Source organism: Allokutzneria sp. A3M-2-11 16 (assembly GCF_024213555.1).
In the GTDB taxonomy this organism is placed as follows: Bacteria; Actinomycetota; Actinomycetes; order Mycobacteriales; family Pseudonocardiaceae; genus Allokutzneria.
Genome location: NZ_JANAVO010000007.1, coordinates 1 through 113,440, shown reverse-complemented (window position 1 = coordinate 113,440; position 113,440 = coordinate 1). Strand labels below are relative to the sequence as shown.

The window sequence follows — 113,440 nt, the reverse complement described above, 5'->3', positions numbered from 1 at the left end:
GGGTGAACCCGAACTTGCAGTGCAGTCCCACCGAAGCCTGGTTGGGCAGGGCGATCGCGGCGACCGCGAGGTGCACCTTCGCGGAGCTGAGCCGACCGAGCAGCGAGCTGTACAGGGCGGAGCCCACGCCCTGGCCCCGGTGTCCGGGGGCGAGGTAGATGCCGAGCTCCACGGTCTCGGCGAACGCCGGATGCGATCGGTAGGGGCTGCTGTACGCGCAGCCGAGAACCCGCTGGCCGGAGTACGCGACGAGCAGGCGGTGCGGGCCCGTGTCGGAGAACGACTCGAACCACGGGGTCCGGCTCTCCGGCGACGCCGGTTCGGTGTCGAAAGGGACGAGCGCGTGCTCGACATAGTGGTTGTAGATCTCCACGAGCGGGGCGAGATCACTCGGGCGTGCCGGGCGAATCACTACCATGTCGACTCTCCTTGCTTTTCCCGGACGATTTCCCGGCGAGTATACATACCAGTAGGTACAGCGTGAGTGTAACCCGCTGACCAGCCGATACTGGTTCTCAGCTTTTCTCAGAAAGCGTTTGGGAACATGCTGCGCTCCCGGGGGATGAACTCGGGGTTGTGTATGCCTTTTGGCAGATGTGCCCGTGGTGTCGGCTTTTTAGGTTGGCCCCGGAAGCAGTTGTCGCAAGGGAGAGTCGTCATGGTGTTCACACGTGCTGCGGTCCTGGCCACGGCGGCCGCCGTCCTGTGCGGGGGGTCGCCTCCGCACAGGGCGGCGCGCCGGACCTGAGCTGGAAGGCGTGCGCGGGCGAGTGGCAGGCGCCCCGGGTCGAGTGCGCCGACGTCGAGGTGCCCGTCGACTGGGAGCGGCCCGGCAAGAAGATCGCGCTCACGGTGGGGCGGCTCGGGCACACGGGCACCGGGCCGAGCAAGGGAGTGGTGCTCAGCATCCCGGGTGGGCCCGGCGGCTCGGGGATCATGGACCTGCGGAACTACGAGGCGAGCTTCACCGAGCTGCGCAAGGACTTCGACGTCGTGTCCTTCGATCGGCGCGGGCTTGAGACCTACGACCACCTGCCGCAGGAGTGCCACGAGTTCGTGGTGCCCTTCACGGTGGCGAGGACCCGGGCCGAGTTCGACGCGATGGCGCGCAGCAACAAGGAGATCATGGCGCCCTGCCGGGCGGCTGGGCCCGAACTGATCGACCGGCTGGACGCGGCGACCGTCGCGCGGGACATCGACGCGATGCGGATCGCGTTGGGACAGCAGAAACTCCGGCTGCTGGCCAACTCCTACGGCGGGGTGAACGGCACCACGTACGCGCGGTTGTACCCGCACCGCGTCGCCGGTCTGGTCATGGACGGCGGCAACGATCACATCAGCACGCGGCAGCAGTTCGACCGCGACCGGGTGGAGCTCACCAAGGCCCAGTTCGGGGACTTCACCTCCTGGTGCGCGGCCAACAGCTCGTGCGCGCTGCACGGGCGGGACGTGCGCGCGGAGTGGCGCGGCCTGGTCGAGAAGGCTGATCGGGAACCGGTTCCCGTTTCGGGGACATCGGAGCGGATGACCAGCGTCGACCTCCAGCGCGTCGTCCGCGCGATGCTCACCGTGGACGTCGCGGCGCAGCAGCTGTCCGAGGCGATGGACAGGGCGATCAAGGGCGACGCGCGGGGCTTCTACGACGCCACGGGCATGCCGCGGATCAACGTCTGGCTGGTCAGCGCAATGTGCGGTGACGGGGAGAAGACCTGGCAGACCTACGAGGACTACCGGCGGGCGTTGGAGCACGCGAAGGAGGTCCTGCCGGAGTTCTTGACGGTGCCGATGTACGGCGGGATCTGCACGGGCATGGATGTGCCGGTGCGCAACCCCCGCGCCGCGCTGACCGGGCTGCCGTTGCCGCCGATCCTGGGGGTCGGCGCCACCAAGGTCGACATCGGTGGGCCGCGGCACGCCGTCGCGCAGGTCCCCGGCTCTGGGCTGATCAGCTTCGAAGGCTACGGCCACACCCTCTACCACCGCGGGAACCGGTGCGTCATCGAGCACGTCGACCGCTACTTCCGCACCGGCGAGGTCACCACCCGCACCTGTCCGGCGTGACGCGCTCAGTCTCCCTTGGAGTGGAAGTGGCCGCGCCACCAACTCCACAGCGCGGCAGGCAGTCTGGAACGACCCGGCGGAACGGCCCTCTGCCGGTGGCTCCCGTTCACGTCGGCCGGGGTGCTCGATGCGGCGGGCTGGGACACGTCCCGTCGTGGCGGGAATGCCACGGGGAGTTCGCTCAGACCCCGGCTGAAAGGGCTGGCGCGCCACGGCAACCGTTCCACCGGGCAGGACAGGGTCAAGCCCGGTAGTTGTTCCAGGACCCGCTGAATTGCGGTGGTGGCGAACAGCAATCCCATCTGCGGCACGGGACATTGGTGAGGTCCGGCGCTGAACGCCAGGTGCGCTCGATTGCCGACGTGGGTGAAGTCGCGGTTGGTCGCGGCCGGATCGGCGTTCGCCGCGGCGAAGCTGATGACCACCGGTTCCCCCGCGGGGAGCATCCTGCCGAACAGGAGGTACGGCCGGACCGGGTAGCTGATGCCGTAGTTCGACACGGGCGGTCGACGCCACAGGATCTCGTGGATCGCGGATCTGATGGCGACGGTGCCGCCGGTGAGTCCTTCCGACAGGGCGGGATTGGTCAGCAGTTCCACCAGCGCGGCTGTGAGGAGGTTGGCGACGGGCTCTGATCCGGTGCCCATCAGCAGCAGCACGGTCTGCCTGAGCTCTTCCTCGGAGAGCTGTCCGTGACTTGCCAGCAGCCGGGTGACGACATCGTCCCCAGGGGTGCGGCGCTTGTAGTCGAGCAGTTCCGCGAGCACCGAGTCCAGCGCGCGGGCGGCGCCTTCGGGATCGTCACCGTCGAACAGGCGCTGGACGCCGAGCATGACGCGTTGGGCCAGCGCGTCCGAGCTGCCGAACATGCGCGTGAACACGATCATCAGCAGCGGCAGGGCGTACTCGTTCACGAGATCGGCGCTGCCGCGGTGCGCGATGTGGCCGATGAGCCCGTCGGCCACGGTGGTGATCTCGCGGGACAGGACCTCCTGGTCGACCGCCTTCAGCGCCTCGGTGATCGCCGAGCGCAGACGGCGGTGCTCGGCGCCGTCGCTGAACATGGCGTTGGGTCGATAGCTCATCGTGCCCAGGACCGAACTGGTCTGAGGCACGGTGTACTGCCAGGGACGCGGGTCGCGGCGGAAGGCGTGCGGATGGCGCAGCACCTCCAACGCCGCCCGGTAGCTGAGGGTGAGCGTGGCGCGAACTCCGGGTGCCAGTTCCACCGGCGCGCTGTCGCCGAAGCTGGCCCGCAGGTGATCGTAGGTCTGCTCCGGCGCGGCGGTGAAGCTCGGACCGTACAACGGGGTCAACGGGAGGCGCGCGGAGTGCCTGGCGCTGTGCCGTGGTCTGGGATCGGAGGTCATGGAGTTTCCTGGTGAGTGCGGGCATCGCGGCGGCGGCGGTCAGGACACGGCGGCGTTGATGCCCGGGCCGGGGGTGAGGATGCGCGCCGGGTCGTAGAGCATCTTGGCTCGGACGACGTCCGACCACGTGTCGCCGTAGTGGTGCCGCCAGTCGTCAGGGGTGTGCCGCTGGCTTCCGATGGGGTAGGACACACCGCCTACCGCTCGCGCGGCGTTCAACCAATTTGTGTTGCGCACCAACATGTTCTCGGCGTACCCGGGTTCCGGGTCGGCGGGCGAGGAGTTGAGCACGTCGAACAGCCACACCAGTCCGTCCGGGTGCTCGCGCGGCAAGCGCAGGCGGGGGCGGTGGAAGGCGCCTGCCCGGTGCGGGTGCAGCAGCACGAAGCCTTTCCCGTGCGGCAGAGACCAATCCTCCGCGGTCATCCTGCCCAGGGTCTCGGTGACGAAGCCGTCGATCTGGGCGTCGTTGTGCCAGACGTCGAACCACGGCTTGTGCCGCTCGTCCCAGCCCTCGGCGCGCCACTGGTCCATGAGCGCGGAGTACCTGGTGACGTGGGCGACGTAGTCGAGCCGCGCCTCCTGGACCGGACCCTGCGGGTCCAGATCGTCGAGCAGGTCCTCCGACGCGGAGCCCGCACCGTACTCGTGCAGCCCGACGTGCACGAGAAAGGTCGGCGTGGGAGCGAGCGCGCCGGGCGGCGCGATGATGCAGAAGAGTTCGTCGAGGGCGCCACGGCGGTTCACCTCGCGCATGGCGCGGAACGCCGCGGCGCTGTCGGTGTAGGGCAACACCCAGGACCGCACGGCTGTCGGCACCGGGGCGAGCTTGAGCACGGCCCGCGTGATGACACCGACTTGGCCGATCCCGCCCAGCGCCGCGTCGAAGAGGTCGGGGTGCTCGGTTTCGGAGGCCCACTTGACCTCACCGCGTCCCGTGACGATCTGGATGCGGGCCACCGAGTCGATCTGCGCGCCGTACTTGTAGTCGGGGCCGATCCCGCCCGCGCTGAGCGTCCCGCCGACGCTGATCGTCACGTAGCCGGTCAACGCGCCGGCGAACCGCCTCCCGGCATTGGCCAGCACCGTCAGCAGATCCGACCACAGCACCCCCGCGTCCACGTCGACCTCGTCAGGTCCTTGCCCGTGGACGGTGTCGAGCGCGGTCACGTCGATGGCCAGTCCGGCCTCCACCAGCCGTTGCCCGTGAGTCATGTGGCCGGTGCCCTGGGGCGCCAGGGGAATCCGGTGGTCGTGGCAGAACTCGACCGCCTTCGCGACGTCGTCGACGGTCCGTGGCCGCAGCACCGCGCGGGGGCGGCGAGAGACGATCCGGCCGAAATCGCGCGATGCCTCCGCCACGGCACCCGGGTCGATGATCAGCTCCCCGGCGAACGCCGGTACCGCGACAACCGCGCCGGTCGCTTCTGCCGTCCAATCGCGGCTGGACGGGTTCCAATACAGGGATGGCTGCGTCATGAGCTCTCCGGATATCGATCGGATTCACCCGGAGTGTTGCCGTGAACACGGAGCGCACACATCCGTGAAAACCACACACTCCGCACGGAGAACGCTTCCCGCGGCGAAGCGCGCGCGTCGCGTTCAGGCATCTGCCTAGGTGTGCACGTACGTGTGGTCCGCGAGCGGGCTCGGCCGCGCTCCCGTGAATTGTCCGAGGCGTCCCGGACAACGGATTCCGTGAAGATCGTGTGAAGGGAACCGCGGCGAAGTCGGAGCGTTCGACTGTCGACTCGGTGTCCGGCCGACCGGCAAGGCGCTGAGCAGGCACTTCTGTTTTCCATTCAAAGTTCAACGAATGGGCGGCCGGGTTGTGCGACCATTGCGGAAAACGGCATCGTTACGTTACGGACCGGTGTTGATCATGGGCGGGAAAGCTACTAACCTGCTGCACGCATCGAGGTGCCGGGGGAAGGGATATCGCCCCAGGTGGCGCGGCTTCGTGCCCGCCCCCTTCTCCGGTACGTACGGAAGATTGCGCGTTCACGCGATAAGAGAAGGTCACGATATGGATTCCAAGATCGCTACGATGCTGCAAGACTTCGCCACGTTGGATGCCGCGCAGCGGTTAGAAGTTATCGCGAAGTTGAACGAGTACGTTCAGGATTGCCCGGAATCGGCCGTCCACGCGATACGCGGGTCACAGCGGTCCACGCGCTTCGGCATCACATCCATAGCCGGCGGAATTTGAGTTGTGAGCCCGGCCTGCGCTCAGCGGCGAACCGCTGAGCGCAGGCCGTTCGCGTGCCGGGGGCGGGCGGGAAATCGGGAGGTGCGGACGGGACTCGATGCGTACCGTCCCCGCTCATGCAGCCGATCTCGACCGTGACACCCGGCCAGTTGCCGGAGGTGTTGCTCAACGTCGCCGTGGTGCGCCCGGTGTTCCTGTGGGGCGCGCCCGGGATCGGCAAGTCCTCGCTCGTGCGGGACTTCGCGGCGTCGTTGGGCCTGGAGTGCGTGTCGCTGCTGGGAACCCAGCTCGCGCCCGAGGACCTGATCGGGGTGCCGCAGATCGTCGACGGGCGCAGCCGGTTCTGCCCGCCGGAGCAGATCGCCCGCGCCGAGCCGTACTGCCTGTTCCTCGACGAGCTCAACGCGGCGCCGCCGGATGTGCAGAAGGCCTTCTACTCGCTGATCCTGGACCGCCGGATCGGCTCCTACGAGCTGCCGCCGGGCTCGGTGGTGATCGGCGCGGGCAACCGGGCCACGGACCAGGCGCTGGCCCGGCCCATGGCCTCCGCGCTGGTGAACCGGTTGGTGCACGTGCACCTGCGGGCTTCGGCGGCCGACTGGCTGGTGTGGGCCGCGGACAACGACATCCACCCGTGGATCGTGGACTACCTGACGCAGCGCCCCGACCACCTGTGGAGCGCGCCGCCGAAGACCGAGGAACCGTTCTCCACGCCGCGGTCCTGGCACATGCTCTCCGACACGATGCGCTCCTACGGGGAGGACATCGGGGATGACGCGATCGCCCTGCTGGCCAACGCGACGCTGACCCCCGCGCACTCCGCGGCGTTCCGCGCCTACCTCAAGACGGTGCGGCACGCCTACGGCCTGGACGCCATCCTCAAGGGTGACGCGCGCTGGCCCGCCCAGCCTGGCGACCGCGACCTGCTGTACTTCCTGGCGGAGACCTTCCGCGCCCGCATGGTCAAGCAGCTGCCCGCCGACCGGCGGCACGCCTCGTCCTCGGTGCGGCAGTTCGCGTTCCGGGCGAAGACGCTGCTGGTGGAACTGGCGGAGATCTCCCTGGAGATCGCCCAGCTGGTGATCGCCACCGACGACGACGGCGATCCGGTGCTGCCGTCGTGGTTCATGGTCGAGGCCGCGCGGGACCTGCCCCGCCTCGTCGCGGTGCGCGCGTGAAGCAGGACCGCAAGCGCGTCGCCAGGGACGCGGGCTGGGCTGCGGTCCGGGGCTCCGTGGTGCTCGGCGGGCTCGTCGGGCGCGGTCGCGGCGGCTCGATCGTCGAACCCGTGCGCGGTGACGGGTGGGCGGTCCTGGGCAGCAACGGGCAGATCGACGTGAACACCGACCGCGGCGGCGATCCGGCGGAGTGGGCGTGGGTCTTCGCGCACCTGCTGCTGCACCTCGGTCTCGGGCACGTCGACGAGGACCGCCTCGCCGAAGCCCGCGCGGTGCTGCCGGACGGCCGGATCGACCCGGTGTACTCCGCGGTGTGCTGCGTCGCGGTCAACCGCCTCGCCGAGGTCGTCCGCGTCGGGCGCTCCCCGACGTGGCTGCCCGACCCGCCCGGCGGCGACGAATCGGACCTGCTCGCGCGGTGGCGGGAAATCGGTGTGCCACAAGAGTTCCGCGGGTGCGGTACCGGCGGGTCCGGCCCGTGCCTGGTGGCGGCGGTGTGGTCGCCCTACAGCCAGCCGGTCGACTGGCAGGCCGCCTTCGCCCGAGGCTTGGCGAAGGCGGCCGACGACGCGATCGAGCAGGCCGCCCAAGCGCGGGGCCAGCGGGTCGGTGACCGCAAGAACGGCCCGTGGGACCGCGCGCTGTCCTGGTTCGTCTCGTCGTACCCGCTGCTCGGCGCGCTCGCGGCGGGCATGACCGTGATCGCGGACGCGGACCTCGCGCGGTCGTGGGAGATCTCGATCGCCGCGGTGGACGCCGCGAGCGGCGAGATCTACGTCAACCCGCACGCCGCGCTGTCCGCCGAGGAATGGCGTTTCGTGATGGCGCACGAGATGCTGCACGCCGCGCTGCGGCACGGTGACCGCTCGGACGGCCGCGACCACTACCTGTGGAACGTGGCGTGCGACTACGTGATCAACGGGTGGCTGATGGCGATGGGCGTCGGCGAACTCCCCGACGGCTCCCTGTTCGACCAGGCGCTCACCGGGCTGTCGGCGGAGTCCGTCTACGACACGCTCGTCACCGACCTCCGCCGCGCACGGAAGCTGGTGACACTGGGCGGGAAGAAGGCCGGTGACGTCCTCGGGGACTGGCTCACCGAACCCGGCGCCGCGCAGCGCCGAGGCTCCCGCCGCGCCGCCGTCCCGGGCCGGCTCGGCGGCGTCGAGCTGGACGACTTCTACCGCCGCGCGCTGACGACCGGCCTCGAATACCACCGCGCGCAGGGGCGTGGGCTCGTTCCGGCCGGGTTGGAACAGGAGAGCCGCGCACTGGAACACCCGCCGCTGCCGTGGGATGCCCGCCTCGCCCGCTGGTTCGACGAGTACGTCCGCTCGCCGGAGATGCGCCGGAGCTACGCGCGTCCGTCGCGGCGGCAATCGTCCACTCCGGACATTCCTCGTCCCGGCGTCGTGCATCCGTCGGACCCCACTCAGCTGCCCACCTTTGGCGTCGTGCTCGACACATCGGGCTCGATGAACGCGGAGTTGCTCGGCAAGGCGTTGGGCGCGATCGCCTCCTACGCCCTCGCGCGGGACGTTCCCGCCGCGCGCGTGGTCTACTGCGACGCGGTCGCCTACGACGCCGGATACGTTCCTGTGCAAGACATCTCCGGCCGGGTGCGGGTGCGCGGCCGCGGCGGGACCGTGCTCCAGCGCGGGGTGGACGTGTTGCAGCGGGCCGAGGACTTCCCCGTCGACGGGCCGATCCTGGTGATCACTGATGGAGCCTGCGACGTCGTCCGCGTTCGCCGTGAGCACGCGTTCCTGGTGAGCGGACGATTGCCGTTCGTACCCCGAGGACCCGTTTTCCGCGTCAGCTAACCCACGCCCCGCAAGCGCCCCCCACAACCGCAACGCCCCTCCGCACCCACCCCCAGAACCATCCCCAGCGCAGCCCAAATTCCCGTTTCGTACTCTAAACGGGTTTTGGAGCGCTCTTTTTCCCGTTATGAGTACGAAACGGGGTTCTCTAGACGACGCCCGCGGGGGTTGGGGTGTGCGGGCGGGTGGAGTGCATGGGCTGAGTTTACTTGGTGTGCGGAGTGCTGGGTGACTTGCAGGAGATGGTTTGGGGCGATTGTGGACGGTCCGTGGGCGGAGATCTCGGTTGACTTGGAGCGCGCTCCAGGATGGAGACTCCGCTCGGCCCCGGATCAGCCGGGGGAGTGAGGGGAATCCGCATGAAGTACCGCACGATCGGCAAGGACCCGCGGACTCGGCGCGAGGTCAGCGTGCTGAGCCTGGGCGCGATGTTGTTCGGGACGGCGACCGACGAGCCGACGTCCTTCGCGATCCTCGACCGGTTCGTCGAAGCGGGCGGCACCTTCATCGACACGTCCAACAACTACGCGTTCTGGAAGACCGGGGGCCAAGGCGGTGAGAGCGAGGCCGTGCTCGGTCGTTGGCGCCGCAGCCGGGGGATCACCGACGAGGTCGTCATCGCCACCAAGGTCGGCGCGCGACCACTGGCCCCGGGGACGTCCTTCGTCGACAACGCGGAGGGCTTGTCAGGCAAGGTGATCCGGGAGTCCGCCGAGCGCAGCCGGGAACGGCTCGGCGTGGAGAAGCTGGATCTGCTGTACGCGCACATCGAGGACCCCGTGGTGCCGCTGGCGGAGACCGTCGAGAGCTTCGCCGGCCTGGTCGCCGAGGGAACCGTCGGCCTGCTGGGGGTGAGCAACCACTGGGCTTGGCGCGTGGAGCGAGCGCGTGCACTCGCCGCTGCTGCCGGGTTGCCGGGCTACGAAGTCCTGCAGTACCACCACAGCTACCTGCGGCGGCGCACCGATCTGCCGGGCGTGCTCTCGCCGGACGGCGATCATGCCGCTGTCGGTGGGGATCTGCTGAGCTACCTGCGTGCCGAGCCCGAGCTGGCGCTGGTCGCCTACACCCCGCTGCTGTCGGGCGCGTATGTCCGCGCGGACCGGCCGCTCGGCCCTCGCTACGACCACGCGGGCACGCCGGTTCGCTTGGCGGCGCTGGGAGAAGTGGCCGAGGAGACCGGAGCGAGCGTCAACCAGGTGGTGCTGTCCTGGCTGATCGGCGGCGAGATCCCGGTGATCCCGTTGGTCGGTGCCTCCTCGGTGGAGCAGTTGGAGGACAGCCTCGCCGCGGTCGACTTGGAGCTGACCGCCGACCAGCGCGCGAAGCTGGATGCCGCCGCTGGTCCATGATGAGCACGTGTCTGATGCCGCGGCCGCTCGACTGGTCCTGAGGGCGCCCACCGGGGCGGACTCGGCATGTGGATTGCGAGCAACACCAACGGTTTTGTCGGCATCGGCGGCTGATTCGTCCGCTACGGCGTCGCGTGGAACCTCGGCGGAACCTGACGCGGGAAACCCCGATCCCACGGCCGTTCGCCTGCTCTACGGCGACCGGCCGTTGCCACCAGGCGTCGTGAACGCCTTGACCGAGCGCTGATCCTGATAGGCTTGCCGCGATGCTTACCTACATGTGCAGATCGGGGGTTCCATTCGCCAAAGGTGAGTGCTGATGCACCCTTTGACCGCGAATGAGAACGTCCGTCTTCTTTTCTGGTCGCGCGTGCGCGAGTTCGCCGTGCCACCGTCGATGATCGAGTCAGCGACCGCCCGCCGGAAGACGGGTGACTGGGGCGGGGCCTGCGCCGCCGCGCGGGTCGACGTGGATCTGAACCTCCGTGCCGTGGGGCGCGCCCATGGCCCGGAGTTCGCGGCACAGGTCCGTGCCGATCTGCGTCATCTGGCTCCTGACCTGCTTCGCTGGCACTTTCCGCGGATCGGTCCTGGCGGCCTGCTGCGGCCGGGGCTCACCGTCTCCCTGGCCCGGTACCGCCCGCCCACCGGGAGCGGCGACGCGATACACCTGGTGGCGCGAACACCACCGGCCTGGGCGGATGCCGGTCAGCGGATCAGCCTCGCGTTGTGGGAGCCGTCCCGGCCCCGGGCCGGAGCGGGCGCCCATCCCCATCCGCATCCTGACCGGCGGTTCCGCCTGGATCTGCATCGCCACCTGTGGGACGCGCGCAGGGCCGGTGAGCTGGGGGAGCGGTCCGGGGCCGGGCAGGTTCCCGCAGGGGCGTCGGCACATGCCGTGCACCGGTGGGTGGCCGAGGCGGCGCTGCTGCTGCGCGCGGATGACTGTGCGGACAGCGTCGTCACCGTGCGACTCAGTTCCCGGCGTCGGCTGGTGGTGAACCTGGAGTCCGCGCCGAAGATCACGGAGCCTCCGCCAAGAGGTCGTGCCCGTGCGCGGCCGGTCCTGCCCGACGCGGCGACCTGGGTGCTACCTGACCTTGAGCTGCTGCACGCGGGGTTGATCGACGCCGATCGACTGCACCCGCTCGTCGCGTCGGCGCTGCTGCCGGACCATCGGCCCGGCGGCGCGTCACGAAGTCCAGGCAGCTCAAGGACTTCGCGCTCGGTGGAGTGCCGCGGAGCCACGCACCGGCTCGGTGTGGTGGACGGGGCGCTCGCCCCGTTGGACCACGACCCCGACGAGATACGCCGCGAGGAGCTGCTGGTCGCGTTGGGCGGTCCCGGACTGCCGTGCCTCCGAGCGATCGATGAGGCACACCGGCGTCCGGAAGATCTCGTGGACATTCGCGCCCGGCTGGACCACGGCGACGCGGCCGGTGCTTTGGCCGCTGTCGAAGAACTGCTCGGGCCGGACGTGCTCCTGCGCAACGGCGCACTGCGCGACGAACTGGAGACGGCGGTGCGCCGCCAGGTGGTTCACGGGTTGTACAGGGCAGGACTCGCCGGGCTCGGACCGGCGCCGTCCTCCAGGGACACCTGCCGTCGCCACGTCCGCGCCCACCCGCGCCACGCGATCTCTCGCTGACTCGCACACCTCGCTCGGCCGACGCACGGCCGCCGACTCGACCACAAGGTGATCAACTATGCCTACTTCTCCTGTCCGACCGCTGGACATCGCCGCCGATCTGCTTGCCCTGCTTCGCGACGCGACAACCGAGCCCCGTGCCGACACCCAGCTGGAAGCCTTGACGCTGGCCGTGTCCGCTGATCTGCCGGTGCTGCTGTGGGGCGAGCCGGGGATCGGCAAGACCGCGGCCCTGAACCAGCTCGCCGACGCGCTCGAACTGCCGCTCACCACGGTGATCGCCAGCGTGCACGAGCCGTCCGACTTCTCCGGCCTGCCGGTGGTCGGCGACGATCCCGCGGAGCAAGGTGTTCCGATGGCCCCGCCGGACTGGGCCGTGCGCCTGGCCCGAGCCGGAGAAGGGCTGCTGTTCCTGGACGAGCTGTCCACCGCGCCGCCCGCCGTCCAGGCCGCGCTGCTGCGCGTCGTGCTCGAACGCCGGGTCGGCGCCCTGACACTTCCGCCGGGCGTGCGGATCGTGGCCGCGGCCAATCCCCGTTCCTCCGCGGCGGACGGCTGGGAGCTGAGCCCACCGCTGGCCAACCGCTTCGTCCATCTACAGTGGACATACGACCACGACGTCGTGGTGCGCGGACTGGGCGGGACGTGGCCGAAGGCGGTGTTGCCCGGGCTGGCCCCGGGGCAGCTACCCGAAGCCGTGGCGTTCGCGCGCCGGGCAGTGTGCGAACTGCTCGCCGCCCGTCCCGGGCTCGTGCACCAACTGCCGAAGAACGAAGCGCGCCGCGGTGGTCCGTGGCCCTCACCGCGCAGTTGGGAGATGGCGCTGCGCCTGATCGCCTTCGCCACCGCCGCGGGCGCCTCCCGGGAAGTGCTGTCCATGTTGGTGCGGGGCACTGTCGGAGACGGGCCGGGGCTGGAACTGCTGGCCAGTCTGGACCGGATGGACCTGCCGGACCCCGAGGTGCTGCTCGCGAATCCGGCGGCGGCCGTCCTGCCCGAGCGCGGCGACCTGCGTCAGACGGTGCTCGACGGCGTCGTGGAGGCGGTGCGCAGGCGGCCGGAGGAATCTCGCTGGAACGCGGCGTGGTCATTGCTGGTCCTGGCCTTGGAAACCGGCGCACCTGACCTGGTGGTGGTACCGGCGTCCACCCTCGCCGCGCTGCGCCGCGACGACTGGCAGGTCCCGGCTGCGATCGAGCGGCTGGCCGGGGCGGTGTCGCTGTCGCAGCGAACGGACCGAGCCGGAGCACGAGCCAGCGCGGGTGCCCGCTGATGACGCCGGGGAGCCTGGACGAGGAGAAGCTGTTCGCCGCGCGGTTGCACGCGGTCCGGTGTCGGCCGTACCTGGCGACGGCGTTGTTCGCCTTGCACGCGGTGGAATCGCGGCGCGTGCCGACGATGGCCGTGGACCGGCACTGGCGCTGCTACGTCTCACCAGTGTTCGTCGACCGCACTCCGTTGGAGGAGTTGGCCGGGGTCTGGGTGCACGAGGTTTCCCACCTGCTGCGCGACCACCACGGGCGCAGTGACCGGTTCGCGGCGAAGCACGAACTGACCGGGCCGGGCGAGCGGTTGCGGATGAACATCGCCGCTGACTGCGAGATCAACGACGACGTGTTCGGCGAGGGATTGGTGCGACCCGAGGGCGCCGTCCAACCGGGACTGCTCAGGTTGGACGAGGGGCAGCTGATGGAGGACTACCTGCGCCAGTTCCGGCTCGGGCCGCACACCGACGACCTGGCCTGGCTGGACTGCGGCAGCGGCGCGGACGGGCTGGAGCGGGAATGGGATCTGGGAGCAGACGGCGCGCACGGGCTCGCCGAGCAGGAACGGGATGCCGTCCGGTTCCGCGTGGCACAGGGCATCTCCGCCAGCCCGGGGAACGTTCCGAAGGGCTGGCAGCGGTGGGCGGAGGAGGCGTTCCACCCGGCGCAGCCATGGCGGGAACTGCTGGGAGCGGCGGTCCGCACGGCGATCTCCGGTCCCGGTGTCGGTGAGGACTACACCTACGGTCGGCCGTCGCGCAGGTCGGCCGGTGTGCCCGGCGTCGTCATGCCGAGCCTGCGGCGCAAGCCACCTCGCGTCTGCGTCATCGTCGACACCTCCGGATCGGTGAGCGACGCCGAGCTGGGCAGCGCCATCGTCGAGATCGCCGCGATCGTCCGCGCCGTGGGCGGGCGGCGTGATCTTGTCTCGGTGCTGTCGTGCGACGCCGCCGCGCACGTCACGCGTCCGCTGTGCCGCGCCGAGGGAATCCCTCTGGTGGGCGGTGGCGGCACGGATCTGCGCACCGGCTTCGCCACGGCCCTGCGCGCGGGTCCCCGCCCCGACGTCGTCGTCGCACTGACCGATGGGCAGACACCCTGGCCCGACGCGAGACCGCCCTGCCGGACGGTCGTGGGCCTGTTCCCCCGGCCGCGGCGATCGGGCGAGAACGATCCCGACTACGTGCCGGACACACCACCGGCGTGGGCGCGGGTGGTCACCGTCGGCTGACCCACCCCCTTCACGCCGCAAACCCCACCCGCACTCCGCCCACCAAGTAAACTCAGCCCGTGCACTCCACCCGCCCGTCCACCCCATCCCCGGCGCGCGTGGTCTAGAGAACCCCGTTTCGTACTCATAACGGGAAAAAGAGCGCTCCAAAATCCCGGCAAGAGTACGAAACGGGATTTTGGGCTGCGCGGGTGATCGGTGGTGGGGCGCGGTTCAGGTGCGGTAGCCGGGGTGGACGCCTGCGGTGAGGCCCTGCTCGTCGGCGATCAGCCGGAGCAGTTCGGCCAGCCGTGACCGCTGTTCCTGGTCCAGGGCCGCGAAGAGGTCGTCCTCGTGCGCGGCGGCCAACGGGCGCATCCGGGCCAGCACGCGCCCGCCCTCTTCGGTGAGGTGCAGCTCGTAGTTCCTGCGGTCCTCGGCGCTGCGTCGCCGTTCGACGAGCCCGCGCCGGTCCAGCTGGTCGATCAGCGCGGTGACCCTGCTGGGCACGACGCCGAGGTGGTCGGCGAGCGCGCGCTGGCTGAGCCCCGGGTCGGTGGCGATCATCCGCAGCAGCCCGACGTCGGCGGGTGTGAGCCCGAGTTCGCCGACCCGTTCCGCGAAGCGGTTGGCGGCGTGCGCGCCGAGCTGGGCGAGCAGGAAGGCCGCGCTTGCACGGTGATTGCGAGATGTCGTCACAGGGGCTACCGTACCGCCCACTGAATCATTCACCAAGGTGAATCATTTAAGCCAAGAACGATTGAGTGGAGAGGAGTGTTCTCGTGACGACATCCATCCGGCCGCGCCTCGACGGCAAGGTCGCCCTGGTCACGGGCGGCTCGCGCGGGATCGGCGCGGCGACGTGCCACGCGCTGGCCGCACACGGGGCCGCGGTCGCGGTCAACGGGCGGGACGAGGCGGCGATCAACGCGGTCGTCGAGTCGATCACCGCGACGGGCGGCCGCGCGGTCGCCGCGCCCGCCGACGTCACCGACCCCGCGGCGCTCGCGAGCCTGCGCGAGGCCGTCGAAGGCGAGTGGGGGCCCGTGGAGATCCTCGCCGCCTTCGCCGGGGGCGACGGCAGGCCGACGCCGACCGCGCAGCTGCTGCCCGAGCGGTGGCGCGCCGTGCTGGAGACCGACCTGACGTCGGCGTTCCTCACCGTGCACGAGTTCCTGCCGGGCATGGTCGAACGACGGGAGGGCTCGATCGTGCTGATGTCCTCGACCGCCGGACGATCCCCGTCCTCGGCGAACGCGGCCTACGCTGCGGCGAAGGCCGGTGTGGTGATGTTCGGCAAGCACCTGGCGAACGAGGTCGGCCGGGACGGTGTGCGGGTCAACTGCCTCGCCCCGTCCGCCGTGCTCAACGACAAGATGCGCCAGGCCATGTCGGCGGAGCAGTTGCGGCACCTGGCCGAGGCGTTCCCGCTCGGCAGGCTCGGCGACGCCGAGGACGTCGCGCAGGCCGTGCTGTACCTCGTTTCCCCCGCCGCGTCGTGGGTCACCGGCGCGACGCTGGACCTGACCGGTGGCCGGGTGATCGCGTGAACACCCAGCGCACCCAGACCCAGGGCGGTCCGCCGCTGGGAGTCCTCGCGATCGTGTTCACCGCCCTGTTCGTCGCCGGGCTCGTGCTCAGCATCGTCATCGCGGGCGGAGCGGTGTTCCCCTCGCCGTTCGGCCAGGAGGCCGACAGCGCGGCCTACTTCCGCGATCACCAGCTCGCCGTCAGGATCAGCGCGTTCTTCCAGTTCGCCAGCGCGATCCCGCTGGCGATCTACACCGCCACCGCCAACGCGAGGCTGCACCGGCTCGGCATCCGCGCGCCCGGCGCGACCATCGCGCTGGCGGGCGGGCTGCTCGCCTCGGTGTTCATGGCGTGCTCGGGGCTGCTGACCTGGGTGCTGTCCCGGCCGGGTGTCGCCGACGAGCCCGTTCTCGTGCGCCTGCTGCAGAACCTGGCCTTCGGCACCGGCGGCCCCGGACACGTTGTGCCGCTCGGGTTGCTGATCGCGGGCATCAGCGTGCCCGGACTGCTCGCCGGACTGCTGCCGCGGTGGCTGAGCGTCGCGGGGCTGGTCATCGCCGGACTCGCCCAGCTGACCACGCTCGCCCTGCTCGTCGAGGGTGCCGCCTTCCTGCTGCCGATCTCCCGGTTCACCGGGCTCATCTGGCTGGTGGTCGCCGGATTCCTGCTGCCACTCGAGCGTGAGCGGAAAACCCGGTGACACCCCGGAAAGCCCCGCGCAGGCGTGGACGACGTCGTCCCAGACTCGGTGCATCGGCGACCAACCGGTCATGATGTCCAGGACGGCTCCCGGGCGGGCCGGTGGCGTGAACGCTCGTGCGGCGCCGGTCCGTCCACTGTGGACAGCGGTGGCTGCCGCTTCGCGACCACCCCCTGGTCGGTCGCGAAGCGGCGGACGGGGACGAGGATGCGCGCCCGAACATGTGAAACGCTGGCAGAGTTTCTGCAACGCGCAGGTCGAAGTGAATGTGGGGGATGCCGGTGGTGTTGCGTCTGCTGGGGGAAGTGCGCGCCGAGATCGACGGGCGGCCGGTCGATCTGGGTTCGCCCAGGCAGCGGTGCGTGCTGGCCGCGCTCGCGGTCGACGTCGGGCAGTCCGTGTCGGTGGACCGGCTCGCCGAGCGGGTATGGGGTGCGGACGCGGCACCGCGAACACGCGCGACGCTGCACAGCTACATCTCCCGGCTGAGGCGGGCGCTGGCGGAAATGGACGGCGTGGCGATCGTGCGCCGCACCGGCAGCTACGCCCTGCTGGCCGAAACCGTTGACCTGCAACGGTTTCGCGAACTGTGCGCCCGTGCGCGCGGTGCGGACGAGGTGCCGTTGCTGACCGAAGCGCTGGAGCTGTGGCGCGGGGACGCGCTGACCGGTGTGGACGGGGAGTGGGTGCGGGCCGAGCGCGAACGGCTGGAGCAGGAGCGGCTGGCCGCGGAGCACGACCTGGTCGACGCCCGGCTGCGCGCCGGAGACGGCGTGGAGCTGATCGTCGAGCTGTCCGCGCGCGCCGCCCGGCACCCGCTGGACGAGCGCGTGGCCGGCCAGTACCTGTTGGCACTGCACCGAGCCGGGCGCACCACCGACGCCTTGGAGCACTACCGCCAGGTGCGCGCGCTGCTGGTCGAGGAGTTGGGCGCCGACCCCGGCACCGCCCTCCAGGAGCTGCACCAGCAGATCCTCGCCGCAGATCCCCGCCTCGACTCCGCACCCGCCGCCGCGGTGGTGCCTCGGCAGCTGCCCGCCGCTCCCTCGTCGTTCGTCGGTCGCCTCGACGCGCTGCACTGCCTGGACGACGCGACCTCGGCGGGCACGGTCGTCATCTCGGCCGTTTCCGGCGCGGGCGGCATCGGCAAGACCTCGCTGGCCCTGCACTGGGCCCACGCCAACGCCGACCGCTTCCCCGACGGGCAGCTGTTCGCCGACCTGCACGGGTTCAGCCCCACCAGCGCGCCCGCGTCCCCGATCGAGGTGCTCGGCGGGTTCCTCGACGCCCTCGGAGTGGGCCGCGATCGCCAGCCCGGCGACCTGGACCGCCGCGCCGACCTGTACCGCAGCCTGATCGCCGACCGGCGCATGCTGATCGTGCTGGACAACGCCGCGACCGCGGACCACGTCGTCCCGCTGCTCCCGGGCAGTCCGGCCTGCACCGTGCTGGTCACCGGCCGCACCAGGCTGGCCTCGGTGATCGACCGGTACGGCGCCCGCCACGTGCCACTGGACGTGCTCACCCGTGCCGAGGCCCGCGCCCTGCTGGCCGCGCGCCTCGGCGACCGGCGGGTCGGCGCCGAACCCGGGGTGACCGACGAGCTGATCGAGCTGTGCGGACGGTTCCCGCTGGCCCTGGCGATCACGGCCCGGCACGCCGCCACCCGCCCGCGCGTCCCGCTGGCCGAACTCGCCGCCGAACTGCGGGAACTGGGGCTGGAGGTGCTCGACCACGACACCGACCCCACGGCCAGCCTGCCCGCGGTGCTCTCCTGGTCGCTGCGGCACCTCACCGAGCAACAACGCGTCGTTTTCGCGCTGCTGGCCATCGCGCCCGGTCCGGACATCGACGTGCCTGCCGCCGCCAGCCTTGCGGGCCTGTCTGAAGCGAACACGCGCAAGACCTTGCGCGCCTTGGAGGAACACAGCCTGCTCGACGCGCATCCGCACGGCCGCTACGCGATGCACGACCTGATCCGTGCCTACGCCACCACGCTGGCTCACGACCTGCCGGAGCCCGTGCGCGATGCGGCGCTGGAGCGGGTGGTGGACTTCTATCTGCACACCGCTCACGCGGCCGACCGCCTCCTGAGCCCCCACCGCCCGACGCTCCTGATCGACCCTCCCGCCGATGGCACCCGCCCACTGGCGGCACGCGGTCAGCCCGAGGGGCTGGCCTGGCTGGACGCCCACCACGCCCACCTGCTCGCCGCCCAAGCCGTCGCGGCCGGCCGCGACGACCACCAGGCCGTGTGCCACCTGGCCTGGTGCCTGGACAGCTACTACCACCGACGCGGTCTCTGCCAGGGCCAGCTGAGCACCTGGACGGCAGCGCTCGCCGCCGCCGAGCACCTCGACGACACCGCCATGCGAGTCCGTGCTCACCGCAACCTGGGCAACACCCACTCCGTCCTGGCCCAGCACGACCTCGCCGTCGAGCACCTCGAACGCGCACTGGTCCTGGCCGAGGCGGTCGACGACTGGAGGCTCCAGGGCCTCCTCCACCTGACCCTGGCCAACGCGTGGGACCGGTGCGAGGACCACACCAAGGCGTTCGCGCACGCCAGCCGCGGCCTGGAACTGCATCAGAACCACGGCTATCACACAGGGGCGGTCCATGGGCACCTCCTGGTGGGCTGGAACGCGGCGCGCATGGGTGACTACTCCACCGCCGTGGAGCACTGTCAGGCGGCGCTGGACATGTATGCCCGAAACGGTGGTGACGCGGACATCCCGGCCGCGGTCCAGGACTGCCTCGGCTACGTCGCCCACCACACCGGCCACCACCACGAATCCGTGGAGCGCTACGAACAGTCGATCGCGCTGCGCCACCGCACCGGCCACACCTACATGGAGGCGTTGACGCTGGAGGCCGTCGGCCACCCCTACATCGCCCTCGGCCGCCACCGCCAGGCCCGCGCGGTCTGGGAGCAGGCGCTGAAGCTGTACCGGCAGCACGGGCAGGACGCCGACGCCGATCGGATGCGACACCAGCTCGACGACCTCGACAACACCAGGCGCTTCGCCTGACGCTCGCGAGCCGCGTCAGCGAGATGTGAAACAAGCCTTTCTCGGCACCCCCGCGCGTGTATAGTCCGCCCGTGGCTATGGGGGAATCACTGGGGAAGAATTACGCGAAATTGTGGGCGGCCAATACTGTCACCAATATCGGGGATGGGGTCAGTATCGCGGCCGGGCCATTGCTGGTCGCCGCGATCACCGACAATCCGGCATTGGTGGGCGGTGCGGTCTTCTGCCAGCAGCTGCCGTGGTTGCTGTTCTCGTTGGTCAGCGGGGTCTACGTCGACCGCCTCGACCGGCGGAAGCTGGTCGTGCTCGTCAACCTGCTCCGCGGCGCGCTGATGGGGCTGCTCGCCCTGTTCGTCGCGACCGGGACGGTGACGATCCCGCTGCTCTACGCGGTGTTGTTCCTGTTGGGGGTGGGGGAGACGCTGGCGGACAACGCGTCGCTGGCGTTGCTGCCCGGTGTGGTGCGCCCCGATCAGCTCGATCGCGCCAACGCGCGGATGACCGCGGCGACCATCGCGGGCGGGAACCTGGCGGGACCACCGTTGGGCGCGTACCTGTTCGTGATCGCCGCCGCCGTTCCCTTTGGTTTCGACGCCGCCACTTTTGTGATCGCCGCATTGTTGGTGTGGCGCGTCCGGCTACCCGCTCCGGTGCGTGAGGAGTCGGCCGGTCGATCGAATTCCTCGGTGCGCTCGGAAATCGCCGAGGGAGTGCGGTGGCTGTGGGGTCAGCCGGTGTTGCGCTTGCTCGCCCAATCCATTCTTCTGATGAACCTGTCGTTGAGCGGCGTCATGGCGATCATGGTTTTCTTCGCCAGGGAGCGGCTGGGCCTCGGCGAGATCGGCTACGGCCTGCTGCTGACCGCCTCCGCGCTCGGCGCGCTGCTGGGGACGGCGCTGATCGGCGCGCTGCGCAGGAGGTTCACCCCGGCCAGCCTGCTGCACGTCGGCCTCCTCATCGAGACGGCCACCCACCTGGTGCTGGCGCTGACCCGGTCCCCGCTGGTCGCCGGGGCGACACTGGTGGTCTTCGGCGTGCACACGGCGGTGTGGGGCGTGCTGATCGTGGCGCTGCGCCAGCGGCTGGTGCCGGAACACCTGCGGGGGCGGGTGAACAGCGTCTACTTCCTGTTCAGCATCGGCGGGTCGGCGTTGGGGGCGCTGCTCGGCGGCTGGATCGCCTACGGCTGGGGCGTCACCACACCGTTCTGGCTCGCGTGCGGCCTGATGGCGGTCGTCACCGTCCTCACCTGGCGGCCGCTGACGCGGTCGATGGGCACGCTGCCCCAGACCGCGGACCTTGTGAAGGAGCACTGAGATGATCCAGTCCGGTCCGGACCCGCTGGACAGGTTCCGCGCCTGGGTGACGGCCACGCCCGACGCCACCGCGGTCTCCGTGCGCGCGGAGCACATCTCCTACGCGGAGCTCGACCGGCTAGCCGACGCCTTCGCCGAGCGGGTGCTGGCCGCCGGACTCGTGCGGGGGCAGCGGGTCGGCGTCCGGCTGAGCCGGTCGGTGTGGCTGCCCGCGGTGATCATCGGCCTGTTCCGGGCCGGAATCGCCTACGTCCCGTTCGACCCGGCGCACGACTCCGGCCGCGCCGACCGCATCGCCGAGTCGGCGGGTCTGGCCGCACAGGTCATCGACGGCGCCGGGGAGCCGGAACTGACGGCACTGGACGTCGACGCTCCGGTCGACCCGCGCGACGTGCGCTATGTGATCTTCACGTCGGGGTCCACCGGCACGCCCAAGGGTGTTCCGGTGACCAGGCAGAACATGACCGCGCTGTTCGAGGCGGCGCTGCCGTTGTTCGACTTCGTCCCCGCGGACCGCTGGGCGTTGAGCCACTCCTACGGTTTCGACGTCTCCGTCTGGGAGATGTGGGGCGCGCTGTCCACCGGAGCGTGCCTCGCCGTGCCCGGTGAAGAGGTGCTGCGCTCCGCCGAGCTGACCGTCCGGCACCTCGTCGAGGAGCGGGTGTCGGTGCTGAACCAGGTGCCCAGCGTCTTCGCGCACGCGGTGCGCTACTGCGCGGCCTCCGGAACCACGCTGCCGGAGGTCCGCCACGTGGTGCTCGCGGGCGAGGCGATGCAGTGGGACTCGGTGCTGGCCTGGCGCAGGCTCGGCAACCGGGCGGAGGTCACGAACATGTACGGCCCCACCGAGACGACCGTGTACGCGACCTTCCGCCGCATCGGCGCGAGAGAACGGCCGCACACCCATCGGACCCCGCTCGGCGCGCCGCTGCCGGGCTTCGAGTTCCGGGTGGTCGGCGAGGACGGTTCGGACGTCGCGGAGGGGGAGATCGGCGAACTCCTGCTGCGCGGCCCGCAGGTGTTCGACGGCTACCTCGGGCTGCCGGGGCCGTTCGTTGCCGACGCCGCGGGCGGGGCGGCCTGGTACCGCACCGGCGACCTGGTGACCGAGCTCGGCGAGCTGCTGTTCGTGGGTCGCGTCGACGGGCAGGTCAAGCTGCGCGGCTTCCGGGTCGAGCTGGGCGAGGTCGAGCACGCCGTCCGCGAGCTGGGGCTGGTCGAGGACGCCGCGGTCACGGTCGGCCGGACTGCCACCGACGAGCCGGTGCTGGTGGCCCACGTCGTCGCGAGAGCGGGGGAACGGGGCGGGCTCGTCGAGCAGGTGCGCGAGGCACTCGCGGCCCGGCTGCCCTCCTACATGGTTCCCGGGCGGATCGAGCTGGTGGAGCGGCTGGCGCTGACGGCGTCGGGCAAGCTCGACCGCAGGGCGCTCGGGTAGCGGGATTGATCTCGCGAAGTTCAGTACTTCGTAATTGAGAAAAAGGAGGTGCGGGGGATGTCCGTGACATCGAGAAAACGACCGACATGCCGAACCTCATTATCCCCGAAACCGCGCTTCCTCGTTCTTGCTTGAAAGCAGTTCCGGGAGCGGATGTGGTGTGTTACCCTCCCGCGCTCGTCAGTGGTGATCTTCGTTCGGCGGCTCAGATAATTCTATTCTCTGCTCCGCAAAAGCGGCCGCGGCGCCGGAGCGGAATGCTAGTGTTCGGCCCGAAGTGCACTGGGGCGCTTCGGAGAACGTGGCGGTTCCGGCGGACGGATCAGTCGGCCGGGGCCATCTGGGGGCTGTGAATGAATACTGGGGTGGTGCGCTCGACCCTCCGATCGAGTCGACGGAGAGTGCGTGCGCGTGTTTGCCGATGCTGATGCGGTGACCGGCGCCGAACCGGAATCCGCGCTCGCCGCGCTGCGCCGGACCAGGACGGTCCTGCCGGGGCTGCGGTACGCCGCGCGGGCCTGCGGCGACCGGCTCGCCGTCGCCGGACCCGACGCGGAGCTGAGCTTCCGCGAGTTCGACGAGCTGTCGGACCGGCTGGCCGGGGCCGTCGCGGCCGCGGGCGGGCGGAGCGCGACCCTGGTCGCCGTCCTGCTGCCGAGAACGGCCGAACTCGTCGCGGCCTTCGTCGCGGTGCTCAAGTGCGGTGCGGCCTTCGTGCCGCTCGACCCGGAGCAGCCGAGCCCGAGGATCGCGGCCATCCTGGCCGAAGCCGGGGTATCCGTGCTGGTCACGACCTCCGAGCTGGCCGAGCGGCACGCCGTTGGCGGTGACCTGCCGGTGCTGGCGCTCGACCGGATCGACCCGGCGGCGCCGACCGGTGCCCTGCCGCGGGAGCCCGCCCCGGACGACCTCGCCTACGTGATCTTCACGTCGGGCTCCACCGGGACGCCCAAGGGCGTGCAGATCTCGCACCGCTCGCTGGCCACCTTCTTCCTCGGCCTGGACGAGGCGGGGGTGTTCGGGCCGGTGGGCACCAGGGTCGGCTGGAACGCCTCGGTGTCCTTCGACCCGTCGGTGCAGCAGTGGGGCCGGATCTTCCGCGGCGACAGCGTCGTGGTCTTCGACGAGGCCGCCCGCCGCGACACCGCCCTGTTCGCCGGGCTGGTCGAGACGGCGCGGATCGACGAGTTCGACACCACCCCCTCGCACGTGCGGGTACTGCTCGACGAGGTGGCCGCGGTCGCCCGCCGATCGGGGCGCAGCATCCGCGTCCTGGTCGGCGGCGAGGCGATCGACCAGCCGCTGTGGGACCGGCTCAGCGCGCTCGGGAAACAGGGCCTGATCGAGCCGTACAACATGTACGGCCCGACCGAGGTCACCATCGCCGCGACCAGCGCCCGCATCACCGCCGGGGTCCGGCCACACCTGGGGGAGCCCTTCGCCGAGGTCGGCGTCCGGGTGCTCGACGCCGCCGGGCGGCCGGTCGCGGACGGCACCGAGGGCGAGCTCGGGCTGGTCGGCCCCATGCTCGCGCGGGGGTACCTGCGCAGGCCGGAGCTGACCGCGCGGCGTTTCGTCGAGGACCCGCTGGAGCCGGGGTCCCGGATGTACCTCACCGGTGACCTGGTCGTTCGCACCGCGGACGGCGCACTGGAGTACCGCGGTCGGATCGACGAGCAGGTCAAGATCCGCGGTCACCGGGTGGAGCCCGGCGAGATCGAGAGCACCCTGGGCCGGGCACCCGGGGTCGTGCAGATCGCGGTCGTGCCCGACACCCGGTCCGGCGCGCTGCACGCGTTCGTCGAGCTGAGCGGCCCCGCGGCGCTGTCCGCGGTCCGCGACCACGCGGCCCGCCACCTGCCCGAATGGATGTGTCCTTCGGCGTACTCGGTGGTCGCCGCGATCCCGAGGACGATCGCGGGCAAGGCCGACAAGGCCGCGCTGGCCGCCCTGCTGGACCAGCGTGCGGCCCCGGAGCCGGTGGCGACCGGGGGCAGCGGTGTCTCCGGGCTGGTGCTGGCGGTGTGGGGAGAGGTCCTCGGTTCCGAGATCGGCGCCGACACCGACTTCTTCGACAGCGGCGGGCATTCCCTGAGCGCGATGCACGTGGCGACCCGGCTCACCGAGAGCCTCGCTTTCCGCGTTCCCACGCGGTTGCTTTTCGAGAACAAGAGGTTCGCGGAGTTCGAAGCCGCGGTATGCGCTCTGGCTCAGCGGGCCGGGGCCGAGGTGGGCTGAGCGCGAATTGCGCTCTCGCCGATTTTCGGCACTCTTTCATGACTGGGGATGGATAGTGCACAAGGGCCTGACGCGCGTCGTCGACTCAACAACCGTCGCTGCGCTCATTCGCGACGTGGGGCTGAGCGCCTTTTACGAATTGGTGACCGAACGGCTGGACGAGGCCCTATCGGCTTATCGGCCCGATGTGTTCGACGTGCGCAAGCGGGACGGTTTCCACCGGTTCGGGCCCCGTCCGGGGCTGCTGGAGTGGATGCCCGCGGCGCGGCTGGGCGGCACGGTCGCGCTGAAGATGGTCGGCTACCACCCGCACAACCCGGCCGAGCACGGCCTGCCGACGATCCTGTCCAGCCTCTACGGGTTCGACTCCGACTCCGGCCGCCTGCGGATCATCGCCGACGGCACGTTCGCCACGGCCGTGCGCACCGGGGTCGCGTCGATGATCGCCAGCCGGGCGCTGGCAGACCCGGACAGCGAGGTGTTGGGGCTGGTTGGCGCCGGGGCGCAGGCGGTCACCCAGCTGCACGCCCTGGCCAGGCGTTTCCCGCTGCGCCGGGTGCTGGTCAGCGACCCCGACCCGGCCGCGGTGGCCTCCTTCGCGGCGCGGTCGCGCTTTCCCGCCGGGATGATCGAGGCCGTTCCGCTCGCCGTGCTCGAACGCGAGGCGAACATCATCTGCACCTGCACCTCGGTGCTGCCCGGGGCGGGCCCGGTCATCTCCGGGGCGGAGCTGCGGCACGACGTGCACATCAACGCGGTCGGCTCGGACATGCCCGGCAAGGTCGAGCTGCCCCTGGCCCTGCTGCGCCGCGCCACCGTGTGCCCCGACCTGCTGGCGCAGGCGATGCTGGAGGGCGAGTGCCAGCAGCTGGCCGCCGACGAGGTGGGCCCCTCGCTGTTCGACCTCGTCCAGGACCCCGCCGCGGGCGCGGCGGTGCGGGGAGGGCCGACCGTCTTCGACTCCACCGGCCTGGCGCTGGAGGACCTGGTGATGGTCGAGGTGCTGGAGGAGCTGGCCGAACGGCACTCCCTCGGCCGGTTCCTCGACATCGAGGCCAGCTCGGGGGATCCGCGTGATCCCTACGCATTCCTGGCCGAGTCCGACGCGGCCGGCCTGTTCGCGGGCATCACGGCGTGAGCGCGCCCCCGATCCCGCTGGGCAGGCACGGCCCGGTCGTCCCGCTGGCCGCGGTCACCGTGCTGGAGCTGATCGACGGCTGCGTCGCCGCCGGGCCGCACCGGCCCGCCGTGGTCGAGGCGGACCGGTCGATGACCTACGCCGAGCTGGACCGGGCGGCCGACGCCGTCGCGCACCGGCTGCGCGCCGAGCACGGCATCGGGGTCGGCGACGTCGTGCTGGTCGCCGCGCACGCGGGCGTCGAGTTCACCTGCGCGGTGCTGGGCATCATGCGCGCGGGGGCCGCCTACCTGCCGGTCGACCTGAGCTATCCGAGCAGTCGCCTCGACTACATCCTGCGCAGCTCCGAGGCGAGCCTCCAGGTGCTCGGCGGGGTGGGGGCCGCCGGTGACATCCCGGCCGTGCCGCTGGCCGATTTGGTGCGGGCGCCGCATCCGGCCGAGGTGGTGCCGCGGCCGGAGCTGGGGCCCGACGACCTCGCCTACGTGATCTTCTCCTCCGGGTCCACCGGGCGGCCCAAGGGAATCCTGCAGACCCATCGGTGCCTGGTGAACTTCGTGTCCTGGCAGGTGCACGCCTCCGGGCTGGGCACGCGCAGGCGGGTGTTGCAGGGCGCGGCGCTGAGCTTCGACGTCTCGGTGCAGGAGATCTTCTCCACCCTGGCCTCCTCGGGCTGCCTGCTCGTGCCCGACGCCGCCACCCGGCGGGACGCCAGGGCCCTGGTCGGCTTCCTCATCGAGCACGGCGCCGAGGTGGTGGACTTCCCGCAGTCGCTGATCGACCTGGTGCTGACGCTGCCGGTGTCCTTCCGGGACGCTCCCGCGCTGCGCCACGTGATCAGCGCGGGCGAGACGGTCCGGATCACCCCCGCGCTGCGCGAGCTGCTGGCCGCCCGGCCCGACATCACCGTGCACAACCACTACGGGCCCGCCGAGAACCACATGGTGCTGAGCCATTCGATGAGCGTGGCCAGGCAGAACCTGGAGGACCGGCCGCCGGTGGGCGCGCCGGTGTGGAACACCTACGTCCGGTTGCTCGACGCCGAGCGGCGGCCGGTGCCCGACGGCGAGGTGGGCGAGATCTACATCGGCGGGGTCGGCATCGCGCGCGGCTACACCGATCCGGAGCTGACGGCCGCGGTGTTCCTGCCGGACCCGTTCGCGCCGGGCGCCCGCCTCTACCGGACGAGGGATCGGGGCCGCTGGCGTCCGGACGGCACCCTCGACCTGCTCGGCCGGATCGACGACCTGATCAAGATCCGCGGTTACTCGGTGGAGCCCAGGGAGGTCGAGGCCGCGCTGGCGGAGGTGCCGGGCATCGACGAAGCCGCGGTGTTCGGCCGCGAGCACGACGGCGAGATGAGGCTGCACGCGGTGCTCACCGGGACGCCCCCGGGCGCGCGGGAGCTGCGCGGGCTGCTGCTGGAGCGGCTGCCGGAGTACATGGCGCCGACGCACTGGTGGATCGGCGAGGCCATGCCGATCTCGCCCAACGGCAAGCTCGACCGGGCCGCCTTGCCGGGGCCGGGCGCGCGGCCGACCGGCTGAATGTGTTGGGAGAGAACGGATGCGCTGGAACAACGTCTACCTCGCCGGGCTCGGTGTCGACCTGCCGGAGCGGGTGCTCACGGCCGAGCAGGCCGTCCGCGACGGGCTCTACGACGCGCGCAGAGCCAAGATCAACGGCATCCGCGCGGTCCGGATCGCACCGGACGACGAGCCGCCGCCGATGATGGCGGTCCGGGCGGGACGGCGGGCGCTGGCCCGCTCCGGGCACCGCGCCGAGCAGGTCGGGCTGCTGCTGCACACCTACATCAACCACCAGGGGCGCGACATGTGGAGCCCCGCGCAGTACGTGCAGCAGGGCACCGTGGGGTCGAGCTGCCAGGTGGCGATGGAGGTGCGGCAGGGCTGCAACGGCGCGCTCGGCGCGCTCGAACTCGCAGCCTCCCACCTCAGCGCCCGGCCGGACGTCGACGCCGCGCTGATCACCGCGGCCGACGCGTGGAAGCAGCCCTACGTGGACCGGTTCACCACCGACGAGCAGGTGGTCTTCAGCGACGGCGGTTCCGCGGCCCTGCTCTCCAGCCGGTCCGGTTTCGCCCGGCTGCTCTCCACCGCCAGCCGGTCCGAGCCGAGCCTGGAGCCGATGTACCGGGGCGAGGGCCCGTGGACGACCGCGCCGTTCCTCGACGGCAAACCGCTCGCCGTCTCCGAGCGGCCGCGCCAGTGGCTGATGCGCGAGGAGAACGTCTACGACGACACGCTCGGCCTGATGGACCGCCGCTTCGCCGAGGCGATCGCGCAGGCCCTCGCCGACGCGGACACCGAACTCGCCGACGTGCGGTGGTTCGTGCACGCCAACGTGATCCGGCCGATCGCCGAGTGGGGCTTCGTCCGCAAGATCGGCTTCGACCCGGCGCGCACACCCTACGAGTGGGGCCTGGGCGTCGGCCACCTCGGCAACAGCGACCAGTTCGCCGGGGTGGACCACCTCATCGAGGCCGGGCTGCCGCGGGCGGGCGACCGCCTGGTCATGGTCGGCATCGGCACGGGGTTCATGTGGACCGCCGCGGTGCTGGAGCTCCTGGAAGTGCCCCGGTGGTGACGCGCGACCACCCCGCTCCCCGCAAGCCCGTCAACCCGGCAAGGAAGTGCTGGCCATGCTGAAATCCACCCGACTCGGGGCCGTGCCCGTCGACGACTACGACCTGGCGCCGGACCTCGCGGTGATCGACTCCGTCGAGCCGGAGCCGATGTACGACGAGTTCACCTACGGGGCGTGGTCCAGCCTCGTGCTGGCCAACGGGTCGGGCAGCGGTTCGGACAACGAGTTCCGCCCGCACGACGGCGGCCTGCGACCGACCGAGCTGGGCGCCCGGCTGCCCGCGGTGATGAGGTTGGTGACCGACCACTTCGACACCGACCGGTTGCAGTGGGCGCGGATCTTCGTCCTCAGCGACGGCATCCTGGCCCCGCACGTGGACTTCCTGGAGTTCGACGAACCGGGCACCAGGGTCCAGGTCCCGTTGCGCACCACCGAGGAGTCGCTGCACTCCGAGGACGGGACCGTCTACCACCTGCGCCGCGGCGAGGTGTGGTCGATCCACACCACCAGCCCGCACTCCGCGCGCAGCCTCACCGGGCCCGCCCGGCTGTCGCTGTGCCTGGACTTCGGCGGCTCCGGCCATGACGTCTGCGCGCCGGGAGTCGTTCTCGCGCAACCGGAACAGCCCGTGCGGATCTTCGACCTGCCGCCGCTGCCGGAGGCCGAGCGCGCCCGGCTGCTGGGGCTGTCCTCGGTCATGCGCGCGGACACCCTGCGCGATGTGTTCCAGAGCTTCGCCGCCGCGCACTTCGTCAGCGACCTCTCCGCCGCGGGCAGCTACGACCTGTTCATCGAGGCCGCCGAGCTGACCGGGGACCCCGAGCTGGCCGAGAAGGCGCGTGCCTACAAGACCTACTGCATCGAGAAACGCGCCTTCGGTCAGCGGTTCGAGTGGTGAGCGCGATGGACGTCGAGGGCCCCGGGCTGCGGGCGATGCGCTCCGCGCTGCGGAACTGGGACGAGCGGGCGGGGGTGCGGGCCGATCCGCGCCGCCTGCTCGGCGGCCCGCACGAGCTGAACGGGAACTTCTTCCCGAAGCACCTCGTCGCGCACCTCGGCCACCCCGTCGTCGAGGCGGCCCACGTCGACGTCCGGCGTTTCCTTGAGGCGCAACACCTTTACCAGTTCCTCCGGTTCACCGCGAACTTCGAGACCCGGGTGGTCAACCGGGCGGCGGAGTGGATCGCCAACGGCAGCGCCGGGGTGCACCTGCCGCCCGCGCTCTCGGCCGAGGCCTTCAAGATCTACGTCGACGAGGGCTACCACGCGCTGTACAGCATCGACGTGCAACGGCAGATCGAGGCCGCGTCGGGGATTCCGGCGGTGGACTTCGAGTTCGAGCGGTTCCTCACCCACCTCGACGGCGTCGGGGTCGCGGAGTTCCCGCAGCACACCAAGCTGCTGCAACTGCTCCAGGTGGTGGTGTTCGAAACGCTGGTCACCTCCGTGCTGACGCAGGTGCCCGAGGACCCCGACCTGATCCCGCTGGTCCGCGAGACCGTGCGGGACCACGCCGAGGACGAGGTGCGCCACCACGCCTACTTCGCCGGGTTCTTCGAGCACCTGTGGGCGACGCTGGACCACGGCACCAGGACCGAGGTCGCCCGCTTCCTGCCGGAGCTGATCGTGTCCTCGCTGCGGCCGAGCAAGGCGCCCGCCGCCCGCGCCCTGGCCTCGGCGGGCTTCGCCCCGGCCGTGGTCGCCGACATCGTCGAGGACAGCTACGGCGCGGAGGCGGCGGTCGCGGAGATCCGCAGGTCCGCGAGCAAGACGATCGGGCTGCTGCGCCGGGCGGGCGTGCTGGAGCTGCCCACGGTGCACGAGCGGTTCGTGGCCTCCGGGCTCATCGAGGACTGAAGTGGGGAACGAGGCGATGAGGAACCTGATCTCGTTGGCGGACCTCGGCGAGGACGACCTCGCCGAGATCATCGACGCCGGGGTCGCCGCCGCCGGGGACCCGCGCGCGTTCGGCACCCCGCTGCGCGGGCTCATCAGCGCGATCCACTTCACCAAGACCTCGACCAGGACGAGAACCGCGTTCAGCGCGGCCACCCTGCGCCTGGGCGGGGACGTGCTGACGTTCGGGCCGGGGGACCTCCAGACCAACACGGGGGAGACGCGCGGCGACACCGCCCGGGTCCTCGCGGGCATGGTCGACCTCCTGGTGACCAGGACCGCGGGCCCGATGGCGGAGATGCGCGAGTGGGCCGGGGACGGGCGGATGGGCGTGGTCAACGCGATGAGCGCGGAGGAGCACCCGACGCAGGCGCTCGCCGACCTGACCACGCTGAAGCGGCGTTTCGGCACGATCGAGGGGCGCCGGGTGCTCTACGTCGGCGAGGGCAACAACACCGCCGCCGCGTTCGCGCTCGCCCTGCCGCGCTTCGCCGGGACGAGCCTGGAGCTGCGGTGCCCGCCGGGCTACGGGCTGCCGTCGGAGGTGCTTGCGCAGGCTCAGAAATCGGCTGCTGACAACGGGTCCAGGGTCGAGGCGCGGGAGGACATGGCCGCACTGCCCGCCGACGCCGAGGTCGTCTACACCACCCGGTGGCAGACCACCGGCAGCATGAAGGCACACGAGGACTGGCGCGTGCGCTTCGCACCGTTCCAAGTGGACGGTTCGGTGCTCGCGGCGAGCCCCGGCGCGGTGTTCATGCACGACCTCCCGGCGCATCGCGGCGAGGAGGTGACCGCCGACGTCCTCGACGGACCGGCGAGCATCGCCTTCGCCCAGGCGGAAAACAAACTCTTCAGTGCCATGGCGGTGCTCCGCTGGTGTGCGCGCACTGCTGGCGAAAGGTGACGTGGTGAGGGTTACGACATTGCCGGACGGGGCGCTGCCCGCGGTGGTCGAGGGTGCGGAGGCGTCCGTGGGGGCGGCGCACGAGCTGGTCGCGGCGAACCGGGCGGAGCTCCGGGAGCTGCTCGTCGAGCGCGGAGCCTTGCTGCTGCGCGGTTTCCCCGGCGGCCTCGACGAGCTCGACCTCGTGGTGCGGGAGTTCTCCGGGGAGGCGCTGGTCTACACCGAGCGGTCCTCGCCGCGCAGCACGCTCAAGGGGAACATCTACACCTCGACGGACTACCCGAACACCGAAGAGATCTTCCTGCACAACGAGCACTCCTACCAGGCGAGCTGGCCGCACGTGCTCTACTTCCACTGCCTCACCGAACCGGAGAGCCGGGGCGCGACCCCACTGGCCGACATCAGGCAGATCCACTCCGCGATCGACGCTTCCGTGCGCGAGGAGTTCGCCCGCAGGCAGTGGATGTGCGTGCGCAACTTCCACGCCAACGTCGGCGTGTCCTGGCAGTCGACCTTCGGCACCGAGGACCGCGACGAGGTCGAGCGCTACGCGGCGGAGAAGGGCATCGCCACCGAGTGGCGGCCCGGGAACCTGTTGCGCACCAGGACCGTTCGACCCGCGATCCACCCGCACCCGGTCACCGGCGAGCAGGTGTGGTTCAACCACGCCACGTTCTTCAACGTGACCACGCTGCCCGCGATGTACCGCGACGGCCTGCGGGACATGTTCGCCGACGAGGACCTGCCGACCCACACCTACTACGGCGACGGCGAACCCATCCCCGACGACGTGATGGAGCACCTGCGCGAGTGCTACCGCGCGGCGAGCACCCGCTTCGACTGGCGGCGCGGCGACACGTTGATCGTCGACAACATGCGAGCCGCGCACGGACGCGAGCCCTACACCGGGCAGCGCAAGATCGCCGTCGCCATGGCGGAGCCGTCCTCCGTACCCAGCAGCGAGAAGGTCGTGACATGACGGACGGCGTGTACGAACAGCTCATGCGGCTGCCCGAGGCCGAACGGCACGCCGCGTTGCGGCAGATCCTCGACGACCCCGCCGCGCGGCGGCAGGTCGGGCTCTCCGCGGCCCAGCGCCGGTTGTGGTTCCTGGAACGCATGGGTACCAACGGGATCGCCTACAGCTCGCCCGCGGTGTTCCGCTTCCGCGGCGAGTTCGACCTCGATGCCTTCCGCGGGGCCTTCACCGAGGTGTGCCAGCGGCACGAGGTGCTGCGCGCCCGTTTCGTCGACGTCGACGGCGAACCCGTCCAGCTGGCATCGGGCGAGGTCCCCCGGGTCGAGGTGACCGATGCGCCGGGCGGCGCTGTGGAAAGCCTTGTGCGCCAGGAGGTCTACCGCCCGTTCGCGGTCGGGGAGGAGCTGCTGCTGAGGTGTCGGGTGTTCGTGCTCGGACCGGCCGATCACGTGGTGGTGCTGAACTTCCATCACTCCATTGTGGATGGTTGGTCGATGGGCATCGTCTATCGGGAGCTGGCCGCTCTCTACGGTGGGTTCGTCGTCGGTGAGCCGGTGTCGTTGCCGCCCTTGGGTTTCCGCTACGTCGACTTCGCCGCGTGGGAGAGCGACGTCCTCGACGGCGAACAGTTCGGCCGCGATCTGGACTTCTGGCGGGGCGCGTTGGCCGGGGCGCCCCAGGTGCTGGACATGCCTACGGACTTTCCCCGTCCGGCGCGGCAGAGCTTCCGTGGCGCCACGGTGTCGGCGGTGGTGCCCGCCGAGGTCACCGCGCGAGTCCGGGAACTGGGGCAGCAGCGCGGAATGACGTTATTCATGGTGCTGGTCGCGGCGTATTCCGCTGTCCTGTCACGGTATTCCGGCCAGGATGACGTGCTCGTCGGCGCGCCGGTGGCCGGGCGGTCGCGGCCTGAGTTCCGCGATGTCGTCGGCCTGTTCGTGAACACGGTCGTGCTCCGCGCAGACCTGTCCGGAGCACCCACCTTCGACGAGCTGCTTCTCAGGGTCCGCCGGATGATGCTCGACGCCTACGACCACCAGGACGTCCCGCTGGACCGGGTGGTGCAGGAGGTGGGCGTCGAGCCGCGTCTAGACCGCAACCCGCTGTTCCAGGCGTTCATCCACCAGGACGAGCGCGGTGGAGAGCTGCCCGGTTTCGGCGCGGCGGTCGCGGAAGCGGTGGAGATCCCCTCGGAGATCGCCAAGTTCGACCTCAACCTCTTCGTCGCCGAGCGAGCGGACGGCGCGCTGACGGTGCGGGTGGAGCACGCGAGCGACCTCTTCGACCCGCGGAGCGCGGCGGAGCTGCTGGACTACCTGGCGGCGACCCTCGCGGCCATGGCCGAGCGGCCGTCCCAGGCGGTCGCCGACCTGCCCGAACCCAGGCGCGGCGGGGAAACCGCGGCGGCGCGGGAGAATCCCGCGCGGGCCGGGCAGGACCGGCCACCGGCTTCGGCCACCGAGCTGGCCATCGCGGAGATCTGGCAGCGCCTGCTCGGCGCGACCGTCTCTTCGGTGGGGGACAACTTCTTCAGCCTCGGCGGCCGGTCGCTGGTCGCGCTGCGGCTGGTCTTCGAGATCAAGAAGCTGCTCGGCGTCGATCTCGAACCGGCGCTCGTCTTCGAGGAGCCGACCCTGCTCGCGCTCGCCGAGGCCGTCGACCGCGCGCGTGGCGGCCCTGAAACCGAGGAGGCCGTGAGCCCGGAAGCCAGCGGGGAGGCGGAGAAGGTCTCGCCGCTGTCCTTCGCCCAGCGCCGGATGTGGTTCCTGGAGAAGCTCGGCATGGACGGGGTCGCCTACAGCGCTCCCGAGGTGTTCCGGATCAGCGGCGTCTTCGACCTGGCGGCGTTCCGCCGGGCGTTCACCGCGGTGTGCGCGCGGCACGAGTCGCTGCGCACCCGCTTCGTCGACGTCGGCGGCGAGCCGGTCCAGGTCGTCTCGGAGGACGCTCCGCAGGTCGTCGTCATCGATGCCGCGGGCCGGTCCTGGGAGACCGTCCAGGGCCCGGTTGAGGAAGAGCTGGCCCGCCCGTTCGCGGTGGGCAGCGAGGCGCTGGCCCGGTGCCGGGTGTTCGTGCTCGGACCGGCGGATCACGTGGTGGTGCTGAACTTCCATCACTCCATTGTGGACGGTTGGTCGATGGGCATCGTCTATCGGGAGCTGGCCGCGCTCTACGGTGGGTTCGTCGCAGGTGAGCCGGTGTCGTTGCTGCCCTTGGGTTTCCGCTACGCGGACTACGCCGCGTGGGAGGCCGAACTCCTCCAGGGCGAGCGCTTCGCCCGCGATCTGGACTTCTGGCGGGGCGCGTTGGCCGGGGCGCCCCAGGTGCTCGACATGCCGACGGACTTCCCCCGCCCCGCCCGGCAGAGCTTCCTCGGCGACGCGGTCGAACTGACCGTCGACGCGGCGGTGGTCGACGGGGTGCGCGAGGTCTGCCGCGACCGCGGGATGACCTTAATCATGGTGGTGGCCGCCGCGTACTCCGCTGTGCTGTCACGGTATTCCGGCCAGGACGAGATCCTTCTCGGCGCACCCGTGGCCGGGCGGTCGCGGCCGGAGTTCCGCGACGTCGTCGGGCTGTTCGTGAACACCATCGTGCTGCGCGCGGACGTCTCGGGCGACCCGTCGCTGGAGACGCTGCTGGACCGGGTGCGGCGGATGATGCTCGACGCCTACCGACACCAGGACGTTCCGCTGGACCGGCTGGTGGAGGAGCTGGCCGTGCGGCGGCGCCTGGACCGCAACCCGCTGTTCCAGGCGTTCGTCTCGCACGAGGAGCCCGGCGAGGAGTTCTCCTTGCCCGGCACGGAGATCGAGGGCGCCGACTTCTCCGGGCGGATGTCGAAGTTCGACCTCGACCTCGCCGTCTCCGAGCGCGGGGACGGCAGCGTGCACCTGGTGCTCGGCTACGCGACCGACCTGTTCGAGCGCGCCACCGCGACCCAGCTGCTCGACACGCTGGTGTTGGTGCTGCGCCAGATCCGGTCCTCGACGGAGCTTTCGGTCGGCGACGCGGTGGCCGCTGCGCTTCCCCGGCCCGTGCGGGAGGAGCAGGTGTCAGCTTCGGCCGCGACGCTGCACGAGCTGATCGAGCGGCAAGCGGCAGCCACGCCGCATGCGGAAGCGTTGGTGCACAACGACAGCACGCTCAGCTACCGGGAACTCGACGACGCGGCGAACGCGTTGGCCGCCCGGTTGCGCGCGGCCGGTGTCGGGCGTGATGTGCCTGTGGGTGTCTGTCTCACCAGGACTCCGCGCATGGTGGTGGCGATCCTCGCGGTGCTCAAGGCGGGCGGTGGCTACCTGCCGTTGGACCCGGAGTACCCGGACGAGCGGCTGGCCTTCATGCTCGCCGACTCCGGTGCCCCCGTGATGGTGACCGAAACCGTTCTGGAGCAACGATTCCCGAGCTTCTTCGGCGTCGTCGTCCTGGCCGATCAGCCGGAGTCGGTGGAAGCTCTGGAGACGGCCCCGGCGGATGCCGCGAGCCTGGCGTACGTCTTGTATACGTCCGGCTCCACCGGCAGGCCGAAGGGCGTCGCCGTCGAGCACCGCAACGTGGTCAACCTCGTCGAGGCGTACCGGCAGCTGTTCGCGCCGGGCGAGCTGGACCGGATGCTCGGCGCGACCTCGGTGTGCTTCGACGCCTCGATCCTCGAACTGTTCGCGCCCTTGGCCACCGGGGGCACGCTAGTGCTCGTCGACACGCTGTTCGACCTGCTCACGCCCGTCGCGGACGGGGTGACCGCGGTGCAGTCCGTGCCGAGCATGATGCAGGAGCTGCTGCGCGCGGGAGCGCTGCCCGCCTCGGTCCGGCTGCTGTGCATCGGCGGCGAGCCCCTGCCCGCGACGCTGGTCGAGCGGATCTACGCCTCCTCGGCGATCACCCGCATGATCAACATCTATGGCCCGACCGAGACGACGGTCGACACGACCTGGGCCGAGGTGCCAAGGGGCACAACGCATCCGCTGATCGGCAGGCCGATCGCGAACGCGCGCTGCTACGTGCTCGACGACCAGGGCAGGCCGCTGCCGCGTGGAGCCAGGGGTGAGCTGTACATCGGCGGTCCCGGGGTCGCGCGCGGGTATCTCGGCCGCCCGGACCTCAACGAACGGATGTTCCTGCCCGATCCGTTCTCCCAAGCGGAGAACGCCAGGATGTACCGCACGGGCGACCTGGTGCGCGAGCAGGCCGACGGACAGCTGGACTTCCTCGGCAGGACCGACCGGCAGGTCAAGATCCGCGGTGTGCGGGTGGAGGTCGGCGAGATCGAGGCGGCAGTGCTCCGGCAGCCGGGCGTCGCCGCGGCGGTGGTCGCCGTCGTGGACGGCGACACCGGGGCGCGGGTCATCGCCTACGTGGTGCCCGCCGCCACGGGCCTGGACCACCCGGCGCTGCTCGCGGCGCTGCGTGCCGAGCTGCCCTCGTCGATGGTGCCCTCCGACGTGCTCGAACTCGACGCGATTCCCTTCACCACCAACGGAAAGCTCGACACGGCCGCGCTACCGCGAGCCCCGATGGCGGTGGCCGGGGCGGGTGCCCCGCTGAGCACTCCGGTGCAGCGCCAGGTCGCCCGGCTGTGGGGGAGGTTGCTCGACCGCGAGGTCCTTGACGCCGACCAGGACTTCTTCGGACTCGGCGGGCATTCGCTCGCGGCACTGCGGATGGTCTCGCTGGCCAACGAGGAGTTCGGGGTCCGCGTCGGGGTGTCCGACCTGATCACCGGTCCCACGGTGGCGGAGTTCGCCGAGCAGGTCGAGCTGCGGCGGCTCGGGGCCGGTGACGGTCCGGTCGTGGTGTTCCGGCAGGACGGCGCGGCGGCCCCGGTGGTGTTCGTGCACGCCGTGGGCGGCAGCGTCCTGGGCTACCGCGACCTCGCCGGGCTCGTCGAGCCCGATCGGCCCGTGTTCGGCGTCGAAGCACGCGGGTTGCTCGGCGGCGACGCCCCGCTGAGCTCGGTGGCGGAGATGGCCGAGGACTACCTCGACGCGCTGGAGAAGGCCGGGGTCCGCGGGGACATGGTCCTGGTCGGCTGGTCGATGGGCGGCGCGGTCGCGCACGAGATGGCCGTCCGGCTCGCGGCGCGGGGCGCTCGCGCGAACGGTCTGGTGCTGATCGACAGCTCGCTGCCGATGGGCGCCAGCTTCGCCGACGAGGCGGACCTGCGCGCGCAGTACGAGGACTTCCTCGCCGCGTCGGCCTCCGCCGGTCGAGGCGTGCACCGGCTCACCGCCGCCGAGCACGAGCGCGGCTACGCGGTCTTCGCCGCCAACGTCCGCGCCCTGGACGCCTACCGGCCGGAGAAGGCCGACGTCGACGTGCTCTACCTGTGCGCGCGGGAGAGCGCCCCCGCCGAGCACTGGCGGAACTGGGAAGCGGTGGCCGGGCGGTCCTTCCGGCTGCGCGAGATCCCGGGCGACCACTTCGGCGTGCTGTCGGTGCCCGCCAACGTCCGCGTGGCCGACGAGACGCACACCTGGCTGACCTCACAGGAGCACGGATGACCACGACCCCCGTCGCCGCGATCGAGTTCACCGGGATCGCCGCGCACCGCCAACTCGCCGGGGTGCTGCCCGAAGGAGCCGCGCTGACCAGGCTGGACCCGCTGGCGCACTACTTCGACGGCAATCCCGGCCTCGCCGAGCTGGCGCGGACGCTGGCGGGCGCGATCGACCCGGCGACGGCGACGATCGTGGCGAACTGCAGCGGGGCGAGCCTGGCGCTGGCCGTGGCGGCGGAGCACGGGCCGGTCGAGGTGCTGCTGGTCAGCCCGGAACGGATCACCGACGACACCGTGCGCGCGGAGTTCGACGCGAGCTACCGCTCACTGGGCGGCGATCCGGCCGGGGTGACGGGGCCGCTTGACGGCCTGACCCGGGCGCTGGAGGAGCTGCGGGAACCGCTGGCGGAGTCGATGGGCGGCGAACCGGCGCTGGAGGCGGTGACCTACCTGCTCTCCCGGCACCGCGCGTGGCTGCGGTACCTGACCCAGACGGCGCGCACCGCCCCGGTCAGCACCGCCTCGCCGGTCCGGGTGCTCACCGAGCTGCCGGAGCTGGACCTGTCCTGGCTGCTGGCCGAACCGGGGCAGGCGCGGGTCCGGCACTTCGACACCGACCGGGACGGGATGTTCACCGACGAGCGGGTGCGCGCCGCGGTCGCCGCCCTGCTGCCCGCGGGCTGAGTCCCGGTGTCACGCGACGGGGTCGAAGCGCACTGGGACGGCGCGCGGCATCCGCAGCTCGCCTTCGAGGTCCCAGAGCACGTCCTCGGCGGGGATGTCCAGGCGCAGCGTCGGCAGCCTGCGGAAGAGCACCTCCAGCGCGATCTCGCCTTCCAGCCTGGCCAGGTGCGCGCCGAGGCAGACGTGCAGCCCGTGCCCGAAACCGATGTTGGAGGGCTTGCCGGGGTCCGGGTCGAACAGGTCCGGCTCGGCGAAGCGCTCCGGGTCCCGGTTCGCCGCCGCGAGGGAGAGCACCACCCGGTCGCCCCTGGCGATGGTGACCCCGGCGATCTCGATCTCCTCGACGGCGAAGCGGTCGACGCTGGCCTGGACCGTGCCGTCGTAGCGCAGCGCCTCCTCGACCACCGCCCGGCGCTGGGCGGGCTCGCCGAGGGAGAGCGCGCGCACCTCGGGGTGCTGCAACAGGCGCAGGCACGCGGAGGTGATCAGCGACATCGTCGTGGTGTGCCCCGCGCCCATCAGCAGCGAGACGATGCCGACGACCTCACGGGGATCGACGAGCTCGCCCCGGTCCAGCGCGGCGAGCAGCGTGGTGATCACGTCGTCGCCGGGGTTCGCGCGCTTGTAGGCGACGATCCGTTCGACGAAGCCGTCGGCCTCCGCCACGGCCGCGGGGTTGCCCGCCTGCTCGGAGGCGAGGGTGAACAGCCGGACCATGTGCTGGTTGTCCAGGCGCTCGGCGTCCGGGACCCCGAGCGTCGCCATGATCACGCCGATCGGGATCGGCGTGGCGTAGTCGCGCAGCAGCTCGCAGGAACCCTTGTCGGCGAAGGAGTCCACCGCCTCCTCGCAGATCGCGGTGACCAGCCCGCGCATGTTCTCCACCGCGCGCGGGGTGAACGCCGCCGTGACCGTCCGCCGCAGCCGGTCGTGCCGGGGCGGGTCGCTGTCGAGCATCCCGCCGTAGGTCTTCGCGCTCGTGCCGTGCACGTGGGCGTCGTTGCTGAGCCGGGGATCGGTGAGCAGCGCCCGGCAGTGCCGGAACGAGGTGACGAGCCAGACCGGTCCCGTCGCGGTGTGCAACCGGGCGACCGGCATGCTCTCGCGCATCCAGGCGAAGTCCGGGTACGGATCGGGAAAAGCGGCCTTGTTCTCCTCGGTGGTTTCCATGCTATTCCCCCTGATGCCTCTTCGAATGGAGTCCGTTAGTCATGGATGTTCTTCCCGTCGTGATCGGCGTGCTGGAGGAGGAAAGCGGTTCCTCCGGCCTGGACGCGACCACCAGGCTGGCGGTGCTGGGCATCGACTCGCTGACGGCCACCAGGATCGTGGTGCGGCTGCGCGTCGCGCTGGGGGCCGGTGTCGGCATGCTGGCCCTGTTCGAGGACGTCACCGTCGCGGAGTTCGCGGCGGTCGTCGGCGCCGTCACAGGTGGTCGACCACGGTGATCGACAGGCCGTCGTAGCCCTTGTCGCCGATCGTCTGGAGCGCGGTGGAGCGCAGCCGGGGATCGGCGGCGACGAGGTCGAACATGGCGCGGGTGCCGAGCACGTCCGGATCGGTGCTCGCCGGGTCGGCGACGAGGCCGCCGTGCACGACGTTGTCCACCACGATGATCGTCCCGGCCCTGGCCAGCGGCAGGACCGCGGTGAGGTAGGCGGCGTTGGCCGACTTGTCGGCGTCGATGAAGACCAGGTCGAACGGCCCGGCCCCCTCCTCGGTGAGCCGGGCGAGGCCCTGCTCGGCCGGTCCGGTCCTGACCTCCACGACCTCGGAGAGCCCGGCCCGCGCGAGGTTCGCCTCGGCCAGCCGCGCGTGCCGCGGCTCGTGCTCCAGGGTGATCAGCCTGCCGCCCTCCGGCAGCACCCGCGCCATCCAGATCGCGCTGTAGCCCGCCAGGGTGCCGATCTCCAGAATCCGCCGCGCCCCGACCGCCCTGGCCAGGACCTGCAACAGCATCGCCTGGGTCGGCGAGAGGTGGTCGGCGGGCAGCCCGGCCTCGGTGGCCGCCCGGACCACCTCGGTGAGCACCTCGTCCTCCGGGGCGAGCAACCCGCCGAAGTACGCGTCGACCTTCGTCGAGGTCCACATGCCAGCGTCTCCTTTGTTCTGTCTCAGTCGAAGGTGAATCCGCCGAAAAGGCCCGCGCCGGTGTCCTCGGCGGGTTCGAGGAATTCCGCGAGCTTGTCCAGGACGTCGGCGCCCAGCCATTCCGCCGTGGTTCTCGCGTAGATGTCCCGGTCGTACTGGACGACGAGCCGGAGTCCCGTCTCGTGTTCGACGAAGATGAAGGTCAGCTCGAACTGGCCGTGGTCGAGCAGCAGCGCTCCGCCGGAGAGCTCGACAGTGTCCCCGGTGCGGATCCACGGGTAGAACAGGACCATCGCGTCGAACCACGGGGTCCGGCCCGGCTGCCGCGCCGGCCGCAGCTCGGCGACCAGGTCACCGAAGGTCACGTCGCTGTTGTCGATCGCGTCGGCCAGCCGCCCGGCCACCTCGCCCACGGTCTCCGCCGGGGTGGCCCGCCGGTCCACGGCCAACCGCACGGGCACCGTCGCCACGTGGAAGCCGACCTCCTCGTCCAGCCCGAGCAGCGGCCTGCGGTCGACGACGGTGCCCAGGCAGAACTCGGTCGCGCCGGTCGCGCCGGCCATCGCGTGCGCGACGCCGCTCAGCAACGCGGCGAAGGGACCGGCGTGCGCCCGCCGCGCGGCCTCGGTGACCGCCCGCACCGAGGCGGCCGGGATCTCCAGGCTCACGTGGCCGACCACGTGCCGCGGGTCGGCGGCGCGCGGTCCGAGCACGGGCAGCGACAACGGCGGCGGGGCGGGGCGGAGCTGCCGCCGCCAGTACGCGAGGGCGTTGGCGGGCCGGGTTCGTCCGACGGTCGGAGCGGGCGCGGAGAAGGCGCCGGACTCGGCGAACGCGGCCAGGTCGGCGGCGATGATCTCCAGGCCCCGGCCGTCGCACACGCAGTGGTCGGCGACGAGCAGCAGCGCGTGCTCGGGGCCACCGTCGCCATCGGTGATCAACAGGGTTGCCCGGAACAACGGCCCCACGGCGAGGTCGAAGGGCTCTCGCAGCGCGGCCCGGACCACGTCGTCGACCTCAGCGCTCCGGCCGCGGAGGTCGATCACGGTCATCGGCTGGACGCGGTCGCGCACCAGCATTCGGGGAACGCCGCGGTGCTCCACGAAGACCGACCGCAGGGTGGGGTGCTTCCACTGCACCAGTTCGACGGCGAGCCCGAGGCGGTCGACCGCGCCGCGCACCCGCAGCAAGCAGGGCACCGTGTACGCCGAGGTACCGCCCTGACGCCGTTGCACCTCCGCCCACAGCCAGGCCACCTCCGCGCTGACCGGCTCCTCCGGAAGGGGATCGCCGTGCTCCCGGTCGGGGACGGGCTCGCGGTCCACCGCGGGCCTACCCGCCAGCAGTTCGGCGAGCGCGGCGGGCGTCGGCCGTTCGACGACGTCCCGGCCACTCACCGGTTTGCCCGTGGCGTCTTCGATGGCCAGGCACAACCGCACGGCGGTCAGGCTCTGCCCGCCCGCGAGGAAGAAGTCCGTGTCCGGCTCGACCTCCGGCAGGCCGAGCACCGCCGCGAACTGTTCGCGGACCCGGTCGGTCAGCACGACGCCGATCCCGTCGACCCCGCCGAGCGCAGCAGCGAACCGAGCAGCCCGGCGTCCCCGGCGGACGGAGCGATGGTCCGCGCCGTGTCGTCGGCGGGCACGGCCCCCTCGATCAGCGCGGCGATCTCGGTGACGGTCGCGGCCATCAGGAACCGGTCCAGGCTCACCGTCACCCCGAGCCGCTTCTTGAGCTCGGAGATCGACGCGAGCGCCAGCAGGCTGTGCCCGCCGAGCCCGAAGAAGTTGTCGTCGGGACGGACCACGGGCTGGTCGAGCGCTTCGGACAGCACGGAGACCACGACCGCCAGCGCATCCCTGCCGGTATCGGATCTTGGCTCTGCCACGCCGTTTCCGGTGCTGAACCCGCACGGTCGCAGGGTGCCGTCCGGGGCCCACCACGCCAGCTCGCCCCGGCTCCACCAGCCCGTCCCCGGACCGGAACGTCGCGGCGAAAGACCAGCGGGCTCGCCATTGGCCACGCGGTACTGGACCTCGCCGACGAATCCTGGCGGCACCAGCGCGCCCGCCGCGTCGACCACGGCCACCTGCTCGGCGCCCGCGACGTCGCCGAGCACCGAGGCCGCCGTCCCGAACCGCCTGGCCAGGTCGAGGTCCTGCGGCGCGCCCGAAGCCACGTCGACCAGCGGCAGCCGGGGCTCGCTGAACCCCGCGAGCGTGGTGACCAGACTCCGGCTCAGCAGCTCGGCGAACCACGGGTCGAACAGCTCCGCGTCGACACGGCCGCGCAGGACCCTGGCCTCGGAATCCACCGCCGTGCCGAGCGCGAAGTCAACGTCACCGTGCGCACCGCCAGCGCCGACACCGTCCCTGCTGACCACGACGCCCGCGACGCCCTCGGTGGGCAGCCCGCTCCGCAGCGCCTGGTCGGTGGCGATCACCAGGTCCCGCACCGTGTCCACTCCGCCGAGCCCGATCCGGCACAGCACCGGCCCGGACGGCCCGCGCACGGTCAGCGCCACCTCGTCGACGCGCTCGGCCAGCGACAGCACCCTGGCCACCGCGGCGGTCAACACGACCAGCTCCTCCACCGGGCGCCCGCCCGCGATGGCGCTCAGCCCGGAATGCAGCGGAACTGCGAGCGCGGGGGCGGAGTCCGTCGGCGTCGCCGTCGTCCTGCGGGGGCGCGGACGGACGGCGTGGTCAGAAGTCATAGCGGAGCTCATCCCAGTTCTGCTCGGTGTCGGTCCGTGCCGCCGTCAGGGGCAGGGCGGGGTCGGTGGTGAGATCGGCGACGAGGGCGCACAGCTCGCCCAAGATCTCCTCGGCCTCGGCGTCGGTGATGACCGCCTCGTCGGTGGCCAGGTTCAGCAGCAGCCGGTCGCCGCTGGGGCGGGCGTAGAGCCAGACGTCGTTGGTCGCCATCCGCCCGGCGGGCAGCACCTCGGAGACCTCGAACGCCTCCTCGCCCAGCGTCGCCGACTCCCAGCTCACCCCGATGTCGGTGATGAGGTTGCGTCCTGGGCGCGCTCGCGGCCGCAGCCGCTGCACCACTTCGCCGTAGGGCACCCGGGAGTGCTCAAGCGCTTCACCGATCCGCTCGGTGACCTCCGCCAGCGTCGCGCCGAGGTTCGCGGTGCGGTCCAGCCGCAGGCGCAGCAGCACGGTGTTGACGAAGTAGCCGACGACCGAGTCCAGCTCCGGGTGATCGCGCAGGCTCGCCGGGAAGCCGAGCACCAGATCGGTGAGCCCGGTCCGGCGATGGGTCAGCGCGGCGAAAGCGGTGACCAGGACGGCGAACGGCGTTCCCGCCGCCGAGGACACCGCGCCGACGTCGAGGGTCCGGGCGGTCACCCGCATGCGACCGCGCTCGGTGGGCCGGGGACGTGCGGGAACCAGGTCGGGCGACGGGGGAGCCCCGCGCAGCCGCTTTTCCCAGAAGTCGACGGAGTCCCGGCCCGCGGTGCCGCCGAGCCAGTCCGCCTCCTCCTCGGCCCACTCCCGATAGGTCCGGCCGGGCCCGGTCAGCACCGGGTCCTCGCCCGCGATCACCTTGTCGTACAAGGAGAACAGGTCACGGAGAACGATGTCGCTGCTGGCCGCGTCGGTGATCAGGTGGTGTGCCCCGAAGATCAGCAGGTCGCCGCGCAGCAGGCGGAACTCGAAGAGCGGGGCGGTGTCCGGGCGGAACTCGGCGCGGGCCGCCTTCGCGATCTCCGCGGCGACGGCGGCCTCGTCGGGCGCATCGACCACGGTGAAAGGCAGCTGTGGCAGCTCGGGCAGGACTTGTTGCTCCAGTTCTGTTCCCTGCCAATGGAAGCGGGTTCGCAGCATCTCGTGCCGCCGGGTCAGCACGAGCAGTGCCGTGCGCAGCGCGTCGGGATCGACCGGTCCGGGCAACCGGACGACGCCGGAGACGAGGAAGGTGCTGGGCGGAGTGTTCCTGCTTGCCAGCCACAGATCCCGCTGGAGCGCGGAGGCCAGGTTGCCGGGGCTCCGCCGAACAGTGTCCCGCCGGGTACTGGGCGGCGCCTGTCCTGCAACGCGGGCGAGGCCGCGGATGGTCGGGTTCGCGAACACCGCGCGGACCGGAATGCCGAGCTCGTGGGCGATCCGTGCCGCGACGAGGCTGTGCCCGCCGCGGTCGAAGAGGTTCGCCTCGACGTCGGTTTCGGTGTGCCCCAACGCCTGTGACCACACCTCGGCCACCAGTCGTTCGGCCGGGCTCGTCGCGGGCACCGGAGTGCGCTGCGCCGGTGTCCGGCCGGGCTCGGGGAGCTCGGCGCTCAGGAGCTTGCCGGAGCCCGAGCGCGGCAGCCGGTCGAGCACCACGATCTGGTCGGGAACCATCGCAGGGGGAAGGAGTTCCGCCAGCCGGGCCCGCACCCCGGCGGGGTCGACCGCGCCGGCGACGTAGCCCACCAGCCGGATTTCCCCGTCACGCCGGGCGATGACCGCGCAGTCCTCGACGCCGGGAACCTCGGCGAGCGCCGCGCGGACCTCGCCCGGCTCCACCCGGTGTCCCCGGATCTTCACCTGCTCGTCGGTGCGGCCGAGGTAGCGCAGCCGTCCGTCCGGCAGCCGTTGCGCGAGGTCACCGGTCCGGTACATCCGCGTGCCAGGCCGTACCGGATTGGCGGTGAACACCCGCGCCGTGCGCTCCGGAGCGCCGAGGTAGTCGCGGGCGAGCCCGGGACCGCCGATGCAGATCTCCCCGGTGGCACCGAGGGGGACCAGCCGCCCACCGGCGTCGAGCAGGTCGACGGTCTTGCCGGCGATGGGCGAGCCGATCAGCACGCCCATGTCCTCGTCGAAGGGCGCCGTGACGTGGGAAACGGTGGTGCAGACGCTGTCCTCGGTCGGCCCGTACTCGTTGTACAGGGCGCAATCCGGTGCCGCCGCCACGTGCTCCCGGACCAGCTGGGGCAGCACCTGCTCGCCGCCGAGCACGACCTGCCGGAGGCCGGGCAGGCCATCCGCGCGGAGCAGGTGCTGGTACAGGCCGGGGCCGAGGACGACGTGCCGGACCCCGGCGGCGGCCACCACCTCGGCCACCCGCTCCGGGGAGAGCACGTCCTCGCGGGGGAGCAGCACCAGTGCCGCGCCCGCGCACAGGGCGTTGAGCAGGCTCAGCATGCCGCCGTCGAAGTGCGTCGGCAGGACCTGGACGGCGGGCGTCCCGGGACCGAGGCCGTAGTACCCGGTGCGGAACACCACCGTGTTGACGATCCCGCGGTGCTCGACGCGAACCCCCTTGGGCTCACCGGTCGAACCCGAAGTGAAGATCACGTACGCGACCCGGCCGGGGCCGATCTCGTTGGCAGGAGGGAGTTCCACGTGGTGGTCCGGCTCCTCGTCCGCCGAGCTGACCACCGCGACGCCGAGGTCCAGTGGGGTATCGGCCACCACAGCGGTCACACCGGCGGCCCGCAACAGCCGGTGCACGCGCGCGGCGGGAGCCGCTGGATCAAGCGGAATCAGCGGGCAGCCCGTGCGCAGGACCGCCAGCACCGCAACGGGAAGCCGCTCGCTCGGCTCCATGAGAATGGCGACCGGACTGTCCTCGCCCAACGCCGAGACCGACGCGATGCGACGGGCCAGCCGAGTCGCGCGCGCGTCGAGTTCGGCGAAGCTCAGCGTCCGCGCGCCGAACCGCACAGCCAGGGCGTCCGGACGGAGTTCGACCTGGCGCCGGAAGAGATCGAGCAGTGTCAGGCCCTCCGCCCGCGCGGAAGTGTCCGCGGCGCCAACGTCGAGCAGGAAGCGCTCCTGGGCGGCGGGCAGCACGGGGATCGAGGCGACCGGCTCGTCCGGTGCCGCGAGCAGACCGGGGATGAGGTGCAGCAGCTGCTCGCCGAGCCGCACCACGGTCGCCCGGTCGAACACGTCGTCCCGGTAGCGCAACCGCACCGGTAGCGGGCGCTCCGCCGTGGGCTCGCCGAAACTCAGCGCCAGGTCGAAGTCCGCCACCGGGCTCTCCAACGGCAGGTGCCGCGCGGCCCCCGCCCTGGCCACCAGTTCGTCCCCGCCCATCTCGACCAGCACGTCGAACAGGGGAGTGCGGTTCGCCTCCCGGTCCGCGGCGAGGTCGTCCACGACGTGGTCGAACGGGTGGTCCTGGTGGGGCCGCACCGCTTCGGCGGTCCGCAGGCACCGCTCGACGGCGTCCCGGAAACCGGCGTCCGGGTCGATCGCCGTGCGGAGCACAAAGGTGTTGACGAACAGGCCGACGCTGTCGGCGTAGCGGGGGTTGTCCCGCCCGGCAGAGGCCGTGCCCAGCGGCACCACCGGGCTCGCGCACCACCGCAGGAGCAGTACGCGCACGGCCGCCACGAGCACGACGAACGGAGTCGTGCCCCGCTCGCGGCACAGAGCGAGCAGCGCGCGGGTGCTCCGCTGGTCGAGGGTGAGTTCGACCGTACCGCCCGCTGAGCCGCGCACCGGCGGGCGCGGGCGGTCGAGCGGCAGCGGGACATCGGTGAGGTCGGCCAGCTCGCGGCACCAGAACTCCCGCCCGGTCGCGAGTTCGTCGGCCGATGCCCGCTCCGCGCTGTACTCGCGGTACTGCGCGGGCCGGAGCGGAGCGGGCGGACCGAGTCCCAGCTCCGCGGCGAGATCACGCACGATGACCGCCATCGACCAGGCGTCGCAGGCACTGTGGTGGGCATTGATGACGATCACGCCCGCGCCGTCGCGCTCGGCGAGCCAGCACACCCGCAGGACCTCGCCGGAGGCCAACGAGAAGCGGTGCCTGAGCTCCCGGTCGGCCACCTCCGCCAGGGACACGCCCTCACAGACCTCAAACACCTCGGAGACCGGCAGAACGTGTTGGTACAGCGCGGAATCCTCCAGCACCAGCGCCGTGCGCAACGCCTCGTGCCGCTCCAGCACCGCCGCGACGGCGTCGGAGACGGCCTGCGGGGAGACCGGTCCCGGCAGCCGGTAGGCGTTGATCACGTTGTGCGGCCGGAGTGCGCTCTCCTCGTACTGCTCCAGGAACCACATCCGCCACTGCGCGCTGCTCGCCCGCTGACGCGGACCCGGTTCGGCAGTGGCGGGCACCGGCGTCTCGGCGGTGGCAAGCAGGTCGCGCAGCCGTGCCGGGGTCCGCGCGGCGAACACGTCACGGACCAGAACGACGTCTCGCCCGGCGTACTCGCAGATCGTGACGGCGAGCTGGGCGGCGGTCAGGCTGTGCCCGCCGATCTCCAGGAAGTCGTCGTCGGCCGAGGGCGCCGTTCCGAACACGGCCGTCCACGCGCGCACGACCAGCTTGCCGTGCTCGTCGGCCGGAATCCACGCCACCGCCGCGGTGTCCGGCACCGGGTGTTCGGCGCGGTCCAGCTCCAGCGTGCCGTCCTCGCGCCAGCGCGCGCGGACACCGGTGCCCACCGAGTGCACGTGTGCTTCGCCGAAGACGCCAATGGGCGCGAGAGTGCCGCGTGGCGTCAGCACCGTGACCTCGACCCCCGGTGCGGACAGCCCGACCTCTCCCTCGGTGGGGACGGTGACCATGAACCAGTCATCGCCCAGGCTCGGCGCATAGATGTTGTGGGTCACCCGCGCATCCAGGCCACCGCGCACCCGCTCACCGCGGACAACGCAGTGCGCCAGCACGGGAACACCGTCCTGGGGCGCCGAATCCAGCAGTTCGGCGACCACGGCTGCCGAGGCGTCGACGGCCGTGACGCGGCCTTCCCGAACCGCCCGCCAGAACGACGTGCCGTCGAGTTCGTACGGAGCGCCGACCGGAACCAGGCTGCCGCCCGCGGCGAGGGTGGCCAGCACCTGGATCGCGAGCGCGGCTGTCCCGGTCTCGGCGAGCATGGCCTGGCCCTCGCCCCCGGCGAGGGCGGCGACGGCGAGCGCGTGCTGGGCCAGCGCACCATGCGTGAGCACAACCGGCTGCGGGACACCGTCTTCGTCGGCGAAGTACAACACTGCGGGCTCTGTCGCGGTGGGCTGGTCCAAAGCACCCTCGTCGCCGACAAGGTCGTCCGGGCGCACCCAAGGCGTCCCCGCGGTCGGCGTCTCGTCGGCGATGAGCAGCACAGCTTCGCTTCGGCGCACGAGAAGCCCTTGCCGCGCAGGGGATTGCGTCGGATCGAGCGGAACGAGGCAGGCACCGGCGCGCCACACCGCGAGCGCGCACACGACGAGGTCGGCACCCGCGGGCAGGGACAGCGCGACGCGGTCTCCCGGACCAACCGAGTAGCGCTCGCGCAGCACCGCGGCCATCGCCCTCGAACGCTGCCGCAGAACGGATCGCGTCCAGCTTCCCGCCGCCCCGTCGTCCACGGCCACCGAGTCCGCATCGCCGCTGTCGGCCAGGGTCACCGCGGTCTCTGAGATCGCGGAGTCCACAGTGGACAGACGCGACAGTTCGGCGCGTTGCCGGTCGCCGAGGGTGTCGACCTCTTCCCAGGGCTGGTGCGGATTCCCCGCCAGCGAGCCGAGCGCCGCGGCGACGCCCAAGACCAGGGCACGGCCCAGGGACGGCGCTCCGGGCGCCGCGCCGATGACCAGCTCGTCACCGTCGACCCGGGCGGTGACCGTCAGCGCGACCGGCGCGAGCAGTCCCGCCGCATGAGCGCCCTCGGTGACCACTGCGATCTGGGAGAGCGCCACGCCCGCCGCCGAGCCGATGGCGTCGAGCCGGGCCGCCAGGGCAGCCCGGTCCGGCCACGCCATCGGCGCTGTCTCCGCCCATTCCCGGTGCAGCGCGGCCAGGAACGCCGACACCGGCGCCCCCGGCTCCGGCCGAGTCGAGATCGCCAGCTCGCCGCCGCTCCCGCCAACAGGGGCGGGCATCAGCACGAGGTGGTCGTCCCGGCCGGTCAGCGCCGTCAGCACCAGCCGGGTCGCGGCGACCACGAGCAGGTGCAGTCCCACCGGGCTGCCACCGGCCATGGCGGTGAGCAAGCGGGTCTCCGCCACCGGCACCCGTTCCCCTGGCGGGGCGGTCGACGCTCGGTCGAACGCGGGCTCGCCCGTGGCGCCCGCGACGCGGCCCAGCCAGCGTTCGACAACCGCCTGATCCCGCACGCCCGCGGGAGAAATGTCTACCTGCACCACAGTGAGCCAATCGGTCAGGCGCCCGAACGCACGGCGAGGGAGTCCAGCGCCTGTGCGAGGTCGTCGATGAGGTCCTCGGGATCTTCAAGACCAACGGACAGCCGCACCGCGTTCGCCGGGATCACGCTCAGCGACTCGTTGTCCGGACCGCCCTGGGCGTGCGACATCAGCGCGGGCGACTCGATGAGGGTCTTCGTGCCACCGAGGCTCACCGCGAGCGTGCACAGGCGCACGCCGTCGAGGAACGCCGCGAGACCGTCGCGGTCGGTGCGGACGCCGAAGGCCAGCACCCCGCCGAAGCCGTCCATCGTGCGCGCGGCGACCTCGTGCGAGTCGTCCTCCGGCAGCCCCGGGTACGCCACGAACTCGATGTCCTCGCGGTCTCGCAGGAACTCCGCGATCCGCTGGGCGGAGCCGTTCTGCCTGCGCACCCGGACACCGAGCGTCTGGAGGCCGTTGAGGACCTGCCACGCACCGTGCGGATCCATGCAGATCCCGGTCATCGTGCGCATGTGGTGCAGCCGCGCGGCGGTCTCCGCGTCGGTGACGAGCACCCCGCCGATCACCGAGTAGTGCCCGCCGAGGTACTTCGACGCGCTGTGCACCACGATGTCCGCGCCCAGCTCCAGCGGCCGTTGGTTGACCGGCGTGCCCAGCGTGCTGTCCACCACCAGCCGCGCGCCCATCGGTCGCAGCACCGACGACAGCAGCGGCAGGTCCACCACCCGCACCATGGGATTGCTCGGCGTCTCGGTCACGACCATGGTCGGCCGGATCGAGTGCACCGCGTCGATCCCCGCAGCGCTGGAGAGGTCGATGACGTGCAGCTCGAAGCCGATCCGCGCGGAGAGTTCCCGCAGCACGCCGATCGTGTCCGCGTAGCTGTGCGTCGCGGCCACCACCCGGTCCCCGGGACCGAGCAGCGTCAGGAAAACCAGGGTCAGCGCGCCCATCCCGGACGGGGCGGCCAGCCCGCACGCGCCGCCCTCCAACTCGGCGACGGCGCTCTCCAGCCGCTGGACGGTCGGATTGGCCACCCTGGTGTAGCTGCTGACGCCGTCGGCCATGTTCTCCAGGTCGACCGCCTCGCGCACCGACCTGGCGTAGATGACCGAGGACTGGTGCAGCGCCGGGGCCAGCGCGGGCTTTGCGGGGAGTTCCGTTCCCGCGTGCACGTACCGCGTCGCGTCCCGGTGCTCAGCCACGTGAACCGCCCTTCCTCGCCAGTTCCGGGAGGGTGTGGCCGAGCTCGCCGATCCGGGCCGTCGTCGTGCCCGCGTCGATCTGCCGCGCCATGTCGCGGAACTGCCAGAGCAGGCCGGTTCCCGGTGGCGAGCTGGCCTCGACGGCCGCCCGGTAGTGGGGATCGCGCAGCCGCAGCCGGTGGGCGGCGGGCAGGTTCCAGAACGGGATCTTCGTCGAGAGGTGGTGGTCGAGGTGGTATCCCTCGTTGTGGATGCCGAGCAGGTGCCGGGAGAACCAGCCGACCGCGCGCGGCCGGGAGGCGCGGATGTCCACCCGTTCCCTGCCGACCAGCGGGAAGTGCTCCAGCAGCTCGATGTACCAGTTCACCAGCGGGAACACCAGGAACAACGGCACCAGCCAGTAGGCGAGGAACAGCCGTCCCGCCCCGGTGGCGGTGAACACCGCGCCAACGGAGCCGACGTAGAGCAGCACGCCGAGCCCGGCGGTGATCTCCGACCGGTTCCCGGCCAGCCTGCTGACCAGCAGCTCCTTGACCAGCGCCAGCGTGCGCACCCCGACCAGCGGCGCGAGCAGGTACCGCAGGGTGAACGCCCGGCCCGTCATCGGCCGGTACAGCCCGCTGGCGATGTGCGCCCGCAGGTCGGGATCGGTGCGGGGGTTGCCGAAGCCGCCGTGGTGGTCGCGCAGGTGGCTGCGCTCGTAGGTGCGGTGGCTCTGCAGCACCAGGTGCGCGGAGGGCACCGTGCCCAGGAACATGTTCAGGGCGCGGTTCTTCGCGAGCACGCGGTGGGTCGCCTCGTGCAGCAGCGTGGCCAGCGCCCGCTGCCTCGTCCCGATCACCGGCAGGGCCACGACCAGGTACACCGGCCACCACGCCCAACCGCTGAACCGCTCGGTGACCGCCGCGGCGCCGATGATCACGGCCCAGTCGGTGAGCAGGGCCAGCGGCCCGTGCCAGTTGTCCAGTCCGCGCAGCCGCGCGAGGGAGCGCTCGACGTCCTCGGGAAAGCGGTGGCGGGTGATGCCCGGGACGTCCTCACGGAGCCGGTCGGCCTCGCGCAGGCTCATATCAGACGCCGCTCGGCGGACCCAAGGGATTCACGCCTGAATATAATGAATGCATCGAAGAAGTTCATGTGAAGCCTCTCCCCCAGAAGAAACTCGTCACTTGTCCGCGGCATGCCGCGGTGCGTCCCCGCTTCAGATCGGCGGGACCATAGCATGGCGTTCTGCGGCACTCAACGGACTTCAAAGACGGCATGATCGACCACGCTCGAGTATGTGTCCGGTGGTCGGTGATTTCCACTTTCTGAAGAGATTCGCTATCTCACGGACATGGGGTGAACGGTCGGCTAGACTCCCGCCGCAGTCACGGTCATCTGGGGGTCGTGGCGGTCTGGGGGAGACGTGTGCACGCCCCTGGCCTGCTTCAACCATGGCTGTGCGCGAGCAGAACAGGAAACCACCACATGGAGCCTGATAAGCCGGTTATCGGCTTGCTGGGGATCGGATTCGGACCGTCGAATCTCGCACTCGCCATCGCCGTCGCCGAGGCTGAATCGGGCTCGGTGAATGGTGCTCCGGGCCCGGCCGTCTTCCTGGAGAAGCAGTCCAGATTTGGCTGGCATCGGGACATGCTCATCGACGGCGCGACGATGCAGGTGTCTTTTCTGAAGGATCTCGTATCGCTGCGGAATCCGGTCAGCGAGTTTTCCTTCGTCTCCTATCTGCACCAGCGCGGCAGGCTGGCCGAGTTCGTCAACAGCAAAACGATCTTCCCGTTGCGGGTGGAGTTCCACGACTACCTGCACTGGGCCGCCGAGCGCTTCGCCGAGCAGGTCGAGTACGGCTGCGAGGTGACCGCGGTCCGGCCGGTGCTCAGCGACGGCGTGGTGAGCTGCCTGGAGGTCCTCGCCCGCCGCGGCGGCGAGCAGGTCGTGCGGCGGGCGCGCAACGTCGTGATCGCCGCCGGGCTCACGCCGCGGCTGCCCGAGGGCGTCCTGGTCTCCGACCGGGTCTGGCACAGCTCCACCTTGCTCAGCAGCGTCGAGCGGATCGCGCCGAGCGCCCCCAAGCGGTTCGTGGTCGTGGGGTCCGGGCAAAGCGCCGCCGAGGCCACCGAGTACCTGCACCGGCGTTTCGCCGACGCCGAGGTGCACGCGGTGTTCGCCAGGTTCGGCTACAGCGTCGCCGACGACAGCCCGTTCACGAACCGGATATTCGACGCGGCCTCGGTCGATGAGATCCACGGCGCTGAGGAATCGGTGCGACGGCGCCTGTTCGACTACCACGCCAACACCAACTACGCGGTCGTCGACGGCGATCTGGTGGAGGAACTGCACCGCCGCAGCTACCTGGAGTCGGTGACCGGCAACCGGCGGCTGCACGTGCACGGCACGTCTGCGGTGCGGGAGATGAGCGACCTCGGTGACCGCGTCCGGCTGACGGTGGAGTCCCTGCCCACCGGCAGGCACCGCGTCATCGAGGCCGACGCGGTGGTCTACGCCACCGGTTACCACCCCAGCGACCCGGCGCCCATGCTCGGCGGGCTGCTCTCGCAGTGCAAGGTCGACCGCGAAGGCCGCCCGGTGCTCGGCCGGGACTACCGCGTCGTCACCTCGGCCTCGATGGAGTGCGGGATCTACCTGCACGGAGCGATCACCGAGCACTCGCACGGGATCTCCTCCGGGCTGCTGTCCAACATCGCGGTCCGCGCGGGGGAGATCGCCGAGTCGGTCCGCGCCGCTTCCGCCGTGAACGAGGTGAGGTGACGCCGTGTTCGTACCCCCTGAGTACCAGGTCGGCGATCCGGACCGGCAACGCGCGGTGATCCGCGACAACGCGCTGGCGATGTTGGTCAGCAATGGTTCGGGGCAGCCCTTCATCACGCACCTGCCGGTGATCTTCCCGTTGGCGGGCCCCATGTCGGGCGAGTTGGTCGGGACCACGCTGCTCGGTCACCTCAACCGCGCCAACCCGCACTGGAAGGCCCTCAGCGACGGCTGTCCGGCCACCCTGGTGTTCACCGGCCCGCACGGCTACATCTCGCCGGAGGCCTACCGGGTCACGCCCGCGGCACCGACGTGGAACTTCGTCTCGGTGCACGTGCGGGGAACGGTGCACCCGATCGACGGCATCGACCCGACCCTGGACGTGATCCGGCAGACCGTGGCCACGCTGGAATCCCGCTTCGGCAAGGGCTGGGACCCGGCGGACTCGCAGGAGTACTTCCGCAGGATCGTCCCGGCCGTCGGCGCGTTCCGCTTCCAGGTGGCTGCGGTCGACAGCATGTTCAAGCTCAGCCAGGAGAAGTCCCCCGACATCCAGGAGCGGGTGATGGACTACTTCTCCGCCGGGGGGAAGCAGCCGGTCACCGACTCCATGCGCGCCCAGGGCCTCGGCTGCGGGTACGCGACCCGCGGCGAGAAGGAGTAGCAGGACGTGGACACGACGCACGGACACCTCGTCGGCCTGTGGGGCGGAGACGCCGCCGCGCCCGCGCTGCTGGCCTCGCTGGCGGCGACCGCGCGAGCGCGCGCGGAGGAGATCGCGATCGTCGACGAGACCCGCGAACTCACCTACGCGCAGCTCTCCGGCTGGATCGCGCAGATCGCGGAAACGCTGACCGCGCAAGGGATTCGGCCCCGAGACCGGGTGGCGGTGACGGGCAGGCGCGGCGCCGAGGCCGTCGCGGCGTTCCTGGCCGTGCTCAGCGTCGGCGCGACCTACGTCCCGCTCGACCAGGAGTACCCGGTCAAGCGCCTGCGGCACATGCTCGGCGACAGCGAGGCCAGGCTGGTGCTCTTCGCCAGCCAGGAGCCCGCGTTCGACACCGGAGTGCCGACGCTGCCGATCCCCGAGCCGGACGGCCGGGCCCGCGCCCGCGAGATCGACGAGCACGTCACCGGCCTCGCCGTGGACGACCTGCCGATGTACGTCATCTACACCTCCGGCTCCACCGGCTGGCCCAAGGGCGTGGCCATCCCGCACCGCTGCCTGGCCAACATGGCCGAGTGGCAGCGCACCCACTCGCCCCGCCGGGACCTGCGCACCGCGCAGTTCGCCCCGCTGAACTTCGACGTGTTCTTCCAGGAGGTCCTCGGCACCCTCTGCGGCGGGGGCACCCTGGTCGTGATGCCCGAACACCTGCGCAGGGACCCCTTCGCCCTGCTGGCGTGGGCCGTCGACCACCGGATCGAGCGGTTGTTCCTGCCCAACATGGCCCTGCAGATGCTCGCCGTCGCCGCGTCGGTGGAGGCGTCGGCGGAGGCGCTGCGCCTGGTCGAGGTGAACACCGCGGGGGAGCAGCTGATCTGCACCCCGCAGATCCGCGAGCTCTTCGACCGGTTGCCGCGCTGCCGCCTGGTCAACCACTACGGCCAGAGCGAGTCGGCGATGGTGACCTCGCACATCCTCACCGGCCCGAGTCGGGACTGGCCCGCCCTGCCGCCGATCGGCGTCCCGCTGCCCGGCTGCGAGGTCCTGGTCGACCCGGTGGACCCCGCCGATCCCGCGGTCGGCGAGCTGCTCGTCGCGGGCGCCGCGGTGTCACTGGGCTACCACGGCCTGCCCGAGCTCACCGAGGCGAAGTACCCGGAGCTGCCGCCGACCCGGCACGGTCACCGGCGGGTGTTCCGCACCGGCGACCTCGTCCGGATCGCCGACGGCGTCGTGCAGTTCCTGACCAGGATCGACGACGAGGTCAAGATCCGTGGGGTCCGGGTGAACCTGCTGGAGGTCGACGCCTGGCTCGTCGCCCAGCCCGACGTGCTCGCCGCGGTCGCCGTCGTGGTCGAGACGGCGCCGGGCACCCGTGTCCTGCGCGCCGCGGCGACCGCCGCCGACGGCGTCGCCCTGGACACCGACGTGTTGCTCAAACAGCTCGGCGAGGTGCTGCCCGCGGTCTCGGTCCCGGCGACGCTGACCGTGCTCCCCGAGCTGCCCCGCTCGCCGAGCGGGAAGATCGACCGGACGAAGGTCGCCGAGCTGCTGGCCGCCGCGTACTAGGGTGGATTGATGGGATCGGTCAAGCAGTTCCAGGTCACCTTCGACTGCGCGGAACCCGAGCGCGTCGCCCGTTTCTGGTGCGAGGTGCTGGGCTACGTCGTACCTCCGGCACCGGAGGGGTTCGCCACGTGGGCCGACTTCGACCGTTCGCTGCCGCCGGAGCGCCAGGGCGCGGCGTTCGTCTGCATGGACCCCACCGGTGTGGGCCCGCGGATGTACTTCCAGCGCGTTCCCGAGGGCAAGGTCGTCAAGAACCGGGTGCACCTCTGTGTGCGCGCGGGCACCGGGCTCGTGGGTGAGGAACGCCTCGCCACACTCGAAGCCGAGTGCGCGCGCCTGATCGCGCTCGGCGCGGCACGCGAGCGACTGCTGCCCGCCGATGGCGTCAACGAGTCGTGCATCGTGATGCAGGACATCGAGGGCAACGAGTTCTGCCTCGACTGAGATCAGGACTCAGCGCACCCTCGATCGGTCCGGTGTAGTGGTTGTAGCCGTCAGCGGAGCGGGATGGTGCGGACGGTGTCGGCGTCCCAGCACGGTCCCCCGCCGTTGTGGGGAAAGGCGTCGTTGTCGACGATCGCGATCTCCTGCACGTGGAGGGCCTGGAGGGGGTTGAGAAAAGCGTCCAGGTCCGTGGTCAGCAGGCCCGTGAGCACCCCGCCGTCCAGAGATTCGCCGTCCAGCCGCAGGTCGTCGAAGTCCGTGGTGGCGTAAGCGATGCGCACGTGAGGCCGCCACGGCCCCCGCGCCATAGGAGGTTCGCGGACGGCCTTGTCACCGAACACGCCGCGCAGGCTGGCGCGGGCATGGGCGGCGAGGGCGTCGAGTCCGGGGGAGCGGTCGACGAAAGCCTCGACGGAGTGGGGGCCGGACCTGGGACGGTTGATCGTGAGGGGGCGCGACGGCTCCAGACCGCTCAGGCGTGCGGTGAGGTCGGCCTCCAGCGAGTCCCACTGGGCGGGGCTGACGTCGCTGGAGGGGATGTTCGGCCGTGCCAGTGCGATGTGCAGGTACTCGGCCTCGACGGCGGGCAGGGCCTGCTCGCGGGTCGGCCCGGCGGCGGGCTGCTCCCGCGCCCACCACTGGTCAGCCAGCGCGAGGTACGCGCTCTGCGTCTCGGCCAGCTGCGGCGTCGCGATGACGATGTGCGGCCTGGACCCCGCGGGCTTCCACGCTCGCTTGCGGTAATCCTCCACGCTCACCCTTCCTGCCCGCCCCGAGGTCCTGACCACACTAAGCCGTGTCCTCCAACCCCCGCCCGCACTCCGCACACCAAGTAAACTGTCCCCATGCCCCACACGTGCCCGCTCACCCCATCCACGGCGGGCGCCGTCTAGAGAACCCCGTTTCGTACTCATAACGGGAAAAAGAGCGCTCCAAAAACCCGTTTTGAGTACGAAACGGGAGATTTGGGCTGCGGTGGTGATGTTCTGGGGGAGTGTGCGGGGTGCCGTGGTTGCTGGTGACCACGTGCAGGACGTGGCCTAGTCGCCAGAGGATCCCCAGAAGCCGATCTCGGTCGGTCCGCCTTCGGTGAAGAGCGGAACGCACCGCGCGCTCCAGCCGTGTGGGACGGACAGCTCGCCGCTGGCGTCGACGTGATCGAACTGTTCCGGGGTCGGCTCGTCCGTCCCGAAGTGCTTCTGCGTCTCCGCCGGAGTCAGCGGGCGTACCGTGAAGTAGCCGTCGGACTGATCCGGGTCGATCACCCTGTGCACGTCGATGATCGAGTGGGTACCGGCTTCCTGGGTGCCCTCGTCCTCCAGCAGTTCGTCAAGGCTGGCGGGCCGTGGGCCCCAGCTGTCCGGCCAGAAGTAGTCCCCGGCCGCGAAAACCTTGTGGCGCAAGGAAATCAGCGCCGCACTGACGTCACCGTGAAAGGCGGTTCGATAGGACCACCCTGACCCTCCCACTGGTTCCTCCTTCCTGGTGCGGAGTGTGCGACGGTAAGGCCTCCCGCGGTCTCGTGGTTGGTCATGTCACACGTTCAGGTGACTGTCCGTGCGTCCACTGTGGAGTCTGGGGAGATGGTGAAGCAGAAGGCGATCCCCCGCTGCTCGCGAGCGCGGAGGTCAGCGTCGAGTCGGCTGCGGTGGATGTCATGTGATGCACCGGGAATCATCACGGTGGTGCTCCGTGCGGGCAGGTTCGCGCGCGCCGCGTCCCATTCCCAGGTAAAGCCGACCGTTCCAGCGGCGCCTGACGCATGGTCGGCGCCTGGCGTTTTCCTTGTGTGGCAATGATTTGACATGCTGAGAAGTTGTGATGGAGTGGGGGTATCCGCATGGGAGGGAGGTGTGATCATGTTGGATACCAAGGCAATGCGGGAGGTACTCGCCGCGCAGCTGGCGACCAACGACTCCTACCAGTTGCCCGAGAACGAGCACCTCGAGTTCCATCTGGAGTTGGAGACGATCGGGAATCTCCTCACCGCTGTGAAGACCGACGTCAACACCCAGGCTGATGACCGTGTCCTGCACGCCACCTACGGCTGCAAGGACTTGGCGGTGCTGTTGCGGGACAAGCTGAAAATCCATCCGGGTGAGGCCAAGCGGCGGACTCGGTTGGTGCGGGAGTTGCCGACCCTGCCCCATACCCGCGATGCGATGTACGCGGGTGAGATCAGCGGCGAGCACGCGTTGGTGATCTCGGACGCGATCAAGCGTCTGCCTAAGGAGTACGAAGCGGATGCGGATCGGGTGTTGGCCGATGTCGGGCCGACGTTGGACCCGCAGCAGCTGATGCGTGCCGGGAAGTACGTGCGAACCCTCGTCGACCCGGACGGCGTCTACCGCGACGAGCAAGACGCGGCGGCGCGGCGGGCGGCGCGGATGGCCCGGGACAAGGACGGAAGTCTGCATTTCGAGGCCACGGTGGGTCCGCTCGACGGTGAGAGGATCTTCACCTTCCTGATGGCGTTGGCCAAACCCAGGAGCGTGGACGGAGAGAAAGATCCTCGGACCTTCGAGCAGCGGTTGGCTGATGCGTTCATCGAGGCGATGACGATCGCGATGACCGCCCACGACATTCCGGGTCTGCCGCGTTCGCTGCTGATCGCCACGATGGACTTCGACAATCTTCAGGAGAAGACCGGCTGTGGTGAAACCCAAACCGGGGCAAGCCCAAAGCTCATCACGTGGTGCATTGGATCGACGGCGGGCCGACCGATCTCGACAACCTCGTCCTGCTGTGCGTGTATCACCACCATGTGATCCATGATCAGGACTGGGTGATCGTTTTCGAGCACGGGATACCGGCGTTCATCCCTCCAAAGTGGATCGACCCTGACCAGGCACCGCTGCGGAACATCAGGGTGGATTGCCCACTGACGCTATAACGCCGGGACGTCCTGAGAAAGGAAGGGGTGCAACGGAACGGAGGTCGGTGACCGGCACGCCGTGATCGGCGTGCACGCGCGCGGCCACGAGCGAGCGGTGGCATGCCTCCGGGTCGCGCTCGACGCAGAGGAACGCGGTCGCCGAGCTCGGCAGCTCCGCCACGAGCGCGCCGAGATCGAAAGGATCGAGGATCTCGTGGGTGTAGCGCTCGGCGTACTCCGGCGCCAGCGCGACGCGGTTGCGTTTGCCCACGCCCTGGCGATCATCCTCTCGGTACTGGAGTTGGCGCAGCTCGGTCGTCGGCGCCAGTTCCCTCACGTGCCGGTAACCGATGTTCGCCGCGGCGAGCGCGTGCTGGAGTCGCACCGAGTTCGCCCAGGAGTAGTCGGGGCCCCGAACACCGCGACGCTGGCGGAGATCGAGCAGCAGCCCCACGCCCGCGCCGATGAGCGTCTCGACGAAAGCACCGGCGGTGAAGCCGTAGACGCCGATGGTCGCGATGCGCCTCACGGCCACACCTCCCCAGTCTTGTCCGAAGACAAGGCGGTGGGCGCGGTCACGCCCACCGCCACTCCACTACGGCACGAGGACCGGCTGGTCCAGGACCCACAACCACGATCCGTCGGGCTGGCGACGGGCGATCTCGACGGTGATCTCACCGGTGGTCAGCGTGGACGCCGTGAGCGCCAGGTCACCGCTCACCAGCGCCGCGTGCTGCCTGCCCGGCGCGAGCACCGGCGCGGCCGCGACGAACTGCTCGTACACCTTGCGGATCTCGGCGTGCCCGGTCGCGAGGTTGCCGGGCGGGAACGCCAGCACGGCGTCCGGCTCGTACAACGCCACCAGCCCGTCGACGTCGCCCGCGTTGCCGCGCTCGATGAAGAACCTGCCCAGGTCGTTCGGCTCAGTGGCCACTGTCTTGCTTGTCATGCGGATCAGCCTGCCGACCAATCATGACACCCTGTGTCGTGTATTCCGGTAAAGTTCTCGTGTGCGTGCCGACCGGTTGGTGTCGCTGGTGTTGCTGCTGCGTCAGCGCGGTCGGCTGACCGCGGACGCGTTGGCGCGCGAGCTGGAGGTGTCCACTCGCACCGTGCTGCGCGATATCGATGCGTTGTCGGCGGCCGGTGTCCCGGTCTACGCCGAGCGCGGTCGGCACGGCGGTTTCGCGTTGCTGCCCGGTTTCCAGACCGAGCTCACCGGGCTGAACCACGACGAGGCCCTTGCCCTGCTGACCGCCGGATCGCGGCGCGGCGAGCAGGTGTTCGGCCTCGGCTCGGCGCTCACTTCGGCCATGCGCAAGGTGGTCGACGCGCTGCCGGAAGGCCATCGGGCCACCGCGAGCGACGCGGCCCAGCGGTTTCTCGTCGAGCCGGAGACCGACCTGCTCTCACGCCGGCTGGTCACCGAGGAGGTTCCCCGTGCCACCATGATCGAGGTCCGGCGGGCGGTGCTCGCCGGGCACCGGTTGCGCATCCACTACGCGGCAACCGGCCAGGCACCGCAGTGGCGCACGGTGAACCCGATCGGCCTGGTCACCGTGCGCGACCGGGTCTACCTGCTGGCGACGAGGTCCGGCGCGGACCGCACCTACCGGCTGTCGCGGGTGCTGGCGGCTGAGGAACTACCCGAACCGGCCGAGCGACCGAACCAGGTCGACCTGGAACGGATCTGGCGGCAGCGCTGCGCGCAGTTCCTCGCCGACGACCACATGACCGTGCTGGTGCGGGTGAACCCGAAGCGGCGGGAAGACCTGCTGAACGCTTCGGTGGCCGTCCGCGCCGAGGAGCCCGACGCGGACGGCTGGTTGCGGCTGGAGGTGAGCTTCCAGGATTCACGACACGCCCTGTGGGCGCTGTGGCAGCTCGGCACGGACGCGGAAGCCCTTGCCCCGCAGTCGTTGCGCACCTCCCTGCGCGACCGCGCCGCCGCGGTCGCCGCCCGCTACGGAGACTCCTCCTGAGAGAGCGCGAGGAGTTCCAGCACCACGGCGGCGACCTCGTCAGGGCGGAGCAAGTGAACGTTGTGGCCACAAGCCAACTCCACGAACACGCGGTTCGCCCGGCTGGCGGCGATTGCCTCGACACGGTCGCGGTGGTTGGCGTGAAGCCCTTCAGTGGCAAGCACCAGCGCCAACGGCTGGGTCACGCGATCGTAGACCTCCACGCTGGGATGGATATCGGCGTCGGCGGACAGCACGTCGGGATCGACACCGGCGTTGAGCCAGTCCTGGTCCGCATCGGCCACCACCTGCTCGATGTAGTCGGCCAGCGACGGCCAGTCGGTGTCCGCGATCGTTTGCCGCGCAACGGATCGGATGTCGGGCACGAAGCCGTCGAGAACGCACACACCGGTCGGTTCGACCACCCCGGCCGCGGTTGCCGCCGTGACCGCGTAACCGCCGGTGGAATGACCGACCAAGATCGGCCGCTGGAATCCCAAGGCGTCGCACACCGGACCGAGGTCACGCCAGTACTGCTCAGGGGAATCGGAATCCAGTGGTGTGCGCCCGTGCCCCCGCATGTCGGTCGCGACCAGGCGACAGTGTGCACGCAGCCGTTCGGCCACCGGAGCCCACGTGGCGCTGTTGTGGCCGGTCCCGTGCACCAGCAGAACATCAGGCCCGCTGCCGCCGCCATGCTAGCCCTGCACTGCACGTCATCCGCGTGCCTGCGCACCACGGTCAGCTTCGGGTTAGAAGGTGTTTCAGGGCAAGGGAAACAGCTTCTGGTGCCTTCTCCATGACGAAGTGCCCGGCGTTGTCGACCAGCGTGAGCTCGGCGCGCGGTATCCGCGCCGCCAGCTCCTCGGCGATGGCGGTGCGGAGGTAGGCGTCCGCGGTGCCCCAGATGACCGCGGTGGGGCACTGGATGGTGCCGAGTGCGTCGGCGACGTCCTGGCGGGTGGAGACCCGGTAGTGGCTGAAGAAGTGCAGGAGCCAGCTTGCTCCGTCCTTTGTGGACATCCAGCCGAGGTAGTCGTCGAGGGTCTCCTGGTCGAAGACGCCCAAGCGCACCATTCCGCGCAGGCCCAGTCGGTTGACCTGACCGAGCGGTAGCAGTCCGCCGAGGCGGGTGCGCCCGAGCAGACTGGCCAGGGTGAAGATCGCGTACCACTTGGGCTCGAAGGTGCTGTGGGCGCGGCTGTTGAGGATGGCGAGCCTGCGTACGCGGGCCGGATGTCGTTGTGCGAAGCCGAGTGCGAGGAAACCGCCGTAGTCGTGCCCGAACAGGTTGCACGCGTCGAGGCCGAGCGCGTCCAGTGCGCGCCCGACGCGGTCCACCTCCGTGTCGTAGTCGAAGTTCAGGTCCGTCCGCCGTTCGGATTGGCCCCAGCCGAGCCAGTCGAGCGCGAGGACGCGGTGGTTCTCGGCGAGGGCAGGGAGCTGGTGTCGCCAGGAGCGGTGGTTGGCCGGGTAGCCGTGCAGCAACACGATCGGCTCGGCGGCGGGGTCGCCGAGGTCGACGTAGGCGAGTCGGGCGCCGTCGACCTGAACCGAACGCATCTCGTTCACCTTCCCAGTCGCGTCGAGAGGTAGGGCAACCAGGCTCGCGGGCGGCGCAGCACGGCGGCGATGACGCGCAGGGGGTCGAAGTAGGCGACCCGCTCGGCGATCAGCCCGTCCACCAAGGCGATCCGGTCGACGAGCGGCCATTCGACCGGGCCCCCGCCGAGGGTGCCGTGCAGGCGGCCCCAGATGAGCACGTGGCCGGAGCCGCTCGCCCAGCCGTGGACGTCGTAGCGCAGGTCGGGGATCAGCGTCATCGTCCGCCGCATGAACTCCCGCGCCTCGTCGACGCCGCGGGTGTCGCGGTCCATGGGGTGCACCAGGCGGACGTCGGGGCGGAACAGCGGGGTGAACGCGTCGGGGTCCATCTTGCTCCACGCCTCGGTGAAGCGTTGGACGATGTGCTCGGCTTCGGTCTGGTCAGGTGAGTGCGGCAATGTCGGCTTCCTGTGGTGTCGGGACGAGCACTTCGGCGGCGGCTCGTTCACCCGCCCGGACGGCACCGTCCATAGTGGAATGGAACGCGGGCGAGGTTTCGGTGCCCGCCATGTTCTCCCCTGGTTCCACGAGCACTCTCCCGCCTTCTTGCAATCATTGCAATAGCAGGGTCACGGTAGCGTGCCCCGGCGGTTCTTACAACGGGTGCAGGAGTGGGAGATCCCTACGCATGCGCGATCTGCCGGGTGCTCGTGACCGCTTGGGCTGACTCACCGCGGCGCGCCGGGGAGCCGAATCGTGACGAGGAGGCCACCGGCAGGACGGGGTGCGAGGTCGAGGGTTCCTTCGTGCGCCCGGACGATGCTGTGCACGATGGCCAGCCCGAGGCCGACACCGGCGTGGTCGTCGGTCCGGACGCGTTCCGTTCCGCGTTGAAACGGTTCGGTGAGCGTCGGCACGAGCTCCGCCGAGAGCGGGTGGCCGGTGTTCTCGACCCGCAGCACGCTCGCGTCGTACTGGGATTCGGTGTGGACCGTGACGGTGCCGCCGGCGGGCAGGTTGTGGACGATCGCGTTCTGCACGAGGTTCGTCACCATCCGCAGCAAGAGCGCCGCGGAGCCCACGGGGTGGGTCGGCCCGCCGGTGACTTCGAGGGTGATGCCGCGCTTCTCGGCCAGGGGAAGCAGAGTTTCGGCCGCTTCTTCGACGATGAGCGAGAGGTCGACGGGCTCGCTGGTGAAGTTCCCGCGGTCGCTGCGGCTGAGCAGCAGCAGGGCCTCGGTCAGGTCGATCGCCCGCGTGTTGACGGTGTGCAGGCGTTCGATGAGCTCACCGTGGTCCAGCGTGGGGTCGTTGCGGGCGACGTGCAGGAGCGCCTGCGAGATCGCCAGCGGGGTGCGCAGCTCGTGGGAGGCGTTCGCGGCGAACCGCTGCTGTTCGGCGACGTGGGACTCGAGTTGTTCGAGCATCGTGTCGAACACGTCGGCGAGCTCGCGGAACTCGTCCTGGGGGCCGTCGAGGCGGATGCGGTGCGCCAGGTACCCGTCCGAGGCCAGCCGCGCCGCGTCCGCGATCCGGGTCAGCGGTGCGAGCATCCGGCCCGCCAGGACCCACCCGCCCAGCAGGCCCACCACGAGCAGGACGGCCAGGGCGGTGATCGCCGCGTAGCCGAAGATGCGCGAGAGGAGGTAGCGGTTCGGGCTGATCCCGAGCAGGCCCTGCTCGTTGTCGGGCACGTAGCGCAGCAGGTACATCCACGCCACGGCCAGCAGGACGGCGCCGGTCACCAGGACGACCCCGGCGTAGCTGATGGTGAGCTTCAGGCGGGCGCTGAACCCCGGGCGTCTATCCACGGTCGGTGCCGGTGTCGATCCGGTAGCCGACGCCGGGCACCGTGGCGATGAGCCACGGTTCGCCGAGTCGCTTGCGCAGTGCGGAGATGGTGATGCGGACGGCGTTGGTGAAGGGGTCGGCGTTGCGGTCCCAGGCCCGCTCCAGCAGCTCCTCGGCGGTGACCACACCGCCCTCGGCGGCGACGAGGACTTCGAGCACGGCGAACTGCTTCCTGGTGAGCGCGACGTAGCGCCCGTCGCGGTAGACCTCCCGGCGGAAGGGGTCCAGCCGCAGGCCCGCGATCTCGCGGACCGGCGGCCGGGCGTGCGCGCGCCTGCGGTCGAGCGCCCTGAGCCGCATGACAAGCTCCCGAATCTCGAACGGTTTGGTGAGGTAGTCGTCGGCGCCGAGCTCGAAGCCGGAGGCCTTGTCGTCGATCCGGTCGGCGGCGGTGAGCATGAGGATCGGGATACCGCTGCCGGAGGCGACGATGCGCCGGGCGATCTCGTCGCCGGAGGGGCCGGGGATGTCGCGGTCGAGGACCGCGAGGTCGTAGGCGTTGACGCTGAGCAGCTCCAGGGCGGTGTCGCCGTCGCCCGCGATGTCGGCGGCGATCGCTTCCAGCCGGAGGCCGTCACGGACAGCTTCGGCCAGGTAGGGCTCGTCCTCGACGATCAGCACGCGCATACCTGGAGCCTAGGCAGCGCTGCCCATCGCCGGCATGTGCACCGGCGGCGTCGCGGCCGGGGCGCGCCACCAGCGGCGCGACGCCAGCGCGGCCAGCACGGCGCCCGCGGTGTTGACCAGTACATCGTCCACAGAGGACACCCGGTCCAGTTGCAGTACGTACTGCGCGGTCTCGATCAGCAGCGAGCAGCCCGCCGCTAGCGCCAGAATCCGCGGTAGCGACGCCAGCGCGGCGAACCGCAGCGGGGCGAACGCCCCCAGCGCCGCCAACACCAGCAGGTTGCCGATGATCTGGGCCGTCCCCATCGCGAAGAGGTCCTGGAACGGCACCAGGCTCACCCGGCCGGGGACCTGGCCCGCCCGGCTGCCCGGCAACATGGTCATCCACACCCACGGCACCGTCCCGTAGACCATGCCGACCTCGGCCAGCGACGCGCGCCACGCCCACGCCGGCGCGGTGCCGGTGGCCCGCCGGAGGTGGGCGAGAGCCCACACCGCCAGCGCGGCCAACGGCAGCAGGACCACCGTGAGGGCCGCGATGCCCGTGAACGTGCCGATCCAGTCGTGCCACCTGCTGAGCATTCCGTCCGGCCTCTTCGGGATCACGTCTCCACTGAACACGCGAGGCCGTTGCGGTGGCGTATGCGGTTTTCGATACGCCCGCGATACACCCCGATCCCGGTGACGGTGCCCGACCGCACTTCTCAGCGTTGCCGCGTCGCGTCCAGCAGGGTGAGGGCGTCGCGGATGCCCTGTTCCAGGACGTCGTCGGCGAGCTGCCGGTCGGCCAGGGCACGGGAGAGCTGCAGTGTCCCGACCAACAGGGCGTAGACGCTGAGGGTCGTGGCGCGCGCCGACTGCGGATCGTGCGGCGCCAGCCGGGCGGCGATGTCGTCGATGAAGGCGAGCACGCTGTCGGTGTAGGCCCGCTTGGTCGGGTCGGGGCACCGGCTGATCTCGTCGAGCAGGGCGGCGGAGGGGCAGCCCTCCTCGGGGTTGTCGCGATGCGCGGGCGAGAGGTAGGCGCGGACGATCTGTTCGAGTCCGGCGCGGCCGGGCGGGGCCGCGGCGAGCCGTTCGCGCTGGTCGCGTGGGGACAGAAGGTCCTCATCCACGCGGGTTCCGGCGGCGTGGGAACGTTCGCGATCCAGCTGGCCAAGCACCTCGGCGCCACCGTGGCCACGACGACCAGCGCGGCCAACAGCGATCTCGTCCGGCGCCTCGGCGCGGATGTCGTGATCGACTACCGGACCGAGGACTTCGAAGAACTGCTGCACGACTACGACGTGGTGCTGAACAGCCTGGACAGCAAGACGCTCACGAAGTCGCTGCGCGTGCTGAAGCCCGGCGGAAAGCTCATCTCCATCTCAGGCCCGCCGGATCCCGGGTTCGCCCGGGAGATCGGCAAGCCGTGGATCCTGCGACCGGCGACCCGTGTCCTGAGCCACCGGATCAGGACGGCCGCCAAGCGGCGCCGGATCAGCTACTCCTTCCTGTTCATGCGAGCGAACGGGAACCAGCTCCGCGAGATCACCTCCCTCATCGACTCCGGGATCATCCAGCCGGTCGTGGACCGGGCCTTCCCCTTCGAATCGACCAACGAAGCCCTGGCGTACGTCGAAAAAGGACGTGCGAAAGGCAAGGTCGTCATCAAGGTGAAGTAGCCATCCACGCCTGGGGACGTCAGGAGCCCGCCGACAAGATGGTGCCCAGCGGCAATTCCGCCGAGCTGGCCCTGCGCCTGCCCAACGCCCGGCTCACGCTCTACCCGGACGCCGGACACGGCGGCATCTTCCAGTACCACGCGGAGTTCGTCGACGAAGCTCTGGCATTCCTCGGGTCGTGACTTCCGGGAAGTCAGCCGAGGCAGGACCGGACCGCCTTGGCCAGGTTCGTCGCCCGCGGGTCGTCGGGCCGGTAGTTCCACAGGTTGGTGACGTAGCCGAAGCCGACCTCGGCCTCGGGGTCGCCGAAGCCGATCGATCCGCCGGAGCCCGGGTGGCCGAACGAGCCGGGCCCGAGCATCGGCAACGGCGGACAGGCTCGCCAGAACCCGAGCGACATGTTGAAGGACCGTTCGGCCGGGACGGTCAGCCCGTCCGGGAGCCCGTGCATCGGCGTCTTGTCGGTCTGGATGGCCGTCATCGTCTCGACCGTCGCGGGGTCGAGCAGCCGCGTCCCGTCGACCTCGCTCACCGTCGCGGCGTACATCCGGGCCACCGAGTGCGCGTCCGCGACCATGTTGGCCGCCGGGAACTCCGCCGCGCGCCAGGCCCGCGTCCGGAAGTACCCGGTCGTGGGGTCCATGGCGCCGCCGAGCGAGCCCGCGCGCATCTGGACCGCGTCCGGACTCCACATGCTCTGGACCCACGCGGTGACCGTGTCGGCGTCCAGCCCGGTCGTCGCGATCATCCCGGCGAGCAGTTCCTCCAGGGTGAACGGGGCGGCGTCCTCGAAGGCGGCCACCCGCGGTTCGTGTTCCTCGGGCAGCCCGATCCAGGCGCTCAGCCCGAGGGGGCCCGCCACCTCGTCGGCGAAGAACGTGCCCAGCGACTTACCGGTGATCCGACGCACGACCTCGCCGACCAGGTGCCCGTAGGTGACGGCGTGGTAGACGTGCTCGGTTCCGGGCTGCCACAACGGCTTCTGCGCTTCGAGCGCGCGGATGACCGGGTCCCAGTCGCACGCCTGCTCGAAGGTCAGCGGTCCGTCGACGAACGGCAGCCCGGCCTGGTGGGAGAGCAACCAGCGCACCGGGATCGTGTCCTTGCCCGCGGCGCCGAACTCGGGCCAGTACTGGACAACCGGGGCGTCCAGGTCCAGCTGGCCGCGCTGCGCCAGCAGGTGTGCGCAGATCGCGGTGGCGCCCTTCGTGGTGGACGCGACCTGGACGACGGTGTCCTGGCGCCACGGCCGGTTCGCCTCGCGGTCGGCGAGGCCGTCCCACAGGTTGACGACGGGTCGGCCGCCGACGTAGACGCTGCACGCCGCGCCGATCTCGCCGGGTTCTCCCGCGAAGTTCGCGCGGAACGCGTCGGCGACCTTGCCCCAGCCCTGCTCGACACCCTGCTCCACGTTCGTCGCGTCCACCACGTCACTGTCCTTTCCGGAGGTGCTCATGGCGACCACCATCACCGGCGGTCCTGACGCCGAGCAGTCACGGCCCTGACACCACGCGTCAGGCGAGGGCGACCGCCGCGAAGTCGTTGTCCTCCGGGTTGTCCGGCCGGGTAGTCCGGCGTCGGACCCGTTCATGCCGCCACGAGACTTCGCGAAACTTCGAAGAGATTGCTGTCAACGCCCGCGAGGCCGGACGCAACCTCGTCCTGCAAGTCCCCCAGCACTCCGCGCACCAAGTAAACTCTGCCCATGCACTCCACCCGCCCGCTCACCCCATCCACGGCGCGCGCGGTCTAGAGAACCCCGTTTCGTACTCATAACGGGAAAAAGAGCGTTCCAAAAACCCGTTTTGAGTACGAAACGGGATTTTGGGCTGCCGCCACGGATGTTTGGGGGGCGGCGAGGCGGGGTGGGGGCTAGCCGAGGGCGTTGCGGTAGTCCCAGTAGTCGTTCATCTCGCTGCGGGCGCGGGTGACGGCATCGGACCACGGTCGCGCGGCCGTGAAGACGACCCGGCAGTGAACGTGGGTCCGGTCGTGCTCGCGCCCCCTGCGCAGGAGTTCTTCCTGGACCAGCATCGAGGTCCGTACTCGGAGACCGAGGGAGGGATCGTTGCGGTAGCGGGCCGCGAGGTTGGCGTGGACCTGTTCTTCGGTCTCCGTGAGGACCACGGCGAAGTCCCAGGCGAGGGTCGGCAGGGCGTGGCGGCCGGTGATGACGGTGTGCGGGAACTCGTAGTGCCCGTCCAGGTGCAGGCGGGGCTGTTGTGCGATCACCGCCCGCACGGCCGGGGCCAGGACGTCGGCGGCTCGCAGCCGCGCGGCGGCCAGTTCCTCGGCCGTCCCCGTCAACGGCTGCTTCGGCCACGGGCCAGTGCCTTCGGTCTCGACGAGGTCCCGCCAGTCCTCGGCGTCGTCGTAGGACAACTCGGGATGCTGCTCGGGGCCGGTCATGGCGCGCACCGCTTCCAGCACGTCGCCGGTGTCGATGACGTGCCCGTTGTACCTGGCGGCGAGCGCGTAGGCGAACCTGGTCCGGCCGGTGCCGGAAGCACCGCACACCACGGTGAGGGGCCACGATCCCGGGAAGACCTTCAACGAATGATCGGTCACGCGTCTGCCCGCCCACCGATGATCGTGTCGAGGTTGGCGCGGGTCGCCTCCAGCTCGTCGATGGCTTCGCCGATCTTGTTCCGGTGCTCGACCAGCGCGTCGACCAGCTCCGGGCACAGGGGCGCCAGCACGCCGTCGTCGTCGAGCATGCACGGCAGCACCTGCGTGATCTGCGCGGTGCTCAGCCCGGCCGCGAGCAGGACGCGGATGCGCCGGACCGCGGCCACGTCCGCGTCGCCGTACACGCGGTAACCGCTCGGCCGCCGTTCCGGGCGCAGCAGACCCTGCTCCTCGTAGTACCGCAGCGCGCGCTCGGTGACGCCCGCCCGCCGCGCCAGTTCCCCGATCCGCATTCCGGCTCCAGCCTTGACTCTCACGCCGACGTGAAGGTCTAGCTTAGCCGCCATGACACCCGTTACCGTCCTCGGACTCGGCCCGATGGGCCGCGCGATCGCGACCGCGTTCGCCGCGGCAGGCCACCCCACCACCGTGTGGAACCGCACGCCTGGCAAGGGAAACGACCTCGACGCCACCCACGCGGAGACCGCGGCCGATGCGATCGCCGCCAGCCCGTTCGTCGTCGTGTGCGTGATGAACTACGAGGCCGTGCGGTCGGTCCTGGACACCGACGCGCTCAAGGGCCGCACGCTGCTCAACCTCACCGGCGGCTCGCCGCAGCAGGCCCGCGAGATGGCCGAATGGGCGGCGGGGCACGGCATCGACTACCTCGACGGCGTGATCCTCAACGGTGTCGTCGGGGGACCGGAGGCGGCACTGCTCTACAGCGGTCCCGACGAGATCTACCAGGAGCACCAAGGCGATCTGGCCGCTCTCGGCGAGAACGGGACCTACGTCGGCGAGGACCCCGGGCGGGCCGCCGGGTTCAACATGTCGCTGCTGGACCTGTTCTGGACGTCGATGTTCGGAGTCGTGCACGCGTTCCGGCTGGCCGCCGCCGAGAACGTCGGCCCGGCCGAGTTCGGCGGCTACGCGAAGGTGATGGCAGGCATGCTGCCCGACCTGATCGACCTGGTCGGCGAACACGTCAGCACCGGTCACTTCCCCGGGGACGCCTCCACGATCGCCTCCGCGGCGGCGATCCTCGACGACCTCGTGGACACCGTGCGGGCCAACGGACTCGACGACGGCGTGCTCAGCGCGGGCCGGTCCGCAGTGCGGCGGGCCATCGACGCGGGGCACGCCGAGGCCGGGTTCTCCCGCCTCGCCGTGCTCTAGGCCGACGCGCGGCACTTGACGTGCTTGATGCGGGGCGGGGAACGTGCACGCCGTGGACCAGGAGAACGTGAGCGCCACCCTGACCTTCGCCGTGCCCGCCGCGCGGGTGTTCGCGGTGCTGGCGGACCCGACGACCCATGCGTCGATCGACGGCACCGGCTGGGTGCAGGAATGCGTCGACCGGACCCCGCTGACCGAGGTGGAGCAGACCTTCCGGATGGACATGTACCACTCCGGCCACCCGGACGGTGACTACCAGGTGGTCAACAAGGTCCACGTGATCGACCCGCCCCGCGCCATCGGCTGGCTGACCGGGTACGACAAGGGCGGCGGTGAGCTGGCGTTCGGCGGCTGGTTCTGGCGTTACGACCTCGCGCCACTGGGCCCGTCCGAGACCGCGGTCACGCTCACCTACGACTGGTCCGCGGTGCCGCAGTCCGTCCGGGAGTACCTCAACTTCCCGCCGTTCGGCCCGGAACACCTCGGCAACTCGCTGCGTCACCTGGCCGAGATCGTTCGGCGCTGATCGACCTGAGGAGGTCGGCGAGGCCGCCGGAGGCGCGTCCGCGCACCCGGGAACTGGTCCGGACCGGCGATTCGGTCGGCTTCGCCAGCGGACAGCCCGCCTGGTTCAGCCGGGTCCACAGCGCGTGGTCCTCGCCCGTGGACAGCGGCGGGAACCCGCCGACGCGCAGGTAGGCGTCGGCGCGAACACCGAGGTTGGCTCCGTACACGTGGTCGTGGCCGTCACCGCGGATCAACTCGCTGACCATTCGCTCGTAGCGGCGGCGCGTCCGGTCGTCGTGGCTGGCCCAGTCGGCGATCTCGGTGAGCCCGGCGACGGCGTGCGCGCCCAGCTCCGCGTGCCGGAGGTGGGCGCGCACCCAGTCCCGGGGCACGACCGAATCGGCGTCGGTGTGCAGCAACCAGGTCTGGGCGGCGGGCCGGGCCAGGCGGGCGATCGCGTGTCGCGCCCCGCGGTCGCGCAGGGAGCCCAACGGTCGCCCCCGCCGGTCGACCAGCGTTTCGGCACCTGCCGCGTGCGCGTGGACCAGCGGGGCGGTGCGGTCGTCACACCGGTCGAGCACGACGACGATGCTCGTGCGGATTGCCGGTGGCACAAGGGAAAACGCCTCCAGCAGTCCGTCGAGGCACGCGCCGATCGAGCCCTCTTCGTTGTGGGCGGGCACGACCACCGCGACACCGGTGATCAACCGCGCCTCAGCACGCACAGCAGGAACTCGTCGTCGACGTGATCCACCAGCGTCTCCAGCTCCGGCCGCGCGATCAGGCGGCGATGGGCGGCGGCTCCGTCGCGGGGAGCCTCCGGTGCCCAAGGCCGCCAGTGCACGGCGGCGACCTCGCCGCCGGGTCGCAAGGCGGCGACGACCCGATCGAGCACGGAGTCGAGATCGCGGTCGTCGAGGTAGTAGAGGATTTCGCTGAGCACGACCAGATCGCAGGGGGCCGAGGGAAAACCGTCCGGCAGCGACGCCTGTTCGAGGTGAACGTTGTCCGCGCCGGTGAGCCGTTTCCGGGCGGCGGCCACCGCGTCGGGCACTACGTCGAAGGCGAACAGCCGGTCGCAGCGCTGAGCCAGTTCCGCCGTGAGAAGCCCGGTCCCGCAGGCGGGTTCGACCACCGTGCCGTACCGCTCGCTAGGCAGGCTCGCCATCAGAAGCGCCCGCTTGCGTCGTTCGTACCATCTCGTCGCGCCGGACCAGGGATCGGCGTCTCCGGCGTAGAGCTCGGCGAACCTCTCCACCGGGGCCGTCTGCCGCCGCGGCTCCCGGAACAGCACCTCGGACTCGCGGTCGAAGTGCTCAAGCACGTCGGCGGGCAGGATCGGCGGCGAACCATCGGGGCCATCGGTGAGCTGTGACCGGAAAGCCAGTACCGCGGCGGACTTCCGCGACCGCTGGTCCTTGGACAACGGATACCGGTGGGCCAGCTCCCACGGCACCTCGGCGTCGTCGTGGCGCATCCAATGCCACATCCAGATCGGATAGGACCACCGGTGCGCAGTCACCGGCGCGGCGGCCAGCACCGCCTCGGCCACCGCCTGGTGATCAGGATGGGGGTCGCCGGGCCACGGGAGCAGGCAGCAGTCGGCGCCCGCCAGCAGTTCGCGCAGCAGGGCCACGAGTTCGCCCGTGTGCTCGGCGAGTCCGGAGTCGGGCAATCCGAGCCAGTGCACCCGCACATCGCTGAGTTCTTGAAGCCGCAACGCTTCCGTGAGTTCCGCGCGCCGCACGCGTCCCAGTTCCGACCTGGCTTCGGCTCCCAGGTTCGGAAACGCCGCCTCGCCGTCGGAGGCGACGACGAGCGTCACCGCGCATCCGGCGGCGTGCAGGGCCTGCATACATCCGCTCGCCCCAAGGGTTTCGTCATCGGGATGCGCCGCGACCGCCACGACCGTGCGGTAGTCGCCGGGCTGGAACACCGGCAGATCCCGCAGCCGCAACTGGTTCGTCCACTGTTCCTCAAGCGCCGTCAAGCCCGTGTCTCCCTCTTACAGTCGTGCCGTCAACGACATCGGCTCCGCCACGCGCGAACGCCGGAACAGCAGCACCACGGCGACAACCACGGCGAGGCCGCCCGCGGCCGCGAAGCCCATGGCGGGTGAGGTCGCGTCCATCACCGCGCCGACGACCGGCGCGCCCATCGCGCTGCCGAGGGTGAGCGCGGACTGCTGGAGACCCATCACCTCGCCGCGCACCGCCTCGGGGGCCAGACGGCTGATCCAGTCCGAGATCGCGACCAGCACCGGGGCGCACAGCGCGCCCGCGGGCACGATCGCCAGGCACAGCCACCACCAGTCGGTGGCGAGTCCGATCGGGATGGTCAGCAGTCCCATCATCCCCATCAACCCCAACGGCGAGACCGCCCTGGTCATGGCGCCGTAGACGAAACCGCCGAGCAGCGAGACCAGGCACCACACGACGACCACGGCGCCGGTCCAGGACGCCTGCCCGTGGAGCTGGAGGCTGGCGATGATCGCGACGTCCGTCCCGGCGAGGACCAGGGTCGCGCCCGCGGTGATCACGAGCGCGCCGACCAGCTCCCCGGTCAGCCACTGCGCGCGCGGGACCGGGTGCGCCGGGCCGGAGTTCTCCTCGGACCGGATCGGCGGGTCGACCAGGAACATCGCCGCCCCGGTGAGCACCAGACCACCGCCGATGGCCACCATCGCGACCGTGGTGGAGACCTGCGTGGCCAGCAGCACGCCGAGCGCCGGGCCGAGCATGAAGCTGACCTCGCCGATGATCGAGTCCAGCGAGAACGCGGCCTTGCGGTGCTCCGGCGGCACGATCGCGATCAGCGCCTGGCGCGAGGTTGCGCCGACCGGCAGCGTCAGGAACCCGCCGAGCAGGGCGGTGCCCAGCAACGAGGAGTAGGGCAGCGACGGCGCGACGAACCAGAAGGTGGCCTCGCCGATCGTGGTGATCGCCAGCGTCAGGCGCAGGCCACGGCGGTCGACCAGGCGGCCGAAGAGCGGCCCGCTCAGCGTCATGCCGATCGTGACGAAGGCGATCACCAGCCCGGCCGCGCCGTAGCCCTGCTTCAGCGTGAGCACCACGTGCATCGTGACCGCCACGCTGACCGCGGCCCCGGGGACGCGGGCGAACAGGGCGATCAGCAGCAGGCGCAGCACGCCCGGCAGGGCGAGCACCTGCCGGTACCGGGAGAGGGCCACGCGATCATGCTCACTGATTCGCACCGGGTTGTGCTTGCGGCAGTAGGGCTTTCGGCACTGCACGAAGGTGATGTGGGGCACTACGCGTGGAATCGTCATGTCCGCGCGCGCACCGGCGCTGGTCCATTGTGGACGCGCGAGCGGAATAAACGCGTTGACGCGTGCGGACTCGCCGGTGATGATGGATCCACACAAGCAACCGAGGAGAAACTGCGATGGACATGCGGAAGCGAGGGACGGGGCGGCAGTACGTGCCCGCCGTCGTCGTCGACGTGTGCCCGTCGTATGACATCAGTCGCTTGTCCCAGCAGGAACGGCTCCCCGCCATGACCTAGTAGGGGTCATGTCCAGGGAGCCGCCCATCGGGGAACCGATCCGGGCGGCTTTCTTTGTTCTGCGTACCCGACATTCGGTTCATTGACATGTGCATAGCGGAGCAGACATCGCCACGGTGGAGATGGGGCTGTTGGAGCCCCGCCCGGCTGTAACCCGGGAGCCCTTGCGGCACAGGGGGTTCGACTCCCTCCTCCACCACTGAGCACGACTATGGAGGGCTGGCCGAGCTGGTAAGGCACCGGAGTGCTAATCCGAGATCCGGGACGAGTAGTCCCGGCGCGCGTTCGAACCGCGCGCCCTCCGCGCGACAACGAGGTGTACGACGGTTCGTACGGCGCTCTGATGAAGCGTCCGGCCCGGGTTCGACTCCTGGCGCCTCGACGGGTACAGCGACGGCGGTAAACCGTTGCCGTGCAAGGAGGATTGGCCGAGTCCGGGAAGGCAGCCGTCTCGAAAACGGTGGTCGGGCGTGAAGAGCGCCCGCGCAGGTTCGAATCCTGCATCCTCCGCGGTCCGCGCGTGTGGCTCAGCGGCGAGAGCACCCCGTTCACATCGGGGAGGTCCCAGGTTCGAGTCCTGGCACGCGCACCACCCGACGTCCCGTAGCTCAGCAGGCAGAGCGTCCGCCCGACATGCGGAAGGCCCCAGGTTCGAGTCCTGGCGGGACGACTGTGACTGTCCCCTGTGGACGGTCACCCGCGCGCGGGGCCCGGCGGCCACCCGGAGCTCATATCTCCGGGACACCTGGATCGACACCAGGACGCGCGACCACCGATCGCCGATGTCCGCTCCGCTGTGCACCGGCGATCGCAACGCCCCTCGCACTCGCCCCCGAAACAAAGTCTTGGCGGCGTCGCGTACGACTGTGAGCGCGGACAGCAGTTGGTCGAGCGCGGGCACGCGACCCGCCAACAGTTCCCGGCGCTGCTCGGTGAGCGTCACGGCGCGCATCACCCGCTGACGTCCGAGGCGTCGCCGCGCTGTTCGGCCTGGTGCAGCGCGGCGGTCAGCGCGGCCCGGCCCGGCACGGCGAGCTTGCGGTAGATGCTCGTCAGGTGCAGCTCGACGGTTCGCCGCGTGACGAACAGCGTCTGCGCGACGTCCTGGTTGCGCATACCGCTCGCGGTCAGCCGGGCGACCTGCCACTCGGCTGAGGTGAGTGCGCTGATCCCGGTGTGCGCCACCGTTCTCGGCTTCGCCCCGGCCTTGATCAGTTCCTGGTAGGACTGCTCGGCGACGCGGGTCGCCCCGCAGTGCTGGGAGAGCGTCAAGGCGGTCTTGAGTTCCTTCCGCGCCTCGGCGAGGTTCCCGGCACGGGCGCGTGCGCGCCCCAGCTCCAGGTGCGCCTTGGCCGCGTCCAGTTCGGCGCCGGAGCCGCTGAGCACGGAGACCGCCTCGCTGAGCAGGTCGACGTCGCCGCGGATGATTCCCGCTGCCTGCAACGCGATGCCGAGGCAGCGCGGGGCGCCCCACTGGCGTGCGAGCCGGAGTTCCTCCGTGACCAGCTCCTCCGCCTCCGGCCCGCGACCGAGCAGCTGGTTGACGATCGCGGCCTCCGAACGCCACGGCTGGACCGCCGGATTGACGACGCCGAGCCTGGCCAGCAGCCTGCCGCACTGGTCGAAGTCGGCGAGCGCGCCTTCGAGGTCACCGCGAGCCATCCGCAGTCGTCCCCGGGCCGCCAACACGATGTCGATCTGCATCTGGTCGGGCAGCGGGCCGGTCAGTCCGGCTTCGGCGAGCGTGTCCATGGCGGCGTCCAGCTCGCCGCGTTCCACCAGCGCGTCCACGAGCGCGGCGAAGCGCACCGGCAGCGAAGGCCGCCACCGAGGGGTGTCCTTGACGGCGATGTGCGCGTCGTCGAGGGCGTCCTGAACACGGCCGCGCATGTGGTTCACGTGGGAGCGGAACGCGGCCGCCGCCAGGTACAGCACCTGGGTTCCCGTTCGCTGCGCGTGGGCGAGCACTTCGCCGAGCTGCGCGGCGGCCAGGTCGAGTTCCCCGGCTCTGGCCAGGGCCAGCATTCCGTAGACGTAGGTGATGGAGGGCTCGCGGAACAGCGCGCCGCGCGCCATGCACCGCCGGGCCAGCCGAATGGTCGCGGGCCGGTCGAGGGTGACCCAGGAGGCGTGCGCGGCGAGCATCGCGGACACGGCCAGGCCGCCGACGCCCGTGCCGAAGTCGGTCGCAGCGGCCTGGTCGGCGATGGCGGCCAGCCGGTGCCGGGCGAAGTCCCGGGTTTCCTTGTGCAGCAAGGCGATCGCGACCAGTTCCGCTTCCAGCCACCAGCGGCGGTCGGCGTCGACGCCGTCGGCGGTCGCGTTCTCGATCACGGTGACGGCCTCGGCCGGTCTGCCGCTCATCGCGAGTGTCTGGGCGAGCCGGGACGCCACGACCGCGCGCGAGCCGGGCTCGGTGGCGGCGATCATCGCCACGGTCAGGTCGCGCACCGCCGCGGCCCCGTCGAAGTGCTGTTCGGCCACCCCGAGCTCCAGGTGCACGAGCTGGAACTCCTCGGGCGTCAGCCGTTCCTCGGTGGCGCGCCGCAGCAACGCCGCCGCGGCCTCCGGTTCCGCCTTGGCCATCGCGTCCGAGGCGGCTGTTCGCAGCACGTCCACGGCGTGGTCGAGTTCGCCACTGCCGAGGGCCATGACGTGCCGGGCGACCTGGGCCGCCGGTGCGTGCAGCGCCAGCAGCGCCTGGGCCGACCTGCGGTGCAGCTCCGCGCGCCGTTCGCTCGGCAGGTTGTTGTAGACGGCCGTGCGCGTGATGGGGTGAACGAGGATTCCCATGCCGGACAAGCGGTTCAGCAGTTCCGCGGTCTCCGCTCGCGGCACGTTCGCCACACCCGGGATCACCTCGGGGTCCGCGTCCGCGCCGAGGACGACGATCGCTTCCGCCACCCGTTCCTCCCGGGCGTCCAGCCGGTGCCGGACGTGGCGGGCGATCGTGTCCGGCCCGAAGTCCCGAATCCGCTCGGCCTCGTCGAGGGTCGGGCGCACCCGGGCCGTGACCAGCTCCCGCAGCAGCTCGTCGAGGAACAGCGGGTTCCCTCCGGTCGCCGTGCGGCAGGCGAGCGCGAACTCCTCGGCTGCGGGCTCGCCCAGCCGGGCGGTGACCAGCGCCGCGACACCGGCCGAGGTCAACGGCCCTGGCCGGAGGAGTTGGCTCGCCCGGTGGCGTTTGCTCTCGCGCAGCGGGTCACCGCGCGTGGCGATCCCGACCAGAACGGGCAGCCCCTCGATGCGCCGGATGAGGTGCGCCAACCAGTCCAGCGAGGGCGGGTCCGCCCAGTGCCCGTCATCCAGGGCGATCACCAGCGGCCCGTGCGCGGCCACGAAGCCGTACGGATCGAGCGAGGGTTCCCAGGCGGGACCGAACAGCGCGCGCACCACACCGAACGGACGATCCCGTTCACGTTCGTAGCCCGCGGCGGCGGCGACGGTCATCCCGTACCGGTAGGCATCGGAGATCAGCACGTCCAGCAACGCTGACTTGCCGATCCCCGGCTCGCCCTCGATGATCAGGACGCGCGGCTGCCCGGCTCGGACATCGGCGAGCGCCGCCTCGATGGTCTCCAGCTCGGTGGCGCGATCATGAAGCATCGGTGGTGGACGGTAACCACCCGCGGGCGCGGCACCAAGCGGTGTTCGAGAACTCTTACCGCTGAGCCCGGAACAACGCCGAGCCGCCGACGACGTCGACGTGCACGACGTCGAAGTGCTGGCGCAGCGCGGTTTCCAGGCCCGCCAGGTCGTCCTCGCGGTTGCACCAGATGCCCTTGCGGTTGTAGCTGGCCAGGATCGCCCTGCCGAACAGGTTGTGGCCGGGCAGCGCCCCGAGCACCGTGCTGCCGAAGACCCACGCGCCCGGCCGCATCAACGGCTTGATGTTCTCGAACACCACCGCCTTGTCGGAGAACCGTCCGGGCAGGCAGTGCAGCAGGCAGTTCATCCCCACCGAGCCGAAGCTCTCCTCTGGCAGGTCCAGCGGTTCCATCACGTTGCCCTGCTTGAGCTCCGGGGCGTACCTGGCCAGCCTGCGAGCTGCCTTGCCGAGGGAGTTGCGGTTCATGTCGAGCAGCGTGAGCCGGGGCGGACCGGGGTAGGTGCACCGGTCGAGGAAGTAGCCCGTGCCGACGCCGATGTCGAGGTGGTCGGTGGAGACGTGGTCGTCGTACAGCGCGACGACCCGGCTGCTGGGGCAGCGCCAGGCCAGTGGTTGCGAGACGCGCAGGACGGCGGTGTTGTAGATCGCCAGGATCGCCGGTGAGTAGACGGCCTGGCCGGGGACGGGGTCCAGATGCGCGGACAACGGGCGCTCCTTTGCGGGTCAGTGCAGTTCGTGCGGCTTGATGCTGGGGAACAGCGAGCTGATCAGTTCCCGTCTGCTGTTCACCGACAGCGCCGAGAACACGGGTTTCAGGTGGTCCTGCACCGTGTGCCGGGAGATCCGCAGGTCTTCGGCGATCTCGGCCGAGGTCATGCCGCGCAGCACCCGCAGGGTGACGGCCACCGAGCGCGGCGTCGCTCCCCGCGCGTACAGCAGGTACGGCGCCACGCGCAACGGCGGCGCGGGCTGGATCGACACGGTGAGCCGGTCCGCTCCCGTCCTGGTGCGCAGCACGCTTCCGTTGAGCAGCAACCAGCCGAGGGTGGGGTCCGGCAGCAGCGCGCGCCGGTCGCCGTGGTCGCCGCCGGTGAGCTTGGCGGCGAAAGTGGCCAGTACCAGGGGAATCTCGTCGCAGCGCTGCGCACCGGAGCGGTCGAGAAGATCCCGTGCCGTGTCGTCGATCGCGTCGACGACTCCGTCCGCGTCCAGGCTGATCACACCAGCGCGCTCGGCCTGAAGACCGCCGACGGGGATGGTTCGCACCCGGCACACCAGCTGGTCAGTCAGCCTCGCCGCGACACCGCGCACGTGGGTGATCTCGGCAGCCGAGAAGTCCGGGGTGCCCTCGGCCCGGCACAGCACCAGATAGCCCCAACACGATCCACGGGATACCAGTGCTACGCGAAGTTCGTGCCGTAACCCCAAGGGTCGCAGGATCGTGCGGTAGCGGTGGCTGCGTTCCAACGCACCGTTGGTGGCCGAGGACAACAGACCTACGGGATGTCGTTGCCGGGCAAGCCAATCGAGCTTGTTGAAGTCAGGCGCCCCGTACTCGGCCCGCACGGCCGCACGCAGGCAGGACTCCGGCAGCCCGGCGACGCGCGCGGTGTCGATCAGCCCGCTCGCCGGGTCGGTGGAGCCCACGCACAGCGAGTCGAAGGAGACGCGGGTGGACAGTTCGGCTGCCGCGGCGGCCCACAGGTCGTGCGGGTCGGGGCCCGTCTCGGCGGGGTCGGGCCGGTCCAGTTCGGCGAGCATGGGCCTCGATGCGCGGTGTCGGCGGTGGGGCGGGCCCGCCCACCTTCGCCACCGGAGCGCCCGGCCGACAACCGCAGTGTTTTCCGAAGTGCTATCCCAGAAAACTTGGGATGGTCGGCTGAACAGCGGGTTCCTAGCGTCGGGCGCAACGGTCACCAATCAGAGGAGCGTCCGCCGCATGTCGCACACGATCGCCGGTCAGCAGCAGTTGGTCGAGTTGGGGCCCGAGCAGTGCGGCCTGGAGTTCTGGCACTCCGAGGTCATCGGCGGCCAGGTGCTGGGCCAGGTCAACGGCCACCGGCCGGACGCCGGAGTGCCCGAGTTCCTGCGGGAGCCGGGACCGCTGCGGGATTCGCTGATCGCCGAGTTCGCGTTCCAGGCGATCGCCGAGGAGAAGGCCACCAGGTCGCTCACCTCGCTCATCGCCACCGCGCCCGACCTGGCCACGATGGAGTTCTACGCCTCGCAGCTGATGGACGAGGCCCGGCACGGGCACATGTACCGGTCGCACCTGGTCGAGCTCGGTGTGGAACCCGCCTCGCTGAACGAGGTCATCACCGCCTACGCGGGCGCGGCGGCGGAGATGGTGCTCTCGCCGGTGCAGTCCTACGGGCTCGACATCATGGACAAGCACCGCGACTTCCACCGCGGCGTTGTCATCCTGACGGTGCTGGTGGAAGGGGTGATCGCGCCGATCACCGAGCTGAGCGAGCAGAAGTGGAGGCCGCTGCACCCCGCGGCCGCGCAGCTGCAACGCAGTGCCAACACCGACGAGATGCGGCACTTGTCCGTGGGCAGCACGGTGATCCGCCGCCACCTCACCGACAACCCGGAGCGCCGCGCGGAGCTGCTGGAGATCGTCGACGCCGGGCGCGCGCTGTGGGAGAGCCTGCCCATGGCCGCCGTGCAGCTCGCGCTGGAGGGCGTGTTCCAGCAGGGCCTTGAACAGCAGGCCGAGCTGGTCGGCGACTACGAGATCTGGGCGGGCAAGCGCCTGCTGGACAGCACGCCGGAGGAGCGGGTGGAGCTGGCCCAGCGCTGGTCCCGGGAGATCCAGGACGAGCGCCTCGCCTACATGCTGCTCACGGACTGACGACCACGGGCAGCCTGCGCAGGCCGCGCACGACGAAGGAGTTGAGCCACTCGACCTCCCCGGCCGGTTTCAGGCCGGGGAGGCGGGTGACCAGCGCGCGCAAGGCGATCTCGCCCTCCAGCTTGGCCAGGCTCGCGCCGAGGCAGTAGTGCGTGCCCGCGGCGAAGGCCAGGTGGTCACGGGAGTTCGGCCGGGTGATGTCGAAGCGGTCCGGGTGCTCGAAGACCGCCGGGTCCCGGTTGGCGCCGCCGTAGAGGACGATGATCGGTTTGCCCGCGGGCAGCACGTGACCGTCGATCTCCAGGTCGCTGCGCACCGCGCGCAGGGTGCTCTGGATCGGCGCGTCGAAGCGCAGCGCCTCGTCGACGGTCTGCGGGACCAGGTCGAGATCACCGCGCAGCAGCGCCAGCTGCTCCGGGTTCGTCAGCAGGGCGAGCAGCGCGGTGCCGATGAAGTTGACCAGGGTCTCGAACCCCGCGAGCAGGGTCAGCTCGCACAGCGCGATGAGTTCGCGAGGGGTCGGTTCCCCGTTGGCCTCGTGCAGGATGCGGCTGATCACGTCCTCGCCCGGATCAGCCTTGCGCCGCTCCAGGAGGTCGCGGAAGAACTGCTCCATCTCCGCCAGTACCACGGTGAGCTCCCGGGACTGGGCGACCGTGCGGACGCCGTCCCCGGCAGCGCCCACCACGCGTCCCCAGCGGGTCAGGCGGTGCACCTCGGTCACCGGCACGCCGAGCAGGTCGCACATCACCAGCACCGGCAGCTGCGCGGTGAAGTGCTCGATCAGGTCGAACGGTTCTCCCTTGGGCAGCTTGGAGATCAGCTCGTCGACGATCCGCTCGATCTGCTCCGCGCGGGCCCGGGACGCCCTCGGGGTGAACGCGGGGACGACCAGGCGGCGCAGCCGGGTGTGGTCCGGCGGGTCGATCCCGGTCAGCGAATCGCGCAGCGGGTGGATGGCGTCGGCGGGGAACGCGGCCTTCGCGGTCGCCCCACCCGCCTCACCGCCGAGCACACCGCTGCTGATCTCGGGATGGCGGACCAGTTCCGTGATGACCCCGTGGGAAGCCGTCGCGTAGAGGCCGAGCCTGCTGCGGTACCACGGCCCGCGCGAACGGATCTCGCTGTACAGGGGATAGGGGTTGCGTTGCCGGGCCGGACGGTCCAGTTCCGCGACCAGGTCACCGAATCCGGCGAAGGTCCTCGCCACGACCCGTGTCAGCCACAGCGACCCGGCCAGCTTCACGTCTGTCATGGCGGTAAGGCTCGGAGCGCGCCTCGTTCGCGCGCAATCCCAAGTATCTCGGGATACCGGCGCGGCGGCGGGCGCCCATAGCGTCCGGTTGCCAACAGTGCCACGTTGCCGGGAGCTGCCTTGCGAAGCTATCCGAACTCCATCGCCGGTCGTGATGTCTCGGCGGGCCAATGGGTCCACGTGCTCCGGGCGAGCGCCTTGCTCGACGATCCGATGGGCGCGATCCGGCTCAAACGGGAGCTGGACCGAGGCACCCGAGAGGCTTCCGGCGACTCGCGGATCGCCGGGCGCGTCGCCGTGACGTCCGTGCAGCACTGGGAGCAGGCCGCCGCGGCTGCCCGCGAGGCTCAGCGGGACTGGGCACGCCGCCCGCTCACCGAACGGCTCGCCCTCGGCGACGCGCTGCACGCGACGTTTGAGTCCAAAGTGGACGAATTCGTTGAAGTGCTTGTCGCAGAAGGACATCCGCGCAGACTGGCGTTGTGGGAGGTCGCGGGTGTGCTGCAAGGACTGCATCCCGACACGAACGCGGTCCTCGGTGAGATGCTGGAGGTCCGGCGGCGCGCCGGAGACCGGGACATCCGGCTCGTGCGCAAGCCCGACGGCGTGGTGGCGTTGAGCCCGCCGCAGAACGCCGCCGCGTCGAACTCCCTGCTCGGCCTGAGCACCTTGTTGGCGGGCAACGCGATCGTGGTCAAGGCGCCCCGCAGCGGACCGCTCGGCGTGGCGTGGGCGTGGCGCGAGGTCGTCATCCCGGTGCTCGCCGAGTGCGGCGCCCCGCCCGGCACCGCCAACCTCATCTGCGGTGCGCCGCGTGAGGTGCTGGACCACTGGATCTCCAGCCCGGACGTGGACGACCTCTTCTACATCGGGGCCAGCGGACGCGGTATCGAACTGGGCGACCGCGCCACCGCCGCGGGCAAGAAAGCGGTGCTGGAGCTCTCCGGCAACGACGGCGTGCTCATCTGGTCCGACGCCGAGATCGACCTCGCGGCACAGGCGTTGGTCGAGTGCTTCTACGGCTCCAGCCAGATCTGCATGGTCCCCAAGTACGCGGTGGTGCACCCCGACGTCGCCGAGAGGTTGATCGAGGCGCTGATCGCGCGCTTGGACCAGGTGCGGCCGGGCCTGCCCGAGGACGAGCGCGCGTTGCTGACGCCGGTGCTGAAGACCGCGGGTTTCTTCGACCTGCTCGGCGAGGCGACGCGGGCGGGAGCGACGGTGCGCGCGGGCGGCGAGCGCACTGATCACAAGGGCGTCGTCGATCCCGCCGGGGTTTTCCTGCAACCCACGGTCATCGACGTGCGCGGACTGGAGCTGGCCGAGCGGTTGCGAGCTGTCCGCGAGGAGACGTTCTTCCCGCTGCTGCCGATCGTGGTGCCCGAGCCCGCGCCGGACGGCGAACTGCTGGAGTCCATGCTGCGCTTCGTCGACGGCAACCCGTACGGTCTGCGGAACTCCTTGTGGGCCCGCGATCCTGGCGTCATCGACGCGTTCTGCGCGACGGTGTCCAACGGCGGCCTGTTGAAGGTCAACGACTCACACCTCGGGTTCGCGCCGACACTGCCCACCCACGGCGGCAGCGGTCTGACCGGGGGACCGTTCGGCGAGGCCAACTATCCCGCGCTGCGCACGAGCCGCCTGCAGGGAATCAGCATCGCCACCGATGTCACGCCGCGCGAGCGGATCTTCGACACCGCGCTGCCCGGAGGTGCGTGATGCGGTTCCTCCGCGAGGAGCGCGCGCGACTGGACTCAGCACTGCCGGGCCTGGACGAGCAGCTGGCCGACTGCGGGCTGATGGCGTTGGAGCAGCAGGACAATCCCGGGCTCGCGTTGTTCCGCAAGGCAGGCGGCGCCGGAGCGCTCGTGCCGGAAAAGCACGGCGGGCTCGGGCTCAGCGCGCTGGCCGCGTTGAGCGCCACGAGGGCCATCGCCGCGCGCTCACCATCGCTGGCGGTCGCCGCGACGATGCACAACTTCTCGGTCGCCAGCCTGGTCGCGCTGGCCGAGCGCAGCGAGGGGTTCGAGTGGATGCTCATCGACGCCATCGCCCGGGACCGGCTGCTGGTGGCCAGCGCGTTCGCCGAGGGACGCACGGGCCAGAACATCCTCCGACCCGCGATGCGCGCCGAAACCGAGGACGGCCAATGGGTGGTGTCCGGCCGCAAACGCCCATGCAGCCTGTCCCGCTCGATGGATCTGCTCACCGCCAGCGTGAACCTGGCTGAAACCGGTGTCGAGCTGGGCATCGCGTTGATCCCGGCCACCACACCCGGGATTTCGGTGCGCCCCTTCTGGAACAGCCTCGTGCTCAACGGAGCGGAAAGCGATGAGGTGACCCTGGACCGGGTGTCCGTCGCCGACGAGCTGATGGTGCGCCCCGAGCCCGGCCTGGACGAGTTGCAGACGATCGGGCTGGTCTGGTTCACGCTGCTGATCAGCGGCTGCTACCTCGGCGCGGCGTCGGCGCTCGCCGAGCGGTTGTTGCTTCGGCGCCGAGCGACTGCCGAGGTGCGGTCCGGGATCTGCGCTTCCTTGGAGACAGCCATGTTCGCGTTGGAGCGCGTCGCGTCGCGGGTCGACGACGGCGCGTGCGGCGCGGACGAACTGGCCATGGCCCTCGCGGCGCGCTACACGACGCAGGACCTGGTCACCCGAACCACCTCGGCCGCGGTCGAAGCGCTCGGCGGAATGTCCTTTGTGGAGAGTCCGGAGGTCGCATACCTGTCGGCCACCGTGCACGCGCTCGCCTTCCACCCACCCTCGCGGGCATCACTGGCCACCGCGTTCGACGACTACTTCGACGGTGCCGAGCTCAGGCTGGAGGAGACACTGTGAACCGCCACCTCAGCACCGCCAGGGCGGCAATGGCGCGGATGTTCGGCGACCACCTGGAGGAGAGCTCCACCGGCGCCCTCGTGCGCACCAGCGACGGCCGCGAGTTCTTGAACTGCGCGGGATACGGCGTTTTCTTCCTGGGCGCAAGGCATCCCCGCGTCGTCGACGCCGTCGTTGAACAGATCCGGCGGCATCCGCTGTCGACGAGGCTGTTGCTTGAACCCGCCAGCGCCGCCGCCGCGGAGACACTGGCCAACGCGTGTCCGCCCGGACTGTCCAAAGTGCACTTCGTGGGTTCGGGCGCGGAAGCCACCGAGACCGCGATCAAGCTCGCCCGCGCGCACGGTGCCCGCCGCTTGATCACCACGGTGAACGGCTACCACGGCAAGACGATGGGTGCGCTCAGCGTCACCGCCCGCGAGCTGTACCAACAGCCTTTCCAGCCACTGCTGCCCGACGTCGTCCACGTGCCATTCGGCGACGCCGCGGCCCTGGCCGAGGTGCTCGCCGACGACGCGCGGTCGTGCCTCATTCTCGAACCGGTGCAAGGGGAAGGCGGCGTGATCGTCCCGCCGACCGGTTACCTCCGCGAGGTGGAATCGTTGTGCCGCAAGCACAACACCGTCCTTGTGATGGACGAGATCCTCACCGGCCTGGGCAGGCTCGGCCGTTGGTGGGGTGCCGATGGGATTCGGCCGGACGTGTTGCTCGTCGGCAAGGCGTTGAGCGGCGGAGTGGTCCCGGTGGCCGCCGCAGTCTGCACCGAGGAGATCTACCAGCCCTTCGACCGCGATCCGTTCCTGCACACCTCCACCTTCGCGGCGGCACCGATCGCCGTCGCCGCGGCGCGGGCGGCCGTCGAGGTGATCCGCGACGAAGCTCTGGTTCCGAGGGCCGAGGCGGTGGGCAAGTGGCTGCGCGAAGAACTCCGGCGCAGCGTGGACCGGCACTGCCCGCACCTTGTCCCCGAGGTTCGCGGCGAGGGGCTGCTCATCGGGGTGGAGCTGGCGAACGCCGGGCTGACCGGTGAACTGCTGCTGGCGTTGATCGACCGGCGCGTGCTGGTCAACCACTCGCTCAACAACTCCACGGTCCTGCGCCTCACTCCGCCCGCCGTGCTCAGCGACGGCGAGGTCGAGCGGATCGTGGACGCCTTCGACGAGTCCTTCGCGGCCATCGCCGCGCGCTTTCGGTGAGGAGACACAGGTGCACGCGGTTGAGCTGACAGCGGAAGTAGCCGGGCTCGGGGCCGCGGAGGTCTTCAGCACGCTCGCGGACTTCAAGCGCTACCCGGACCTCGTGGAGGCGGTGGAGGAGGTCCAGGTGCTGCCCGCGGAGGCGGACGGGTCGGTCCTGAGCACCTGGGTGGTGCACTTCCGCAACGGCCTGCTGCGCTGGTCGGAGTCCGACACCTTCGACAGCGCTCGCGGTGAGATCGCGTTCCGCCAGCTCGAAGGCGATTTCGACATGTTCGAGGGCGGCTGGTCAGTGCGGGAGACCGCGGTGGGCTGCCAGGTCGTCTTCCGCGCCCGCTTCGACTTCGGTGTGCCCAGCGTGGCGAGCATCGTCGACCCGGTCGCGGGCCGGGTCCTGCTGGAGAACATGGAGATGATCACCCGCGGGCTTTTCCACCCCGCCGACGTCCGCGTGACCACCGCCGAACACGGACCGGACCTTCACGAGGCCCCGTCCCCGCACTCATAACGCGCCCGCTCTTTCTCTTCTGGCACTTGCCCTCATCCGCTGTGTCAAAGAAGGCGCACGGCATGCATGCGGCTGCATCCCGGCGACCATGGACGTCGACAGACCGGAGTGGTGACGGCTCCGGTCCCGGAACGGCAGGGGGAACCGTGGAAGCGGATCCGGAGACCGACGTCGGCTCTCTGCGCACCGCAGCCTCGGCCGCACGCGAGTTGACCAGCCCAGCGATGGCGCATCGGCCTACGCCGCCGAAGCCGCGCGCAAGGTCGCCGAGGGCGTGGACCGGCTTCACCGCGCTGCCACTTGTATGGAGGAAGCCGCAGGCGGCTTGAGACGGTCATGAGCCCGCTAGCCGAGATCATCGCCATTCTCCGGGCGATCCCGCACGAGATGCCGCAGGACGGCTTGCGCGAACTCGCGCGATGCATTCGCGATGAGATCCGGCCCAGCGTGCGTGCGGTCGCGGACAAGGCCGGGAACTTCACGCTCCACGATGCTCTCGGCCTGCTCGGCTCCGCTGCCCAGGACTTCGAGGATGCGGCAGCTGATCTGCTTCTGTGCAGCGAGCAGATCAACCTCTACCGGGCCGAGGTCTTCCCCAATGACGCCGTTCCCACGATCAGCGCCGCTCCACAGGAGCGGACTCCGACTCAGGGAACCGCTTCCGTGCCGCACCCTTCACGGTGGGATGGGCACGCCCTTGTCGGTACGTTCGATCCTGCCTGGGCGGAGAACGTGCGCCGCACGATGCTCCGCCCCACGGAGGGCTCGAAGCAGACAATGGGACGTGGGCGCCTACCGAATGCGGCAGGAGAACATCACCTATGCGGTCGTAGTTCTCACCAAGCGCATGCGCCGAGGCGGTTTCGACTGCTACACGGCGGTGTGCGCCATCCTCCCGCTGGGCTCCACGCTCGTAGTGTGGGAACCCGACTCCGACCAGCCGAAGATCATCGAAGGGAAGGCCCATTCGTGACCAGCCGCGCCGAGGTGGTGTTGTCCGCGCTCCTGGACAACCACATGCACTCCGCGCGCACTCCCGAGGAGATCGCCAACGTGATCCGCATGCCGTGGATGTCGCGCACCCCGACTGGCCGACGCTGCTCTACCTCTGGGACCGCCCGTGCACGACGTTCCAGGAAGACGGCGAACACGCCTTCCCCGGTCACCAGCTCCGAGCGTCCACCGACCCCGAATCAGGATGGGGCGCGTTGAACTTCGTCCTCGGGCGAACGTCCCAGCTCGGTGCTGTGGCAGCCCTCCACGCGGTTCTAGCTCTCACCATTGGATCCCGCAGTTAGCGGATATCCCTTCCGATATGTACTCATAGCGGGCTCTTGGAGCGCCGCCGAACCCCGTCATGAGTACGAAACGAGGTTCGGCGGGCCTGCCCCTGGCCCGTAATCCATCCAAGCGCCCCCGCGCACCACGTAAACTGTGCCCATGCGCCCCAACCGCCCCCGCACCCCACCTCCGGCGGCCGCAACCTAGGTAACCCCGTTTCGTACTCTTAACGGGGAAGAGAGCGCTCCCAAATCCCGGCAAGAGTACGAAACGGAAGATCTTGGCGGCCTCAGCGCGGGATGAGGGTGTGCGTGGGTGAGGTGGACTCGCGGGACGGGTGCGGGTGCCAAGATCTCGTGTAGCGGCTGGACATCGCGCTCCTCGTACGGCACGTGCCCGCCCTGACGGGGCTTGTTCGCAGCCGGGCATCATGTTTCGATGACGACGGTTGCGAATACGCTATAGAAGGGCCGCACATGACCACCGACAAGCTCGACTTCACGGCCGTGCCCGTGGTGACCCGCCGCGGGCAGGAGCACGGCGACACCGGCCAATCGGGCGGCGCCGTCCGGGTTTCCGGGGTGTCCCCGCAGCACACGCCCGCGACGAGGATCTGGTTCGGCAGGGTGAGCAACGAGCCCGGGTACCGCTCCCTGCCGCACCACCACGGCGAAGCGGAGACCGGCGGCTACGTGCTCACCGGCACGGCGCGCATCTACTTCGGCGAGAGCTACGAGCAGTACCTCGACATGGCCGAGGGCGACTTCGTGTTCGTCCCGCCGTACATGCCGCACGTCGAAGCCAACATGAGCACCACGGAAGAGCTCGTGTGGCTGACCTGCCGCACCCCGGACAACATCGTCGTCAACCTCCCCGAGGTCGAGGACTCCACGCTGGCGGGCTACCGGAGAGCCTGAGGCTTCCAGCGCACGTGGACCTGCGGGTCGGAATCTCCGTCCTGGAGCAGCGAAAGACGGGGGCGCACCGCGTCGGTGCGCGCGGTCGGGGGCTTGCGCTTGCCTGCCTGGAAGGGCAACGGCCACTCCGCCGCCGGACCGCGGTACTCCTGCTCGGCAGCCGCGTGCAGTGTCCACTGTGGATCGTAGAGGTGGGTGCGGCCGAGCGCGCACAGATCGGCGCGGCCCGCCAGCAGGATCGAGTTCACGTCGTCGTAGGAGGCGATCGCGCCGACAGCGATCACCGCCGCACCGGCGGACGCCGCGACCTCGTGCCGGATCCGGTCGGCGAAAGGTGTTTGGTACGAACGACCGTAGGCCGGGCGCTCGTCCTTGGTGACCTGCCCGGAGGAGACGTCGATGGCGTCCGCTCCGTGGGCGATGAAGGCACGCGCGATCTCCACGGCGTCGTGCTCGGTGTTGCCGTCCGGGACCCAGTCGGTCGCGGAGATGCGCACGATCATCGGCCGCTCCGCGGGCCAGACGGCGCGCACCGCGTCGAAGACCTCAAGCGGAAACCGGAGTCGGTTCTCCAGCGAGCCGCCGTAGGTGTCGGTGCGCCGGTTCGCGATGGGGGACAGGAAAGACGACAGCAGGTAGCCGTGCGCGCAATGCAGTTCCAGCAGGTCGAAACCAGCGTCGGCACCGCGGCGCGCGGCCTCGACGAAGTCGGCGAGGATGCGGTCCATGTCGGCACGGGTGAGTTCGCGGGGGACCGCCGAACCGGGGCCGTAGGGAAGCGGCGAAGGGCCGACGATCGCCCAGTTTCCTTGGGGCAGCGGATCGTCCATGCCCTCCCACATGAGCCGGGTGGAGCCCTTGCGCCCGGAATGGCCGAGCTGGAGCCCGATCCGGGCGGAGCCGCGCTCGTGGACGAAGGACACGATCCGCGCCCAGGACTCGCGCTGCTCGTCGGTCCACAATCCCGTGCAGCCAGGGGTGATCCGGCCTTCGGGGGAGACGCAGACCATCTCCGTCATCACCAGCCCGGCGCCGCCCATCGCCTTGGAACCGAGGTGTACCAGGTGGAAATCGCCGGGCACGCCCTCCTCGGCAGAGTACATGTCCATGGCCGACACGATGATCCGGTTCTTCAGCTCAAGCTGTCCGAGCCGGAAGGGCTGGAACATCGCCGGGGCGACCTCGCCGAAACCCTGGTCCGCGGCGAACGCGGAGTCGACGCGGTCGGCGAACTCGGCGTCGCGGGTGCGCAGGTTCGTGTAGGTGATGCGACGTGACCGCGTGAGCAGGTTGAAGCAGAACTGTGTCGGCTCCTGGTGGACGTACATGCCGATGTTCTCGAACCACTCCAAGGAAGCCTGAGCGGCGCGCTGGGTGGATTCGACGACCGGGCGCCGTTCGGCCTCGTAGGCGCTCAACGCCGACTCGATGTCCGGGTGCTCGTGCAGGCAGGCCGCGAGGGCGAGCGAGTCCTCCATCGCCAGCTTCGTCCCGGAGCCGATCGAGAAGTGCGCGGTGTGCGCGGCGTCGCCGACGAGGACGAGATTGTCGTGACGCCACCGCTCGTTGCGCACGGTGGTGAAGTTGAGCCACTTGGAGTTGTTGGCGTACAAGCGATGCCCTGCCAGCTCATCGGCGAAGAGCTCGCGAATCCGGTCGATGGCGTGCTCGTCGGAGGCGCCGGGCGGGAGAGCGGTGTCGTGGAAGCCCGCGCGCCGCCAGACGTCCTCGTGCATCTCGACGATGAACGTGGACCCGGTGTCGGAGTAGGGGTAGGCGTGGACCTGCACGGTCCCCCACGTGGTCTGCTTGATGAAGAACTGGAAGGCTTCGAACACCAGGTCCGTACCGAGCCACATGTACTTGCTGCGCCTGCGATCCAGCGTCGGGCGGAAGACATCCGCGTGGGCCGCGCGGATCGAGGAGTTCAGCCCGTCGGCGCCGACCACGAGGTCGTGGGAGCCGCGGAGGTCGTCCGGGGCGGGCGTCGAGAAGTGCGTGGTGACACCGAGATCGTGGCAGCGCTCCTGCAACAGGTGGAGCAGGTCCTTGCGGCTCATCGCGGCGAAACCCTGGCCTCCCACGGTGTGCGTGTGCCCGCGGAAGTGGATGTCGATGTCCGTCCACCGCGCGAACCGGCTGGCCATGGCTTCGGAGAACACGGTGTCGGCGTTCTCGATGCCGCCGAGGGTCTCGTCGGAGAACACCACGCCGAAGCCGAAGGTGTCGTCGGGCGCGTTGCGTTCCCAGACGGTGATCTCGTGCGCCGGGTCGAGGTGCTTCGTCAGCGCGGCGAGGTAGAGCCCACCGGGGCCCCCGCCGACGATCGCGATCTTCAACGATCTTCCCCCTGCTCGTCGGTGATGATCTTGCGCAGCTCGAAGTGCTGCACCTTGCCGCTGGCGTTGCGGGGCAGGGAACCGCGGAACCGCACGAGGCGGGGATACTTATACGGAGCCAGGATCTGCTTGACGTGGTCCTGGATCTCCTTGGCCTTCACGGAATCGCCGAGAGCTCCTTCGCGGAGCACGACGAAGGCGCACACCACCGAACCGCGTTCCGGGTCGGGCCGGCCCACGACGGCCACCTCGAGCACGTCGGGATGCGTTTCGACGGCCGCCTCGACCTCGGGGCCGCCGATGTTGTACCCGGAGGAGACGATCATGCCGTCAGTGCGCGCCTGGAAGAAGAAGTAGCCGTCCGCGTCCCTGGTGAACACGTCGCCGGTGACGTTCCAGCCGTCGACGACGTAGTTCTTCTGACGCGCGTCGTCGAGGTAGCGGCAGCCGACTGGGCCGATGACGCCGAGCTGCCCCGGCTCGCCCGGTTCGAGTTCGGCGCCGTCGGGCCCGAGGATCGCGGCACGGTAGCCCGGAACGGGTTTTCCCGTGGCACCGGGCCGGATGTCGTCGCCCGCGGCGGAAATGAAGATGTGCAGCAGTTCGGTGGCGCCGATGCCGTTGATGATCCGGAGGCCGAGCCGATCCCTGAACTGCTCCCAGACGTGCCGGGGGATGTGTTCGCCCGCCGAGACCGCGACGCGCAGACCGGCGAGTTCGTGTTCCCGCCCTTCGCGCAGGATCGCCTTGTACGCCGTGGGTGCGGTCGCCAGCGCGGTGACGCCTTCCTCGCGGACGATGTCCAGTAGTTGCAACGGGGTGGCCCGCTCCGTCAGCAGCGCGCAGGCTCCGGCTCGCAGCGGGAAGACGACGAGCATGCCGAGGCCGAAGGTGAACGCGAAAGGCGCGGAGCACGCGACCAGATCGTCCGGCCGCAGCCGCAACACGTTGCGCCCGAAGGTGTTGTCGATGGAGAGGAGGTCGCGGTGGAAGTGCATCGTGATCTTCGGGACGCCGGTGCTGCCGGAGGTCGGGCCGAGCAGCGCCACGTCGTCCGCGGCGGTCCGCACATCGGTGAACTCACCCGATTTCGCGCTGGCACGGGCAATCAGGTCGCTGGAGCCGGAGCCGCCGTACTCCACGACCGTCAACGACGGCAGCGCCTCGTACACCTCTTCGGCGAAACGGGAATCGACGAGCGCTATCGACGGCAATGTCCGCTCTGCGATGGGAATGAGCTCGCGGGCGCGCAGGGCGGCCATCGTCATCACGGCGACGCCACCGGCCTTGAGCACGCCGAGCCAGGCTGCCACCGTCCACGGCGTGTTGGGGGAGCGCAACATCACGCGCTGCCCCGGGACCAGACCGAGATCTTCGGTCAACACCTGGGCGACTTGGTTGGCTCGCGTGCGCAATTGGCCGTAGGACCAGGATTCCCCGCCTGGTGTGCGCAATGCGGGCCGATCCGCGCCGAAGGTCGCGACCGCCACATCGATGAGCTCCGTCGCCGCGTTGAGCCGGTCCGGGTACCGCAGCTCCGGCGTGGTGAACTCCATCGCGGGCCAAAGGGACTCGCTGGGTAAGTGGTCTCGGGTGAAGGTGTCCACGTGCGCTGAAGGCGAGAGAGGCAACGGAGGAGTCCTTCCGGGAGCCGCCGGAGCGGTCAGGAGGCGCGGATCATTCCCTCCTGCACGACAGTGGCGAGGTGGCGGTGATCGCGGGTGAAGAAGCGCCCGGTGCTCACGCCCCGACCGGCGTCGGCGGCGACCGCGTCCTGGACGTAGAGGAGCCAGTCGTCGACCGGTTCCGTGCGGTGGAACCACATGGCGTGGTCGAGACTCGCGGTGACCAGACCTGGCTTGGCCCAAGGGAGATCGAGCACCCGCAGCACGGGTTCGAGGATCGTGTAGTCGCAGACGTAGGTGAGCGCGGCGAGATCCCGCTGGGTGTCGCTGAGCCCGTCCACGGGGCGCAGCGCGTCGAACGGCCTGACCCACACCGCCTGGTGCGGGGCCAGTTCGCCTTCGACCGTGAGGTAAACCGGGCCGGGCACGTGCCGCATGTCGAAGCTGCGGCCGCCCGACCAGTACGCCTTCGACGCCTCGGTCATGGTCCCGCCGTCGCGCTCGGCGAGGTAGGCGGCCGAGCTGGGCAGCTCCTCCGGGTCGGGAACCGCCTCGGTGAGCTCGGACAGGAACGTCCCGCCGGGCTCGCCCGCCGCGAAGTTCGCCAGGCAGACGTAGACCGGCTTGCCGTTCTGGAAACCGCGCACCTGCCGCGTGCTGTAGCCGCGCCCGTTCCGCAGCAGCTCCACCTCGTAGCGCACGTGCGCGCCGATGTCCGCGGGCCGCAGGAAGTAGCTGTGCATCGAGTGCAGGGTCTTGCCGTCGTCCACCGACCGCATGGCCGCCGCCGCGGCCGCCGCCACCAGGTCGCCGCCGTAGGCCTTGGGCCACGGGCAGGGCTGGGTGAGCGCGGTGAAGGCGAGGTCGAAGTGCTCGGGCTCCGCGGGCGTCAGCGTGACCGCCGCGGTGAAGACCGCGGAGGTTCGGTGCTTGCTGGGGTCGGGCTCCACGAGGTCGCTCCGTTCCGGTCGGCAGCTATATCGCATTGTTCACGGCCGTCAGATAAAGTCAATAACGACGAGGCTGGAGGCCGGATGAGACCGATCCCCGTGAACCCCGACGCACTGCCGGCTCCGCGCGGCTACTCGCACGGAACCCTGGTGGGCAACACGCTGCACCTCGGCGGGCAGACCGCGCTGGACGCCGAGATGCGGATCGTGCCCGGCGGCATCGTCGAGCAGTTCCGCCAGGCGTTCGGCAACGTGCTGACCACGCTGCGCGAAGCCGGCGGCGAGCCCGAGGACCTGGTGAGCGTGACCATCTACCTCACCGACATCCCCGACTACCAGGCGCACGGCAAGGAGATCGGCCGCGTCTGGCGCGAGCTCGCGGGCCCGGTCTACCCGGCCATGGCCGGGATCGGGTGCACCGCGCTGTGGCAGCCCGAGGCGATGATCGAGATCCTCGGGGTGGCGGTGATCCCCGAACACCGGCTCCGGACGCCTACTGCGCGCGCTTCCCGTTGACGACCTTCAACGCGTGTTTTTCCGCCAGCGGAGCCAAGATCTCGTTCAGCTCGACGAAGCGCTCGCCCGCGGTGTTGCCTTTCCAGTCCGCGGGCAGCAACGACAGGGGCAGCCCCGGATCGCGATAGGGCAGCTGCCGCCAGTGGGTGAGCATCGGGACGTAGATCCCGAACGCCTCCTGCGGCGTCATGTCCTCGGTCGGCACCCGTGGCCCGTAGCGGTCCAGGAAGTCCGCGTACAGCTGGCTCAGCTCGTCCAGGTCCCACCACCGGCGCACCTTCGCGCGGACCTCGCCGAAGGCGAAGTGCCGACTGGTGAAGATGTCCACGTACTCCGACAGATCCCGGCGCCGCAGGGTGTCTCGCGCCTCCTGCGCCAGGTTCGCCGGTGCGATCCACACCCCCGGCGCCGCGGTGCCGAAACCCAGGCGGGTGAGGCTGGACCGCAGCGCGTGCCGCTTCTCGCGCTCGGACTCGGGCACGGAGAACACGACCAGCGCCCAGCCGTCCTCCTCCGTCGCCCGCGTGCGCTCGAAGATCCGGACGTCACCCTCGGCCAGGACCTCCAGGGTCGGCGCGGACAGCGCGTACCCCGCGATCGCGGACTGGCGTTCGCTGTCGAGCACGCCGCGCCGCTTCAGGCGGGAGATCGAGGAGCGCGCGGCCTGGCTCTCGATCCCCAGGTCCGCCATCAACGCCACCACGGCGGCGACGGAGAGCCAGTTGCCCTCGGCGCGCGCGTACAACCCGAAGATCGTGATGATCAGCTGTGCGAGGCGGCTGTCCCGGCCACCTGCGGCCGACTGGGGCGCTGCCGTCATGTCAGCACCCTACGTCAGCCAGAACCCCGGTCCCGCTTGTAGCGTGCTCCAGGTGGCGAGACTGATCCATGTGAACGGCCCGTCCGGTGTCGGCAAGTCGACGTTCGCGCGGGTGTACGTCGACCGGCACCCCGGAGTGCTCGACCTCGACATCGATCAGGTCGTCCATCTCGTCGGCGGGTGGCGGGACGATTTCTGGAAGGCGTTCGAAGCCGCGCTGTCGTTGGCGGTCAGCATGGCCGAGGCGCACCTGCGGACGGGGCACGACGTCGTGATGCCGCAGATGTTGACCAAGGTGGAGGAGGCCGAGGACTTCCAGGCCGCCGCCGACCGCGCTGGTGCGGAGTACCACGAGATCGTGCTGATGGCCGGTAAGGAACAGATGATCGACCGTTTCGCGAGCCGGGCGGCGGGTGCCTCGGACGTGCACCGCCACATCGACGACATCGTCGTGCGCGGCGGCGGCCCGGTGTTCCTGGAACGAATTCACGACCAGCTCAGCGCATACCTGGACGCGCGCCCGGAGTGCGTGGTGGTGCGGACAGACGGACGTGACCCGGCGCAGACCTACGACGCCGTCCTCGCTGCCCTTTAGGACCGGGATGGTTGCGCGCCCGCTCCGGCACTGATCTTGTGAGCCGTGTGCGCGTTCTCCTCACCGGTCTGCCCATCCAGTCCCATCTGATCCCGGCGTTGGTCCCCGTCGCGAAGGCTTTGCAGCATCGTGGGCACGAGGTCGCGCTCGCCACCGGCGCGGCGGTCAAGGCGCAGATCGAGCGCCACGGCATCGAGGTCCTGGTGATCGAGTCCGCGCTTTCCCCGGAGGATGTCGACCAGCCGACGCGGCAGTGGTGCCCAGAACTGACGGGCCCGCTCGACGTGCCCGTGTTCTCCGATGAGATGACCGAGTCGTTCGCGGCCGACCTCATCGAGGTGGCGAAGGCGTGGCGCCCGGACGTGATCGTGCGCGAAACCAATGAGTACGGCGGATATCTCGCCGCCGAGGTGCTCGGCCTGCCCCTGGCGATGATCGACATCGCGCCGCTGATCACCCGGCTCGTGCCGGATCTCACCGATCGGCTGAACCACCTGCGCGAGAGCTTCGGGCTGGCCGCGGTGGACTCGTTCACCCACGCTCACGGCAGGCTCACGGCGGGTCTGCTGCCGGAGTCCTGGTATCCCTCGGATCTGCGCTCGCCCGGCCTCCGGCACTACCGTGCGCCCGATGCCGTCGACACCCGGCCGTTGGACTCCACGATCGCCCATCTTCCTGCCGACGTGCCGCTCGTTCTCGCGAGCTACGGCACGAGCACGCACTGGCTGTTGGGCGCCGATTCCAAGCTGATGCACATCACCGTGGAAGCGTTGGGATCGTTGGAGATTCAGGCCGTGGTCGCGCTCGGCACCGAGGAGGCGGTGGGGCGGTGGAACGGCCCGCGCCCTCGCAACGTGCACCTGGTGTCGTTCGTGCAGCAACGGATGCTCGTCGGCGCTTGCGATGTTTTCCTGACGCACGGCGGTTTCAGCGGCGTCCGCGAGTCGCTGTCGGCGGGTACACCGATGGTCGCGCTCCCGTTGTTCGCCGACCAGCCCTCGAACGCATCTCGTGTTGAGGAACTCGGACTCGGCTTGCGGACCGACGTTTCCGGAATCGCGGCGGACGTCCGGCGGGTGTTGGCCGAGCCCGGATATCGCTTGGGAGCACGCGGTTTTCAGCGTCAGATCCTGGGCTTGCCGCCGTTGTCGAGCTTCGCGGTTGACTTGGAAACCCTTGGTGCTGCTGGTTCCTGCGTGGGGTCGGCTTGACCTGGGGCCCCTTGCGCGTGCCGTTGGGCCTCTCGGGGGCACGGGATGAAACCCCGGCCCTCGCGGGGGAGCGTATGGCACGCGCTCCCCAGGAGGTGAAGCCGACCGTTCCAGCGGCGGCTCGCGGTTGTGCGGCGCCTGGTTTTTCCTTGTGTGGCAACGATGTGACAAGCTGAAGAGTTGTGATTGAGTGGAGGTATCCACGCGGGAGGGAGGTGTGATCGTGTTGGATACCAAGGCAATTAAGACGATCAGCAACCTCCTGACCGCCGTCAAAACCGATGCGGCTACTCATGCCGACGAGCGTGTCCTGCACGCCACCTACAGATGCAATGACCTCGCGATCCTGTTGCGAGACAAGCTGAAGATTCACCCCGGCGAAGCCAAGCGACGCACGAGGTAGGTGCGCGTTGGTGATCTCGGATGCGATCAAGCGTCTCCCTACGGAGTACGCAGCGGACGCCGATCGTGTACTGGCGGATGTGGCGTCGACGTTGGACCCGGAGCAGTTGATGCGTGCCGGGAAATATGTGCGGACGCTGGTCGATCCCGGCGGCGTCTATAAGGATGAGCAAGACGCCACAGCGCGACGTGCGGCGCGGATGTCGCGTGGCAAGGACGGAAGCCTGCACTTCAGCGCTACGGTCGGTCCGATCATCGGTGAGAAGATCTACAACCTGTTCCTCGCGATGACCAAACCCAAGTCTGTGGACGGGGAGAAGGACCCGCGTACGTTTGAGCAGCGGTTGGCCGATGCGTTCATCAAGGCCATGACGATCGCGATGACCGCCCACGATATTCCCGGGCTGCCGCGTTCGCTGCTGATCGTGACGATGGACTTCGACAACCTGCAGCACAGGACCGGGTGCGGGGAGACCCAGAGCGGTCAGCCGGTGTCGCCGGACCTGGCGCGCCAGACCGCCTGCGACGCCGACACCCTCCCGATCGTGCTCGGCGGCAAGGGTGAACCCCTCGCCTACGGACGCACACGACGACTCGCCTCACCCGCCCAACGGCGGGCACACCGGAACCGACCTAGGACAAGGCCAGCCAGTCGACGACCGTCTTGATGACGAAGGCTTGCCACTGCTGGCTTTGCGGGTTCACGTTGTACGGGTCGCCGGGCACCGCGAAGCCGTGTTGAGCGCCCTCGATCTCCACGAGCTCGTGCTCGACTTGGAGTTGCCGAGCAGCTGACCGCGACGACTCGACGAAGGTGTCCTCTGTGCCGTGCACGATCAACGTCGGAGCGACGATGTCCCCGAGTACCTCATGGGGCCGGAACTGGGGGTTGAGCAGGACGAGCCGGGACAGGTCGTCGCCGCCGCGTGCCGCGCAGTGGGCGGCCAAGCCCCCGCCGAAGCCCATCCCGACCACGCTCAGCGCCGGTGCGCCCCACTGCCCGCGGATGTGGTCGAAAGCGGATCTGATGTCGTCGAGATGCTGCGGTCCGTCGCTCTCACCGCGTCCTCGCAGATCAAAACGCAGGCTGCCGATCCCCACCCTGGCCAGACTGTGGGCGAGTGTGGTGAAGAACCCGCCTTCGTCCCTGGTGGCCCCAGCGCCGTGCACGAAAACCGCCGCGTGCGAGACAGCTGAGCCAGGTTGCACGAGCGTGGTGTCAAGGCTCGATCCGTCGAGGGCGAGGACGGTCGTTTCAGCGAGCTGGATCGCCACTGGCAGCCTCCGAGGCAGGGATCGCGCGGACCGATCGACCCATACTCCCAGAGCTAACGAGATCCTCGGGCGAATCGCTGGTGCGCCACCTGTACGTCGGCGGCTCAAGTCACACCGGCAGGAGCAGCACCGACAGCGTCGTTCCGACGATCGCCCCGCCGACGGTCTGCCCGAGCGTGTGCTGGCACAGCCGCACCCGGGACCAGGCGATCACCACGACCAGGACCCCGGAGAGCAGCCAGAGACCGCCGAAGGTGACGGCCGTGATCACGACGACGCTACTGGCGACGCTGGTGTGGATGGAGATCTTCCAGGCGAGGGACACCAGGAACACCACGATCGCCCCGGTGAGCACGATCCTGGTCACCGCGAGCAGGTTCGCCGGGACGCCCGGCGCGGCGCTCAGCACGGCCACACCCGCGGCCACCGAGGCCAGGCTGAACAGCAGCGGCACGACGCGCTCACGCCGAACGGTGACGTGCCGGTCCGTCCACCGGTTCGACCGGACTCCCCACACGATGCCCACATGCGGCAGCACGCCGCAGAACAGCGCGGCGACGGTTCCCCACAGCAGACCGGATGGAGCCTGCCACCCGATGGCGATCAGCAGCAGGCTCAACACCGCCGTGGGTGTGCTGGCCTCGGTGATCCACCGCGCGAGGCGTTCGCTGTCACCTGGCATCAGCGGTCCCGGCCCGTGACGAGGGCTGCAAGCGCGTACAGGTCGGCGGCCTGACCCGGGATCTCAGCGAGGGCTGCTTCGGCGTAGCGCTCGGCTTCCCGTTGCGCCCAGGCACGGCCGCCCGCCGCCTCGACCAGGCCCGCGGCGCGCTCGACCTCGGCTTCGGTCAGCGGGCGGTCGAGCCGGTACAGCGCGGCCAGTTCCGCCCCGGCCTCCGTGCCGGAGTTGAGCGCGGCCACCACGGGGAAGGATTTCTTGCGGTTGACCAGATCGCTGCCCACCGGCTTGCCCAGCGCGTCGGGGTCACCCCAGATGCCGAGCAGGTCGTCGACCACCTGGAAGGCCATCCCCAGGTGCTCGCCCATCCGTTGGAAGGCGGAGATCTGCGCGGGGTCGCCGCCTCCGGCTAACGCGCCCAGCGCGCAGGCGCAGGCCATCACCGCCGCCGTCTTGCCCGCGGCCATGTCCTGGCACTCGGCCATGCTCACGCGGTCGCGCAAAGGGAAGTCGGTGTCCGCGCTCTGGCCGTCCATCAAGCGGCACAAGGTGATCGCCATCGTTCGCATGCCTGGCGCGGACGCCGTCCTGCCGCCATCGGTGAGCAGGCGAAGCGCCAACGCCCACAGCGCGTCCCCGGCCAGGACCGCCGCCGGGACGCCGAAGACCGCCCACGCGGTCGGCCGGTTCCTGCGCATGCGGTCACCGTCGATGATGTCGTCGTGCAGCAAGGAAAAGTTGTGCACCAACTCCACCGAGACCGCCGCGAGGAGGGCGTCCTCACCAGCGCCCCCGACCGCCCGGGCCGACAACAACGCCAGCGCGGGCCGGATCATCTTGCCGACGTTGTCGTCGGTGACCGGCTCACCACGCTCGTCCAGCCAGCCGAAGTGGTAGCCCGCGACCCGCCGCACCGGAGCCGGCAGCGTCTCCACCGCCGCGCGCAACAGCGGAACGACCGTGGCGCGGCACTCCGCGAGGATCGGGACGACGCCGCCGCTGTCACTGTTTTTGGGGTCGCGCTCGAAGACGTCGGTGCGACGCACTTTCTCTTCCGGGTTCGCCGTCATCGCGCCCAGGCCTTTCTTCGAACCGCGCATCCCACAGGGCAATCGGCCGGGCAGAGTAGTGGGTTGGTGCCTCCGCCGCACGTCGTGAGTAGTTGCGCGGATGAGCGCCGGGCCGATCGATGCCAGGGTCTTGTCCATGACGACGGACACGGGAAAGTTCTTGCCGATCGCCAAGCAGGTGGGCGGTGTGTGGCTGATCGGTTCGGCCGTGGCGGGGGTCGGACTGCCGCTGACCCTCGGCGCGATCTTCTTCGGTGGCGTGCTGGTGTTCTTCGTCCTGCTGGTGGCCATGGTCGCGGGCGGCGTGGTCCTGCTGTCGGCCTGAGCCGCGACGACCGCTCCGGCGTCGGCGATGACCGCCGATCCCGACATGCGGCTGTGGTGGGCGCTGCTGGTCGAGGGCGTCGGCGGACTCGCGTTCTACCTCGCCTGGAAGGCGGGCTGGCTCACCTGGTCCGCGATGCCCTGGTCGTTCCTCTTGGCAGGACTACCGTTCGCGATGATCGCGGCGCTCTTGGCACTGGTTCCCCCATCCACCACCAGGTCGCGCCCCGCACATGGTCACGAGCACTCCTGACACCACCTACACTCATCCCCACCACATCGCCGCCCGCGCCCTCCCCAAACATCCGCGCGCGCAGCCTAGAGAACCCCGTTTCGTACTCATTACCGCGAATTAGAGCGCTCCAAAACCCGCTAAGAGTACGAAACGGAAAAAACGCGAGGGGGGTTCGGGTTGAGTGGGGTGGGTGTGGAGGTGTGGTGGGGCGGGGCTCAAGGCGGAGTGATGGGGGCGGCTAGCAGGCGGTTCAGCTCGGTCTCGGCCTCCTCGTAGCCGGCGTCGGAGATCCGTTGCAGTTCGCGCAGATCCCTCGCCGCGACCGCGCGCCGGGTCAGCAGGCGCCCGGCCCGCATGCATCCCTCGTCCAGCAGTTCGCTGAGTTCGTCGAGGTCCCCGCGCGCGTCGGCAAGATCAGCCAGCCGGTCCAGCGCCGTCTCGTTGCCCTCGTCGGCGAGGGCGCGCAGGGTCTCCCGGTCGAAGTTCGGACTCGTCATGACGACATTCTCCGACCTTGCCCCAGGGGCAAGCACAACCCCGCGGTCGTTTCAGCTGACGTGCTCGTGTGACGCGCGGACGGTCACGAAGTCGACGGCGCGGGTGATCGTGTCCTGGTCGCGGAGCAGTCGCCAGTGGCCCAGGTCCTCGACCGTCACCAGTTCTGCGTCTGGCCAGGTCTCGGCGAGGGCGACGCTGTCGGCGTAGTGGGTTTCGCGGTCGGCCGGATCGTGCACGGTGAGCAGGGGCGGCAGGGAGAGCTGGGTGAGCTGGGTGAGCTGCGCAGGCATGTCGTAGTCGTCCCACGGCGTGCCCACGCGCCGGGCGACTCGTTCGATCATGCGGGTGCGGATGCGTTCGCCGAAGCCGAGGGCGGCCGCGAAGTCGACGGTGAGCGGGGTCGGCTGGGCCATCGGCGCCAGGAACACCAGCCGTGCCGGGCGCATTCCGTTGCGCAGAGCGGAGAAAGTGGACGAGGCCCCGAACGAGTGGGCGATCACCGCGTGCGGCTGCCCGTGTACTGCCACCACCGCGGTGAGCGCGTCGGTCATCTCGGGGCTGGTCGTGCGGCGCGGGCCGAGAAGCCCGGGGTCGGACGCGCCGTGGGAGAGCGCGTCGAAGGTGACTACGCGGTGCCCGGCCGTGAGCAGGGGCGCGACGAACGGGTGCAGTTGCGACGAGGTGCCGCCCCAGCCGTGCACGAGGTAGACGACCGGGCCAGTGCCCCAGGTTCGGCCGCGGACGGCGCGGTCCTCGACGTAGACGGTGAACGGTTTGCCGGGTGGCAGCACGTCCGCTCTCGCCTTGCCGCGGAACGGCGGCACGGTCAGCCACAGGCGCTCGGCCCAGCGGGCGCCGAGGCCGGGAGCGAGGCGTTCCAGGGCCCTGAAGGCGGCCCGGGCGGCGAGCATTTTAAGACGAACGATCGTGCTTTTTTGTGCGGACACGTGAGGCGCCTTTCGCGATGGGGGAGGGATCAGGCCCTGGCAAGGTCCAAGAGGGACTCGAAGGCGCGGCGGGCGCGGGTTTCGCTGTCCGGCGCGGCCAGCAGCCTGCTCGCCAGGTGGCGCGAGAGCATCACGCCGTCGAGCTCGAAGGCGAACTGCTCCGGGTCGGCACCGGCCCGGAAATGGCCCTCCGCCAGGCCGGTGCGGAAGACCTCGGCGAGCGAGTCCCGCCAGTCCCGCTGGTAGCGGACGAGCAGGTCGCGCGCGGGACCCGGCTGATCGTCCAGTTCGGAGGACGCGGCGACGAACAGGCAGCCGCCGGACTGGCTGTCCCAGGTCAGCCAGTTCTCGAACAGCGCGCGCACGCGCGGCTCACCACGGGGCCGCGCCAGCGCGGGCACCATCACCTCGGCGACGAACCGGGCCCGCGTGTGCTCCAGGACCGCCACCTGCAACGCCTCCTTGGAACGGAAGTGCGCGTACAGGCCGCTCTTGGACAGCGCCGCGCTCGTCGCGAGCGTGCCGATGGTGATGCCGCCCAGCCCGACCGATCGGGCCAGGCGGCTCGCCGTGTCCAGGATCGCCCCGCGGGTGGCCTCCCCCTTGCTCATGGCCGCGACAATAGCACGATCGTTCGGTCAGTCGAGTTGCTGCAGGACGATCCCGTTGCCGTCGAGGTCGTCGAGCTGGGCGAGCCGAACTCCCCAGGGGGTCTTCTCCACCTCGCCGACCACGACGCCCTTCCCGAGCAGCTCCAGGCGGGCGCGCTCGACGTCGTCGACGGTGTACACGAGTCCCTTGACCGAGCCCGGGGGCATGGTGGGGAACCAGGTGACCAGCGTGATCTCGACGCCACCGCCCGGCGGGGAGAGCAGGACCCACCGCGCGTCGGGCCCCATGGCGTCGTCGGAGATCACGTCGAAGCCGAGCTTGTCGACGTAGAAGCGCTTGGCCTTGTCCTGGTTCCGGACGGGAACGGACACGATGGCGATCTTCACAGGTGCTCCTGACACGAAATGGCTCTGAATCCACCTGAGGCTAGGCAGCGCGAGTTCCACCGCCATCTGCCGAAAGGGATATTCCCGGCGCACGCGGTCATGCGCAGAAGGTGAGCTCGGGGTGGTGCGGGGACGGCCGCTCCAGCAGCGGCTGGTGCCTGCCGAGCAGGTGCCGGTCGAGGAAGGCCCTGACGTAGGTCCGCGTGATGGCCTGGACGCGCTCGGAACGCACGTCGGCACCGAGGTCGACGCCGAGCTGGTCGGCGAAGAGCCCGACATCGGTGAACGAGGCGTGCTGCGCGCCGGTCACCGACAGCCAGCGCTTCCACCCGGTCAGCCGCGGCCAGTCCTGCTTCCAGGACGGATCAGCGCACGCGGGCGCGGCGCCGACGCGCTTGCCCAGGAACAGGAACGGCCGCGCCAGGCCGGAGTCGGGGAGCGGGATGTAGGTCCGGCCGTCGATGTCGAAGCCCGCGCGGATGCGGGGATCGGCGAGCATGGTGGTCGTGGTGCTCCCGCCGCCCGCGGAGTGCCCGCCCATCGCGATCCGCGCGGGATCGATCAGCTCGGCCGCGGGCCAGCTCGGGCGCGGCGCGGTGAGCTGGTCCAGCACGAACGACACGTCGGCGGCCCGGCCGCGCGAGAGTTTCTCCCAGAAGCCCGGGAGGTGGTCGACCTCGCACGCGGCGCATGGGGTGACACGGCCGTCAGGGAAGCTCGTGGCGCGGTCCTCGTAGGTGTGGCCGACCAGCGCCACGACGTTGCCGTGGCTGGCCAAGTCCTCGGCCAGCGCGGTGAGCGTGGCCCGGGGCTTGGTGAAGCCCGGTGACAGCACGACCAGCGGCAGGCTGTGCCGCAGACCGGCGGGCCGCGCGTCGCGCACCGAGTGGATTCGCGTCCTGCTGAGCAGATCCGGTGGCACGGTGGTGACTCCGCTGCTCGTGAGCAGGGACTCCGACTCCGCAGGCGTCACGTATTGCGCCTTCGGCCCGCTGCGTGTGCTCGTCGGGTAGAAGAGGGTGACCATCAGCTCCCTGGCGTTCACGGATGGGACCCACGGATCGGGGCGTGAGGTGTCCTTCAAGTGCAGCGAGGTGCTGCCGACAGGTTGTCGGCTGCTCGGGGCGGGGAGATGGGGCACGGTGTCCGCCACGGCGGGTGCCGCGGACAACGTGAGGGCCAGTGCCGTGACGACGGCGATGCTGCGCATGTCTTTCCTCGTTTTCTTCTGGATCACAAAAGGGAAATCGCTTTGTCCAGACCGGGATCGCGGCCCGTGGACAGGTCCGCATTGAGCACCTTTCCGGCGGCACAGGCACCCGCCCCGGCGAGCGCCGCGACGGTGAGTGCCGCGACCAGGTGCCGGAGGTGTCTCACGAGAACTCCCGTGTCCGTGGATGCTGTCGGTCGGGGCGAGTTCTACGCGGTGATCGGTGTCAGCCGGGTTTCACCCGGAGTGAGACCGCGCCGAAACCTCCGGCTCGGAATACTGATCCGCATGCGAGTGCTCGTGGTGGAGGACGATGAGGAGCTGGCGCAGACCGTGGCCGCCGGGCTGCGCCGCGCGCACCTCGCCGTCGACGTGGCCTTCGACGGCGCGGGTGGCCTGGAACGCGCACTGCACAACGATTACGACGTGATCGTGTTGGACCGCGACCTGCCCGCGGTGCACGGCGACGACGTGTGCCGGGAGCTGGTCGCGGCCGGGTGCCGCGGTCGCATCCTGATGCTGACCGCCGCCGCCACCACCGAGGACCTCGTCGACGGACTCGGCCTGGGCGCGGACGACTACCTGCCCAAGCCGTTCGACTTCCGCGCTCTGGTGGCGCGGATCGGCGCGCTCGCCAGGCGCGCGCATCCCGCCGCGCCGCCCGTGCTGCGGCGCGGGGACGTCGCGCTCGACACCGCGCGGCGCCGGGCAACCCGGGGGGATCAGGCGCTTTCCTTGTCTCCCAAGGAGTTCGGTGTTCTGGAGCTGTTGCTGGCCGCCGAGGGCCGCGCGGTGTCCGCCGAGGAGCTGCTGGAGCGCGTGTGGGACGAGACGACCGACCCGTTCACCAACGCCGTGAAGATCACCGTCAGCCGGTTGCGGGCGAAGCTCGGCGATCCGCCGGTCATCGAGACCGTGGCGCGCAGCGGGTACCGGATCTGATGGCCACCGCGACCGTCCGCGGGCCCCTGCCGCGCCGGACCGTGCGACTGCGGTTGACGCTGTGGTACGGCGGCCTCTTCCTGTTGTGCGGCATGGGTTTGCTGGCGGCCACGTATCTCCTGCTGCGCCACGCGGTCCCCGGTGACGCGCCGCACCTGGAGATTCCCGGCTCGCCCGACCGGCTGCCCGAGGACGCGCGGCTGATCGTCACCGAGGCGGAGCGGGCGCTGGGGAGGATGCGCGACGACGTGCTGGAGCAGCTGCTCGTGCAGTCCGGGATCGCGCTCGCCGTGCTGGTGCTGCTCGCGCTCGCGCTGGGCTGGTGGCTGGCCGGGCGCATCCTGCACCGGTTGCGCGCGATCACCTCCACCGCTCGGGAGATCTCCGCGACCAACCTGCACCGGCGCCTCACGCTGCCCGGCCCCGACGACGAGCTCAAGGAACTGGGCGACACCTTCGACGACCTGCTCGACCGGTTGGAGGCGTCGTTCCAGGCGCAACAGCAGTTCGTGGCCAACGCCTCGCACGAGCTGCGCACGCCCCTGGCCCGCCAGCGCGTGATCGGCCAGCTGGCCGTCGCCGACCCCGACGCGACCCTCGACTCGCTGCGCGCGGCGCACGAGCGCGTCCTCGCGGCGGGCGCGCACCAGGAGCGGCTGATCGAGGCGATGCTGACGCTCACCCGTAGCCACGCGGGCTTCACCGTCCGCGAGGACTTCAACCTCGGCGAAGTGGTCCGCGAGGTGGTCGGGGCGCGGCACCGGGCTGAGGTGACCATCAGGACGTCGATCTCGGACAGCCCGGTGACAGGCCACCGCGCGCTCGCCGAACGCCTGGTCGTCAACCTCGTCGACAACGCGATCCGGCACAACGTGGCCGACGGCTGGGTCGAGGTCTCGTGCGCGGGCGGGGTCCTCGCGGTCGCCAACTCGGGGCCGATCGTGCCCGCCGGTGACGTCGAGCGGCTCTTCCAGCCGTTCCAGCGACTCGGCCCGGCCCGCACCGGCACCGGCATCGGGCTGGGCCTGTCCATCGTGCGGGCGATCGCGACCGCGCACGACGCCACGGTCGAGGCGACACCACGAGCGGACGGCGGACTGGTCGTCACGGTGACCTTCCCCGACTGTACCTACTAGTATGTATAGTCGGGGCCGTGTCGAGAGTTGAGGAGAACGAGGATGGCAGCGGTCCGCCCGGCCCGGAGGAGCGATCTCGCCCAGCTGGTCGCCATCTACAACCACTACATCGACCATTCGGTGGCCACCTTCGACACCGAAGCCGTCACCGTGGAGAGCCGGACGGCGTGGTTCGACTCGTTCTCCGAGACCGGCCCGTACCGGCTGCTGGTCGCCTGCGACGGTGACCGCGTCCTCGGATGCGCGTCGAGCAGCCAGTACCGCGCGCACCCCGCGTTCGCCGAGACCGTCGAGCTCGGCATCTACCTCGACCCGGGGCGTCGCGGCGGCGGCGTCGGCTCCGCCCTGTACGGCGCGCTCCTGGACCGGCTCAGCTCGGAGAACCTGCACCTCGCGGTCGCCGGGATCGCCCTTCCGAACCACGCTTCCATTGCGCTGCACCGAAAATTCGGGTTCACCGATGTCGGTGTGTTCGAGCAGTACGCCACCAAGCGCGGCGCCTACATCAGCTCCCTGTGGCTGCAACGCCGCTTGTGAGTAGTCCCAGCACTCCGGTGATCGCCGCGTCGAACGGGGCCACGGAGTCGGACGCACGCGCCAGCACGTAGCCGCCCTGGAGGACCGCGACGATGGTGGCGGCGGTTGTCCCAGGATCCAGCGACAGGTCCAGCTCACCCCGCTCGCGGCCTTCGGTCAGCACCGCGGCGAGGCTTTCGCGCAGCCACGTCAGGGTTTCCTCGACCGGGGCCCGCAGCGTCGCGTCGGCCATGACGTCGGGGTCCTGGGTGAGCCGTCCGATCGGGCAGCCCTTCAGGACATCGCGTTCCCGGCGCAGGTAGGCGGTGATCCGCTCCAGTGCGGTGCCAGGACCGCGGAACTGCTCGTCCGCCTTCGCGCGCAGCTCCTCGCCGGTGCGCCGGATCGCGGCCAGCGCCAGGTCCGGCTTGCCGGAGAAGTGGTGGTACATGCTGCCCTGCCCGGCCCCGGCGCGCTGCTGGATCGCCTTGGGACTGGTGCCGGTGTAGCCGCGCTCCCACAGCAGTTCGCGGGTGCTCTCGATCAAACGGTCCGCCGTGCTCATGCCCCCACCCTACATACTAGTAGGTACAAGGCTGGTCGCTGAATGTGGTGACGGAGGGCTTCGGCTAGCCTCCGCCGCCCGGGAAAATCCCGGTCGACGCGCGCTGGGCTGCCAGGAGGTTGCGGTGAGGGTGCTTGTCACCGGCGGTGGGGGATTTCTCGGGGCCGCGGTCTGCGCGAGCCTGACCGACGCGGGGCACGAGGTGTCGTCGTTCGCCAGGAGCACGCACACGGCGCTCGCGTCGCTGGGCGTGCTCCAGTTCCAGGGGGACCTGCGCGACGAGCAGGCCGTGTCCGGGGCTGTCGCCGGGCACGAGGCGGTCGTGCACTGCGCGGCCAAGGCCGGGACGTGGGGGCCGGAGCGGGAGTTCTACGAGACCAACGTCCTCGGCACGCGGAATGTGATCAGCGCCTGCCGGGAGCACGGGGTGCGGCGGCTCGTGCACACCTCCAGCCCCAGTGTCGTGCACTGCGGCGAGGACCTGGACGGCGTGGACGAGTCGGCGCCGTACGCCACGCGCTTCTCCTCCGCGTACCCGCGCACCAAGGCCGAGGCGGAGCGGACCGTCCTCGGCGCGAACTCGCCCGAACTGGCGACGGTGGCGCTGCGCCCGCACCTCATCTGGGGGCCGGGAGACCCGCACTTCGTGCCGCGCGTCATGGCGGCGGCGAAGGCGGGGCGGCTGAGGCTGCTCGGCGCGGCGGACAAGCGCATCGACACCGTGTACGTCGACAACGCCGCCGAGGCGCACCTGCTCGCGCTGGAGCGGCTGCAGCCGGGTTCGCCGATCGCGGGCCGGGCGTACTTCATCACCCAGGACAACCCACAGTCCACAGAGGACACACTGGCGGCGCTGCTGTGGGCGGTCGGGCTCCCGCCGGAGACCCGCCGGGTGCCGCGCGGACTGGCCAAGGGGGCCGCGTCGGCGCTGGAGTTCGCCTACCGAGCGCTGCGCGTGCGGGCCGAGCCGCCGCTGACCAGGCTGGTCATCGACCACCTCGGCACCGCGCACTGGTTCGACATCTCCGCCGCCCGCCGTGACCTCGCCTACTTCCCGCGCGTCAGCTCCACGAGGGGCCTGCTCCGGCTGCGCGCGTCCCTCGCACCGGTGATGCAAGCCCCCGCCCGCACTCCGCCCACCAAGTAAACTCTGTCCCATGCACTCCACCCGCCCGCTCACCCCCTCCTCGGCGGGTGCCGTCTAGAGAACCCCGTTTCGTACTCATAACGGGAAAAAGAGCGCTCCAAAAACCCGTTTTGAGTACGAAACGGGATTTTGGGCTGCCCGGCTGATGTTCTGGGGTGCGTGCGTGCGGGGGGCGGGATCAGCATGATGAGCAGCAAGATCGGCAGCACCGGCGTCCGCGAGTCCTTTTTGGACGAACTCGAGCCCCGGCCGACGTGATCACCAACGGCCGGTGAGCCGGGTTTCGTGCTCTTGGCAGTCGAACAACGCGCAGTTGAACGGCCAAGAGATCGACCAGACGCAGTCTCGACCGCGCGTCCGAAGAGTGCCAGGGTGACTAGAAAACGTTTACTCGTTTGTGCTCCGGCGAATTCGGCTGGGCCTCACCGTGGAGGCTGCGCATGTCGACCACCCCTGCCCCGGACCAGAACCAATCCACCGACTGCTGCCCCGACACCGGCTGCTGCGCGCCCGAGGGCCAGTCGCGGCGCACGTTCCTCACCCTGGGCCTCACCGGCGTCGGCATGCTCGCGGCGCCGGAAGGGGCCGCCGCCGCGCTCGGCCTGGACGCCGCGGGACTCGTCTCGATCCCGGCGGAGAAGAACCTCACGCCCGAGTCCGTGCGGGCGCTGCTCGCCCGCGGCACCCCCACCGAGTACCGGGGCGAGGCGTTGCAGCGCATCGGGATGCCGGTCGGTGGCGGCTGCGCGGGCCAGGTCTACCTCGCGGGCGACGGGCGGCTCTGGGCGTGGGACATCCTCAACCCCGCGTCCTTCCCGCTCGGCGGGGCCAGCTACGACGGTCCGCACTACGCGCACCCGCTGACCGCGCGCCCGCGATTCCCGCAGGGCTTCACGATTCGGATCACCGCGGGCGGCCGGACCCGGACGCGCACGCTGGACGCGGACGGTTTCGCCGACGTGCGGTTCATCGGGCAGTACCCGGTCGGCACGGTGACCTATCGGGCGCCGGACAGCCCGGTCGAGGTGGTGTGCAGGGCGTTCTCCCCGTTCGTCCCGATGTCCGTGCCCGACTCGACCTTGCCCGCCACCGTGCTGTCCTTCACGGTGCGCAACACCTCCGGTTCGGAGGTCCGGGCCGAACTGGTCGGCTCCTCGGCCAACCCGGTGTGCCTGACGACCCGGCGCCAGCAGCCGATCCAGCTCCGGGCTACGCCGTTCGTGCGACCCGGCCTGCGCGGTGTCGAGTTCTCCGCCGCCGAAGCGGCCGCGCGAGTGAACACCGACATCCTGTTCGAGGACTGGCAGTCCGCCACCTACGAGGGCTGGACGGTGACCGGCGACGCGTTCGGCAGCGGACCGGTCACCCCCGCGGAGCTGCCGAAGATGATGCGCCGCTTCGGTGATCTGACGATCTCCGGCCGGCGCTTCGTGACCTCGTACAACTTCCGCGCCGGTGGTGACCCCGACGGCTACCAGGGCACGTTGACCAGTCGGCCGTTCACCGTCGAACGCCGCTACGTCGCGGTGGCGGTCGGCGGCGGCAACCGGCCCGGTGAGGCGTGCGTCGAGGTCGTGGTCGGCGGTCAGGTGGTCGCGAGTGCCACGGGCGCCAACAGCGAGCCCACCGTCGCGGTCATGCTCGATGTCGGCGCGCACAAGGGAAAGTCCGCGCAGATCCGGATCGCCGACCGCTCCAGTGGGCCGTGGGGGCACGTCAACTGCGACGCGATCGTCTTCACCGACAACGCGGACATCCTGTTCGAGGACTGGGAATCCGGCACCTACAACGGCTGGACGGTGACGGGCAACGCGTTCGGCGGCGGACCGGTCACGCCAGCTGAGACCCCTGAGGGCTTCCGCAGGCCGTTCGGCGAGATCACCGATCTGAACGTGTCCGGGACGCGGTTCGTGACCTCCTACAACTTCCGTGCGGGCGGTGATCCCGACAGCTACCAGGGCAAGCTGACCAGCCGGTCGTTCACGATCGAACGCGACTACGTGACCGTGTGGGTCGGTGGCGGCGGACATCCTGGCACCTGCGTGAACGTGTTGGTGGACAACGAGGTCGTGGCTAGCTTCACCGGCCAGGAGATCGAGCCGCTGACCGGGATGTCGATGGACGTGAGCCGCTGGAAGGACCGCACGGCGCGCATCGAGATCGTCGACTCCGTCGCCGGTGGCTGGGGACACGTGAACGTGGACCGCATCGTGTTCAGCGACCGCCCGGTGCGCCGCAGGCCGATCGCCGAGCTGCCGGAGTTCGGCACGTTCGCGCTGGCCGCGCTCGACGACGCCGCGGTGGTGAACGGCGGTGACGGCGAGTCGGCCACCGTGACCGTGCCGTTGACCATCCAAACTGGACAGTCCAAGTCCGTGCGATTCGCGCTGGGATGGCACTTTCCCACCCCTCAGCCGACCCATTTCTCCTTGTTGCAGGACGGCGCGCGGCTGCGTCACCACTACGTGACGCGGTTCGGTTCGGCCCGTGTGGTCCTCGAACACATCTCGGGCAACCGGGACCGGCTGATCGAGCTCACCGAGTCCTGGGTGCGCACCTGGTACACGGATTCGACGCTGCCGCACTGGTTCCTGGAACGCACGATGGCCAGCGCGTCCACCTTCGCCACGAACACCTGCTACCGCTTCGACAACGGCCGTTTCTACGCCTGGGAGGGCATCTACTGCTGCGTGGGCACCTGCGGCCACGTCTGGAACTACGCGCAGACGATCGCCCGGCTGTTCCCGGAACTGGAACGCGACACCAGGCAGCGGGTCGACCTCGGCATCGCGTTGCGGCCGAACGGAGAGATCGGCAATCGCGGCGAGGCAGGCGAAGGCTGGTTCGCCGACGGGCAGTGCGGCACCATCCTGCGCGTCTACCGCGAGCACCAGATGTCGGCGAACGACGAGTTCCTGCGCCGGGTGTGGCCCGCGGTTCGCAGCGCGCTGGAGTTCGTTGTCCGCGCGGACGGCGACCTCGACGGGATTCTTGAGGGCAGCCAGTGGAACACGTTGGACGCGCAGTGGTTCGGCGAGATCCCCTGGATCAGCGGGCTCTACGTCGCCGCGCTGCACGCCGGTGCGGCGATGGCGCGGGAGCTGGGCGACACCGCCTCGGTCACCCGCTACTCGCGGCTGGCCGAACTGGGCTCTCGTTACCTGGAAACCTCGCTGTGGAGCGACAGGTACGGGTACTTCTTCCACCGCGTCGACCCCGCGCACCCGACCTCGGTGAACTCCAACCGGGGCTGCTACATCGACCAGATGTACGGCCAGACCTACGCCGCGCAGCTCGCCCTGCCCCGGGTTTTCTCGCCCAGCAAGGCCAAAACCGCACTGGCCAGCGTGTTCCGCAACAACTTCCTGCCCGATCCCGCGTCCTACCGGCCGCCCGGGATTCCGATCGGCCGGGTGTACGCCACGCCCGGCGAGCCCGGCACGCTCATGTGCACCTGGCCCTACGGCGGCTCCACCGAGTCCGGCCGCGACGGGCCCGTCGGCTACTTCAACGAGGTGTGGACCGGCCAGGAGTACCAGCTCGCCGCGCACATGTTCGCCGAGGGCATGGTCCCCGAGGCACTGGCCGTGACGCGCGCCGTGCACGACCGCTACTCCGCGGCGAAACGCAATCCCTACAACGAGATCGAGTGCAGCGACCACTACGCGCGGGCGATGATGAGCTACGGCACCTACCTCGCCGCGTGCGGCTACGAACACCACGGCCCGCAGGGCCACTTGGGGTTCGCGCCGAAGATCACGCCCGAGGACTTCCGCGCGGCGTTCACCGTCGCGGAGGGCTGGGGGCTCTACCGGCAGACGCGCCAGAACGGCAAGCAGACGTGCGTCGTCGAGCTGCGCTACGGGCGGTCACGCCTGCGCACCCTCGCCTTCGATGCCGCGGGACCGGTGAGCGCGGTGAGTGTCAACGGCAGCCCGGCCGCGTTCACGGTCAGCGGCACCAGGGTCATGGTCACGTTGGCCGCACCGGTCACGCTCACCGCGGGATCGACGCTGGAGGTCGTCCTGTCGCATTAGGATGATCGTCCATGCTGCGCGATGCCGTGATGGACGATGTGCCGGGGATTGCCGCGCTCATGCGGCAATCCGTGCTCGAGGTGTTCCCACAGTTCCACGACGAGCGCGAAACCGCTGCCGCCGCGCGCTATCTCACCGAGCCCGACACGGTGCTGATCGAGGACGGGACCTACTACGTCCACGAGGAGGAGGAGGGGCAGATCGTCGCCTGCGGTGGCTGGAGCAAACGGGACAAGCTCTACACCGGCTCCGGCGCCGCGCCGTCCGATGACCGGATGCTGGACCCGGCGACCGAACCCGCACGGGTGCGCGCGATGTTCGTGCGCGGTGACCGGACCCGCCGCGGCCTGGGACGCACGATCCTCGCCAGGTGCGAGCAGGCCGCGCGCGCCGAGGGCTTCCCGGCTCTGGTCCTGATGGCCACGCTGCCGGGGGCGCCGCTCTACCGGTCCTACGGTTTCCGGGAGCTGAGCCGCACGCGCGTGCCGCTGCCCAACGGCGTCATGCTCGACGGCGTGTCGATGGAGTACCCGCTGCGCCCCTGACCACGCGAGGCCCGTCTTGTGTCCGCCCCACCCCCACACCCCCTCAACCCGCCCCGAGGTCGCCGAAGAACCCGTTTCGTACTCTTGCCGGGATTTTGGAGCGCTCTTTTTCCCGTTATGAGTACGAAACGG

At 70.4% G+C, this 113,440-nt stretch carries 104 protein-coding genes and 6 tRNA genes (1 of these 110 cut by a window edge); 61 read left to right on the top strand and 49 right to left on the bottom strand.

Translation table 11 applies throughout. From position 1 onward, the window contains the following. A protein-coding gene (locus NLX83_RS29330) for a GNAT family N-acetyltransferase (RefSeq protein ID WP_254238447.1) crosses the window boundary here: on the bottom strand, window positions 1–418 show its 5' portion. 77 nt of this gene lie to the left of the window's left edge; 418 of the gene's 495 nt are visible here — the first part of the coding sequence; its start codon is at window positions 416–418; its stop codon lies beyond the left edge, outside the window. Between the two features lie 287 nt (window positions 419–705). Here NLX83_RS29330 and NLX83_RS29325 point away from each other — a divergent pair, with 287 nt between their 5' ends. Beyond that, window positions 706–2,061: an alpha/beta fold hydrolase gene (locus NLX83_RS29325; protein ID WP_254238446.1), complete on the top strand. Its 1,356-nt coding sequence runs from the start codon at window positions 706–708 to the stop codon at window positions 2,059–2,061. A 5-nt stretch (window positions 2,062–2,066) separates the two neighbouring features. Here the strand turns inward: NLX83_RS29325 and NLX83_RS29320 are convergent, their stop codons facing one another. Next, window positions 2,067–3,431: a cytochrome P450 gene (locus tag NLX83_RS29320; RefSeq protein ID WP_254238445.1), complete on the bottom strand. Its 1,365-nt coding sequence runs from the start codon at window positions 3,429–3,431 to the stop codon at window positions 2,067–2,069. A 39-nt stretch (window positions 3,432–3,470) separates the two neighbouring features. After that, window positions 3,471–4,910: an FAD-binding protein gene (locus NLX83_RS29315; protein WP_254238444.1), complete on the bottom strand. Its 1,440-nt coding sequence runs from the start codon at window positions 4,908–4,910 to the stop codon at window positions 3,471–3,473. A gap of 547 nt (window positions 4,911–5,457) precedes the next feature. On the opposite strand from NLX83_RS29315, the gene NLX83_RS29310 reads away from it, so the two are divergent. The 7 genes from NLX83_RS29310 to NLX83_RS29280 all read left to right on the top strand — a co-directional run bounded on the left by NLX83_RS29310 (window position 5,458) and on the right by NLX83_RS29280 (window position 14,137). Continuing rightward, window positions 5,458–5,640 (top strand): hypothetical protein, encoded by a 183-nt coding sequence (locus tag NLX83_RS29310; RefSeq protein WP_254238443.1) that lies wholly within the window; start codon window positions 5,458–5,460, stop codon window positions 5,638–5,640. Between the two features lie 116 nt (window positions 5,641–5,756). After that, a complete protein-coding gene (locus NLX83_RS29305) occupies window positions 5,757–6,818 on the top strand; it encodes an ATP-binding protein (RefSeq protein ID WP_254238442.1) in 1,062 nt (353 codons plus the stop codon). Then, window positions 6,815–8,641 (top strand): vWA domain-containing protein, encoded by a 1,827-nt coding sequence (locus NLX83_RS29300; RefSeq protein ID WP_254238441.1) that lies wholly within the window; start codon window positions 6,815–6,817, stop codon window positions 8,639–8,641. The genes NLX83_RS29305 and NLX83_RS29300 overlap by 4 nt, the downstream gene beginning before the upstream one ends. Before the next feature lie 359 nt (window positions 8,642–9,000). Then, entirely contained in the window at window positions 9,001–9,993 is a 993-nt protein-coding gene (locus NLX83_RS29295; protein ID WP_254238440.1) for an aldo/keto reductase, read from the top strand. Between the two features lie 319 nt (window positions 9,994–10,312). Continuing rightward, on the top strand, window positions 10,313–11,641 hold the full coding sequence (locus tag NLX83_RS29290; protein WP_254238439.1) for a hypothetical protein: 1,329 nt from the start codon (window positions 10,313–10,315) through the stop codon (window positions 11,639–11,641). Window positions 11,642–11,699: 58 nt separating this feature from the next. Then, window positions 11,700–12,914: an AAA family ATPase gene (locus NLX83_RS29285; RefSeq protein WP_254238438.1), complete on the top strand. Its 1,215-nt coding sequence runs from the start codon at window positions 11,700–11,702 to the stop codon at window positions 12,912–12,914. Next, window positions 12,914–14,137 (top strand): vWA domain-containing protein, encoded by a 1,224-nt coding sequence (locus NLX83_RS29280; RefSeq protein WP_254238437.1) that lies wholly within the window; start codon window positions 12,914–12,916, stop codon window positions 14,135–14,137. Before NLX83_RS29285 ends, NLX83_RS29280 begins: the two co-directional genes overlap by 1 nt. 213 nt (window positions 14,138–14,350) lie before the next feature. Here NLX83_RS29280 and NLX83_RS29275 read toward each other — a convergent pair whose 3' ends face one another. Next, entirely contained in the window at window positions 14,351–14,815 is a 465-nt protein-coding gene (locus NLX83_RS29275) for a MarR family winged helix-turn-helix transcriptional regulator (protein WP_254238436.1), read from the bottom strand. 83 nt (window positions 14,816–14,898) lie between these two features. Here NLX83_RS29275 and NLX83_RS29270 point away from each other — a divergent pair, with 83 nt between their 5' ends. From NLX83_RS29270 to NLX83_RS29200, 15 genes are all read left to right on the top strand, one after another. After that, complete coding sequence (locus NLX83_RS29270) at window positions 14,899–15,666, top strand: SDR family NAD(P)-dependent oxidoreductase (protein WP_254238435.1); 768 nt, start codon at window positions 14,899–14,901, stop codon at window positions 15,664–15,666. Further along, window positions 15,663–16,346: a DUF4386 domain-containing protein gene (locus NLX83_RS29265; protein ID WP_254238434.1), complete on the top strand. Its 684-nt coding sequence runs from the start codon at window positions 15,663–15,665 to the stop codon at window positions 16,344–16,346. The genes NLX83_RS29270 and NLX83_RS29265 overlap by 4 nt, the downstream gene beginning before the upstream one ends. A 275-nt stretch (window positions 16,347–16,621) precedes the next feature. Then, window positions 16,622–19,378: an AfsR/SARP family transcriptional regulator gene (locus NLX83_RS29260; RefSeq protein WP_254238433.1), complete on the top strand. Its 2,757-nt coding sequence runs from the start codon at window positions 16,622–16,624 to the stop codon at window positions 19,376–19,378. 77 nt (window positions 19,379–19,455) lie between these two features. Continuing rightward, window positions 19,456–20,694: an MFS transporter gene (locus tag NLX83_RS29255; RefSeq protein WP_254238567.1), complete on the top strand. Its 1,239-nt coding sequence runs from the start codon at window positions 19,456–19,458 to the stop codon at window positions 20,692–20,694. Between the two features lies 1 nt (window position 20,695). Continuing rightward, complete coding sequence (locus tag NLX83_RS29250; protein ID WP_254238432.1) at window positions 20,696–22,132, top strand: amino acid adenylation domain-containing protein; 1,437 nt, start codon at window positions 20,696–20,698, stop codon at window positions 22,130–22,132. 405 nt (window positions 22,133–22,537) lie between these two features. Then, entirely contained in the window at window positions 22,538–24,370 is a 1,833-nt protein-coding gene (locus NLX83_RS29245) for a non-ribosomal peptide synthetase (protein WP_254238431.1), read from the top strand. Window positions 24,371–24,425: 55 nt separating this feature from the next. Continuing rightward, window positions 24,426–25,508, top strand: coding sequence for an ornithine cyclodeaminase family protein (locus NLX83_RS29240; RefSeq protein ID WP_308209397.1), 1,083 nt, complete (start codon window positions 24,426–24,428; stop codon window positions 25,506–25,508). Then, window positions 25,505–27,055 (top strand): amino acid adenylation domain-containing protein, encoded by a 1,551-nt coding sequence (locus NLX83_RS29235; RefSeq protein WP_254238429.1) that lies wholly within the window; start codon window positions 25,505–25,507, stop codon window positions 27,053–27,055. The genes NLX83_RS29240 and NLX83_RS29235 overlap by 4 nt, the downstream gene beginning before the upstream one ends. 19 nt (window positions 27,056–27,074) lie before the next feature. Continuing rightward, a complete protein-coding gene (locus NLX83_RS29230; protein ID WP_254238428.1) occupies window positions 27,075–28,115 on the top strand; it encodes a ketoacyl-ACP synthase III family protein in 1,041 nt (346 codons plus the stop codon). Between the two features lie 55 nt (window positions 28,116–28,170). After that, complete coding sequence (locus NLX83_RS29225) at window positions 28,171–29,013, top strand: putative nonproteinogenic amino acid hydroxylase (protein ID WP_254238427.1); 843 nt, start codon at window positions 28,171–28,173, stop codon at window positions 29,011–29,013. A gap of 5 nt (window positions 29,014–29,018) precedes the next feature. Beyond that, window positions 29,019–29,972, top strand: a complete 954-nt coding sequence (locus NLX83_RS29220; RefSeq protein WP_254238426.1) for a diiron oxygenase — start codon at window positions 29,019–29,021, stop codon at window positions 29,970–29,972. Between the two features lie 16 nt (window positions 29,973–29,988). Continuing rightward, window positions 29,989–30,918, top strand: coding sequence for an ornithine carbamoyltransferase (locus NLX83_RS29215; RefSeq protein ID WP_254238425.1), 930 nt, complete (start codon window positions 29,989–29,991; stop codon window positions 30,916–30,918). 4 nt (window positions 30,919–30,922) lie between these two features. Next, window positions 30,923–31,897 carry a TauD/TfdA family dioxygenase gene (locus NLX83_RS29210; RefSeq protein WP_254238424.1) on the top strand — a complete coding sequence of 325 codons (975 nt, stop codon included), beginning with the start codon at window positions 30,923–30,925 and terminating at the stop codon, window positions 31,895–31,897. Further along, on the top strand, window positions 31,894–37,401 hold the full coding sequence (locus tag NLX83_RS29205) for a non-ribosomal peptide synthetase (protein ID WP_254238423.1): 5,508 nt from the start codon (window positions 31,894–31,896) through the stop codon (window positions 37,399–37,401). Before NLX83_RS29210 ends, NLX83_RS29205 begins: the two co-directional genes overlap by 4 nt. Further along, complete coding sequence (locus NLX83_RS29200) at window positions 37,398–38,081, top strand: hypothetical protein (protein ID WP_254238422.1); 684 nt, start codon at window positions 37,398–37,400, stop codon at window positions 38,079–38,081. The genes NLX83_RS29205 and NLX83_RS29200 overlap by 4 nt, the downstream gene beginning before the upstream one ends. Window positions 38,082–38,090: 9 nt before the next feature. Here the strand turns inward: NLX83_RS29200 and NLX83_RS29195 are convergent, their stop codons facing one another. Further along, complete coding sequence (locus NLX83_RS29195) at window positions 38,091–39,251, bottom strand: cytochrome P450 family protein (RefSeq protein WP_254238421.1); 1,161 nt, start codon at window positions 39,249–39,251, stop codon at window positions 38,091–38,093. A gap of 41 nt (window positions 39,252–39,292) precedes the next feature. On the opposite strand from NLX83_RS29195, the gene NLX83_RS29190 reads away from it, so the two are divergent. Beyond that, window positions 39,293–39,529, top strand: coding sequence for an acyl carrier protein (locus NLX83_RS29190; protein ID WP_254238420.1), 237 nt, complete (start codon window positions 39,293–39,295; stop codon window positions 39,527–39,529). Here the strand turns inward: NLX83_RS29190 and NLX83_RS29185 are convergent. Genes NLX83_RS29185 through NLX83_RS29160 form a run of 6 tightly spaced genes read right to left on the bottom strand, consistent with a single transcriptional unit; the run spans window position 39,507 to window position 51,523 of the window. After that, complete coding sequence (locus NLX83_RS29185) at window positions 39,507–40,172, bottom strand: O-methyltransferase (RefSeq protein WP_254238419.1); 666 nt, start codon at window positions 40,170–40,172, stop codon at window positions 39,507–39,509. The genes NLX83_RS29190 and NLX83_RS29185 overlap by 23 nt on opposite strands. A gap of 23 nt (window positions 40,173–40,195) precedes the next feature. Then, window positions 40,196–41,716, bottom strand: coding sequence for a condensation domain-containing protein (locus NLX83_RS29180; protein ID WP_254238418.1), 1,521 nt, complete (start codon window positions 41,714–41,716; stop codon window positions 40,196–40,198). Continuing rightward, window positions 41,710–42,888, bottom strand: a complete 1,179-nt coding sequence (locus NLX83_RS29175) for a phosphopantetheine-binding protein (RefSeq protein WP_254238417.1) — start codon at window positions 42,886–42,888, stop codon at window positions 41,710–41,712. The genes NLX83_RS29180 and NLX83_RS29175 overlap by 7 nt, the downstream gene beginning before the upstream one ends. Then, complete coding sequence (locus tag NLX83_RS29170; protein ID WP_254238416.1) at window positions 42,878–49,219, bottom strand: non-ribosomal peptide synthetase; 6,342 nt, start codon at window positions 49,217–49,219, stop codon at window positions 42,878–42,880. The genes NLX83_RS29175 and NLX83_RS29170 overlap by 11 nt, the downstream gene beginning before the upstream one ends. Window positions 49,220–49,263: 44 nt before the next feature. Then, the gene (locus NLX83_RS29165) at window positions 49,264–50,454 is read right to left on the bottom strand and encodes a trans-sulfuration enzyme family protein (protein ID WP_254238415.1); all 1,191 of its coding nucleotides are present in this window, start codon (window positions 50,452–50,454) and stop codon (window positions 49,264–49,266) included. Continuing rightward, window positions 50,447–51,523 carry a fatty acid desaturase family protein gene (locus tag NLX83_RS29160; RefSeq protein ID WP_254238414.1) on the bottom strand — a complete coding sequence of 359 codons (1,077 nt, stop codon included), beginning with the start codon at window positions 51,521–51,523 and terminating at the stop codon, window positions 50,447–50,449. Before NLX83_RS29160 ends, NLX83_RS29165 begins: the two co-directional genes overlap by 8 nt. Before the next feature lie 401 nt (window positions 51,524–51,924). Between NLX83_RS29160 and NLX83_RS29155 the strand changes: the two genes are divergently transcribed. Genes NLX83_RS29155 through NLX83_RS29140 form a run of 4 tightly spaced genes read left to right on the top strand, consistent with a single transcriptional unit; the run spans window position 51,925 to window position 55,906 of the window. After that, complete coding sequence (locus NLX83_RS29155) at window positions 51,925–53,226, top strand: lysine N(6)-hydroxylase/L-ornithine N(5)-oxygenase family protein (protein ID WP_254238413.1); 1,302 nt, start codon at window positions 51,925–51,927, stop codon at window positions 53,224–53,226. 4 nt (window positions 53,227–53,230) lie between these two features. Beyond that, a complete protein-coding gene (locus NLX83_RS29150) occupies window positions 53,231–53,890 on the top strand; it encodes an FMN-binding negative transcriptional regulator (protein WP_254238412.1) in 660 nt (219 codons plus the stop codon). Between the two features lie 6 nt (window positions 53,891–53,896). Further along, on the top strand, window positions 53,897–55,462 hold the full coding sequence (locus NLX83_RS29145; RefSeq protein ID WP_254238411.1) for an amino acid adenylation domain-containing protein: 1,566 nt from the start codon (window positions 53,897–53,899) through the stop codon (window positions 55,460–55,462). Window positions 55,463–55,471: 9 nt separating this feature from the next. Then, window positions 55,472–55,906 carry a VOC family protein gene (locus NLX83_RS29140; RefSeq protein ID WP_254238410.1) on the top strand — a complete coding sequence of 145 codons (435 nt, stop codon included), beginning with the start codon at window positions 55,472–55,474 and terminating at the stop codon, window positions 55,904–55,906. Between the two features lie 50 nt (window positions 55,907–55,956). On the opposite strand, the gene NLX83_RS29135 is transcribed toward NLX83_RS29140, so the two are convergent. Next, window positions 55,957–56,664 carry a 2'-5' RNA ligase family protein gene (locus NLX83_RS29135; RefSeq protein ID WP_254238409.1) on the bottom strand — a complete coding sequence of 236 codons (708 nt, stop codon included), beginning with the start codon at window positions 56,662–56,664 and terminating at the stop codon, window positions 55,957–55,959. A 282-nt stretch (window positions 56,665–56,946) separates the two neighbouring features. Next, window positions 56,947–57,375 (bottom strand): hypothetical protein, encoded by a 429-nt coding sequence (locus tag NLX83_RS29130; protein WP_254238408.1) that lies wholly within the window; start codon window positions 57,373–57,375, stop codon window positions 56,947–56,949. Between the two features lie 390 nt (window positions 57,376–57,765). On the opposite strand from NLX83_RS29130, the gene NLX83_RS29125 reads away from it, so the two are divergent. Both NLX83_RS29125 and NLX83_RS42320 read left to right on the top strand, forming a co-directional pair. Further along, window positions 57,766–58,674, top strand: a complete 909-nt coding sequence (locus NLX83_RS29125; protein ID WP_254238407.1) for a DUF222 domain-containing protein — start codon at window positions 57,766–57,768, stop codon at window positions 58,672–58,674. Then, window positions 58,599–58,799, top strand: coding sequence for an HNH endonuclease signature motif containing protein (locus NLX83_RS42320; protein ID WP_374118825.1), 201 nt, complete (start codon window positions 58,599–58,601; stop codon window positions 58,797–58,799). The genes NLX83_RS29125 and NLX83_RS42320 overlap by 76 nt, the downstream gene beginning before the upstream one ends. Here NLX83_RS42320 and NLX83_RS29120 read toward each other — a convergent pair. Together NLX83_RS29120 and NLX83_RS29115 are read right to left on the bottom strand one after the other, a co-directional pair. Beyond that, on the bottom strand, window positions 58,771–59,310 hold the full coding sequence (locus NLX83_RS29120) for a DUF488 domain-containing protein (RefSeq protein ID WP_254238406.1): 540 nt from the start codon (window positions 59,308–59,310) through the stop codon (window positions 58,771–58,773). The genes NLX83_RS42320 and NLX83_RS29120 overlap by 29 nt on opposite strands. Before the next feature lie 66 nt (window positions 59,311–59,376). Then, a complete protein-coding gene (locus tag NLX83_RS29115; RefSeq protein ID WP_308209403.1) occupies window positions 59,377–59,715 on the bottom strand; it encodes a YybH family protein in 339 nt (112 codons plus the stop codon). Between the two features lie 76 nt (window positions 59,716–59,791). On the opposite strand from NLX83_RS29115, the gene NLX83_RS29110 reads away from it, so the two are divergent. Continuing rightward, on the top strand, window positions 59,792–60,763 hold the full coding sequence (locus NLX83_RS29110) for a helix-turn-helix transcriptional regulator (RefSeq protein ID WP_254238404.1): 972 nt from the start codon (window positions 59,792–59,794) through the stop codon (window positions 60,761–60,763). On the opposite strand, the gene NLX83_RS29105 is transcribed toward NLX83_RS29110, so the two are convergent. The 8 genes from NLX83_RS29105 to NLX83_RS29070 all read right to left on the bottom strand — a co-directional run bounded on the left by NLX83_RS29105 (window position 60,745) and on the right by NLX83_RS29070 (window position 65,880). Continuing rightward, window positions 60,745–61,407, bottom strand: coding sequence for an alpha/beta fold hydrolase (locus tag NLX83_RS29105; protein WP_308209396.1), 663 nt, complete (start codon window positions 61,405–61,407; stop codon window positions 60,745–60,747). The genes NLX83_RS29110 and NLX83_RS29105 overlap by 19 nt on opposite strands. Before the next feature lie 76 nt (window positions 61,408–61,483). After that, window positions 61,484–62,305 carry an alpha/beta fold hydrolase gene (locus tag NLX83_RS29100; protein ID WP_254238402.1) on the bottom strand — a complete coding sequence of 274 codons (822 nt, stop codon included), beginning with the start codon at window positions 62,303–62,305 and terminating at the stop codon, window positions 61,484–61,486. Window positions 62,306–62,310: 5 nt separating this feature from the next. Next, on the bottom strand, window positions 62,311–62,745 hold the full coding sequence (locus NLX83_RS29095; RefSeq protein WP_254238401.1) for a nuclear transport factor 2 family protein: 435 nt from the start codon (window positions 62,743–62,745) through the stop codon (window positions 62,311–62,313). Beyond that, window positions 62,729–62,857: an FAD-dependent oxidoreductase gene (locus NLX83_RS29090; RefSeq protein WP_254238400.1), complete on the bottom strand. Its 129-nt coding sequence runs from the start codon at window positions 62,855–62,857 to the stop codon at window positions 62,729–62,731. The genes NLX83_RS29095 and NLX83_RS29090 overlap by 17 nt, the downstream gene beginning before the upstream one ends. 158 nt (window positions 62,858–63,015) lie before the next feature. After that, the gene (locus tag NLX83_RS29085) at window positions 63,016–64,098 is read right to left on the bottom strand and encodes a sensor histidine kinase (RefSeq protein WP_254238399.1); all 1,083 of its coding nucleotides are present in this window, start codon (window positions 64,096–64,098) and stop codon (window positions 63,016–63,018) included. Further along, window positions 64,091–64,765 carry a response regulator transcription factor gene (locus NLX83_RS29080; RefSeq protein ID WP_254238398.1) on the bottom strand — a complete coding sequence of 225 codons (675 nt, stop codon included), beginning with the start codon at window positions 64,763–64,765 and terminating at the stop codon, window positions 64,091–64,093. Before NLX83_RS29080 ends, NLX83_RS29085 begins: the two co-directional genes overlap by 8 nt. Window positions 64,766–64,774: 9 nt before the next feature. Continuing rightward, window positions 64,775–65,371, bottom strand: a complete 597-nt coding sequence (locus tag NLX83_RS29075; RefSeq protein WP_254238397.1) for a VanZ family protein — start codon at window positions 65,369–65,371, stop codon at window positions 64,775–64,777. A 98-nt stretch (window positions 65,372–65,469) separates the two neighbouring features. Next, complete coding sequence (locus tag NLX83_RS29070; protein WP_254238396.1) at window positions 65,470–65,880, bottom strand: hypothetical protein; 411 nt, start codon at window positions 65,878–65,880, stop codon at window positions 65,470–65,472. Between the two features lie 15 nt (window positions 65,881–65,895). Here NLX83_RS29070 and NLX83_RS29065 point away from each other — a divergent pair, with 15 nt between their 5' ends. Together NLX83_RS29065 and NLX83_RS29060 are read left to right on the top strand one after the other, a co-directional pair. After that, window positions 65,896–66,429 carry a zinc-binding dehydrogenase gene (locus NLX83_RS29065; RefSeq protein ID WP_254238395.1) on the top strand — a complete coding sequence of 178 codons (534 nt, stop codon included), beginning with the start codon at window positions 65,896–65,898 and terminating at the stop codon, window positions 66,427–66,429. 38 nt (window positions 66,430–66,467) lie between these two features. Continuing rightward, window positions 66,468–66,611, top strand: a complete 144-nt coding sequence (locus NLX83_RS29060) for an alpha/beta fold hydrolase (RefSeq protein ID WP_254238394.1) — start codon at window positions 66,468–66,470, stop codon at window positions 66,609–66,611. 11 nt (window positions 66,612–66,622) lie between these two features. Here NLX83_RS29060 and NLX83_RS29055 read toward each other — a convergent pair whose 3' ends face one another. The 3 genes from NLX83_RS29055 to NLX83_RS29045 all read right to left on the bottom strand — a co-directional run bounded on the left by NLX83_RS29055 (window position 66,623) and on the right by NLX83_RS29045 (window position 69,350). Next, a complete protein-coding gene (locus NLX83_RS29055) occupies window positions 66,623–67,885 on the bottom strand; it encodes a serine hydrolase domain-containing protein (RefSeq protein WP_254238393.1) in 1,263 nt (420 codons plus the stop codon). 416 nt (window positions 67,886–68,301) lie between these two features. Continuing rightward, window positions 68,302–68,997: a hypothetical protein gene (locus tag NLX83_RS29050; RefSeq protein WP_254238392.1), complete on the bottom strand. Its 696-nt coding sequence runs from the start codon at window positions 68,995–68,997 to the stop codon at window positions 68,302–68,304. Continuing rightward, a complete protein-coding gene (locus NLX83_RS29045) occupies window positions 68,994–69,350 on the bottom strand; it encodes a MerR family transcriptional regulator (protein ID WP_254238391.1) in 357 nt (118 codons plus the stop codon). Before NLX83_RS29045 ends, NLX83_RS29050 begins: the two co-directional genes overlap by 4 nt. 52 nt (window positions 69,351–69,402) lie before the next feature. Between NLX83_RS29045 and NLX83_RS29040 the strand changes: the two genes are divergently transcribed. Together NLX83_RS29040 and NLX83_RS29035 are read left to right on the top strand one after the other, a co-directional pair. Beyond that, on the top strand, window positions 69,403–70,233 hold the full coding sequence (locus NLX83_RS29040; RefSeq protein WP_254238390.1) for an NAD(P)-dependent oxidoreductase: 831 nt from the start codon (window positions 69,403–69,405) through the stop codon (window positions 70,231–70,233). A gap of 52 nt (window positions 70,234–70,285) precedes the next feature. Then, window positions 70,286–70,759 (top strand): SRPBCC family protein, encoded by a 474-nt coding sequence (locus tag NLX83_RS29035; protein ID WP_254238389.1) that lies wholly within the window; start codon window positions 70,286–70,288, stop codon window positions 70,757–70,759. Here the strand turns inward: NLX83_RS29035 and NLX83_RS29030 are convergent. The 3 genes from NLX83_RS29030 to NLX83_RS29020 are packed head-to-tail and all read right to left on the bottom strand — an operon-like array spanning window position 70,686 to window position 73,930. Beyond that, on the bottom strand, window positions 70,686–71,465 hold the full coding sequence (locus NLX83_RS29030; protein ID WP_254238388.1) for a glycosyltransferase: 780 nt from the start codon (window positions 71,463–71,465) through the stop codon (window positions 70,686–70,688). The two genes, NLX83_RS29035 and NLX83_RS29030, sit on opposite strands and share 74 nt — an antisense overlap. Continuing rightward, entirely contained in the window at window positions 71,444–72,730 is a 1,287-nt protein-coding gene (locus tag NLX83_RS29025; RefSeq protein ID WP_254238387.1) for a bifunctional PIG-L family deacetylase/class I SAM-dependent methyltransferase, read from the bottom strand. Before NLX83_RS29025 ends, NLX83_RS29030 begins: the two co-directional genes overlap by 22 nt. 15 nt (window positions 72,731–72,745) lie before the next feature. Next, window positions 72,746–73,930, bottom strand: coding sequence for an MFS transporter (locus tag NLX83_RS29020; RefSeq protein WP_254238386.1), 1,185 nt, complete (start codon window positions 73,928–73,930; stop codon window positions 72,746–72,748). A gap of 450 nt (window positions 73,931–74,380) precedes the next feature. Between NLX83_RS29020 and NLX83_RS29015 the strand changes: the two genes are divergently transcribed. From NLX83_RS29015 to NLX83_RS28990, 6 genes are all read left to right on the top strand, one after another. After that, window positions 74,381–74,464: transfer RNA gene (locus NLX83_RS29015), tRNA-Tyr, on the top strand. 14 nt (window positions 74,465–74,478) lie between these two features. Further along, window positions 74,479–74,569 (top strand) — tRNA-Ser (locus NLX83_RS29010). Between the two features lie 8 nt (window positions 74,570–74,577). After that, window positions 74,578–74,647: transfer RNA gene (locus NLX83_RS29005), tRNA-Ile, on the top strand. Window positions 74,648–74,683: 36 nt separating this feature from the next. Continuing rightward, window positions 74,684–74,775, top strand: a tRNA-Ser gene (locus tag NLX83_RS29000). A 6-nt stretch (window positions 74,776–74,781) separates the two neighbouring features. Then, window positions 74,782–74,857 (top strand) — tRNA-Val (locus NLX83_RS28995). A gap of 5 nt (window positions 74,858–74,862) precedes the next feature. Continuing rightward, window positions 74,863–74,935 (top strand) — tRNA-Val (locus tag NLX83_RS28990). Between the two features lie 281 nt (window positions 74,936–75,216). Here the strand turns inward: NLX83_RS28990 and NLX83_RS28985 are convergent. The 3 genes from NLX83_RS28985 to NLX83_RS28975 are packed head-to-tail and all read right to left on the bottom strand — an operon-like array spanning window position 75,217 to window position 79,636. Beyond that, window positions 75,217–77,871, bottom strand: a complete 2,655-nt coding sequence (locus NLX83_RS28985; protein ID WP_254238385.1) for an AAA family ATPase — start codon at window positions 77,869–77,871, stop codon at window positions 75,217–75,219. A gap of 55 nt (window positions 77,872–77,926) precedes the next feature. After that, window positions 77,927–78,580: a class I SAM-dependent methyltransferase gene (locus tag NLX83_RS28980; RefSeq protein WP_254238384.1), complete on the bottom strand. Its 654-nt coding sequence runs from the start codon at window positions 78,578–78,580 to the stop codon at window positions 77,927–77,929. Between the two features lie 18 nt (window positions 78,581–78,598). Further along, a complete protein-coding gene (locus NLX83_RS28975) occupies window positions 78,599–79,636 on the bottom strand; it encodes a helix-turn-helix transcriptional regulator (RefSeq protein ID WP_254238383.1) in 1,038 nt (345 codons plus the stop codon). Window positions 79,637–79,814: 178 nt separating this feature from the next. On the opposite strand from NLX83_RS28975, the gene NLX83_RS28970 reads away from it, so the two are divergent. Beyond that, window positions 79,815–80,729: a VlmB-like protein gene (locus tag NLX83_RS28970; RefSeq protein WP_254238382.1), complete on the top strand. Its 915-nt coding sequence runs from the start codon at window positions 79,815–79,817 to the stop codon at window positions 80,727–80,729. On the opposite strand, the gene NLX83_RS28965 is transcribed toward NLX83_RS28970, so the two are convergent. Then, on the bottom strand, window positions 80,719–81,984 hold the full coding sequence (locus NLX83_RS28965; RefSeq protein WP_254238381.1) for a cytochrome P450: 1,266 nt from the start codon (window positions 81,982–81,984) through the stop codon (window positions 80,719–80,721). The genes NLX83_RS28970 and NLX83_RS28965 overlap by 11 nt on opposite strands. A gap of 120 nt (window positions 81,985–82,104) precedes the next feature. On the opposite strand from NLX83_RS28965, the gene NLX83_RS28960 reads away from it, so the two are divergent. The 4 genes from NLX83_RS28960 to NLX83_RS28945 are packed head-to-tail and all read left to right on the top strand — an operon-like array spanning window position 82,105 to window position 86,528. Then, window positions 82,105–83,703 (top strand): aldehyde dehydrogenase family protein, encoded by a 1,599-nt coding sequence (locus NLX83_RS28960; protein WP_254238380.1) that lies wholly within the window; start codon window positions 82,105–82,107, stop codon window positions 83,701–83,703. After that, window positions 83,703–84,824, top strand: a complete 1,122-nt coding sequence (locus NLX83_RS28955) for an acyl-CoA dehydrogenase family protein (protein WP_254238379.1) — start codon at window positions 83,703–83,705, stop codon at window positions 84,822–84,824. The genes NLX83_RS28960 and NLX83_RS28955 overlap by 1 nt, the downstream gene beginning before the upstream one ends. After that, complete coding sequence (locus NLX83_RS28950; protein WP_254238378.1) at window positions 84,821–86,020, top strand: aspartate aminotransferase family protein; 1,200 nt, start codon at window positions 84,821–84,823, stop codon at window positions 86,018–86,020. Before NLX83_RS28955 ends, NLX83_RS28950 begins: the two co-directional genes overlap by 4 nt. Before the next feature lie 10 nt (window positions 86,021–86,030). Continuing rightward, the gene (locus NLX83_RS28945; RefSeq protein WP_254238377.1) at window positions 86,031–86,528 is read left to right on the top strand and encodes a type II toxin-antitoxin system RatA family toxin; all 498 of its coding nucleotides are present in this window, start codon (window positions 86,031–86,033) and stop codon (window positions 86,526–86,528) included. A 345-nt stretch (window positions 86,529–86,873) separates the two neighbouring features. Here NLX83_RS28945 and NLX83_RS28940 read toward each other — a convergent pair whose 3' ends face one another. Beyond that, on the bottom strand, window positions 86,874–87,200 hold the full coding sequence (locus NLX83_RS28940) for a hypothetical protein (protein ID WP_254238376.1): 327 nt from the start codon (window positions 87,198–87,200) through the stop codon (window positions 86,874–86,876). Window positions 87,201–87,312: 112 nt separating this feature from the next. On the opposite strand from NLX83_RS28940, the gene NLX83_RS28935 reads away from it, so the two are divergent. Beyond that, the gene (locus tag NLX83_RS28935) at window positions 87,313–87,501 is read left to right on the top strand and encodes a DddA-like double-stranded DNA deaminase toxin (RefSeq protein WP_254238375.1); all 189 of its coding nucleotides are present in this window, start codon (window positions 87,313–87,315) and stop codon (window positions 87,499–87,501) included. On the opposite strand, the gene NLX83_RS28930 is transcribed toward NLX83_RS28935, so the two are convergent. Beyond that, window positions 87,476–87,694 carry a hypothetical protein gene (locus tag NLX83_RS28930; RefSeq protein WP_254238374.1) on the bottom strand — a complete coding sequence of 73 codons (219 nt, stop codon included), beginning with the start codon at window positions 87,692–87,694 and terminating at the stop codon, window positions 87,476–87,478. The two genes, NLX83_RS28935 and NLX83_RS28930, sit on opposite strands and share 26 nt — an antisense overlap. A gap of 591 nt (window positions 87,695–88,285) precedes the next feature. On the opposite strand from NLX83_RS28930, the gene NLX83_RS28925 reads away from it, so the two are divergent. Then, entirely contained in the window at window positions 88,286–88,726 is a 441-nt protein-coding gene (locus NLX83_RS28925) for a cupin domain-containing protein (protein ID WP_254238373.1), read from the top strand. On the opposite strand, the gene NLX83_RS28920 is transcribed toward NLX83_RS28925, so the two are convergent. Genes NLX83_RS28920 through NLX83_RS28910 form a run of 3 tightly spaced genes read right to left on the bottom strand, consistent with a single transcriptional unit; the run spans window position 88,711 to window position 93,640 of the window. Further along, window positions 88,711–91,065 carry a bifunctional salicylyl-CoA 5-hydroxylase/oxidoreductase gene (locus tag NLX83_RS28920; RefSeq protein WP_254238372.1) on the bottom strand — a complete coding sequence of 785 codons (2,355 nt, stop codon included), beginning with the start codon at window positions 91,063–91,065 and terminating at the stop codon, window positions 88,711–88,713. The genes NLX83_RS28925 and NLX83_RS28920 overlap by 16 nt on opposite strands. Further along, window positions 91,062–92,696 carry an AMP-binding protein gene (locus NLX83_RS28915; protein ID WP_254238371.1) on the bottom strand — a complete coding sequence of 545 codons (1,635 nt, stop codon included), beginning with the start codon at window positions 92,694–92,696 and terminating at the stop codon, window positions 91,062–91,064. Before NLX83_RS28915 ends, NLX83_RS28920 begins: the two co-directional genes overlap by 4 nt. Window positions 92,697–92,728: 32 nt before the next feature. Further along, window positions 92,729–93,640 carry an acyl-CoA thioesterase gene (locus tag NLX83_RS28910; RefSeq protein ID WP_254238370.1) on the bottom strand — a complete coding sequence of 304 codons (912 nt, stop codon included), beginning with the start codon at window positions 93,638–93,640 and terminating at the stop codon, window positions 92,729–92,731. A gap of 84 nt (window positions 93,641–93,724) precedes the next feature. Between NLX83_RS28910 and NLX83_RS28905 the strand changes: the two genes are divergently transcribed. Beyond that, window positions 93,725–94,156 (top strand): RidA family protein, encoded by a 432-nt coding sequence (locus tag NLX83_RS28905; RefSeq protein WP_254238369.1) that lies wholly within the window; start codon window positions 93,725–93,727, stop codon window positions 94,154–94,156. Here NLX83_RS28905 and NLX83_RS28900 read toward each other — a convergent pair. Beyond that, a complete protein-coding gene (locus NLX83_RS28900; protein WP_254238368.1) occupies window positions 94,134–94,976 on the bottom strand; it encodes a PaaX family transcriptional regulator in 843 nt (280 codons plus the stop codon). The two genes, NLX83_RS28905 and NLX83_RS28900, sit on opposite strands and share 23 nt — an antisense overlap. A 52-nt stretch (window positions 94,977–95,028) precedes the next feature. Between NLX83_RS28900 and NLX83_RS28895 the strand changes: the two genes are divergently transcribed. The 4 genes from NLX83_RS28895 to NLX83_RS28880 all read left to right on the top strand — a co-directional run bounded on the left by NLX83_RS28895 (window position 95,029) and on the right by NLX83_RS28880 (window position 97,852). Then, window positions 95,029–95,571 (top strand): AAA family ATPase, encoded by a 543-nt coding sequence (locus tag NLX83_RS28895; RefSeq protein WP_254238367.1) that lies wholly within the window; start codon window positions 95,029–95,031, stop codon window positions 95,569–95,571. Window positions 95,572–95,618: 47 nt separating this feature from the next. Further along, window positions 95,619–96,782, top strand: coding sequence for a glycosyltransferase (locus NLX83_RS42040; RefSeq protein ID WP_254238366.1), 1,164 nt, complete (start codon window positions 95,619–95,621; stop codon window positions 96,780–96,782). Between the two features lie 223 nt (window positions 96,783–97,005). Continuing rightward, window positions 97,006–97,185, top strand: a complete 180-nt coding sequence (locus NLX83_RS28885) for a hypothetical protein (protein WP_254238365.1) — start codon at window positions 97,006–97,008, stop codon at window positions 97,183–97,185. 10 nt (window positions 97,186–97,195) lie between these two features. After that, complete coding sequence (locus NLX83_RS28880) at window positions 97,196–97,852, top strand: DUF222 domain-containing protein (RefSeq protein WP_254238364.1); 657 nt, start codon at window positions 97,196–97,198, stop codon at window positions 97,850–97,852. Here the strand turns inward: NLX83_RS28880 and NLX83_RS28875 are convergent. The 3 genes from NLX83_RS28875 to NLX83_RS28865 all read right to left on the bottom strand — a co-directional run bounded on the left by NLX83_RS28875 (window position 97,818) and on the right by NLX83_RS28865 (window position 100,121). Further along, the gene (locus tag NLX83_RS28875; protein WP_254238363.1) at window positions 97,818–98,459 is read right to left on the bottom strand and encodes an alpha/beta hydrolase; all 642 of its coding nucleotides are present in this window, start codon (window positions 98,457–98,459) and stop codon (window positions 97,818–97,820) included. The two genes, NLX83_RS28880 and NLX83_RS28875, sit on opposite strands and share 35 nt — an antisense overlap. Window positions 98,460–98,568: 109 nt before the next feature. After that, complete coding sequence (locus tag NLX83_RS28870; RefSeq protein WP_254238362.1) at window positions 98,569–99,141, bottom strand: hypothetical protein; 573 nt, start codon at window positions 99,139–99,141, stop codon at window positions 98,569–98,571. Then, a complete protein-coding gene (locus tag NLX83_RS28865; protein WP_374118827.1) occupies window positions 99,141–100,121 on the bottom strand; it encodes a polyprenyl synthetase family protein in 981 nt (326 codons plus the stop codon). Before NLX83_RS28865 ends, NLX83_RS28870 begins: the two co-directional genes overlap by 1 nt. 223 nt (window positions 100,122–100,344) lie before the next feature. Here NLX83_RS28865 and NLX83_RS28860 point away from each other — a divergent pair, with 223 nt between their 5' ends. Next, entirely contained in the window at window positions 100,345–100,533 is a 189-nt protein-coding gene (locus NLX83_RS28860; protein ID WP_254238360.1) for a hypothetical protein, read from the top strand. Between the two features lie 27 nt (window positions 100,534–100,560). Continuing rightward, window positions 100,561–100,785: a hypothetical protein gene (locus tag NLX83_RS28855; protein WP_254238359.1), complete on the top strand. Its 225-nt coding sequence runs from the start codon at window positions 100,561–100,563 to the stop codon at window positions 100,783–100,785. 197 nt (window positions 100,786–100,982) lie between these two features. On the opposite strand, the gene NLX83_RS28850 is transcribed toward NLX83_RS28855, so the two are convergent. The 6 genes from NLX83_RS28850 to NLX83_RS28825 form a co-directional block, all read right to left on the bottom strand. Continuing rightward, window positions 100,983–101,264, bottom strand: coding sequence for a hypothetical protein (locus NLX83_RS28850; RefSeq protein ID WP_254238358.1), 282 nt, complete (start codon window positions 101,262–101,264; stop codon window positions 100,983–100,985). A gap of 51 nt (window positions 101,265–101,315) precedes the next feature. Beyond that, complete coding sequence (locus NLX83_RS28845; protein ID WP_254238357.1) at window positions 101,316–102,176, bottom strand: alpha/beta fold hydrolase; 861 nt, start codon at window positions 102,174–102,176, stop codon at window positions 101,316–101,318. Between the two features lie 65 nt (window positions 102,177–102,241). Further along, window positions 102,242–102,823 (bottom strand): TetR/AcrR family transcriptional regulator, encoded by a 582-nt coding sequence (locus tag NLX83_RS28840; RefSeq protein ID WP_254238356.1) that lies wholly within the window; start codon window positions 102,821–102,823, stop codon window positions 102,242–102,244. Window positions 102,824–102,850: 27 nt separating this feature from the next. Then, window positions 102,851–103,210 (bottom strand): glyoxalase superfamily protein, encoded by a 360-nt coding sequence (locus NLX83_RS28835; RefSeq protein WP_254238355.1) that lies wholly within the window; start codon window positions 103,208–103,210, stop codon window positions 102,851–102,853. 97 nt (window positions 103,211–103,307) lie between these two features. Next, entirely contained in the window at window positions 103,308–104,420 is a 1,113-nt protein-coding gene (locus NLX83_RS28830) for an alpha/beta hydrolase family protein (RefSeq protein WP_254238354.1), read from the bottom strand. Window positions 104,421–104,443: 23 nt separating this feature from the next. Then, window positions 104,444–104,587, bottom strand: coding sequence for a hypothetical protein (locus NLX83_RS28825; protein ID WP_254238353.1), 144 nt, complete (start codon window positions 104,585–104,587; stop codon window positions 104,444–104,446). A gap of 121 nt (window positions 104,588–104,708) precedes the next feature. Between NLX83_RS28825 and NLX83_RS28820 the strand changes: the two genes are divergently transcribed. The 3 genes from NLX83_RS28820 to NLX83_RS28810 are packed head-to-tail and all read left to right on the top strand — an operon-like array spanning window position 104,709 to window position 107,035. Then, window positions 104,709–105,362, top strand: coding sequence for a response regulator transcription factor (locus tag NLX83_RS28820; protein WP_254238352.1), 654 nt, complete (start codon window positions 104,709–104,711; stop codon window positions 105,360–105,362). Continuing rightward, on the top strand, window positions 105,362–106,498 hold the full coding sequence (locus NLX83_RS28815; RefSeq protein WP_254238351.1) for a sensor histidine kinase: 1,137 nt from the start codon (window positions 105,362–105,364) through the stop codon (window positions 106,496–106,498). Before NLX83_RS28820 ends, NLX83_RS28815 begins: the two co-directional genes overlap by 1 nt. A 42-nt stretch (window positions 106,499–106,540) precedes the next feature. Next, a complete protein-coding gene (locus NLX83_RS28810) occupies window positions 106,541–107,035 on the top strand; it encodes a GNAT family N-acetyltransferase (RefSeq protein ID WP_254238350.1) in 495 nt (164 codons plus the stop codon). Here NLX83_RS28810 and NLX83_RS28805 read toward each other — a convergent pair. Beyond that, complete coding sequence (locus tag NLX83_RS28805; protein ID WP_254238349.1) at window positions 107,004–107,579, bottom strand: TetR/AcrR family transcriptional regulator; 576 nt, start codon at window positions 107,577–107,579, stop codon at window positions 107,004–107,006. The genes NLX83_RS28810 and NLX83_RS28805 overlap by 32 nt on opposite strands. 124 nt (window positions 107,580–107,703) lie before the next feature. Here NLX83_RS28805 and NLX83_RS28800 point away from each other — a divergent pair, with 124 nt between their 5' ends. The 3 genes from NLX83_RS28800 to NLX83_RS28790 all read left to right on the top strand — a co-directional run bounded on the left by NLX83_RS28800 (window position 107,704) and on the right by NLX83_RS28790 (window position 113,308). Next, window positions 107,704–108,726: an NAD-dependent epimerase/dehydratase family protein gene (locus NLX83_RS28800; RefSeq protein ID WP_254238348.1), complete on the top strand. Its 1,023-nt coding sequence runs from the start codon at window positions 107,704–107,706 to the stop codon at window positions 108,724–108,726. Window positions 108,727–109,166: 440 nt separating this feature from the next. Continuing rightward, window positions 109,167–112,763, top strand: a complete 3,597-nt coding sequence (locus NLX83_RS28795; RefSeq protein WP_254238347.1) for a GH116 family glycosyl hydrolase — start codon at window positions 109,167–109,169, stop codon at window positions 112,761–112,763. Window positions 112,764–112,774: 11 nt separating this feature from the next. Then, a complete protein-coding gene (locus NLX83_RS28790; RefSeq protein ID WP_254238346.1) occupies window positions 112,775–113,308 on the top strand; it encodes a GNAT family N-acetyltransferase in 534 nt (177 codons plus the stop codon). Window positions 113,309–113,440 lie beyond the last annotated feature (132 nt).

What these genes read in the sequence shown, in the direction of transcription:
- NLX83_RS29215 (WP_254238425.1), top strand. Translation starts at nt 29,989, where the DNA reads ATGAGGAACCTGATCTCGTTGGCGGACCTCGGCGAGGACGACCTCGCC.
- NLX83_RS29260 (WP_254238433.1), top strand. Translation starts at nt 16,622, where the DNA reads ATGCCGGTGGTGTTGCGTCTGCTGGGGGAAGTGCGCGCCGAGATCGAC.
- NLX83_RS29305 (WP_254238442.1), top strand. Translation starts at nt 5,757, where the DNA reads ATGCAGCCGATCTCGACCGTGACACCCGGCCAGTTGCCGGAGGTGTTG.
- NLX83_RS29175 (WP_254238417.1), bottom strand. Translation starts at nt 42,888, where the DNA reads ATGACTTCTGACCACGCCGTCCGTCCGCGCCCCCGCAGGACGACGGCG.
- NLX83_RS29225 (WP_254238427.1), top strand. Translation starts at nt 28,171, where the DNA reads ATGCTGAAATCCACCCGACTCGGGGCCGTGCCCGTCGACGACTACGAC.
- NLX83_RS29100 (WP_254238402.1), bottom strand. Translation starts at nt 62,305, where the DNA reads ATGCGTTCGGTTCAGGTCGACGGCGCCCGACTCGCCTACGTCGACCTC.
- NLX83_RS28965 (WP_254238381.1), bottom strand. Translation starts at nt 81,984, where the DNA reads ATGACAGACGTGAAGCTGGCCGGGTCGCTGTGGCTGACACGGGTCGTG.
- NLX83_RS28830 (WP_254238354.1), bottom strand. Translation starts at nt 104,420, where the DNA reads ATGCGCAGCATCGCCGTCGTCACGGCACTGGCCCTCACGTTGTCCGCG.
- NLX83_RS29290 (WP_254238439.1), top strand. Translation starts at nt 10,313, where the DNA reads ATGCACCCTTTGACCGCGAATGAGAACGTCCGTCTTCTTTTCTGGTCG.
- NLX83_RS28860 (WP_254238360.1), top strand. Translation starts at nt 100,345, where the DNA reads ATGACGACGGACACGGGAAAGTTCTTGCCGATCGCCAAGCAGGTGGGC.
- NLX83_RS29155 (WP_254238413.1), top strand. Translation starts at nt 51,925, where the DNA reads ATGGAGCCTGATAAGCCGGTTATCGGCTTGCTGGGGATCGGATTCGGA.
- NLX83_RS29220 (WP_254238426.1), top strand. Translation starts at nt 29,019, where the DNA reads ATGGACGTCGAGGGCCCCGGGCTGCGGGCGATGCGCTCCGCGCTGCGG.
- NLX83_RS29280 (WP_254238437.1), top strand. Translation starts at nt 12,914, where the DNA reads ATGACGCCGGGGAGCCTGGACGAGGAGAAGCTGTTCGCCGCGCGGTTG.
- NLX83_RS29230 (WP_254238428.1), top strand. Translation starts at nt 27,075, where the DNA reads ATGCGCTGGAACAACGTCTACCTCGCCGGGCTCGGTGTCGACCTGCCG.
- NLX83_RS29295 (WP_254238440.1), top strand. Translation starts at nt 9,001, where the DNA reads ATGAAGTACCGCACGATCGGCAAGGACCCGCGGACTCGGCGCGAGGTC.
- NLX83_RS29060 (WP_254238394.1), top strand. Translation starts at nt 66,468, where the DNA reads ATGGTGCCCAGCGGCAATTCCGCCGAGCTGGCCCTGCGCCTGCCCAAC.
- NLX83_RS29195 (WP_254238421.1), bottom strand. Translation starts at nt 39,251, where the DNA reads ATGGAAACCACCGAGGAGAACAAGGCCGCTTTTCCCGATCCGTACCCG.
- NLX83_RS28820 (WP_254238352.1), top strand. Translation starts at nt 104,709, where the DNA reads ATGCGAGTGCTCGTGGTGGAGGACGATGAGGAGCTGGCGCAGACCGTG.
- NLX83_RS29310 (WP_254238443.1), top strand. Translation starts at nt 5,458, where the DNA reads ATGGATTCCAAGATCGCTACGATGCTGCAAGACTTCGCCACGTTGGAT.
- NLX83_RS28985 (WP_254238385.1), bottom strand. Translation starts at nt 77,871, where the DNA reads ATGCTTCATGATCGCGCCACCGAGCTGGAGACCATCGAGGCGGCGCTC.
- NLX83_RS28870 (WP_254238362.1), bottom strand. Translation starts at nt 99,141, where the DNA reads ATGCCAGGTGACAGCGAACGCCTCGCGCGGTGGATCACCGAGGCCAGC.
- NLX83_RS29250 (WP_254238432.1), top strand. Translation starts at nt 20,696, where the DNA reads ATGATCCAGTCCGGTCCGGACCCGCTGGACAGGTTCCGCGCCTGGGTG.
- NLX83_RS28810 (WP_254238350.1), top strand. Translation starts at nt 106,541, where the DNA reads ATGGCAGCGGTCCGCCCGGCCCGGAGGAGCGATCTCGCCCAGCTGGTC.
- NLX83_RS29185 (WP_254238419.1), bottom strand. Translation starts at nt 40,172, where the DNA reads ATGTGGACCTCGACGAAGGTCGACGCGTACTTCGGCGGGTTGCTCGCC.
- NLX83_RS29140 (WP_254238410.1), top strand. Translation starts at nt 55,472, where the DNA reads ATGGGATCGGTCAAGCAGTTCCAGGTCACCTTCGACTGCGCGGAACCC.
- NLX83_RS28955 (WP_254238379.1), top strand. Translation starts at nt 83,703, where the DNA reads ATGCGGTTCCTCCGCGAGGAGCGCGCGCGACTGGACTCAGCACTGCCG.
- NLX83_RS28850 (WP_254238358.1), bottom strand. Translation starts at nt 101,264, where the DNA reads ATGACGAGTCCGAACTTCGACCGGGAGACCCTGCGCGCCCTCGCCGAC.
- NLX83_RS28855 (WP_254238359.1), top strand. Translation starts at nt 100,561, where the DNA reads ATGACCGCCGATCCCGACATGCGGCTGTGGTGGGCGCTGCTGGTCGAG.
- NLX83_RS28815 (WP_254238351.1), top strand. Translation starts at nt 105,362, where the DNA reads ATGGCCACCGCGACCGTCCGCGGGCCCCTGCCGCGCCGGACCGTGCGA.
- NLX83_RS29055 (WP_254238393.1), bottom strand. Translation starts at nt 67,885, where the DNA reads ATGAGCACCTCCGGAAAGGACAGTGACGTGGTGGACGCGACGAACGTG.
- NLX83_RS29205 (WP_254238423.1), top strand. Translation starts at nt 31,894, where the DNA reads ATGACGGACGGCGTGTACGAACAGCTCATGCGGCTGCCCGAGGCCGAA.
- NLX83_RS29200 (WP_254238422.1), top strand. Translation starts at nt 37,398, where the DNA reads ATGACCACGACCCCCGTCGCCGCGATCGAGTTCACCGGGATCGCCGCG.
- NLX83_RS29160 (WP_254238414.1), bottom strand. Translation starts at nt 51,523, where the DNA reads ATGAGCCTGCGCGAGGCCGACCGGCTCCGTGAGGACGTCCCGGGCATC.
- NLX83_RS28925 (WP_254238373.1), top strand. Translation starts at nt 88,286, where the DNA reads ATGACCACCGACAAGCTCGACTTCACGGCCGTGCCCGTGGTGACCCGC.
- NLX83_RS28790 (WP_254238346.1), top strand. Translation starts at nt 112,775, where the DNA reads ATGCTGCGCGATGCCGTGATGGACGATGTGCCGGGGATTGCCGCGCTC.
- NLX83_RS29045 (WP_254238391.1), bottom strand. Translation starts at nt 69,350, where the DNA reads ATGCGGATCGGGGAACTGGCGCGGCGGGCGGGCGTCACCGAGCGCGCG.
- NLX83_RS29255 (WP_254238567.1), top strand. Translation starts at nt 19,456, where the DNA reads ATGGGGGAATCACTGGGGAAGAATTACGCGAAATTGTGGGCGGCCAAT.
- NLX83_RS28805 (WP_254238349.1), bottom strand. Translation starts at nt 107,579, where the DNA reads ATGAGCACGGCGGACCGTTTGATCGAGAGCACCCGCGAACTGCTGTGG.
- NLX83_RS29040 (WP_254238390.1), top strand. Translation starts at nt 69,403, where the DNA reads ATGACACCCGTTACCGTCCTCGGACTCGGCCCGATGGGCCGCGCGATC.
- NLX83_RS28900 (WP_254238368.1), bottom strand. Translation starts at nt 94,976, where the DNA reads ATGACGGCAGCGCCCCAGTCGGCCGCAGGTGGCCGGGACAGCCGCCTC.
- NLX83_RS28905 (WP_254238369.1), top strand. Translation starts at nt 93,725, where the DNA reads ATGAGACCGATCCCCGTGAACCCCGACGCACTGCCGGCTCCGCGCGGC.
- NLX83_RS28975 (WP_254238383.1), bottom strand. Translation starts at nt 79,636, where the DNA reads ATGCTCGCCGAACTGGACCGGCCCGACCCCGCCGAGACGGGCCCCGAC.
- NLX83_RS29285 (WP_254238438.1), top strand. Translation starts at nt 11,700, where the DNA reads ATGCCTACTTCTCCTGTCCGACCGCTGGACATCGCCGCCGATCTGCTT.
- NLX83_RS29190 (WP_254238420.1), top strand. Translation starts at nt 39,293, where the DNA reads ATGGATGTTCTTCCCGTCGTGATCGGCGTGCTGGAGGAGGAAAGCGGT.
- NLX83_RS28795 (WP_254238347.1), top strand. Translation starts at nt 109,167, where the DNA reads ATGTCGACCACCCCTGCCCCGGACCAGAACCAATCCACCGACTGCTGC.
- NLX83_RS28840 (WP_254238356.1), bottom strand. Translation starts at nt 102,823, where the DNA reads ATGAGCAAGGGGGAGGCCACCCGCGGGGCGATCCTGGACACGGCGAGC.
- NLX83_RS29315 (WP_254238444.1), bottom strand. Translation starts at nt 4,910, where the DNA reads ATGACGCAGCCATCCCTGTATTGGAACCCGTCCAGCCGCGATTGGACG.
- NLX83_RS28845 (WP_254238357.1), bottom strand. Translation starts at nt 102,176, where the DNA reads ATGCTCGCCGCCCGGGCCGCCTTCAGGGCCCTGGAACGCCTCGCTCCC.
- NLX83_RS29320 (WP_254238445.1), bottom strand. Translation starts at nt 3,431, where the DNA reads ATGACCTCCGATCCCAGACCACGGCACAGCGCCAGGCACTCCGCGCGC.
- NLX83_RS29080 (WP_254238398.1), bottom strand. Translation starts at nt 64,765, where the DNA reads ATGCGCGTGCTGATCGTCGAGGACGAGCCCTACCTGGCCGAAGCTGTC.
- NLX83_RS29090 (WP_254238400.1), bottom strand. Translation starts at nt 62,857, where the DNA reads ATGGCGGGCACCGAAACCTCGCCCGCGTTCCATTCCACTATGGACGGT.
- NLX83_RS28970 (WP_254238382.1), top strand. Translation starts at nt 79,815, where the DNA reads ATGTCGCACACGATCGCCGGTCAGCAGCAGTTGGTCGAGTTGGGGCCC.
- NLX83_RS29125 (WP_254238407.1), top strand. Translation starts at nt 57,766, where the DNA reads ATGTTGGATACCAAGGCAATGCGGGAGGTACTCGCCGCGCAGCTGGCG.